Source organism: Candidatus Poriferisodalis sp. (assembly GCF_965221945.1).
Taxonomy (GTDB): domain Bacteria; phylum Actinomycetota; class Acidimicrobiia; order Acidimicrobiales; family Poriferisodalaceae; genus Poriferisodalis.
This window is the reverse complement of record NZ_OZ244925.1, coordinates 1,372,210-1,483,385: the sequence shown is the minus strand read 5'-3', so window position 1 is coordinate 1,483,385 and position 111,176 is coordinate 1,372,210. Positions and strand designations below refer to the sequence as shown.

107 protein-coding genes, 4 tRNA genes, 4 pseudogenes and 1 other annotated feature (2 of these 116 only partly in view) are annotated in these 111,176 nt (G+C 66.1%); of the genes and pseudogenes, 60 read left to right on the top strand and 55 right to left on the bottom strand.

The features are described 5' to 3' along the window. Positions 1-242, bottom strand: the 5' portion of a protein-coding gene (locus tag ACOQPH_RS06935) for a hypothetical protein (RefSeq protein ID WP_419553378.1). Its footprint begins 94 nt before the window's first position; the window shows 242 of its 336 coding nt (coding positions 1-242); its start codon is at positions 240-242; its stop codon lies off the left edge, out of view. Between the two features lie 160 nt (positions 243-402). On the opposite strand from ACOQPH_RS06935, the gene ACOQPH_RS06930 reads away from it, so the two are divergent. After that, positions 403-1,101 (top strand): hypothetical protein, encoded by a 699-nt coding sequence (locus ACOQPH_RS06930; protein WP_419553377.1) that lies wholly within the window; start codon positions 403-405, stop codon positions 1,099-1,101. Positions 1,102-1,284: 183 nt separating this feature from the next. Here ACOQPH_RS06930 and ACOQPH_RS06925 read toward each other — a convergent pair whose 3' ends face one another. The 9 genes and pseudogenes from ACOQPH_RS06925 to ACOQPH_RS06885 all read right to left on the bottom strand — a co-directional run bounded on the left by ACOQPH_RS06925 (position 1,285) and on the right by ACOQPH_RS06885 (position 8,804). Next, the gene (locus ACOQPH_RS06925) at positions 1,285-2,571 is read right to left on the bottom strand and encodes an IS256 family transposase (RefSeq protein ID WP_420621901.1); all 1,287 of its coding nucleotides are present in this window, start codon (positions 2,569-2,571) and stop codon (positions 1,285-1,287) included. Between the two features lie 86 nt (positions 2,572-2,657). Beyond that, positions 2,658-2,906, bottom strand: a pseudogene (locus ACOQPH_RS06920) (integrase core domain-containing protein); the annotation flags it as partial. A gap of 52 nt (positions 2,907-2,958) precedes the next feature. Further along, a complete protein-coding gene (locus ACOQPH_RS06915; RefSeq protein ID WP_420621899.1) occupies positions 2,959-3,267 on the bottom strand; it encodes a DUF6262 family protein in 309 nt (102 codons plus the stop codon). Continuing rightward, complete coding sequence (locus ACOQPH_RS06910; protein ID WP_420621898.1) at positions 3,264-5,216, bottom strand: tyrosine-type recombinase/integrase; 1,953 nt, start codon at positions 5,214-5,216, stop codon at positions 3,264-3,266. Before ACOQPH_RS06910 ends, ACOQPH_RS06915 begins: the two co-directional genes overlap by 4 nt. Further along, positions 5,164-6,255, bottom strand: a complete 1,092-nt coding sequence (locus ACOQPH_RS06905; protein WP_420621897.1) for a tyrosine-type recombinase/integrase — start codon at positions 6,253-6,255, stop codon at positions 5,164-5,166. The genes ACOQPH_RS06910 and ACOQPH_RS06905 overlap by 53 nt, the downstream gene beginning before the upstream one ends. A gap of 33 nt (positions 6,256-6,288) precedes the next feature. Then, positions 6,289-6,450 (bottom strand): hypothetical protein, encoded by a 162-nt coding sequence (locus ACOQPH_RS06900; protein WP_420623966.1) that lies wholly within the window; start codon positions 6,448-6,450, stop codon positions 6,289-6,291. Continuing rightward, on the bottom strand, positions 6,434-7,825 hold the full coding sequence (locus ACOQPH_RS06895; RefSeq protein ID WP_419551995.1) for an IS30 family transposase: 1,392 nt from the start codon (positions 7,823-7,825) through the stop codon (positions 6,434-6,436). Before ACOQPH_RS06895 ends, ACOQPH_RS06900 begins: the two co-directional genes overlap by 17 nt. Next, positions 7,735-8,481 (bottom strand): IS3 family transposase, encoded by a 747-nt coding sequence (locus ACOQPH_RS06890; protein WP_419553376.1) that lies wholly within the window; start codon positions 8,479-8,481, stop codon positions 7,735-7,737. Before ACOQPH_RS06890 ends, ACOQPH_RS06895 begins: the two co-directional genes overlap by 91 nt. Then, positions 8,407-8,517, bottom strand: a sequence feature (AL1L pseudoknot). (Overlaps the previous gene by 75 nt.) Further along, the gene (locus ACOQPH_RS06885) at positions 8,478-8,804 is read right to left on the bottom strand and encodes a transposase (protein WP_419553375.1); all 327 of its coding nucleotides are present in this window, start codon (positions 8,802-8,804) and stop codon (positions 8,478-8,480) included. It overlaps the preceding feature by 40 nt. The genes ACOQPH_RS06890 and ACOQPH_RS06885 overlap by 4 nt, the downstream gene beginning before the upstream one ends. Before the next feature lie 265 nt (positions 8,805-9,069). On the opposite strand from ACOQPH_RS06885, the pseudogene ACOQPH_RS06880 reads away from it, so the two are divergent. Next, a pseudogene (locus ACOQPH_RS06880) lies at positions 9,070-10,107 on the top strand (IS110 family transposase); the annotation flags it as partial. 316 nt (positions 10,108-10,423) lie between these two features. Here the strand turns inward: ACOQPH_RS06880 and ACOQPH_RS06875 are convergent. Together ACOQPH_RS06875 and ACOQPH_RS06870 are read right to left on the bottom strand one after the other, a co-directional pair. Then, entirely contained in the window at positions 10,424-11,416 is a 993-nt protein-coding gene (locus ACOQPH_RS06875; protein ID WP_419553373.1) for a hypothetical protein, read from the bottom strand. Between the two features lie 33 nt (positions 11,417-11,449). Beyond that, positions 11,450-13,696 carry a DEAD/DEAH box helicase gene (locus ACOQPH_RS06870; RefSeq protein WP_419923343.1) on the bottom strand — a complete coding sequence of 749 codons (2,247 nt, stop codon included), beginning with the start codon at positions 13,694-13,696 and terminating at the stop codon, positions 11,450-11,452. A gap of 298 nt (positions 13,697-13,994) precedes the next feature. Here ACOQPH_RS06870 and ACOQPH_RS06865 point away from each other — a divergent pair, with 298 nt between their 5' ends. Further along, the gene (locus tag ACOQPH_RS06865; protein ID WP_420623965.1) at positions 13,995-14,141 is read left to right on the top strand and encodes a hypothetical protein; all 147 of its coding nucleotides are present in this window, start codon (positions 13,995-13,997) and stop codon (positions 14,139-14,141) included. Here the strand turns inward: ACOQPH_RS06865 and ACOQPH_RS06860 are convergent. Together ACOQPH_RS06860 and ACOQPH_RS06855 are read right to left on the bottom strand one after the other, a co-directional pair. Continuing rightward, a complete protein-coding gene (locus ACOQPH_RS06860) occupies positions 14,131-15,282 on the bottom strand; it encodes a tyrosine-type recombinase/integrase (protein ID WP_419553371.1) in 1,152 nt (383 codons plus the stop codon). The two genes, ACOQPH_RS06865 and ACOQPH_RS06860, sit on opposite strands and share 11 nt — an antisense overlap. A gap of 137 nt (positions 15,283-15,419) precedes the next feature. Beyond that, positions 15,420-15,492 (bottom strand) — tRNA-Ala (locus ACOQPH_RS06855). An 89-nt stretch (positions 15,493-15,581) separates the two neighbouring features. On the opposite strand from ACOQPH_RS06855, the gene ACOQPH_RS06850 reads away from it, so the two are divergent. Then, entirely contained in the window at positions 15,582-15,977 is a 396-nt protein-coding gene (locus ACOQPH_RS06850) for a hypothetical protein (RefSeq protein ID WP_420623964.1), read from the top strand. Positions 15,978-16,083: 106 nt separating this feature from the next. Here ACOQPH_RS06850 and ACOQPH_RS06845 read toward each other — a convergent pair whose 3' ends face one another. Both ACOQPH_RS06845 and ACOQPH_RS06840 read right to left on the bottom strand, forming a co-directional pair. Further along, positions 16,084-17,097, bottom strand: a complete 1,014-nt coding sequence (locus ACOQPH_RS06845; RefSeq protein ID WP_420623963.1) for an LLM class F420-dependent oxidoreductase — start codon at positions 17,095-17,097, stop codon at positions 16,084-16,086. A 51-nt stretch (positions 17,098-17,148) separates the two neighbouring features. Further along, the gene (locus ACOQPH_RS06840; protein WP_420623962.1) at positions 17,149-18,198 is read right to left on the bottom strand and encodes a phosphotransferase family protein; all 1,050 of its coding nucleotides are present in this window, start codon (positions 18,196-18,198) and stop codon (positions 17,149-17,151) included. A 140-nt stretch (positions 18,199-18,338) separates the two neighbouring features. On the opposite strand from ACOQPH_RS06840, the gene ACOQPH_RS06835 reads away from it, so the two are divergent. From ACOQPH_RS06835 to holA, 4 genes are read left to right on the top strand one after another with little or no spacing between them, the layout of a single operon-like run. Beyond that, positions 18,339-19,496, top strand: a complete 1,158-nt coding sequence (locus ACOQPH_RS06835) for an MFS transporter (protein ID WP_420623961.1) — start codon at positions 18,339-18,341, stop codon at positions 19,494-19,496. Positions 19,497-19,506: 10 nt separating this feature from the next. Next, a complete protein-coding gene (locus ACOQPH_RS06830; RefSeq protein ID WP_420623960.1) occupies positions 19,507-20,151 on the top strand; it encodes a helix-hairpin-helix domain-containing protein in 645 nt (214 codons plus the stop codon). Beyond that, positions 20,138-21,991, top strand: a complete 1,854-nt coding sequence (locus tag ACOQPH_RS06825; RefSeq protein WP_420623959.1) for a ComEC/Rec2 family competence protein — start codon at positions 20,138-20,140, stop codon at positions 21,989-21,991. The genes ACOQPH_RS06830 and ACOQPH_RS06825 overlap by 14 nt, the downstream gene beginning before the upstream one ends. Before the next feature lie 46 nt (positions 21,992-22,037). Beyond that, complete coding sequence (gene holA / locus ACOQPH_RS06820; RefSeq protein WP_420623958.1) at positions 22,038-23,009, top strand: DNA polymerase III subunit delta; 972 nt, start codon at positions 22,038-22,040, stop codon at positions 23,007-23,009. Between the two features lie 16 nt (positions 23,010-23,025). Here the strand turns inward: holA and rpsT are convergent, their stop codons facing one another. Further along, the gene (rpsT, locus tag ACOQPH_RS06815) at positions 23,026-23,289 is read right to left on the bottom strand and encodes a 30S ribosomal protein S20 (RefSeq protein WP_420623957.1); all 264 of its coding nucleotides are present in this window, start codon (positions 23,287-23,289) and stop codon (positions 23,026-23,028) included. 134 nt (positions 23,290-23,423) lie between these two features. Between rpsT and lepA the strand changes: the two genes are divergently transcribed. The 5 genes from lepA (at position 23,424) to hemW (ending at position 29,171) form a co-directional block, all read left to right on the top strand. Beyond that, positions 23,424-25,262, top strand: a complete 1,839-nt coding sequence (gene lepA, locus ACOQPH_RS06810; protein ID WP_420623956.1) for a translation elongation factor 4 — start codon at positions 23,424-23,426, stop codon at positions 25,260-25,262. Between the two features lie 114 nt (positions 25,263-25,376). Next, positions 25,377-26,432, top strand: coding sequence for a heat-inducible transcriptional repressor HrcA (gene hrcA / locus ACOQPH_RS06805; protein WP_420623955.1), 1,056 nt, complete (start codon positions 25,377-25,379; stop codon positions 26,430-26,432). 11 nt (positions 26,433-26,443) lie between these two features. Then, complete coding sequence (gene dnaJ / locus ACOQPH_RS06800; RefSeq protein ID WP_420623954.1) at positions 26,444-27,709, top strand: molecular chaperone DnaJ; 1,266 nt, start codon at positions 26,444-26,446, stop codon at positions 27,707-27,709. Between the two features lies 1 nt (position 27,710). Continuing rightward, the gene (locus ACOQPH_RS06795; protein WP_420623953.1) at positions 27,711-28,031 is read left to right on the top strand and encodes a helix-turn-helix domain-containing protein; all 321 of its coding nucleotides are present in this window, start codon (positions 27,711-27,713) and stop codon (positions 28,029-28,031) included. Between the two features lie 24 nt (positions 28,032-28,055). Next, entirely contained in the window at positions 28,056-29,171 is a 1,116-nt protein-coding gene (hemW, locus tag ACOQPH_RS06790; protein WP_420623952.1) for a radical SAM family heme chaperone HemW, read from the top strand. Here the strand turns inward: hemW and ACOQPH_RS06785 are convergent. Then, a complete protein-coding gene (locus ACOQPH_RS06785) occupies positions 29,168-30,199 on the bottom strand; it encodes a hypothetical protein (protein ID WP_420623951.1) in 1,032 nt (343 codons plus the stop codon). The genes hemW and ACOQPH_RS06785 overlap by 4 nt on opposite strands. A gap of 3 nt (positions 30,200-30,202) precedes the next feature. Between ACOQPH_RS06785 and ACOQPH_RS06780 the strand changes: the two genes are divergently transcribed. Next, a complete protein-coding gene (locus tag ACOQPH_RS06780; protein WP_420623950.1) occupies positions 30,203-30,844 on the top strand; it encodes a hypothetical protein in 642 nt (213 codons plus the stop codon). Between the two features lie 58 nt (positions 30,845-30,902). Here the strand turns inward: ACOQPH_RS06780 and ACOQPH_RS06775 are convergent, their stop codons facing one another. The 8 genes from ACOQPH_RS06775 to ACOQPH_RS06740 are packed head-to-tail and all read right to left on the bottom strand — an operon-like array spanning position 30,903 to position 36,213. Then, positions 30,903-31,409 (bottom strand): hypothetical protein, encoded by a 507-nt coding sequence (locus tag ACOQPH_RS06775; protein WP_420623949.1) that lies wholly within the window; start codon positions 31,407-31,409, stop codon positions 30,903-30,905. Next, entirely contained in the window at positions 31,399-31,848 is a 450-nt protein-coding gene (locus ACOQPH_RS06770; RefSeq protein WP_420623948.1) for a hypothetical protein, read from the bottom strand. The genes ACOQPH_RS06775 and ACOQPH_RS06770 overlap by 11 nt, the downstream gene beginning before the upstream one ends. Then, on the bottom strand, positions 31,845-32,246 hold the full coding sequence (locus ACOQPH_RS06765) for a hypothetical protein (RefSeq protein ID WP_420623947.1): 402 nt from the start codon (positions 32,244-32,246) through the stop codon (positions 31,845-31,847). The genes ACOQPH_RS06770 and ACOQPH_RS06765 overlap by 4 nt, the downstream gene beginning before the upstream one ends. Beyond that, on the bottom strand, positions 32,243-32,584 hold the full coding sequence (locus tag ACOQPH_RS06760) for a hypothetical protein (protein ID WP_420623946.1): 342 nt from the start codon (positions 32,582-32,584) through the stop codon (positions 32,243-32,245). The genes ACOQPH_RS06765 and ACOQPH_RS06760 overlap by 4 nt, the downstream gene beginning before the upstream one ends. Before the next feature lie 45 nt (positions 32,585-32,629). After that, positions 32,630-33,355 carry a type II secretion system F family protein gene (locus ACOQPH_RS06755; protein WP_420623945.1) on the bottom strand — a complete coding sequence of 242 codons (726 nt, stop codon included), beginning with the start codon at positions 33,353-33,355 and terminating at the stop codon, positions 32,630-32,632. 7 nt (positions 33,356-33,362) lie between these two features. After that, positions 33,363-34,220, bottom strand: a complete 858-nt coding sequence (locus ACOQPH_RS06750) for a type II secretion system F family protein (RefSeq protein ID WP_420623944.1) — start codon at positions 34,218-34,220, stop codon at positions 33,363-33,365. Then, positions 34,217-35,509 (bottom strand): CpaF family protein, encoded by a 1,293-nt coding sequence (locus tag ACOQPH_RS06745; protein WP_420623943.1) that lies wholly within the window; start codon positions 35,507-35,509, stop codon positions 34,217-34,219. Before ACOQPH_RS06745 ends, ACOQPH_RS06750 begins: the two co-directional genes overlap by 4 nt. Beyond that, positions 35,506-36,213, bottom strand: coding sequence for a hypothetical protein (locus tag ACOQPH_RS06740; RefSeq protein ID WP_420623942.1), 708 nt, complete (start codon positions 36,211-36,213; stop codon positions 35,506-35,508). Before ACOQPH_RS06740 ends, ACOQPH_RS06745 begins: the two co-directional genes overlap by 4 nt. 217 nt (positions 36,214-36,430) lie before the next feature. Between ACOQPH_RS06740 and ACOQPH_RS06735 the strand changes: the two genes are divergently transcribed. Together ACOQPH_RS06735 and ACOQPH_RS06730 are read left to right on the top strand one after the other, a co-directional pair. Further along, positions 36,431-36,754: a helix-turn-helix domain-containing protein gene (locus ACOQPH_RS06735; RefSeq protein ID WP_420623941.1), complete on the top strand. Its 324-nt coding sequence runs from the start codon at positions 36,431-36,433 to the stop codon at positions 36,752-36,754. Between the two features lie 44 nt (positions 36,755-36,798). Further along, complete coding sequence (locus ACOQPH_RS06730; RefSeq protein WP_420623940.1) at positions 36,799-37,557, top strand: hypothetical protein; 759 nt, start codon at positions 36,799-36,801, stop codon at positions 37,555-37,557. Here the strand turns inward: ACOQPH_RS06730 and ACOQPH_RS06725 are convergent. Then, positions 37,535-39,868, bottom strand: coding sequence for an MMPL family transporter (locus ACOQPH_RS06725; RefSeq protein ID WP_420623939.1), 2,334 nt, complete (start codon positions 39,866-39,868; stop codon positions 37,535-37,537). The genes ACOQPH_RS06730 and ACOQPH_RS06725 overlap by 23 nt on opposite strands. 126 nt (positions 39,869-39,994) lie before the next feature. On the opposite strand from ACOQPH_RS06725, the gene cysS reads away from it, so the two are divergent. Continuing rightward, the gene (gene cysS / locus ACOQPH_RS06720; protein WP_420623938.1) at positions 39,995-41,434 is read left to right on the top strand and encodes a cysteine--tRNA ligase; all 1,440 of its coding nucleotides are present in this window, start codon (positions 39,995-39,997) and stop codon (positions 41,432-41,434) included. A gap of 33 nt (positions 41,435-41,467) precedes the next feature. On the opposite strand, the gene nudC is transcribed toward cysS, so the two are convergent. The 3 genes from nudC to ACOQPH_RS06705 form a co-directional block, all read right to left on the bottom strand. Continuing rightward, the gene (nudC, locus tag ACOQPH_RS06715) at positions 41,468-42,289 is read right to left on the bottom strand and encodes an NAD(+) diphosphatase (RefSeq protein WP_420623937.1); all 822 of its coding nucleotides are present in this window, start codon (positions 42,287-42,289) and stop codon (positions 41,468-41,470) included. A gap of 117 nt (positions 42,290-42,406) precedes the next feature. Continuing rightward, entirely contained in the window at positions 42,407-43,063 is a 657-nt protein-coding gene (gene lexA / locus ACOQPH_RS06710) for a transcriptional repressor LexA (protein WP_420623936.1), read from the bottom strand. Between the two features lie 160 nt (positions 43,064-43,223). Then, on the bottom strand, positions 43,224-43,952 hold the full coding sequence (locus ACOQPH_RS06705; RefSeq protein WP_420623935.1) for a dihydrofolate reductase family protein: 729 nt from the start codon (positions 43,950-43,952) through the stop codon (positions 43,224-43,226). Positions 43,953-44,347: 395 nt separating this feature from the next. On the opposite strand from ACOQPH_RS06705, the gene ACOQPH_RS06700 reads away from it, so the two are divergent. After that, positions 44,348-47,185, top strand: coding sequence for a vitamin B12-dependent ribonucleotide reductase (locus tag ACOQPH_RS06700; protein WP_420624321.1), 2,838 nt, complete (start codon positions 44,348-44,350; stop codon positions 47,183-47,185). A 3-nt stretch (positions 47,186-47,188) separates the two neighbouring features. Here ACOQPH_RS06700 and hemH read toward each other — a convergent pair whose 3' ends face one another. After that, complete coding sequence (hemH, locus tag ACOQPH_RS06695) at positions 47,189-49,495, bottom strand: ferrochelatase (protein ID WP_420623934.1); 2,307 nt, start codon at positions 49,493-49,495, stop codon at positions 47,189-47,191. A 192-nt stretch (positions 49,496-49,687) separates the two neighbouring features. Between hemH and ACOQPH_RS06690 the strand changes: the two genes are divergently transcribed. The 5 genes from ACOQPH_RS06690 to era all read left to right on the top strand — a co-directional run bounded on the left by ACOQPH_RS06690 (position 49,688) and on the right by era (position 53,830). Beyond that, complete coding sequence (locus ACOQPH_RS06690) at positions 49,688-49,939, top strand: DUF3039 domain-containing protein (RefSeq protein ID WP_420623933.1); 252 nt, start codon at positions 49,688-49,690, stop codon at positions 49,937-49,939. Between the two features lie 145 nt (positions 49,940-50,084). Then, positions 50,085-51,047 (top strand): PhoH family protein, encoded by a 963-nt coding sequence (locus ACOQPH_RS06685; protein ID WP_420623932.1) that lies wholly within the window; start codon positions 50,085-50,087, stop codon positions 51,045-51,047. After that, complete coding sequence (ybeY, locus tag ACOQPH_RS06680) at positions 51,010-51,618, top strand: rRNA maturation RNase YbeY (RefSeq protein ID WP_420623931.1); 609 nt, start codon at positions 51,010-51,012, stop codon at positions 51,616-51,618. The genes ACOQPH_RS06685 and ybeY overlap by 38 nt, the downstream gene beginning before the upstream one ends. After that, the gene (locus tag ACOQPH_RS06675; RefSeq protein WP_420623930.1) at positions 51,615-52,934 is read left to right on the top strand and encodes a hemolysin family protein; all 1,320 of its coding nucleotides are present in this window, start codon (positions 51,615-51,617) and stop codon (positions 52,932-52,934) included. The genes ybeY and ACOQPH_RS06675 overlap by 4 nt, the downstream gene beginning before the upstream one ends. Positions 52,935-52,948: 14 nt before the next feature. Continuing rightward, the gene (gene era, locus ACOQPH_RS06670) at positions 52,949-53,830 is read left to right on the top strand and encodes a GTPase Era (protein ID WP_420623929.1); all 882 of its coding nucleotides are present in this window, start codon (positions 52,949-52,951) and stop codon (positions 53,828-53,830) included. A 24-nt stretch (positions 53,831-53,854) separates the two neighbouring features. Here era and ACOQPH_RS06665 read toward each other — a convergent pair whose 3' ends face one another. Next, positions 53,855-55,798, bottom strand: coding sequence for an ATP-dependent DNA helicase (locus tag ACOQPH_RS06665; RefSeq protein ID WP_420623928.1), 1,944 nt, complete (start codon positions 55,796-55,798; stop codon positions 53,855-53,857). Here ACOQPH_RS06665 and uppS point away from each other — a divergent pair. After that, positions 55,783-56,634, top strand: a complete 852-nt coding sequence (gene uppS, locus ACOQPH_RS06660) for a polyprenyl diphosphate synthase (RefSeq protein WP_420623927.1) — start codon at positions 55,783-55,785, stop codon at positions 56,632-56,634. The two genes, ACOQPH_RS06665 and uppS, sit on opposite strands and share 16 nt — an antisense overlap. A gap of 77 nt (positions 56,635-56,711) precedes the next feature. Further along, positions 56,712-57,440, top strand: coding sequence for a DNA repair protein RecO (gene recO, locus ACOQPH_RS06655; RefSeq protein ID WP_420623926.1), 729 nt, complete (start codon positions 56,712-56,714; stop codon positions 57,438-57,440). A gap of 10 nt (positions 57,441-57,450) precedes the next feature. On the opposite strand, the gene ACOQPH_RS06650 is transcribed toward recO, so the two are convergent. Next, positions 57,451-57,885 (bottom strand): hypothetical protein, encoded by a 435-nt coding sequence (locus ACOQPH_RS06650; protein WP_420623925.1) that lies wholly within the window; start codon positions 57,883-57,885, stop codon positions 57,451-57,453. A gap of 59 nt (positions 57,886-57,944) precedes the next feature. Between ACOQPH_RS06650 and ACOQPH_RS06645 the strand changes: the two genes are divergently transcribed. From ACOQPH_RS06645 to ACOQPH_RS06625, 5 genes are all read left to right on the top strand, one after another. Further along, the gene (locus ACOQPH_RS06645; protein ID WP_420623924.1) at positions 57,945-59,297 is read left to right on the top strand and encodes a glycine--tRNA ligase; all 1,353 of its coding nucleotides are present in this window, start codon (positions 57,945-57,947) and stop codon (positions 59,295-59,297) included. A gap of 41 nt (positions 59,298-59,338) precedes the next feature. Beyond that, complete coding sequence (locus ACOQPH_RS06640) at positions 59,339-60,850, top strand: putative PEP-binding protein (protein ID WP_420623923.1); 1,512 nt, start codon at positions 59,339-59,341, stop codon at positions 60,848-60,850. A 127-nt stretch (positions 60,851-60,977) separates the two neighbouring features. Further along, the gene (locus ACOQPH_RS06635; RefSeq protein WP_420623922.1) at positions 60,978-61,220 is read left to right on the top strand and encodes a hypothetical protein; all 243 of its coding nucleotides are present in this window, start codon (positions 60,978-60,980) and stop codon (positions 61,218-61,220) included. 122 nt (positions 61,221-61,342) lie between these two features. Continuing rightward, the gene (locus ACOQPH_RS06630) at positions 61,343-61,630 is read left to right on the top strand and encodes a hypothetical protein (protein WP_420623921.1); all 288 of its coding nucleotides are present in this window, start codon (positions 61,343-61,345) and stop codon (positions 61,628-61,630) included. A 90-nt stretch (positions 61,631-61,720) separates the two neighbouring features. Continuing rightward, the gene (locus ACOQPH_RS06625; protein ID WP_420623920.1) at positions 61,721-63,916 is read left to right on the top strand and encodes a DNA primase; all 2,196 of its coding nucleotides are present in this window, start codon (positions 61,721-61,723) and stop codon (positions 63,914-63,916) included. Between the two features lie 6 nt (positions 63,917-63,922). Here the strand turns inward: ACOQPH_RS06625 and ACOQPH_RS06620 are convergent. Further along, a tRNA-Asn gene (locus ACOQPH_RS06620) sits at positions 63,923-63,995 on the bottom strand. 96 nt (positions 63,996-64,091) lie between these two features. Continuing rightward, positions 64,092-64,164 (bottom strand) — tRNA-Ile (locus tag ACOQPH_RS06615). 115 nt (positions 64,165-64,279) lie between these two features. On the opposite strand from ACOQPH_RS06615, the gene ACOQPH_RS06610 reads away from it, so the two are divergent. The 7 genes and pseudogenes from ACOQPH_RS06610 (at position 64,280) to ACOQPH_RS06580 (ending at position 71,403) form a co-directional block, all read left to right on the top strand. Continuing rightward, positions 64,280-66,307: an ABC transporter substrate-binding protein gene (locus ACOQPH_RS06610; protein ID WP_420623919.1), complete on the top strand. Its 2,028-nt coding sequence runs from the start codon at positions 64,280-64,282 to the stop codon at positions 66,305-66,307. A gap of 34 nt (positions 66,308-66,341) precedes the next feature. Then, the gene (locus tag ACOQPH_RS06605; RefSeq protein WP_420623918.1) at positions 66,342-66,512 is read left to right on the top strand and encodes a hypothetical protein; all 171 of its coding nucleotides are present in this window, start codon (positions 66,342-66,344) and stop codon (positions 66,510-66,512) included. A gap of 40 nt (positions 66,513-66,552) precedes the next feature. Next, on the top strand, positions 66,553-67,692 hold the full coding sequence (locus ACOQPH_RS06600) for an ABC transporter permease (RefSeq protein WP_420623917.1): 1,140 nt from the start codon (positions 66,553-66,555) through the stop codon (positions 67,690-67,692). After that, the gene (locus ACOQPH_RS06595; RefSeq protein ID WP_420623916.1) at positions 67,685-68,515 is read left to right on the top strand and encodes an ABC transporter permease; all 831 of its coding nucleotides are present in this window, start codon (positions 67,685-67,687) and stop codon (positions 68,513-68,515) included. The genes ACOQPH_RS06600 and ACOQPH_RS06595 overlap by 8 nt, the downstream gene beginning before the upstream one ends. A gap of 55 nt (positions 68,516-68,570) precedes the next feature. Then, positions 68,571-68,945 (top strand): annotated as a pseudogene (locus ACOQPH_RS06590) (ATP-binding cassette domain-containing protein); the annotation flags it as partial. 708 nt (positions 68,946-69,653) lie between these two features. Then, positions 69,654-70,289 (top strand): annotated as a pseudogene (locus ACOQPH_RS06585) (oligopeptide/dipeptide ABC transporter ATP-binding protein); the annotation flags it as partial. Next, positions 70,282-71,403, top strand: coding sequence for an ABC transporter ATP-binding protein (locus ACOQPH_RS06580; RefSeq protein WP_420623915.1), 1,122 nt, complete (start codon positions 70,282-70,284; stop codon positions 71,401-71,403). The pseudogene ACOQPH_RS06585 and the gene ACOQPH_RS06580, both read left to right, overlap by 8 nt. 23 nt (positions 71,404-71,426) lie before the next feature. Here the strand turns inward: ACOQPH_RS06580 and ACOQPH_RS06575 are convergent, their stop codons facing one another. Then, positions 71,427-71,996, bottom strand: a complete 570-nt coding sequence (locus ACOQPH_RS06575; RefSeq protein WP_420623914.1) for a hypothetical protein — start codon at positions 71,994-71,996, stop codon at positions 71,427-71,429. A 198-nt stretch (positions 71,997-72,194) separates the two neighbouring features. Between ACOQPH_RS06575 and ACOQPH_RS06570 the strand changes: the two genes are divergently transcribed. Together ACOQPH_RS06570 and ACOQPH_RS06565 are read left to right on the top strand one after the other, a co-directional pair. Then, on the top strand, positions 72,195-72,929 hold the full coding sequence (locus ACOQPH_RS06570) for an inositol monophosphatase family protein (RefSeq protein ID WP_420623913.1): 735 nt from the start codon (positions 72,195-72,197) through the stop codon (positions 72,927-72,929). 54 nt (positions 72,930-72,983) lie between these two features. Then, positions 72,984-73,057: transfer RNA gene (locus ACOQPH_RS06565), tRNA-Val, on the top strand. 55 nt (positions 73,058-73,112) lie between these two features. Here ACOQPH_RS06565 and ACOQPH_RS06560 read toward each other — a convergent pair. Further along, positions 73,113-74,252, bottom strand: a complete 1,140-nt coding sequence (locus tag ACOQPH_RS06560; RefSeq protein WP_420623912.1) for a DUF1295 domain-containing protein — start codon at positions 74,250-74,252, stop codon at positions 73,113-73,115. A 209-nt stretch (positions 74,253-74,461) separates the two neighbouring features. On the opposite strand from ACOQPH_RS06560, the gene ACOQPH_RS06555 reads away from it, so the two are divergent. Beyond that, positions 74,462-74,590 (top strand): hypothetical protein, encoded by a 129-nt coding sequence (locus ACOQPH_RS06555; protein WP_420623911.1) that lies wholly within the window; start codon positions 74,462-74,464, stop codon positions 74,588-74,590. A gap of 18 nt (positions 74,591-74,608) precedes the next feature. Then, positions 74,609-74,938, top strand: coding sequence for a hypothetical protein (locus tag ACOQPH_RS06550; RefSeq protein ID WP_420623909.1), 330 nt, complete (start codon positions 74,609-74,611; stop codon positions 74,936-74,938). 41 nt (positions 74,939-74,979) lie between these two features. Here the strand turns inward: ACOQPH_RS06550 and ACOQPH_RS06545 are convergent, their stop codons facing one another. Continuing rightward, positions 74,980-75,330, bottom strand: coding sequence for a thioesterase family protein (locus ACOQPH_RS06545; protein WP_420623908.1), 351 nt, complete (start codon positions 75,328-75,330; stop codon positions 74,980-74,982). Between the two features lie 64 nt (positions 75,331-75,394). Between ACOQPH_RS06545 and ACOQPH_RS06540 the strand changes: the two genes are divergently transcribed. Together ACOQPH_RS06540 and ACOQPH_RS06535 are read left to right on the top strand one after the other, a co-directional pair. Beyond that, a complete protein-coding gene (locus tag ACOQPH_RS06540) occupies positions 75,395-75,880 on the top strand; it encodes an FABP family protein (RefSeq protein ID WP_420623907.1) in 486 nt (161 codons plus the stop codon). A gap of 98 nt (positions 75,881-75,978) precedes the next feature. Next, positions 75,979-78,108 carry a flavin-containing monooxygenase gene (locus ACOQPH_RS06535; RefSeq protein ID WP_420623906.1) on the top strand — a complete coding sequence of 710 codons (2,130 nt, stop codon included), beginning with the start codon at positions 75,979-75,981 and terminating at the stop codon, positions 78,106-78,108. A 157-nt stretch (positions 78,109-78,265) separates the two neighbouring features. On the opposite strand, the gene ltaE is transcribed toward ACOQPH_RS06535, so the two are convergent. Beyond that, a complete protein-coding gene (ltaE, locus tag ACOQPH_RS06530; protein WP_420624320.1) occupies positions 78,266-79,225 on the bottom strand; it encodes a low-specificity L-threonine aldolase in 960 nt (319 codons plus the stop codon). Positions 79,226-79,444: 219 nt separating this feature from the next. Next, a complete protein-coding gene (locus ACOQPH_RS06525) occupies positions 79,445-81,118 on the bottom strand; it encodes an N-acyl-D-amino-acid deacylase family protein (RefSeq protein WP_420623905.1) in 1,674 nt (557 codons plus the stop codon). A gap of 77 nt (positions 81,119-81,195) precedes the next feature. Between ACOQPH_RS06525 and ACOQPH_RS06520 the strand changes: the two genes are divergently transcribed. The 7 genes from ACOQPH_RS06520 (at position 81,196) to ACOQPH_RS06490 (ending at position 86,276) form a co-directional block, all read left to right on the top strand. Beyond that, positions 81,196-81,582: a RusA family crossover junction endodeoxyribonuclease gene (locus ACOQPH_RS06520; RefSeq protein ID WP_420623904.1), complete on the top strand. Its 387-nt coding sequence runs from the start codon at positions 81,196-81,198 to the stop codon at positions 81,580-81,582. A 31-nt stretch (positions 81,583-81,613) separates the two neighbouring features. Then, a protein-coding gene (locus ACOQPH_RS06515) for an IS3 family transposase (protein WP_420623903.1) occupies positions 81,614-82,755 on the top strand; the annotation gives its coding sequence in 2 pieces (ribosomal slippage) (positions 81,614-82,007 and positions 82,007-82,755; 1,143 coding nt in all). Between the two features lie 79 nt (positions 82,756-82,834). After that, positions 82,835-83,200 carry a hypothetical protein gene (locus ACOQPH_RS06510; protein WP_420623902.1) on the top strand — a complete coding sequence of 122 codons (366 nt, stop codon included), beginning with the start codon at positions 82,835-82,837 and terminating at the stop codon, positions 83,198-83,200. Continuing rightward, on the top strand, positions 83,197-83,745 hold the full coding sequence (locus ACOQPH_RS06505) for a flavin reductase family protein (protein WP_419553310.1): 549 nt from the start codon (positions 83,197-83,199) through the stop codon (positions 83,743-83,745). The genes ACOQPH_RS06510 and ACOQPH_RS06505 overlap by 4 nt, the downstream gene beginning before the upstream one ends. 116 nt (positions 83,746-83,861) lie before the next feature. Next, positions 83,862-84,086: a translation initiation factor IF-1 gene (gene infA / locus ACOQPH_RS06500; RefSeq protein WP_323672860.1), complete on the top strand. Its 225-nt coding sequence runs from the start codon at positions 83,862-83,864 to the stop codon at positions 84,084-84,086. A 5-nt stretch (positions 84,087-84,091) separates the two neighbouring features. Further along, positions 84,092-84,940 (top strand): enoyl-CoA hydratase/isomerase family protein, encoded by an 849-nt coding sequence (locus ACOQPH_RS06495; protein ID WP_420623901.1) that lies wholly within the window; start codon positions 84,092-84,094, stop codon positions 84,938-84,940. Between the two features lie 106 nt (positions 84,941-85,046). After that, on the top strand, positions 85,047-86,276 hold the full coding sequence (locus ACOQPH_RS06490) for an acyl-CoA dehydrogenase family protein (protein ID WP_419553308.1): 1,230 nt from the start codon (positions 85,047-85,049) through the stop codon (positions 86,274-86,276). A gap of 113 nt (positions 86,277-86,389) precedes the next feature. Here ACOQPH_RS06490 and ACOQPH_RS06485 read toward each other — a convergent pair whose 3' ends face one another. The 6 genes from ACOQPH_RS06485 to ACOQPH_RS06460 form a co-directional block, all read right to left on the bottom strand. After that, on the bottom strand, positions 86,390-87,601 hold the full coding sequence (locus ACOQPH_RS06485; protein WP_420623900.1) for an ABC transporter substrate-binding protein: 1,212 nt from the start codon (positions 87,599-87,601) through the stop codon (positions 86,390-86,392). A gap of 83 nt (positions 87,602-87,684) precedes the next feature. Continuing rightward, a complete protein-coding gene (locus ACOQPH_RS06480; RefSeq protein WP_420623899.1) occupies positions 87,685-88,521 on the bottom strand; it encodes an ABC transporter permease in 837 nt (278 codons plus the stop codon). A 10-nt stretch (positions 88,522-88,531) separates the two neighbouring features. Then, positions 88,532-89,455 (bottom strand): ABC transporter permease, encoded by a 924-nt coding sequence (locus tag ACOQPH_RS06475; RefSeq protein WP_420623898.1) that lies wholly within the window; start codon positions 89,453-89,455, stop codon positions 88,532-88,534. Next, positions 89,455-90,570 carry an ABC transporter ATP-binding protein gene (locus ACOQPH_RS06470; protein ID WP_420623897.1) on the bottom strand — a complete coding sequence of 372 codons (1,116 nt, stop codon included), beginning with the start codon at positions 90,568-90,570 and terminating at the stop codon, positions 89,455-89,457. Before ACOQPH_RS06470 ends, ACOQPH_RS06475 begins: the two co-directional genes overlap by 1 nt. Continuing rightward, positions 90,567-91,472 (bottom strand): agmatinase, encoded by a 906-nt coding sequence (gene speB, locus ACOQPH_RS06465; protein ID WP_420624319.1) that lies wholly within the window; start codon positions 91,470-91,472, stop codon positions 90,567-90,569. Before speB ends, ACOQPH_RS06470 begins: the two co-directional genes overlap by 4 nt. 113 nt (positions 91,473-91,585) lie before the next feature. Next, positions 91,586-92,257, bottom strand: a complete 672-nt coding sequence (locus tag ACOQPH_RS06460) for a GNAT family N-acetyltransferase (RefSeq protein ID WP_420623896.1) — start codon at positions 92,255-92,257, stop codon at positions 91,586-91,588. A gap of 95 nt (positions 92,258-92,352) precedes the next feature. Between ACOQPH_RS06460 and ACOQPH_RS06455 the strand changes: the two genes are divergently transcribed. From ACOQPH_RS06455 to ACOQPH_RS06445, 3 genes are all read left to right on the top strand, one after another. Beyond that, complete coding sequence (locus ACOQPH_RS06455) at positions 92,353-93,804, top strand: NAD(P)/FAD-dependent oxidoreductase (RefSeq protein WP_420623895.1); 1,452 nt, start codon at positions 92,353-92,355, stop codon at positions 93,802-93,804. Between the two features lie 112 nt (positions 93,805-93,916). Then, a complete protein-coding gene (locus ACOQPH_RS06450) occupies positions 93,917-94,267 on the top strand; it encodes a hypothetical protein (protein ID WP_420623894.1) in 351 nt (116 codons plus the stop codon). 2 nt (positions 94,268-94,269) lie between these two features. Continuing rightward, positions 94,270-94,689: a putative toxin-antitoxin system toxin component, PIN family gene (locus tag ACOQPH_RS06445; protein WP_420623893.1), complete on the top strand. Its 420-nt coding sequence runs from the start codon at positions 94,270-94,272 to the stop codon at positions 94,687-94,689. Positions 94,690-94,702: 13 nt separating this feature from the next. On the opposite strand, the gene ACOQPH_RS06440 is transcribed toward ACOQPH_RS06445, so the two are convergent. The 4 genes from ACOQPH_RS06440 to ACOQPH_RS06425 all read right to left on the bottom strand — a co-directional run bounded on the left by ACOQPH_RS06440 (position 94,703) and on the right by ACOQPH_RS06425 (position 97,486). Then, positions 94,703-95,584, bottom strand: a complete 882-nt coding sequence (locus ACOQPH_RS06440; protein WP_420623892.1) for an MBL fold metallo-hydrolase — start codon at positions 95,582-95,584, stop codon at positions 94,703-94,705. Further along, a complete protein-coding gene (locus ACOQPH_RS06435) occupies positions 95,581-96,132 on the bottom strand; it encodes a TIGR03086 family metal-binding protein (protein ID WP_420623891.1) in 552 nt (183 codons plus the stop codon). Before ACOQPH_RS06435 ends, ACOQPH_RS06440 begins: the two co-directional genes overlap by 4 nt. A gap of 218 nt (positions 96,133-96,350) precedes the next feature. Continuing rightward, positions 96,351-97,130 (bottom strand): hypothetical protein, encoded by a 780-nt coding sequence (locus tag ACOQPH_RS06430; RefSeq protein ID WP_420623889.1) that lies wholly within the window; start codon positions 97,128-97,130, stop codon positions 96,351-96,353. Between the two features lie 98 nt (positions 97,131-97,228). After that, positions 97,229-97,486, bottom strand: a complete 258-nt coding sequence (locus ACOQPH_RS06425; protein ID WP_420623888.1) for a hypothetical protein — start codon at positions 97,484-97,486, stop codon at positions 97,229-97,231. Between the two features lie 131 nt (positions 97,487-97,617). On the opposite strand from ACOQPH_RS06425, the gene ACOQPH_RS06420 reads away from it, so the two are divergent. The 4 genes from ACOQPH_RS06420 to ACOQPH_RS06405 all read left to right on the top strand — a co-directional run bounded on the left by ACOQPH_RS06420 (position 97,618) and on the right by ACOQPH_RS06405 (position 102,570). Beyond that, positions 97,618-97,887 (top strand): hypothetical protein, encoded by a 270-nt coding sequence (locus tag ACOQPH_RS06420; RefSeq protein ID WP_420623887.1) that lies wholly within the window; start codon positions 97,618-97,620, stop codon positions 97,885-97,887. 67 nt (positions 97,888-97,954) lie between these two features. Beyond that, positions 97,955-99,553 carry an McrB family protein gene (locus ACOQPH_RS06415; RefSeq protein ID WP_420623886.1) on the top strand — a complete coding sequence of 533 codons (1,599 nt, stop codon included), beginning with the start codon at positions 97,955-97,957 and terminating at the stop codon, positions 99,551-99,553. Beyond that, entirely contained in the window at positions 99,554-100,936 is a 1,383-nt protein-coding gene (locus ACOQPH_RS06410; RefSeq protein WP_420623885.1) for an McrC family protein, read from the top strand. It abuts the gene before it with no gap. A 314-nt stretch (positions 100,937-101,250) separates the two neighbouring features. Then, positions 101,251-102,570, top strand: coding sequence for an ATP-binding protein (locus tag ACOQPH_RS06405; RefSeq protein WP_420623883.1), 1,320 nt, complete (start codon positions 101,251-101,253; stop codon positions 102,568-102,570). A gap of 41 nt (positions 102,571-102,611) precedes the next feature. Here the strand turns inward: ACOQPH_RS06405 and ACOQPH_RS06400 are convergent, their stop codons facing one another. The 3 genes from ACOQPH_RS06400 to ACOQPH_RS06390 all read right to left on the bottom strand — a co-directional run bounded on the left by ACOQPH_RS06400 (position 102,612) and on the right by ACOQPH_RS06390 (position 107,284). After that, a complete protein-coding gene (locus ACOQPH_RS06400) occupies positions 102,612-103,460 on the bottom strand; it encodes a YihY/virulence factor BrkB family protein (RefSeq protein ID WP_420623882.1) in 849 nt (282 codons plus the stop codon). 149 nt (positions 103,461-103,609) lie between these two features. Continuing rightward, positions 103,610-105,112 (bottom strand): class I adenylate-forming enzyme family protein, encoded by a 1,503-nt coding sequence (locus ACOQPH_RS06395; protein ID WP_420623881.1) that lies wholly within the window; start codon positions 105,110-105,112, stop codon positions 103,610-103,612. Between the two features lie 12 nt (positions 105,113-105,124). Then, positions 105,125-107,284, bottom strand: a complete 2,160-nt coding sequence (locus tag ACOQPH_RS06390; protein WP_420623880.1) for a molybdopterin-containing oxidoreductase family protein — start codon at positions 107,282-107,284, stop codon at positions 105,125-105,127. A 178-nt stretch (positions 107,285-107,462) separates the two neighbouring features. Between ACOQPH_RS06390 and ACOQPH_RS06385 the strand changes: the two genes are divergently transcribed. The 3 genes from ACOQPH_RS06385 (at position 107,463) to ACOQPH_RS06375 (ending at position 109,707) form a co-directional block, all read left to right on the top strand. Continuing rightward, a complete protein-coding gene (locus ACOQPH_RS06385) occupies positions 107,463-108,863 on the top strand; it encodes an MFS transporter (RefSeq protein ID WP_420623879.1) in 1,401 nt (466 codons plus the stop codon). Positions 108,864-108,952: 89 nt separating this feature from the next. Next, on the top strand, positions 108,953-109,279 hold the full coding sequence (locus ACOQPH_RS06380; RefSeq protein WP_420623878.1) for a hypothetical protein: 327 nt from the start codon (positions 108,953-108,955) through the stop codon (positions 109,277-109,279). A gap of 17 nt (positions 109,280-109,296) precedes the next feature. Continuing rightward, positions 109,297-109,707: a hypothetical protein gene (locus ACOQPH_RS06375; protein ID WP_420623877.1), complete on the top strand. Its 411-nt coding sequence runs from the start codon at positions 109,297-109,299 to the stop codon at positions 109,705-109,707. 38 nt (positions 109,708-109,745) lie between these two features. Here ACOQPH_RS06375 and ACOQPH_RS06370 read toward each other — a convergent pair whose 3' ends face one another. Both ACOQPH_RS06370 and ACOQPH_RS06365 read right to left on the bottom strand, forming a co-directional pair. Continuing rightward, positions 109,746-110,693 carry a calcium/sodium antiporter gene (locus tag ACOQPH_RS06370; protein WP_420623876.1) on the bottom strand — a complete coding sequence of 316 codons (948 nt, stop codon included), beginning with the start codon at positions 110,691-110,693 and terminating at the stop codon, positions 109,746-109,748. 33 nt (positions 110,694-110,726) lie between these two features. After that, positions 110,727-111,176 carry the final stretch of an IlvD/Edd family dehydratase gene (locus ACOQPH_RS06365; RefSeq protein WP_420624318.1) on the bottom strand. It continues 1,341 nt past the right edge of the window, so 450 of the gene's 1,791 nt are visible here — the last part of the coding sequence; its start codon lies beyond the right edge, outside the window; the stop codon is at positions 110,727-110,729.

Genomic DNA, 111,176 nt, shown 5'->3' with positions numbered 1-111,176 from the left:
GACTCCCAACCGGGGTCGGCGAGGCGTACCTCAGTGATGCCAGCAATGGACTTGAGTTCGGCGATGGCGGACAGAACAGCTTCGTGAAGAGAGTCGGCATCGCGGTCAAAGTCGGCGAACTGGATGCCGCTGGCCCGGCTGATCAGAGCATCGTCGCAGCCGGCCTCGAACAAGTCATCGACGAGTTCGTCTGATTGAAGATCGGTGCCTTCAACGATCAGGGTGAATGTTTGGGTGGTCATAGTCAGATGTCGATATGTCGGTAGGACTGTGGCTGCGCCGGTCCAGTGCTCGCCGGAACTCCACATCAGTAGCGTGCCACGTTCGGGGTCAAGATTCGGCACGCTGCGTCGGCTGGTGCCGGGTTGGAGTCGCTTCCATCGGTAACGCGGGCCAAAGGTGGTGCCGGTCTTGGAAAACGAGCAGATTCTCGACGGCGTCAAGTCCCTAGAAGCTGTGTTGGTGCGCGCCGGTTATCGGACGCTGATCGAGGCGGTGGCCGAACACACGGTGTTCCTGCACCCCGAGACTGTCGCGCAAGCGCACGGCGAAGCGCTGTTTCCCGTGACACGCACAAAGGACATGGCTCGACGGGGCCGCATCATCGAACGGCCATACGGCGGTCGGGTGATGCTGGACGACAACCGCAGCCCGACGGATGCCTTCGTGTGGGCGGCCCAACAGCGCCGGGGACCAGACGTGCAGTTCAATCACCTATTCACGGTCGCCACTGAGTCCGACATGTATTCGGCCGACCCGGCGATCTACACGGCCCTCTGGAATATCTGCGTGACCCCAGCGTTCTTGGCGAAGCTGACCGACGTTAAGCGCCATGCCCATGTCCTCGCCGCATTGCAGCGCAGATCATTCGATCTCTACGGCTACCTGCCCGCCGGGCAGAGCGCACCAGAGCCGCCGGACGACTACGACAGTTTGACGTGGCGAGATCATCCGCCGCCTGTAGCCGACCTCGAGCGAGCGCTCCGAGACCAGTTACGTCGAGCGCCTCGCAGCAGGCCAGCCCAGGCGTGCCGCGAGATTGGCTGGTGCTTCAGCGGCTGGGAGCCCGACGATACGTTGCGCAATCCAGATCATGATTAATCGTGATGTCATTTCTGGACGGCGCGAGGACGATCGCTGTTAGGAATCGAAGGTCGGTGGGGAAGCTGATCGCGTTACTCACACAAACCGGAAGCTGAGGCCCTTGTCAAGCTCAAATCGGCCCTGAGTGAACCTCACCGGGGCCTGTCAGGAATTTTGTGTAACCGGCCGTGATGGTTTTCATCAGATGTGGTCGGCGATCCGGTCGCCGTAGTGGACGGTCAGTGTGTTCAGGATGGTTTTCCAGCCGTTGGTCTTTCCGGTCAGGTTGGTTCGGTTCTTGCGTCTGGCGGTGGCGACAAGGTAGAGGACTTTCATTGCTGCTTGTTCGTTGGGGAAGTGCCCTCGATGGCGCACTGCCCGTCGGAAGCGGGCGTTGAGGCTCTCGACGGCGTTGGTCGTGTACACGACCCGGCGCAGCTCGGGCGGGAACTCCAGGAACGGGACGAATTCGTCCCAGGCCTGCCGCCATGAGCCGATCATGGCGGGGTAGGTGCCTTCCCAGTCGTCGGCGAAGGCCTCGAAGCGTGCCTCGGCGGCCTCGACGGTGGAAGACGTGTAGATCTCCCGCATGGCCTTGGTGATGGGCCCCCAGTGCTTGGTGGATGCATACCGCAGGCTGTTGCGGACCATGTGCACCACGCAGGTCTGCACCGTGGCGTCGGGCCAGGTCGCCCGGATCGAGGAGGGCAGTCCTTTGAGTCCGTCGCAGCACACGATCAGCGCGTCGGCCAGGCCCCGGTTGCGCAGCTCGGTGAGCATCGTGGCCCATTGCTTGGCGCCCTCGCCGCCGGTCGGGCCCAGCCACAGCCCCAGCACGTCGCGTTCGCCTTGAAGATCCACGCCGATGGCGACATAGACGGGCCGGTTGGCGACCTGGGCGTCGCGGACCTTGACCACGATCGCGTCGATCAACAGCACCGCATACACGGCGTCGAGGGGCCGGTTCTGCCACACCGCCATGTCGGCCACGATCTCGTCGGTGATCTTCGAGATCGTCTCCCGGCTCACCGAGGTGTCATAGATCTCGGCGAGATGCGCCTGGATCTCCCCGGTCGTGAGCCCCTTCGCATAGAGGCTGATCACATTCCCCGACAGGCCGTCGAGACGACGCTGGTGCTTGGGCACCGTCACCGGCTCGAAGGACCCCGCACGGTCCCGAGGCACCGCCAGATCAACCTCGCCGATCTCGGTTGTGACCCGCTTGGGCGTCGACCCATTACGAGAGTTCGGGGTCCCGCGGCCTTCCGGGGCGTGACGCTCATAGCCCAAATGCTCGGTCATCTCGACCTCGAGACCGGTCTGGAGCACCTGGCGCACCAACCCGGTCAACAAGCCGCCGTCGCCGGTCAGCTCCACGCCCTCCGCGCGTGCCTGGGCCACCAGATACTCGGCCCAGTCCTTCATCGCTGCATCGTCGGCAGCTTCGCTCGCCGGCACAGCCAGCACGTCATGATCAGTCACAGACATGATCCTTCCCAGCCCACAGCCCTCAGCTGCGGACCCTCAGATCACGCCCGATACACAAAATTCCTGACAGGCCCCCTCACCGGGTTTCACGCAGGCTGTTTGTTGTGAGTCTCGCTTTGGCGGGTTGAGTGTTGTTGACGGTAGTGGAGGTCTTCGGCTTCGGCGGGCGGGACGCGGCCGGTGTTGTGGTGGTGCAGGCGCCGGTTGTTGAACCAGTCGACCCATTCCAGAGTGGCCAGCTCGAGGTCGTCGAGGCCGCGCCAGGGTCCGCGGTTGCGGACTAGCTCGGTCTTGTAGAGCCCGATCGTGGACTCGGCCAAGGCGTTGTCGTAGCTTTATCCGGCCAATCACGGCTTGGGTTGGGGCGTGGTTCGGTTGGCCGGTCGGTTAGTTGGCTTTGCGGCGGGGTTGGCGGTGTTCGAGGTGGCGGAGCCGTTCTTCGTGGTTTCGGGTTCGGTCGGCGAGTGCTTCGAGGCCGGTGCGCAGGTGGGCGATCTCGGCGGCGAGTGCGGTGAGGGTGTGGGGGTCGTGGCTGTGGTGGCGGTGTTCGTCGACGATGGCTCGGAGTTGGGGGTTGCGGTAGAGGGTGGTGCGGCTGATGCGGGCGTGTTCGGCGACGGCGGTGAAGGTGATCGCTTGGCCGTGGTTGGCGAGGCGGGCGCAGGCGGCTTCGACGGTTTCGACGTTGGTGGTCATGGGGTGTTGGCGATGAGCGTGTCGAGGCGGTCGAGGAGGCGTCGGTGCCGGTCGGTTTCGTCGATCCAGCCGCGTGCTTGGGCGTCGGCGAGGAGTGCTTGGGTGTCGACGCGTTGCGCGGAGAGCACGGCGGCCGACGCGGCATCGGTGCGGAAGCTGGGGCAGTGCTCGCAGATGTTGGCGTAGGGGCAGGCTCCTTGGGCGGGGGCGCGTAGGCAGTGGCCGCCGGCGAGGCGCGCTTTGATGGCCGGCGCGACGCGCCAGTCGTCGGAGGTGCCACCGTTGGCGGTGACGGGGATGCGCGGCCGGCCCGTTGGTGTGGGCATGGCGCCGATGCGGCTCTTGGCCAAGTCGAGGGCGCGTTCGTATTCGGCGCGGACGGTGGCGTCGAAGAGGTGCGCGTAGCGCAGGCTCATCTCGGCTGAGGCGTGGCCGAGGAGGGCCATGAGCGCTTGGAGGGAGACGCCGGCGTTGATCAGGGCGGTGGCGTAGGTGTGGCGGAGCTGGTGGGGGGTGACGTGGCCGATCCCGGCGGTCTCGGCGCTGCGGGCCAGTTCTGTGCGGACCGCGGTCTGCGACAGCCGGCGCCCGTGGTGGGTGAACAGGAACTGGGTCGCTCGGGCGGTGCGTGGATGCCGCAGCGGCTGACCCGCCGAGCGGGTGGCGGTGATCCGGTCGATGAGAGCGACGGTCTCGTCGTCGAGGGGGACCATGCGTTCGGTGTCGAGCTTGCCGAGGGGGACCTTCAGCCAGGCGCCGTGGCCGCTGATCTCGTGGACGCATTCCAGCTCGAGGTCGAGGAGTTCGCCGATGCGCAGCCCGACGGCTCGGGCCAGCAGCAGCGCGTCGGCGGCGAGGCGATAGGCGGAGGCTTCGAGCGCTTCGGTGAGTCGCCGGTCGGCGTCCACGGGCAGATAGCGGGGCAATGGCCGCGGCTGGCGGGGATGATCGGACCGGAAGATCAGCTTCCGGGCGGGGGCGTCGTCCCAGCCCCACTCGGTGATCTCTGCGAGCATGTGGCCGACAGCGCGGATCCGGCGGTCCTGGTCGGCGACGGTAATGGCCCGCCCGTTCTTTGATGACACTGCGTGGGCGACGGAGTTCAGGTAGGGCTCGATGTGGCGTTGGCGGCTCAGCCCGGCGAGCGATTCGAGCTCGGGGTCGTGTTCGGCGAGGAACCGGCCGAAGTGGGCGAGTCGGGTGGCCAGACTGGACACGGTCTTGGGCCGACAGGTTCCGCTCTTGCGTTGGAGGTAGGCGGCCATGGCGGAGCGCAGGCTCGGGCCGCAGTCGGCCAGCCGAGCCTCGAAGGTGTCCGGCTGCTGGTGGGGTTCGGGTGGTTGGGGGACGATGTCGAGGTGGAACAGCACCGTGTGGGCGCACACGAGCGCCCCCCGGTAGTGCCGCCAGCGTTGTCCGGTCGCAGCCTCGCGTGCCCGGCACGCGTCGGCCAGCGTCTCCATGTCGCCGATGGTCAACTGTTCGAGTGGGCGCCCGGTCTGGATCAACAGCCGGCCGGCCGACTGGGACGCGGCCCGCTTCGCCTGAATCTGGGTGAACCCGACCGCCACCGCGGTGTCGCAGAACCGACCCATGTCGGCCTCGAGCGGCGAGCTGCGGATCTCGCGCCACAAGCTCGACAGCTTGCGTGACACCAGCCAGTCCCAGCCCGGCCGCAGCCACCGGTGGGTCATCAAGAACATCAGCAGCGACATCGTCGAAGGCGGCAGCACCAGCCGGGCGCGCAGGGGTTGGCCGGCCCAGGCCTGCGGGTCGGGCCAGCGGTCCAGGAATGCCCGGGCCGCCCAGTCCGAGGCCGGGTTCCCCCGGCCGGTGGCGCGCTGGCGGTCCCGCCACGCCGCCAGCAGCTGGCCCGGTGCTGGGACCGGCACCGGTTCAGGTGTTGGCGCGTTGGCGGCGGCGGGCAGCATCGAACTCGGCCTTGACATGGGCGGGGGCAACATGGATGTAGCGGGCGGTGGTGTCGATGTGGGCGTGGCCCAACAAGGCCGCCATCACGGCCAAGTCCACGCCGGCCTCGGCCAAAGCGGTGCCGAAGGTGTGACGCAACGCGTGGGGATGCGCGGCCGTGATGCCGGTGATCTCGCGGTGATAGCGAAAGATGCGCCGCAGCCCCGCCGGGGTGAGCGGCTGCCCGCGGGTGGGGCCCTTGGCCACGACGAACAGCCTGGCGCTGGTCGTCTCAGGGCGCTCGGCGAGCAGGTAGGTCCCGATCACCCCGGCGACGTCGACGTCGAGCGGGACCCGGCGCTCCTTGCCGCCCTTGCCCGACACCAGCAGCCAGCGGGCGCCGATGTCGACATCGGCGACGTCGAGGGCCAACACCTCCGACGAGCGCAACCCGCAGAACACCATCAACCCGGCGATGGCCCGGTCCCGCCACGCTCGCAGGCTCTCCAGCAGCGCCACGACCTCTCGGCCGTCGAGCGTGCGCGGGAGCCGCCTGGCGTCGCGGACCCGCAACGGCGAGCGCCGCCTCGGCGCACGCGACACGTGGGCGAGCATCCCGCCCCGCTCACCCGCCGACGCTCGCTTGGCCTCCCGGCCCGCAGGCACCGGGTTCGGCGCGTCCGGGTCGCGCATCGACCGGAACGAGAACAACCCCGACACCGCAGCCAAGCGCAGGTTGATCGTGGCCGCAGACAACGTGTCGGTCCGGCGGCCGTCGAGCCCGACCACGTTCGTACCGCCGGGCCGGCCGGCCACCCGCTCGCTGCGGCACGCGGTCAAGAACCCCAACAACACATCCGTCGTGACCTCGGCCAGATCCAAGTCCTCGGCGCCGAGCCAGCGGCACAACGCCAACAGCCCGAACCCGTAGGTGCGGATCGTGCGCGGCGAGTAATTCCGGTCAACCAGATACGACAGATAGTCGTTCACCAACCCGAACCGGCCGGCGCTGTCGCCGGCAAGCTGCCAGCCAACCCCAGTCCGCTCGAGGAACAACCCGCCATCCGGCACAGCCACATCTGTAACGCCCAGCGAACCACAATGCAAGCATTACCCAGCCCCAACCGGGCACTCATCTACCAGCCCCACAACAAATTGGCCGGTTAACAGGCAGTCTCCGACCGATCCCACCGACGCGGCGATGTCGTTGGCGGCGAGCCGTTCGGTGTAGCGGATGGACAGGTACTGGCCGGATTCAACCGGTCGTTGCAACACCGGGTTGTTGGAGGGATCGTAGGTGTTCGTCGAGGGCTTCGGCGGGTGTGCGCCAGCCGAGGGTCTTGCGTGGCCGGGTGTTGAGCGTGTGGGCGACGGCGTTGATCTCTTGTGCGGTCCATCGGGACAGGTCGGTGCCTTTGGGGAAGTAGTGGCGCAACAGTCCGTTGGTGTTCTCGTTGGTTCCTCGCTGCCAGGGGCTCTTGGGGTCGGCGAAGTAGACCGCGATGTTGGTCTCGACGGTGAACGCGGCGTGGGCTGAGAGCTCCTTGCCGCGGTCCCAGGTCAGTGACCGGCGCAGCTGTTCGGGCAGCGTGGTCATCGACGCTGCGAGCGCGTCCTTCATGGTGAGGGCGCCGTAGCCGGCGAGGGCCGGCCCGTTCTTGGTGCGGGGGATGACGCCGTAGCCCTCGGCGCGTGGCAGGTGGATCAGCATCGTGAACCGGGTAGTGCGCTCGACGAGGGTGCCGACCGCTGAGCGTTTCAGTCCGATGATCAGGTCGCCTTCCCAGTGTCCGGGGACGGCTCGGTCCTCGACTTCTGGGGGCCGTTGGCTGATCATCACCTCGGGTGTGACGTGAGCCCACGCGGTCTGGCGGGCCCGGGCCCGCGGCACCCGCAAGGCGCGCCCGCTGCGCAGGCAGGCGACCAGCTCGCGCTGCAGCGCTCCGCGGCCTTGCACATAGAGGGCCTGGTAGATCGCTTCATGGGAGATCCGCATGGACTCATCATCGGGGAAATCGACCCGCAGACGGTTCGAGATCTGCTCTGGGCTCCAGGCTTGCACCCAGCCGCGGTCGCCACGATGCGGCTTGTTCTTGCCGTTCCACTGCGGACCCTCGGGGCCCAGCACCCGGCCATCGGATGCCCTGACCCGCCCCGACAGGCGGTCCTGGACATAGCTGCGGAGCCGGTCGTTGGAGGCGAGCTTGGCCGCCTTGGGCCGCCGAGCGCGGCGCTCGGCATGCCACTGGGCGATCGTCGCTTTGTACTCGACACGCCAGGTCCTCGTCGACGCGTTCCGACGCAGCTCCCGCGAGATCGTCGACGGGCTCCGGCCCAGCCGGCGGGCGATCTCGCGCACGCCGACACCCTGGGCCCGATACAGCGCAATCTCTTCGCGCTCGCCGAATGACAGATATCGGCCCGACACCGTCGGGGCAAGGCATGGGTTCACACCGCCAGCGTGGCGGAACCACCGGAACCCAACCGGCGATGACACCCCCGCGACAGCCGCCGCGACGCCGGTCTTGTCCCCACGAGCGATCGCCGCCCAGAACCTCACCCGGTCCTGCCGCCACGCAACCGTCGGCCGCCCTGGCGACGGCACCTGGCCTCGATACAGCTGAACCTCCCGCTGCCTTTCCCGCATGGTCCCCACCTGACACCTCCATCATCGAGGTGTTGCGACGACCACTTGAATCCGGCCTGGGTGCCGCGGTCGGAGTGGTGGACCAGACCGTCGAGTCCGGCGCCGGCTCGGCTGCGTTCCCATAGGGCCTGTTCGAGCGCGTTGATCGCGAGGTCGCTGCGCAGCGATCTCGACGCCTGCCAGCCCACGATGCGGCGGCTGAAGGCGTCGGTGACGAAGGCCACGTAGACGAACCCCGACCAGGTGCGCACATAGGTGATGTCCGCTACCCACAGCCGGTTCGGCGCCGCAGCGCTGAAGCGGCGCTCGACGAGGTCCCCCGGACGCTCAGCTGCGGCGTCGGCGACGGTGGTGCGCCTCGGCTGCCCTCTGGTGGCGCCGCGCAGTCCCAGGTCGCGCATCAGCCGCTCCACGGTGCAGCGAGCCACCCGATGCCCCTCGCGGTTGAGCTGCGCCCACACTTTCGGCGCCCCATAGACCCCGAAGTTCTCCGCATGCACCCGAGCGATCTCAGCCTTGAGCCCGGAGTCGCGCACCGAACGCGCCGAGGGCGGGCGGCGCTTGGCGGACCAATACGTGGACGGGGCGAACTGCAAGGCTCTGCAGATCGGCTCGACCCCGAACCGTTCCCGGTTGGCGTCAATGAAGGCCATCATCGTGTCCGGCCGTCGAGCTCGGCCGCGAAGAAAACCGACGCAGACTTCAAGATCTCATTCGCGCGGCGCAACTCCCGGTTCTCGCGCTCCACACGCTTGAGCCGCTCACGCTCATCGCTCGTGAGCCCCGGCCGGCGCCCCTCGTCGACCTCACAGCGGCGCACCCACTTGCGCACCGTCTCAGGCGTCGGCCCCAGCTTGTCGGCCACCGACGAGATCGCCTCCCACTGCGACCCGCAATCCCGCTGGGCCTCCAAGACCATCCGCACCGCACGCTCACGCAACTCGTCCGGATACTTCCCCCGACGTCTCTGCTCTGACATGGCCCCATCCTCTCAAGGGTCGGAGCCTGCGCAATAGCCGGTGAGGTTCAGGCTGGCGTTCGGGCCTGGGTTTGACTCGGGGTGTGACGGGCTTTGTGCCTTGTCGGTGATCTGTCGGCTCGGTGTCCCGTTCGCTGGCGCGCACCGGCCGGTCGGGCGGACGTGACTTGATAGGAGCCTTGGCTATGCACCGTGGCTGTCCTGTCCGCCGTCCCGGCCGGTGGTGCCTCGCTCACCCGATTCGGGAGAAGGGCAGGGGTTCATCATGGCTGATGGTCCGGTCGGCGTCTATGGGGGCGTCGACACTCACAAAGACGTTCATGTCGCTGCGGCGGCCGACCAGGCAGGCCGGGTGCTCGCAGCGGCGTCGTTCGCGGCGGATCTTGACGGGTATCGAGGTCTGCGGGGGTGGCTGGAGTCATTCGGGCCGCTGGTGCGGGTCGGCATCGAGGGCACCGGCTCCTATGGGGCGGGCCTGTGCCGGCACCTGTGGGCCGCGGGTGTCGAGGTGGTCGAGGTGACCCGGCCGGACCGTCAGATGCGGCGTCGCCGCGGCAAGTCCGACACCGTGGACGCTGAGGCTGCTGCGCTGGCGGCTTTGAGCGACGAGCGGACATCTGCGCCCAAGGGCGGCGACGGCACGGTGGAGTCGATCCGCCAGATCCGGGTCGCGTTGTGCTCGACGCGGGATCATCTCACCCGCATCTCCAACCAGGTCCGGGATCTGATCGTGACCGCTCCCGAGCAGCTGCGCAGCGAGCTCGAGCCGCTCACCGCAGCCCAAAGAGCCCAGCGCTGCGCCAGGTTCCGCCCCGGCGACGTCGCCGACCCTGCCCAGGCCGCCAAGCTCGCATTGCGCACCCTGGCCCGCCAATACGAGTCCCTCGCCGCTGATCTCGGCGAGCTGCGAGAACACCTCGACCGGCTCACCGCCGCTGCGGGCCCAGCGCTGCGAGCCGCCAAAGGCATCGGCCCCGACGTCGCGTCGATCCTGCTCACCACAGCCGGCGACAACCCCGACCGGCTCACAAGCGAAGCAGCATTCGCCGCCCTGTGCGGCGCCAGCCCCGTCGAGGCGTCCTCGGGCAAGACCACACGGCACCGCCTCAACCAAGGAGGCAACCGCCAGGCCAACCATGCCCTGTGGCGCATCGCCATGGTCCGCCTCGCCACCTGCGAACGCACCCGCGCCTACGCCGCCCGCCGACAGACCGAGGGCAAAAGCCGACGCGAGATCATCCGCTGCCTCAAGCGCTACATCGCCCGAGAAGTCTTCGCGCTGCTCACCAAACCCCAACCCGCCCCCGTCGTCGCCGACCTGCGAGCACGACGACACGCCACCGGACACAGCCTCGCCCACGTCGCCGACCAGCTCAACACCTGGCCCGCCACCATCAGCGCCATCGAACGCGGCAAAGCACCCCACCACCGGCTCCTGCCCGCCTACCGAAACTGGCTCAACACCCACCAAACCGCCGCTTGACGAACCATAGGAGCATCACCCACCCGGTGCTCCGATTGCACTGCTGGTGGGGGCGTTGTGAACCATGAGTCTTGGCGTCAGCACGGAACTTTCCAGCGTTCTCCAAGTGGTGCATGGGTCCCCGGGACGTCGTCTGCTATTCGCTGCCGATGACGGTCAAAGGGACGGCGTAGGTCTCGGAGAGATAGAGCTCTGTGGTGGCGAGGAGGTCGAGCTGTGCCTGGCTCACGCTTGACTTTGAGAGGCCGGGCTGGACGATGAAGACCTCGAACTCGGGTACGAGGTAGGGGAGTTGGTGGGCCACCCGGTTGAGGACCTCCTGTGACCCTCGTTCGAACCGGCTCACGTTGTGCCGTGCGCTTCGTGATGCGTCGCGTCGTTTCAGGTGTTCGATGAGGTGGTGGCGGTCCTGTTTCCAGTGGACGGACTTCTGCGCCTGGCCGCAGACCTCGTAGAGGTCCTCGACCCGCGCTCCGGGACCGGGTCCTGCTGAGTACTTGCAGTGATAGAGGTGAATCCGCAGCCGCTCCGCCTCGAGGTCGGCGGCGATCGCGACGATGTCAGCTGCCTCGCCCGTGCCGTCGTCGTCCACGATGACGTCCCACATCGGGTCGCGATCGAGTTGTTGCAGCACGCGGTGCTGGATCGTGCTCGCGTCGCGCTCGACGCCCTGAGACTCCCTTCTGATGTTGGTCGGGGTCCAGTCCCACGCCTGGATCTTGTCTGGGTCGTATCCCGCCGAGGGGGACGCCGGAGTGAAGAGTTGATCGCCGGCTAGGAACGCGCCCGTGTGGAAGCGGATGATCGGTGGCTCCTGCAGGAACCACTCGTCGATCGGGACCCACCTAGGGCCGCGTCGGATTGACACGGTTGGGCCGTCAACGTGTCGGTAAGAGGCGCCGTCCGGGCCGAAGTCGATGGCGAAGGTCGACTCGGCAGCTCCGATGACCTGCAGGAGAAGAGGCCCGGTCTCCTCTCGTGGCTGGACCTCGAGTTCGACGTCGAGAAGCGTTGCCTCCGCTGTCCCCTGCAGGATGTGAGTGGTGTGCTCAGGGCGAATCCAGATCTGATCGCTCCACTCGGCATGGAGCGGCACCAGCGGCGGTCGCTTGTCGACGGTTTCTGGCATCAACGTGTTGGCGAGTAGCTCGTCGAGCCTGATTTAGTTGTCGGCCAGCTTGTCGCCGATCTCCGCGCACCACCGCGTCCACTCGCTGATGTCCTCGGCGACTCGGTATGACCAGATTCGTCCCTTCTGGGAGCAGCCAACACTTGCGCGGCTGCCGGCTTCGTAGCCGAATCCAAATAGGTTTGATGCCACGCGATTCTGAAGCTGTGCGTCGCTGATGCCCTGTCGGACGTCGGGTCCCGCGTACATGGTGAAACGCACCGCACGGTTCAGCGCTGCTTTCAGCCCGAGGTTGGCAACGACCAGGCGTTGGATCCCACCGAGCACGCGGAACACACGGTCTCCGCCAACAAGGCTGACGCCCGCGCCAGCGACAGCCTCCGCAAGCTCCTTATGGACACCACGGTTGTCCGAGCTGTGGATGAAGAGAAGTCGCTGATCCTCGTTGTAGTGGATGAGATACAGGTGCCAGGTAGTGTTTCGAAGCCAACGCACGTTTCCCCAAGGCACATTCTCGTCGTCGAACGCAATGACGACCGCCACGTTGCTTCGGAGGTTGATCGCCGGTTCGGCGAACAGCTTCGACTCATCAAACGCTTCCCCGATTCGCTCCGGGTGCCACCGCGCCGCGTCGACCTCGTAGACGACCGTGCTCATCTTCGGGTAGATGGTCTGCAAGGGCAGTTCGTCAGCGCTTTCTCCGAAGCCGTCGAGGAACTCGGCCCTTCTCGCATGTCGACCGAGCGCCCCCTCGCTGATCTCGGAGAGCAAGCCGTTCCAGTCAGAGTCTTGGGCATAGAGGTCGGCGATCGCCGACTCCACGCGGGGATCGGTGATGTTGGCCACGACGCTCGCGTCACCGAGGTCGGGCGTGGTACGCGTGAAGCGCCCGATGAACTGGAGCGTGATAGCGAGGCCTCGGTGATGATCGTGCAGCGCAGCCACCTTGAGCTCGGGCAGGTCGAACCCCTCGCCAAACATGTCGACGCAGATGATGATGCGGGACCGGCGATTGTTCATCGCGTCGAACGCTTCTTGTTGTTCTGACTGGGTCTGTTGGCTGTGAACGAGCACTGCGTCAGTTCGGCCGAGCGACTGGTAGAGGGCGTGCACCTGCTCCGCCCGCGTGATGCTCTTGCAGCGCGCCATGAGGAGATGGTCGCGGCCACTCCCCACGTCTTCGTCGAGGATCCCGAGTGCAGCCTGGGCGATCCGTTCGTCGGCAGCACCGGGATCGAACTCATACACCGGGTGAAAAGAGATGGGTCGGAAGTACCCCGCTGCCTGGGCTAGGCGCAGGGGGTACTCATAAATCGACCGCCCGGAGACGTGGCGGCCATCGCCGCGATAGGGCGTCGCCGTGAACTGCACTACTGGCCGATCGGCGAACAGCTGTCGAAACTCCGCCCAGGTCCGCGCTCCGATGTGGTGAGCCTCATCGATGAACAGGTGGCTCGCTTCCTCGGCCAAGGTCGCCTGGACTTCGGGCACCGCCTGGGTCAGCGCCTGCATAGTCGCGACCAGAACGTTGCAGCTGCCCAAGAGCTCACGAGCCTCTGCGGCATTCGCGATCCGGCGATCGATGACGCCGACCACCGGATAGTCAGCGGACGACGAGATGCAACCGACGTCCTTGAGGAGCCCCAGGGACAGGAACTTGTCCGCGAGCTGAGTCCGAAGAGCGCGGCTAGGGACGGCGACGAGTAGGGGCGTGAGGCGCTCTCGTACGAGGGCCGCGATCATCGTGTCCGTCTTGCCGGTACCTGTTGGCATGACGATGGTGGCGACGTCGTCGCGCGCTGTCCAGTACCCCACCAGCGCGTGAAGCGCGCCGAGCTGAGGTGTTCGGAGACCTGCGCTCGAGTGTGAGGCCTCGCGGAATGTGAAGGCGCCTTCCCAGCTCGCTATGACGCTCTCGCACACTTGCGGCAGGTTCCGTGCATCCTGCGGGCGTGGAGGCTTTGGCGCGAGCCACCGCCAGGAGTCCTGATACTCAAGGTAGCTCAGCGGGTCAGCCTCGGTCCCATCGCTCAGAATAACCCCAGCAACCCCGGTAGGTGGGGTGATCCGCCGCGGGCAGATCAGGATGCGACCGGCGGCCTCCGATTCGAGCTGCAGGACCGGGACCCGACCAGCATGGAGAGCCGGCGAGATCCTTACCACGTGATGCGCTGCAGCCACCTCAAGCTGGCGGAGCTTGTTGGCGCCGACGCGCGCGTCCAGCGCGAGCCGTCGCGGCAGCACGACAGTCGCTTCGCCCGCACCCGCTTCGGTGCTCACGATCGCGTCCGGGGAATCATGACCTCCATTGAGCGCGCGAATGTCCGCCGACTGTACGGATATTGACGCTGACAAGGACCTCGAGCGGATCTCGCCAAGGACAGTCCAGCGGCCGGGCGGCCGTTGGCGCTCGGTGGTTCAGCGCACGGTCCGTCCCTGTCAGCTGAGCGAGCCACGGTGTCGCTATGGAGACGTCATCGCAGCCCGAGTTGAGGGGGCGTCGTTTCGCTGGCGGATTGCTAGCGGCAGCGCGCTGCGGTGAACTGCTAGTTATCGGTCGGTGTGAGGTTGTGTGCGCGTGATCTTGTGGGACGGCGACCGCGGTACGGGCGCGGGCACAGATGTCGATGGGATCTGGGTGGTCGAGCGCTGTCTGGAAGGCGTCGATGGTTTCTGCAGTTGGCTGCGGTCGGCCGAACGAGATGGACTGCGCGTCAAGGTATGACGAATTCCGCCCAGTCCTGCATGAGCTGGCGACGCTGGTCCAACAGGTCTGAACGGACGTAGGCGGCTTCGACACTGTTGCCGACGACGTGCGCCAAGGCGGCTTCACCGACGGCCCAGGGGGTGGCGGTTTGTTCGATGCACCAGGTCTTGAAGGCGGATCGGAAGCCGTGAACCGTCGTGTCGAGTTCGTAGGTGCGCAACAGCTTGAGCAGTGCTTGCCAGCTCAGCGGCTCACCTCGGCGAAGTGGGCTGGGGAATACGAGGCCACTGCCGTCGTCGAGTGGCTTGGCCTTTTCCAGAACGTCGAGGGCTTGACTACTGAGAGGCACCCGGTGCTCACCGTTGGCCTTCATGCGTTCAGCGGGAATCGTCCACGTGGTGCTCTCGACATCGATTTCGGACCAGCGAGCCCCTCGTGCCTCGCCGGATCGAACGGCTGTCAGAACCAAGAAGCGCAGGCACAACCTCGACGCTTCGCTCGCCTGGGATTGGGTGATCTTGTCCAGTGCTGCGGCCACCTCTGAGTAGGGGAGTGCTCGCTGGTGGTTCTTGACCTTGGGCATCGATGGGAGTGCACCGTCGATTGCTTCGCCGGCGGGATTGGTATCCACCCATCCGTGTGCCATCCCATACTGCATCACCTTCCGAATGCGCTGGCGCACACGCCGCGCCGTCTCAGGCTTGGTGGTCCAGATCGGTGAGAGGACAGCGATGATGTCGCTGCGCTCGATGCGGTGCAGCGAGGCATTTCCGATGCGGGCAAACGCATAGCGCTCGAGGCTCGAGAGCCACTCGTTGGCAGCTTGCTTGTTGCGCCAGCGCGGCCGGTTCATCTCGTGGACCGTCTTCGCTGCGGTGGCGAACGTCGGCACACGGTCGGCTTGATGAGGGCCGAGTGGATCGCCTCCCTCGGCGGCGTCAGCGCGCATGTCCGCGGCCCGAAGTCGGGCATCGGCGAGGCTGACTGCGGGGTAGCCGCCGATGCCAACGTCGCGTTGCTTGCCGTCGACGGTCAAGCGCACGACCCACGACCGGGTGCCGCTCGTCTTGACAACGAGCGTGAGCCCATCCCCGTCCGCGTGCTTGCCCGGCGTTGCGTGTTGGACTGTCTTGGCGGTGAGCCGCCTGGAGCGTCGCACGAGTTCCCTTTTCTGGTTCCCTTTTTCTAGGGAACTGACGCTATTGCATGGGAACTGCCGAAGCAAGCAATTTGCCAGAAATATCCTCTGACCTGTAGTTTTGGGAACTTCTGGGAATTCTTGGCAAGTCTCTCGGGTGGAGCTAAGGGGAATTGAACCCCTGACCTCTTCCATGCCATGGAAGCGCTCTACCAACTGAGCTATAGCCCCGAGGCTCCACGACGATAGCAGCGCGCCGGCGGAATTCGAGTGAGACGGCAGGGTGCGCGGGGAGCCGCCGCGGGCGTAACGTCGGACCCATGAGCATCCCTGTGGAGCCGGCCGACATCGGCAATCAGATGGAGCGTTTCGGCGCAGCTGCGTACGTGCTGACGGTGCGGGACGACGCCACACCGCACATCGCTCACCTGGCGATGCGCCTTGATGGCGACGTGCTGCGCTGCGGCGCCAGCCGGTCTGCGGCGGCGAATGTGGCCGACCGTCCGAATATCTCGGTGCTGTGGCCGCCGTATGAGCCGGGCGGCTACTCGATGATCGTGGACGCCGTCGCCCGGACCATCGAAGGCACCGATGGCCTCGAACTGGAGCTGCGACCGAGCTCTGGGGTGCTGCACCGGCCTGCGACGCCGGCCACACCGGCCAGCGACACGGGTTGCGAGTCGGACTGCGCCCCGCTGAGCGCCACCGGCACCTGACAAGAACGCAACCGCACTGCGTCACCGACGCTTCGAGCTAGAGGGCGTTAGCTCTTCAGGTCGTTGCTGTGTCTAGTGCTTCAGCGACCGTACGAGCGCGCTGGCGCTAGCTCTTCAGGTCGTTGAAGATCGTCTGCCAGCGGGAGCGGTCGCCCTTGTAGGGGGCGTAGAAGCTCACACGATCCACGACGTCGTCGAAGCGACGCTTCAGTTCGGCGGCCACGCGCTCTGGCTCGGCAACCACGGCGAAGGCGTCGAGGACTTCGTCATCGACGAGGTTGGCCATCTCGACCCAACGGCCTTCCTTGGACATCGCGTTGAGCTCGGTCTGCATGTCGCCCCAGCCGTGGCAGTCGAGGACGGGCCGGTACGCCGGCGTGGATCCGTAGAACGCCACCTGCTGCTTGGTGGCCTCCTTGGCCTTGGTCATGTCCTCTTCGGTATCGCCAGTGACGATGAACGATGGCCCGGAGATCGTGATCTCGCTGGGGTCGCGGCCAGCCCGCGCGGCGCCTCGTTCGAGTGCCGGGATGGTTTCCTCACGCAGATATTTCTCGGTGGTGAAGCCGTGGCAGAGGAACATGTCGCAGGTCTCACCGGCCACCTCGGTCATGAGCGGGCCGACACCGGCCAGCGCCAGGCGTGGCGGGCCGTAGGGGTTCTCACCGGGGTCGAAGAACGGCGTCATCAGCGTGTGCTCGTAGAAGTCACCGCGGAAGTTCAGCTTCTCGCCGTTGTTCCAGCAGTTCCAGATTGCCTTGATCGCCAGGATCATCTCGCGCATGCGAGCGGCTGGCTTGGACCACTCCATCGAGAATCGACGCGTGATGTGAGGCCGGATCTGGCTGCCGAGACCCAAGATGAACCTGCCCTCGGAAAGCATCTGAATGTCGTTGGCGCTGTACGCCAGCGACATCGGGTTCCGGGCGAATCCCACCACGATGCTGGTGCCCAGCTCAACCGTGGAGGTGGCATGCGCCATGAGCGGGAGCATGGTGAACGGGTCGTGGCTGGTCTCTGGCACCCACAGACCGTCGTAACCCAACGCTTCCTGTTCCCGGCTCGACTCCATGATGTCGTCGAATCCGCTGCTGACTCCGAGGCCGCCGTCTACCTTCATGGCGGGGACATTAGTGGCCCGCGTTGGAATTGGCTCAGGCTTCGAGTTGGCTCAGCAGTCGGCGAGCACGGCTTCGGCACGCTCGGCCAGCGCAACAATGCTCTGCGGGAACTGGTGGACCTCGGCAGGTATTTCTGGGATGGCACCGCCCACGTATCGGGCGTGGACGCCTTCGAGGATGCAAGCGAGACGCCAGCTGGCGAAGGCAAAGTGCCAGTCGATTGCCCCGACATCTCGGCCGGTTGCCTCTGCGTACGCATTCGCGAGCTGGTGACGGGTCCAGAATCCCTCCGCAGTAGTGGCGTTGTGGCCCAGGGGGCTGAAACCGTCATCGGGCTCCACCCAGTAACCCAGCAGGAATCCCAGATCGGCCGTCGGGTCTCCCAGCGTGGCGATCTCCCAGTCCAGAACCGCCGCCACATCGCCATCGGCGGTCACCAGGCAGTTGTCGAGGCGGTAGTCGCCATGGACCAGCGCGGCGTCGATCTGGGGCGGTATCGACGCCACCAGTCTGTCGTGGACGCGCTCAATGATCGGCAGGTCGCGTGAGGTCATCGCGTTGAACTGGCGCTGCCATACATGCAGCTGCCGGGCTACGTAGTCTGCCGAGCGGCCAAGGTCGGCGAGGCCTGTGGAGTCGAGATCCGTGTCGTGGATGGCGACGAGACATTCCACCAGCCGGGCGCACAGCACACTGCGTGCGTCGAGGCTGAGTTCGTCTGCTTGGGCGAGCGAACGCAGCACGCTGCCCTCGACGAAGTCGGTCACGTAGAAGTCGGCACCATTCACCGAGGCATCGGTGCACAGGCCGACGACCGGCGGGGTGGGCACATCGGTCACGGACAGGCCCGAAAGCAGGCGGTGCTCTCGCACCATGTCGTGCGCGCCGGCCAGTAGGTGGGCCAGCGGAGGCCGTCGGAGCGCCCAACGCCGGCCCAGCGCGTCGGTGACGCGGTAGGTCAGGTTCGAATGGCCACCGGTGATGAGCTCGAACTGCAACGGCGGCGCGACCGTCGCTCGTTCGGCCAGCCAGTTCGTGACCGGCGCGGGATCGATTCCCGCAACCGGAACACCAGCAGGATCGACTGCAGCTGACGCCATCGTTCCCTCCCGTGGTCGAAGCCCGTCGCGCTCCATCATGGCCTCGGCGGTGCGGCGATGCCCCGCCAGCGGCGAGCGCGGGCGTGTCGGCGGCCGTCGGGAACGGTCCAGCCAAGCACCAGCCCCAATACGCTTCGCCGATGCTGTTCGTGACGGTCTATGCGACACAGTTTTTGCTCACGGCCTCCCTGGGCGTCATCTTCGCCTATCTCGCGGATCTTCAAGATCGCTACGACCTCACCAACCTCGAACTGGGCACCATCGCGGCGGCTGGTTTCATCGCAGGGTTGGCGTCACAGCTGCTGCTGTCGCCGCTGGTGGATCGCGGTCACCACCGCATGGTGGTGTGGGTCTCGGTGCTCTCCGCGGTGGCAGGCGCCTTTGGATTCGTATTCGCGGATTCGACATGGACCCTGGTAACCAGTCGGGCCTTGGCGGGCGTCAGCTTCGGCCTCTTCGGTCTGGTGGCCCGCAAGGCGCTCATCGGGCACGACATCAGCGGCAGCGGCTCCAAGGTGGGCGGTTTGCTGTCATTCGGCGTCGCCGGCTTCGTCAGCGGTCCGTTTATCGGCGCGGCGCTCAGCGGCGTCTCCTTCGAGGCGCCGTTTCTGGTCACCGGCACCGTGATGGCGCTGCTCGGACCGTTCGCCGCTGTCCTGATCTCGAACTCGCCGATCGCGGCCACCGCCGTGGACTACTCGGACCTGCTCAAGTTGCTGCGGCGGCCCCGTGTGCAGGCGGCAATCTTGGTGCACGTCGGCATCTGGGGTCTGGTGGGGATGTTTGACGCGACGGTCGATCGGTACCTGACCGATCTCGGGCTCTCCTCGACTGAGTTCGCAATCGGGCTCCTCATTCTCGGCATCCCGTTCATGCTGCTGCCCCCGCACGCCGGCGCCCTGGCTGAACGTCTCGGCGGGGGTCGGGTCGCCGTGCCCGCCCTCGTGCTGTTCGCGCCCGCGGTGGTGCTGTACGGCTGGGTCGGGGGCTTGTGGACCTTCATCGCAATCGGAGTGGCCGAAGCGATCACGGAGTCTTACAGCGAGATGGGTGCACAGGTCCTGGTGCTGGAGGCAACCGGCGTCGAACAGGCGGCGATGGGCACCGGTGTGCTCGAGGCAATCGGTCTCGCGATGGCTGCCGTCGCTGCTTTCGCAGGCCCGTCATTGTACGGCCAGTTTGGCCCACGCTGGCTCTTCGGTGTCTGGGGCGCCGTCTGCCTGGTGCTCTCGGGCATCGTCATGCTGAGATTGAAAGCAGTGAAAATTCCACCAAAGGGAATCACGCTGACTCACTAGGGTCGTGCCCATGCGGGCGCCGGGCGCTGAGCGCTCAACCGATTGGCGTTCGGTAGCGGCTGAGGCCGCGAGTTTCGCCCGGCGGGTCGGCGTTGTGCCTGTCGTGGTGTTGCTCGGTGCCATCGGTGCAGTTGTCACGGCGGGATTCCTGACCGGTGTCCGGCACGGTGCGCCCGAGCCGGTCGAGCTACCGCTGGCGTCCGCAGGTGCTCCGCCGCCCATCGCTACGACCCAACCCTCGATGCTGCGAGTCCATCTTGCTGGGGCAGTGGAGAAACCCGGGCTCTACGAGGTACCGGCCAGTTTTCGAGTGGGCGACCTGATTGACGCCGCGGGCGGACCGACCGCTGATGCAGATACAGCGGCAGTCAATCTTGCAGAGCGAATGCGTGATGGGCAGCAGATTTACGTGCCCGTCGTGGGGGAGCAGCCCGTCGCGCGGGCCACCGGCCCCGATGCCTCCGGACCGTTGGATGTGAACTCGGCGACGGCTGCACAGCTTCAGGAGCTGCCAGGCATCGGCCCGTCCCTGTCGGCGGCAATTGTTGCGTACCGGGCCGAGCACGGACCGTTCGCGACGCTCGACGCACTGGAACAGGTGCCCGGGATCGGGCCATCCAAGCTCTCCCAGCTCCGGCCCCATGCGAAGGTCTGAGTCGCCGAGTCCGCCACGAGCGGCGCCCCGGCGCTTCGGGGGCCTCAGCGCTGTCGGCGATCGGTGGCTGATCACCGGAGCGGTCGCGACAGCAGCCGGCGCACTGTGGGCGCCTTCGGTGTCGTGGTGGTGGGGGGCAGCCTTGGTGGGCGCGGGCCTGCGAACCCGTACCCGTGTGCTCGTTCCGGTCGGCCTGCTGGTACTGGGGGCTGCAGCCATGGGGCAGCAGATCGCCCAGTTGAGCGCAGCGGTGGGAGGGGACTTCGAGGGCGAAGCGGTCCTGGTCGGCGATCCCCGATGGCGCTCGGGCGCCTTGGTCGTCCCCTTCAGCGCGGTCATCGGCCAAGAGCAGTTCCGGTGGGAAGGCCGCGCACGCGGCCCCGCTGCGTGGAAGCTGGAAGATGCTGCGCTGGGGGAGCGCTGGCTCTTGAGCGTAACCGCGACACCCGCAGAGCCCGCCGACAGGCCCTTCGTGTGGCCGCGGCATCTTGCGGGGAACGCCCAGATCCACACGGCCTGGCGCCAAGACGGCGGCAGTGCGCCGTTCCGTCTCGCAAACTCCATGCGCAGCCTGATCGAGGCGTCGAGTGATTCGTTGTCGCAACGGGATGCAGCGCTGCTTGCCGGCTTCGTCTACGGCGACGATCGAGGACAGCTTCCCGAAGTCGTGCACGACTTCCGGGCGACGTCGCTCACCCACTTGCTGGCCGTGTCCGGTTCGAACGTGGCGTTCGTTCTGTTGCTGTTCGCACCGCTGCTGGTCCGGCTGCGGCCAAGTGTCCGGCTTGGCGCCGTCGGGGTTCTGCTCGCTCAGTTCGCTGTGCTGACCAGGGGTGAGCCCTCGGTGCTGCGGGCGTGCGTGCTTGCCACGTTGGCAGTCGGAGCACATGCCGTCGGCAGGCGGGCATCCGCTCCGCGCCTGCTGGCGCTTGCGATCATCGTGCTGCTGCTTGTCGATCCGCTGCTGGTGCGCTCGGTCGGCTTTCAGCTCTCGGTTGCAGCGACGGCCGCGATCGTGGTCGGCGCTCGCCCCATCTCCAGGCTCTTGTGGGGCCCGTCGTGGCTGCGCTTGGCCCTCGCAGCGACGCTGAGCGCCCAGGTGGGAGTGCTGCCCGTCCAGCTTGCCGTGTTCGGCTCGCTGCCGCTCGTGAGCATCCCCGCCAACGTCTTGGCCGGCCCGATTGCAGGACCGGCCATGGTCTGGGGCCTCATCGGCGGTCTGGCGGGGGGCGTGGCGGGCGACGCCGTCGCATCGGTTCTGCACATCCCGACCAGGTTCATGATGGGTTGGGTCGCCGGTGTGGCCCGATGGGGAGCGGCGCTGGGCTGGCCGCACATCGAGCCGTCGGAGATTGCCGCAGCCGTCGCCGTCATCGGGCTCTGCGCAGCCGCTGCGTACCTGCTGCGCGCCTACGGCGCCGTGCCGCGCAGCCTTGCGATCGTCGCTGCTGGGATCGGGATCTGGGTCGTGGCCGGCGTCCACCGGCCGCCGCTTCCCTCGGGTGTGCATCTGTCCGTGCACCGCGTCGACCCCACCGTCGTCGTAGTGGATCGTCCAGATGCAGCGCGGGCCCTCGACCAGCTCGCCACGGCTGGAGTCGACGACATCGACGTGCTGGTGGCCCGCTCGGCCAGCCGGGCAGGGCGAGAAGCGGTGCGGGCATTGGACGCCCGGCACGAGATCGCGAATCTTCTCGCACCGGCGGGCCTTGGAGGCCGTGTCCCGTACAACTCAGTGACCGAACCCGTCGCCGTCGGCGGCCTCGTGGTCGAGCCCGCAGCGCAGCGCCTGCGCGTCTCGACCGAAGTAGCGTCAAGTACGTGGGCGCAAGACCCGTGAACCCGGCGATGCACGGGCAGGCCACCCATCGGGGAGCACGTCGCTAATGCCCGGTGGAATTGTGCGACTCATCAGCGGCGCGGACGAGATCCTCACCGCCACCGCAGTGCGTGCGGCGGTCTCTGAATTGGTCGACGATGCCAACCGGGCAGACGTGCTTGACGAGTACTCCGACGATGAGTACGCGCTGCCCGATCTGGTCATCTCGGCATCGACCCCGCCGATGCTCGCTACACACCGGGTCGTTGTCGGCCGCCGCCTCAGCCGCTTCGGCGCAGCCGAGCTCACACCGCTCATCGACTGGCTTGATGATCCGTGTCCCACGACCGATCTCGTTCTCGAGTGGGACACAGCCCGTGTGCCTCGAGCGCTCGTCGAAGCTGTCGAGGCCGCCGGTGGCCAGCGGATCGCGTCCGACGTGCCCGGCGGAGCGCGCAATCGCCGGACCTGGCTCACTGAGCGTCTCGCGGAGGCCTCGGTCCAGTTCGATGCCCGTGCTGGAGCATGCATCGCCGAGCATCTCGGGGAGGAACTCAGCCGCCTCGGAGCTGTGATCGAAACGCTGGAGGCCATCTACGGCGCAGGTGCCCGGTTGGGGCCCGATGAAGTGCTGCCGTACCTCGGTGCAGAGGGTGACGTCCCGCCATGGGAGCTGACCGACGCGATCGATCGAGGCGATGTGGGCGGCGCACTCGCCGTGCTGGGGCGCATGTGGGGCGCTGGTCGACACCCGCTGGCTGTCACGGCAGTCGTGGCTGGGCATATCACCCGCATGGCTCGCCTCGATGGCGCCGATGCTGCGAACGAGAAGGAGGCGGCTCGTGTGCTGGGCCTACGCGGCTCCACGTTTCCGGCCCGCAAGGCGCTTGACGCCGGCCGGCGGCGCGGCAGCGGGGGGATCGCGAGGGCCGTCGAACTTCTGGCGGCGGCTGACGTGGACTTGCGCGGACGTTCCGGACTCGATCCCCGATGTGTTGCCGAGATTCTCTGCGCGCGGCTCGCGGCCGGTGTCCGTTGATCGCTAGCGCGGCGGTTTAGGCCTCGTTGGCCTGCGTTGAACGGGCCACGAGACGGGACTTGCGCCGACCTGCCTCATTGGGGTGGATGACGCCCTTGGCGGCCGCCATGTCGAGACGCTTCTGGACGGCGCGCATCAGCTCATCGGTGGGTTCACCGGCTTCCGCAGCAGCGATGACTGCCTTCTCGCGAGTCCGCAATTCTGAGCGAACGGCTCGATTCCGCACCCGGCGCGTCTCGTTCTGGCGGTTGCGCTTGATCTGGCTCTTGATGTTGGCCACGAAGGCGTGCTCTCTGTCTCGGTGGCGGCCACGAAGGCGTGCCCGCCGGGAGTCGGTTGGGTGTATTCGGGTCCTGAGGCGAGTAGCCACGGATTGTCCCGAAACCGGCCTCGCAGGGTACCGTGCGGCCTGCGATGCCCCACGTGCCTCCTGCGTCTGCTGATGGGTCTGACCGTGGGTCTGACCGTGTCGGACCCGGTTCGATCCGCAACTTCTCGATCATCGCCCACATCGATCACGGGAAGTCCACACTGTCGGACCGGATCCTGGAATTGACAGACGCTGTGGAGGAGCGCTCGATGCGCGCCCAGTACCTCGATTCCATGGAGCTCGAACGGGAGCGCGGCATCACCATCAAGGCCCAGAACGTGCGGGTGAGCTGGCAGGGGCACACGCTGCACCTCATCGACACACCTGGGCATGTGGACTTCGGGTACGAAGTCAGCCGCTCGCTGGCGGCCTGTGAAGGCGTGGTGCTGCTTGTCGATGCCGCACAGGGCATCGAGGCGCAGACGTTGGCGAACTGCTACCTGGCTCTCGAGTCAGATCTCACCATCGTGCCGGTGCTCAACAAGATCGACCTCCCCGCGGCCGATCCGGATCTGTACGCGTCGGAAATCGAACGCGTGCTGGGCATTGACGCGAGCGAGGTGCTGGCGATCTCGGCCAAGACCGGCGAGGGCGTCGCAGCGCTGCTCGACGCAATTGTGGAGCGCATCCCCCCGCCCGGCGGCGATCCGCAAGCTCCGCTTCAGGCGCTGATCTTCGATTCCCACTTCGACCAGTACCGAGGCGTGGTGTCCTCGCTGCGCGTGATGAATGGTCGGCTGTGCACTGGCGATCGGCTGCGGTTCATGCATGCCGGTGGGCTGCACCTGTGCGAGGAAATCGGACTGCGCCTGCCCGCGGTGACACCGACAGACGAATTGGGACCCGGCGAGGTCGGGTACCTCATCGCGGGCATCAAGGACGTGGCTGAGGCCCGCTCCGGCGAGACCGTCACCTCTGCTGGCGCACCGGCTGATGCACCGCTGGCCGGCTACGACGACCCGAAGCCGATGGTGTTCTGCGGGCTGTTCCCCGTCGACGGCGACGAGTACACCGATCTGGGAGAGGCGCTGGCGAAGCTGAGGCTCAATGACGCCTCCGTGACTTTCGAGCCCGAGACTTCAGGTGCGCTGGGATTCGGGTTCCGCTGCGGCTTCTTGGGTCTGCTGCACATGGAGATTGTCCGCGAGCGGCTCGAGCGCGAATTCGGACTGTCTCTCATCGCCACAGCGCCGTCGGTGGCCTACCGGGTGCACACCGACGACGATCGCGAGCTGGAGGTCGACAATCCTTCCGACCTGCCATCCGCGGCTCAGATTGCCGAAATCGCCGAGCCCATGCTGAACGTGTCCGTGCTGACGCCGACTGCCTACACGGGCGCGGTCATGGACCTGTGCCAGTCGCGTCGGGGCTCGATGACCTCCATGGACTACCTGTCGCCCGAACGCGTCGAGCTGCGCTACCAGCTGCCGCTGGCGGAGGTTGTGACTGACTTCTTCGACCAGCTCAAGAGCCGTACCCAGGGGTACGCGAGCCTCGACTACGACCACGCGGGTTACCGGTCTGAGCGCCTCGTGCGCGTCGACATCCTGCTCAACGGCGAACCAGTGGATGCATTCTCTGCCATCCGTCACCGTGATGGCGCGTATCCCTACGGCAAGGCCATTGCCGCGAAGCTCGCCGAACTCATCCCGCGTCAGCTGTTCGACGTTCCGATCCAAGCCGCCATAGGCGGGCGGATCATCGCCCGCGAGACGGTCAAGGCGAAGCGCAAGGACGTGCTGTCGAAGTGCTACGGCGGCGACATCACCCGCAAGCGCAAGCTGCTCGAGCGGCAGAAGGAAGGCAAGAAGCGGATGAAGGCCATCGGGCGCGTCGAGGTGCCCAACGAGGCCTTCGTCTCGGCGTTGCGCCTCGACCCCTGAGTGGTCGCGCCCGCGCAGCTAGTCCCCCTGTTGGCCGGAATGGGTGTCGGTAGCATCGACATCATCGCCGTCACCCCACGGTGACAGGCTTGCGGCTGGGGCCGCGGAGGAGTGATGGACGAGCGCAGAGCCACGGTGCTGCGAGCGGTGGTCGAGAACTTCATCGAGAGCGCGCAGCCAGTCGGCTCCGCAGCGGTGCTCGAGATGACTCGCCTCGATGTGTCACCCGCGACTGTGCGAAACGACCTCGCCGCGCTCGAATCTGGCGGCTACCTGATGCAGCCGCACACCAGTGCCGGCCGTGTGCCGACTGAGGCGGGCTACCGGTACTTCGTGGACGGCCTCGGACCCGGTTCCCTGGACAGCACAGGCGTCCGGCAGGTAGGTGCGTTCTTCGCCCATGCCCAAGGACAGATTGAGGAGCTGCTCGCCGACACCAGCCGGCTCTTGTCTGACCTGACCGAGTATGCAGCGATGGTCGTCGCACCCAGCCACGACCGCGACAGCATCCGATCGGCCCAGCTGGTGGATCTCGGCGGCGGCCGATTGCTTGTGGTGTTGGTGATGTCGTCGGGCGTCGTGGAGCGGACCTACGTCGACGTGTACAGCAACCCGGACTTGGAGGCGGCGGCCCAGGGGCCTTCTGCAGGTGCAGCCTCTGCGGTCTTGGCCGCAGCGCTTGTGGGAAGGACTCGTACGCAGCCGCCGCTGGTTCGCGAGACCGGAGATGCGGCAACCGATGCACTGGCGGCCGCGGCCCTGTCCGCCCTGGCTGCCGACGAACCGCATCCGAGCGAGCTCTACGTGGGTGGCACGGCCAAGATCACCGAGCAGTTCGAAGCCGTGTCATCGCTGCGTTCAGTCTTGTCGGTGCTGGAAGAGCAACTGATGGTCGTGACGCTGCTGCGAAGCCTGGTGGATCGCGGTCTCAGTGTGGCCATCGGATCGGAGACTGGCATGAAGCCACTGGCGGAATGCTCGGTGGTGGTTGCGCCCTACGAGGTAGATGGCCGAACAGTCGGCAGCGTCGGCCTGCTCGGCCCGACACGGATGGACTACTCGAAGGCGCTTGCAGCGGTGCATACGGTGAGCCGGAGGCTGTCGGCCTCGCTTGGAGACGGCGACGGCGCACATATGCCGGCGGACTTGTCGCGATCGGCCCAGGAATAGGCCCACCACAGATGCCTGCGGACTATTACGAGTTGCTCGGTGTGAGCCGCGACGTCACCGAGAACGATCTCAAGCGTGCATATCGGGCCAAAGCTCGTGAGCATCACCCTGATGCGAATCGCGGCGACGACGGGGCTGAGGCCCGCTTCAAGGAGATCAGCGAGGCATACGCCGTGCTGTCGGATCCGGAGGCGCGGGCCCGATACGACCGCTTCGGACATGAGGGCTTGCGGGGCGGGATGGGCGGACCCGCGTTCGATTTCGACCTCAGCGACATCTTCGAGTCCTTCTTCGGAGGGAACCCGTTCCGCAGCGGCCGATCACGCCGGCCGGCGGGCCCGCCGCGCGGTGACGACCATGAGACGGTCGTGGATCTGGATTTTGCCGAGGCCGTCTTCGGCACTGACCGACCGATCGAGGTACGGACGTTGGTGGCTTGCGCGGGCTGTGATGGCTCGGGCGCCGCAGAGGGCACCTCGCCGACCGTCTGCAGCATCTGCGAGGGCATTGGCCAGGTGCGCCAGGTGCGCCAGAGTTTCCTGGGCCAGATGGTGACCACTGCGCCCTGTGCTCGATGCCGTGGGATCGGTGAGGAGATTGCCGAGCCGTGCCGGTCGTGCCGGGGCGAAGGGCGTTGCGCAGAACACGTCTCGCTCGTTGTGCGTGTGCCGCCCGGCGTCGATTCTGGCGCCACGCTTCGCTTGAATGGTCGAGGGTCCGTCGGACCTCGCGGGGGACCCGCAGGCGACCTCTATGTGCACCTGCGTGTGTCCGAGTCCGATGTCTTCGTGCGACAAGGCGACAGCCTGGTGGCGGAGTTGCCGGTGACGATGCTGCAGGCAGCGCTGGGTGCGACGCTGTCGTTCGACACGCTGGACGGGCCGCAGGAACTTGCTGTAGCGGCGGGCACGCAGCCGAACGACACCATCCGGTTGAGCGGACTCGGCGTGCCCCGAGCGAACGGGCGCGGACGGGGTGACCTGCACGTGGTGGTGCGGGTGGACATCCCGAAGAGGCTCTCGAAGTCCGAGGCGGCGATGCTGCGAGAAGTTGCTGCGGGGCGCGGTGAGCCCGTGAACGGCAACACCGACCCCGAGAGCGCAGGGGCCACCGCTGACGCGGCTCGGGCTGGGCAATCCAGGATTCGCGGGGACGCTGGTTCGCCTTCCGATGCGTCGCCACGAACCGCAGCTCGACCCGACGCTCGGGCTGAGCGATCCAAGTCTCGCGGTGGTGCTGAGGCCCGGCGGCAGCGCCAGCGGCGCAACAAGCGTTGAGATGACCCGTGACCGCCGGCACGTTGATGCGCTGGTGGGGGAGCGCCTGCGCGTCGTGCGCCGTCAGCGAGGGCTCTCGTTGAGCGAGGTGCAGGCGGCATCCGGCGGCGAGTTCCGGATCTCGGCGCTCGGCGCGTACGAGCGCGGCGAGCGCGGTGTGCAAGTACACCGCCTGCTGCGGCTGGCGGAGATCTATGGCGTGCGTCCCGGTGCTTTGCTGCCGCAGGAGCGGCTCGGTCCCACCGGTAGCGAGCAGCCCGGCAGCGGCGAGGCTGTCCGGCCCGAGACATCGCCCGGCTTCCCCCCGGAAGCTGTCCTGTGAGGAGCGTCACGTGAGGGGCGTCGTGTGACCGGCGCGACCCGGCGCACGACGGGCACACCGTTGGTGACCTCCCGCGAATTCGGCGTGTACTGCCATATTCCGTTTTGCACGCACCGCTGCGATTACTGCGCATTTGCGACGTGGACGGATCGCAGCCATCTCATCGTTGACTACATGGCGAGCTGCCGCCGTCAGGCCCAGGAACTGGCGGGGGATCTTCCGCCGGTGACATCGGTGTTCTTTGGCGGCGGCACGCCGAATCTGGTGGAGCCTTCGCTGCTTGCCGACGTGCTGGAGGAGTTACCGCTGACCGAGGACGCGGAGGTAACGGTCGAGTGCAATCCGGACTTGGTCACGGTGGACCAAATGCAGGCGTACGCGGGCATGGGCGTGAACCGTGTCAGCCTCGGAGTGCAGTCGATGGTTCTCCATGTGCTCGAGGCGCTGGGCCGACGTCATGATCCGCAGATGGTGCCTGCATCGATTGACGCGGTCAGGCATGCGCGCATCGACCAGTTCAGTCTGGACCTGATCTTCGGTTCGCTCACCGAATCGGTGTCCGACTGGAAGCGCACGCTGGTCGAGGCCATTGCGCTCGAGCCAGATCACCTGAGCGTGTACGGGCTGACCCCCGAACCCGGCACAGCACTCGGAGACGATCCTTCCCGACATCCCGACGACGACGACATGGCCGACAAGTACCTGCTTACCGACGAGCTGCTGGATCAGGCGGGCTACGAGATCTATGAGATTTCCAACTGGGCTCGGCCCGGCGCGCAATGCCGGCACAACCTGCTGTATTGGCAACAGGGCTCCTACGCGGGCATCGGCTGCGCCGCGCACAGCCACCGCGACGGCCGCCGCTTCTGGAGCGTTCGCACGCCCGAGCGGTTCATCGCGGCGATCTCGACGGGATCCTCGGTCACCGCCGGCAGCGAGGAGTTGGACTCCGACGAACGCCGCATCGAGGGGCTGCAGCTCGCGCTGCGCACTTCCGCCGGTGTCCCCGCCGATGCGGTTCCCGACGACGTCGCGCACCTGCTCACGCCCGCCAGCCAGGGTCGTCTCAAGCTGACCGCTCGTGGACGCCTCGTCGCAAACGAGGTGGCAATCCGTCTGGAGCTGCCGTCGCGGCGCTAGCGCGACTGCGCGCTCAGTACCAGCGCAGTATCCGCCGCAGGCTCGCGTTGGGACAACGTCAGGTGCAGATCGCCATAGTGCACAACCAGCGCATCGCAAGAAAGATCGTGCGCCGCGCCGAACGACGACGACGACCTCGACACAGCGTCGGCGTGTTGAGGCACAACAGCAATGCGAGCCGGAACGACGTGGCGTTCCGGCGGGGGCCACGAACCGTAGAAGCCGACGATGCCCGAACTGGGCTTCACAACCGCCAACGTCGAACGGCCGTCGCAGTCCCAATCGCCGACGGCGACGAGGTCACCATCGGCACCGAGCGTCCATTCACCGTGCGGAGTGCGCACGGCCGCCGACCGACGATGTGCGGCGGGCATCGCGATGCGGACGGGTACCAGGCAGCCATCCCCGCGGACGTCGGCGTGATACAGCACGACCGTCGCATCGGCACTCGCCCCCTCACTCTGCGGTGGTGTGCTGGGGGGCTCGCTGGGCTCAGCCGAGCCGTCTCTGCCCTCGCCAACATCGAGATCGGCGCCGGTCCGCTCGGGGCAATACGCCGTTGCCGTGCTGTAGAGCAAGGTCGCTCCCGTGGACGCGGGCTCCTCGGAGGTGATCGTGGCATCGGGCAGTGCGGTCGAGCCTTGGCCGTGGTCATCGGCAGCTGCCGAGACGCCAGCGAGCTCAAGCGAGAGGGCACCGGATGTAGCAGCAGAGGTCACGGGGCTGCTTCGGGAGCCGATGAGTGGTGCCGTGCCAGGAGACTCGAAATCCGGTTCGCCACCCGCGAGCGCTCGCCATCCGATGAACGCTGCGACCGCCAAGGCCGCAGCGGCCGCCGCATAAGCGCCGACACGCCGCCGGTCCCACGTCGTTGAGCCTCGAAGCTCCGCACGATGAGGCAAGCGAGCGACAGCGTCTGACGGATTCGAGGCTGCGACATCTGCTCGCAATCGTTCGCGCAGGCCATGTGGTTCGTGTCCGAACGTCGCAACACGTGCCTGGGAGGATCCGAAACCTTCGGTGGTCACCGAATGTTCCTGTCCGGCTGCTTCGTGAACGTGACGCAGACGGGTGAGCCACGTCATCAACGCTTCACTGTCGTGGGGACTGGCCGACGCCACAGCAGCGAGATCCCCGCAGGCGATAAGCGCATCACCGCAGAACTGGCGCTCTGTCGGATCCGACGCCGAACGATCCGTGCGCGCGAGTTCCACCTGCCCGAGAACAGCGAGCGCAGCGAGATCGGCGCCTGGCAGATGCTGACGGTGGTCGGCAGGACCCGTCGCTTCCCCGAAGCCACAGATCACCGGCCGGCGGGGTCGCGCCAGGAGAACGTGCTCGCCCCTGAGTGCACCGTGGCGGATGCCTCGAGCATGCAGTTCGACGAGTGTCGTGCCGAGATCGATGAGGACATCCAAGAGGTCGACCAGACCCAGGGGCGGCTGCTCGGCAAGCGTCGCGGCTTCGAGGTAACGCAGCCGGAGCTCGCATCGCTCATCAACTTCGTCAAACCCGACGGACTCGACCACTCCCTCGATGCGAGCGGCGTCGAGCACTCCGGCCTCGTGGCGCAAACGCGGCCGCTCAGCGCCGATGGCGTGCTTGACCAGGACTGCGCTGCCCGAACCATCGTCGCGAACGGTCGGACTTCTCAGCACATTCAGAAGTTATAAAAAGACAGGAATCTCGTTCAAATGAATTGTCCCGAAGCAAGCGGTTCGGCTCGCACGTTCACCCCGAGAGGCGTACGCGACCGATGGCCTCGGCAGAAACGTTCCTGTTGGACTTTCCATCCACATTGCCGATCAAGCCGATGACACGTCGTGCCGAGCCCGAGACCGACACCCGCACGGCCTTCGAACCTGCCGCGCTGACCGAGACCGAGACAGAGCCGGGTTCGAACACTGCGGACAGCCGCTCGGTAGCCATCCGCTGGCCCCACTGACTCAGATTCCGAAGTCGTGAAGCGTCGAGCCGGTAGGACCCGTGACGGCGAAGCGAGGCCTCGTCGATGCCGAGCGAGACCAGATCGTTCGCGAGCGAGGACGCTGCTGCTTGGGCCTCGCGCTGCGCCAAGAACGCAGCGGCGCTGTCGACGGCGATGCTGGCCAGCAGTGCCACGATCAGCACCCCGGTCGGCACGAGCAGCAGCACCGTGCCTCGCTCGCCGTCACCGGGAACCTTCGGCGAGGGCTCATTGCGTTCAGCGATCACTGGCCGGGCGGGGTCACTGTCCACAGGGTGCCCGTCCGCCCAGACCGTGCCGGAAGGGATCCACAATCTCGCTGGCGCGAGCACGGACCGTGAGGGGCGACCAGCCGCCGCCCAACAGAGCGATACGAGGGACTTCCTGCGTCGCTTCGAACGTCACCCGATCGCAGCGATGCAACCGGGCTGCACCGACCGGCGCGACGGAGGCCTCACCGTGGAGCCGGTAGCCGGACATCGCCTGCGTACCTGCGGAGACCGCCGCGTCCATGGCATGTGCGGGGCGAGGTCCGGGGTGCTCGACGAAGGTCCGCGTGGCCTCCCGGGCACCAGCGATCACGGCGATCTTCGCATCCAGTGCCGCCCAGGCTTGGGCGAGCACCAAGGCACCCCCGATGAAGACGAGCACCACAAACGGCAGCACTTCTGCCCCCACGACGCCTGAGGAATCACGCCCTTTGCGGATCACGGGGAGCCCTCGAAGCGTGCCAGTTCGCGTCGCATCTCGAACCGACGCTCGATGCTCCGCAATCCGATCAGTGCCGAAGCGTCGATGAGAACGTTCGGCGGCTTTGCCACCAGATCCAAGGCGACGATTTCGGAGGTCGTGCTCCAACGCAGCGTCACGATGTCCAGTCCCGGACCGATGTTCGAGCGCAACCAGCGCTCGGCATCGACGATCGAGGCGGGGTCAGCGCCCGCGAGCGCAGCCCGGCGCGTTGCGTCGTAGCCGACAGCGGTGACAATCGAGGTGCTGTAGAAGTACACGGCAACCTGGACTGCGAGCATGAGAAACGTCAGGTACGCCAGCACACCCCACGGCAATGCGACGAGACCGACGCCTTCTTCATCGTGAGCACGCGTCACTTGCCGATCTTTGCGATTTCAGAATTCGTTGTTTCCTCCGCGTTTTCCCACAGCGCCTTGAAGCCAACCCACATGAGGGCGCCGAGCGAGGCGATGATCAGCACGGCAATGGCCGCTGAAATGACTCCTTCGCCACATTCGTTTCGCCCGGAGGAGCCGCGTGCGGCCCAGGACATCGCCGGGTTCTGCCATCGGTCCAGTGTCACGATGCCAGCACTGGCGCAAACTGCGCTGAGCGCAGCGACGGAGGCATCGAACGTCACTGAGAGGGCGGTTTCGAACATAGCGGTCAAGGTGTTGAGGTACACGGGGTTGTCCTTTCGATAAATGCCGGTCATGTCCTTGGGAGGGTTCGCCCGGCCTCGCTGGCGCTGACCGGCGGCTCATAGCGCCACAAAGCTGCTGAGGGCGTCGCTGAACGGGATCGCCAGCAGGACAGATCCCGGCACCAGCGCGGCGACGGTGACGGGAATCCACACCTGCTCGTTGCGACGTTCGATGTGGGCGATGAGGCGCCGGTGGGCCTCCATGCGGGCTGAGCGGGCCTCGTCGGATACCAGCGCCGCGATGTCCGTCGTTTCCTCGTGCAGGGTGAGCACGCCGACGAATCTTCGAATCTCCGCCGAGCCAGCGTCGTCGGCCCACTCGGCCAGTGCCACCTCAACCGCGATTCCTCCCGAGACGTGGGTGCTGACGCGTTCCAGTCCCGCGGCGCAGATCCCCTTCCCGCGCCGTGCCGCTGCTTCGAGGGCGCTGGTCAGCGACATGCCGCTGGCAAGCAGCATGCCGATCTGCTCGGCGACGACCGGCAGCTCCTCAATGATCTGTGTGCGCCGGTGGGCAACCGATCTCCCGAGGTGGTGCTCAAACGTGCCATATGTCGCAGCGGCCGCGGCTAGCGCCCCGGCGAATCCCAGCAACGGCCTCGCGCCGATGGCGCTGAGTGCAGCCACTGATGCAATGAGCACGGCACCGCAGATCACGTACTGCCGTGTACGAAACTCAGACGGGGATTGGGCAATGCCGGCCTGAGACAGCCGGGCGCGGAGTTCGGTATCGGAGTCCAGCAGCGTCGCGATACGCCCTCCGGATCTCGCGGCGTTGCTCATTGGAGGCTCATTGGCCAAATACCCGCTTCCGCAACGGGACTGCCATGATCCGCCCCGCCCACAACCAGCAGCCGACTACGGCGAGCACACTGAGTGCCACGAGCAATTGGCCGTCCGACGCCTCGTAGGCCTGTCGACCGCGTCCGATACTCAGGCCGATCACGGCCATGAATGCCGGCACCACTGCGACGAAGCTGCGGGCAAACCGCGCTCCGGCCTGTTTGGCGCGAGCGTCCTCGCGGGCAGCAGCCTCGGCATGTGCAGCCTCGGCCAGTGCGCGCAGGCGAGTGTCGAGCCGCACTCCGCCGATCTGGTGCGCGGCCAGCAATGTCTCGCAGATGGCGTCCGCAGTCGGGTCCGCCAGCCATGTCTTGAGCGCACGCAACGAGGCTTCGAAATCGGTGCTCAAAGCCCACGTGCGTGCCGCTTCGGAGAACGCCGCTCGCATTTCTGTGGGGGCTTGAGCTCCCGCAGCGAACAACGCGGAAGGGATCGACAATCCCCGGTTGGCTACGAGGACACGAATCTCTGCCAAGAGTCGGGGCCACGCCTGCCGGGCGCTGGCGACACGGTGCAGTCGGCGTCGGGAAGCTGCACTCGGGGGGATGGCAGCACCGAATGCTGCGACAAGCGCAGGTGCGACCAGCCCGCCGAAGAGGATCCAGGCACCCGTCCATCCGGCAACGGCTGCCGCGACCGCGCCCAGCACGCTGCGGAGCAGGTGATCTGATGATCTTCGAGATGCCAACCGCGCCGGGCGCACCATCTTGGGCAACCACCGTGGCGCGAGCGGCACGTCGCCCGCCTTGGTCGCCAGCAGCCAGACGCCCAGCGCGCCGGCGATCGCAAACACGAGACCGGTCACTGAGCTGCGCCCGCGGGTGCGCGACGGCCTGGCATCTTGAATCCCGCGGATTCGATGTGCGACGCCACCCGTCGTGGCACGTTCCCTGTGCTCGCAGGCGTCTGGCCGGGGCGGTCGATTGCGTACAGCACCGTCGTCTCGAACGAGAGGCTGTCACCGCTGCCGACAGGATCTTCCACCGCCACGATCTCGGTGACCTGCACCCCGGAAGGGTTCCGGCGCAGGTACACCACGATGTCGATCGATTCGGCCACCAATTGGGTGATCGCTGCGACGGGCATGTCACGCACGTCAGGCGCGAGTTGGCACATGAGCCGGAGCCGTCCGAGGGCCTGGCGTGCAGATCCGGCGTGGATGGTGGCGTAGCCAGTCACCCCGCTGGACAGCGTCAGCAACAGGGGAACTGCCTCGCGGTCGCGGACCTCGCCCACGATCGCCACGTCGGGCGCCATGCGCAGGAAGCCGGCCACCAAGCGCCGCAAGTCGACAGGTGCGCGCTCGGTCCGCCCAGGCCGGGTCTGCATACCGGCGACGTTGGGCAGCGGTATGTCGAGTTCGAATACCTCTTCGGCGGTCGCGATACGAAGCTGTGGATCGAGCTCGGCGGCGCAGCACCCCAGCAGCGTCGTCTTGCCGGTGCCCGGAGCGCCGGCAAACAGGATCGACAGCCGGGCACGCACAGCAGTGCGCAGGAAGTCGGCGATCTCGCGGGTCAGCGTCCCGATCGCTGTCAAGTCGTTCAGGCTCGAGAAAGCGATTCCGGTGAACTTCCGGATGTTGAAGATCAGGTGGCCGCCGCGGCCGATGTCGGGATGGACAATGTGAAGCCGGGCACCATCATCCAGCTGCGCGTCCTGCAGTCCCTCGCTCGGATCCAGCTTGCGATGGGACGCAGTCGCGTCGTCGATGATTCTCGTCAGAGTGCGCCGGACGTGCTCGCTGTCGTGGAAGACCTCGTCGTGACGGCCGCTCGGGCCGCGGTGACGCTTGACGAAGATCTCACGCGGGGCATTGACCATGATCTCCCATACGTCGGCATCGGCGAGCAGCGCCTCGAGCGGTCCGTAGCCCAGCAGGTCGCGCTGAATCCGGTCCGCCACTGGATCAGCGTCGGTGACTGCATGGCTGCGTTCGCCGCGCTTGAAGTCGATATTCCAACGCCGCATTTCTTCGTGGGCGAGAGCCATGATGGCGAGATCTGCGCCCGGCGCGCCAGGATCCAGTCCGCCGTGGCGAGCCCGTTCCGACACCGCTCGTTCAATCTCGGCGAGAGATTCTGGATCGATCATGACCCGACGGGATTCGAGGCACCCCAGGCCCGGATCAGGGTGATGGCCCCTGCATCTGCGGCCGCAGCGACCGAGACGGCGGCGACGCGTTCGGGCACCTGCAGCGTGACGGTGATCGTGTTCGAGAGATGCTCCGTGCCCGAGAGGCCGTCGACGTCGAGCACGAGGGCACCGGTCGCCACGACGGCTGCTCCGTTCGGGGGGACGCGATCGGTGGCGACGACGTCAACTTGCTCGCCCGCGGTGAGCAGGCCGTTGAGCGCCCGGGAACGATCGAGCTCGACCGAGATGGCATAACCCTCGCGTCGGTCGCTTGCGAACCCAAGCGAGCCGACGTCGCCACGCGTCAGCAATTGCCCGGCGTGCACGGCCCCGACAACGAGGTTGCCGACCACGTCATCGCCGTCACCGAAGACGGTGGCGGAGACCTCAGGCGGCAGTTGGATCGGCACGAGGGCAACATCGGTTGGCTCGATGACGCTGCCCGGCGCGAGTCGGCTCCGTGCGACGAAGTAGCTGGTCTCGGGCGCTGCCGCCGACTGCTCGAATGCCCACCACAACCCCAGTGCTGCGGCGCCGCACAGGATGCAGCCCGCTATAACTCGCGGCCGAATCGAAGCGTGTGCCGGTGCGGAGCGGCGGCTGGCGCGAGAGGCCGCGGGGACGGCCTCGCGACCGGTCGGCAGCAGCGAATCGGTGGGCACGGCGAAAACCTAGCCAAACTGCTATGAAATGACAAAAAAATTATGGAAACATCACGTTATTTACCAAATATGTGGAACAAATATAGCGATATAGCGCGCGATATCAATCATCGATGTCGAAATGCGCTTTGCCCGGAGGCGAGCGCACTAGCGTGGTTTTCGAGGAACTTGGCGCGGTTGCCCTACAACGCCAACGGCCGAGCGACTGCGAGGTGCGATGATGCCCGAGGAGCCGACGGGGGCAGGCGACGATGGCGCAACGAGCCCGGAACAGCGCCAGGCCTCCTATGACGAAATCGTCTGGCTGTCCACGCTGAAGGCTGCAAACCGCATGGGCATCACCACTCGGACGCTGTATCGCTTCATTGATCGGGGCGACCTGCCGGCGTACCGGTTCGGTCGTGTCATCCGGTTGCGACTCTCCGATGTGGACAGTTTCGTGGAGCAATGCAGGGTTGAGCCGGGAAGTCTCGAGCACCTCTATCCCGAAGCGCGCCTGTCCGACCTCGACGAAGTACCCGAGACGGCCGACGACGCTTGAGCGGCGAGGAAGTTCCACCCGCTGACGCCGGTGCGCCAGGGGGCGTGTGGAGCACGATCAGCCCGCGCTTCGGCGTCCGCCCAGACTGGCGCAGCGCGGCGGTTCGGGGCCGCTGGCCGGGAGGCCTTGCCCTCCTCTTCGTGATCGGTCTCGGCGGCTCGATCGCCTTGCTCGCAGTCTCGCTGATTGCGTCAATGGTGGGCTATGACAACACCCTGGAGTCCGAACTCCTCAAGCGACCCCTCGTTGAGCAATTCGTGCTCGTGGCGCTGCTGGCGCCGGTTGTCGAAGAGCTTGTGTTCCGGCTCCCGCTTGCCGGCCGCCTGCGCTTGGGGGTACTCGCGGCCACGGGAGCGATCGGAGTCCTGAACTTCGCAGGAGGCGACGGGCCGGTCATCGCCGTCGCTGCGGTGTTCGGGATCATCGTGATCGCATCCGGCGTGTTGTGGATCCAGTCGCTCATCGTCGGGGTGACGCGAGACGCCGCTGAGAACGAGAGTGCCCCGACCCCCCCGACCTGGCGCGACAGCGCCGCTGGGTGGTGGTCATCTCACCCGGGCTGGCCGGTGTGGTGCTCGATAGCAGCGTTCGGCTTCGTACACCTCAGCAACTACGACGTGAATCTCTCCGTCGCCGCGATCATCGTGGCGCCGCTCGTGGTGAGCCCGCAGATGTGGCTGGGCCTTATGTTCACCATCGCGCGAGTGCGCTATGGGTGGTGGGCGGGCCTGGCCCTGCACGCATTCCACAACCTGGCGGTCTGGGGCGTGACCAGCTCCCTCAGCCAGTCCGCGCTTCCGTAGCCGCTTGGGCGTACTCACGCGGCGGCAAGCGCCGTTCGCCGTCGATGTGGAGGCTGGGCAGCCTTGCCAGCCATCGTGGGAACCACCAATTCGCATCCCCCAGCAGCTTCATCGACGCTGGCACAAGCACCATGCGGATGACGGTGGCGTCGACGGCGATGGCAGTCGCGAGGCTGAGCCCCATCATCTTGAGCACGGGATCTGCGTTGCTCACAAAGCCGATGAACACGGAGATCATGATCAGCGCAGCCGACGTGATGACCCGAGCCGTGTTCGCGATGCCGCTGACGACGCTGAGGGCGTTGTCGCCGCTGGAGAGATAGTTCTCCCGGATGCGGCTCAGCAAGAAGACCTCGTAGTCCATCGACAGGCCGAACAGCACCGCGAAGGTGAACATCGGCAGGAATGAGACGATTGGCACCGGCTCGGCCAGCCCCACCAAGCGCAGGCCCCAGCCCCACTGGAACACGGCCACCATCACGCCGTAGGCGGCGCCGATCGACAGCAGGTTCAAGATCGCTGCCTTGAGCGGGACGAGCAGCGACCGGAACACCAGGATCAGCATCAAGAAGCTCAGCACGACGACTGCGGAAATGAAGTAGGGCAGCCGGTCGGTGACACGCTTCGACACATCAGCGAGGGTGGCCGTGGCGCCGCCAATGTGGGCAGCGTCAGGGTCCCTCAGCACCATCGGAAGGAGCTCGCTTCTCAGTCGTTCGAGGGTCTCGACCGTTGCCTCGTCCTGCGGTGCCGTCGTGGGGAATGCGGTGAGGGTGGCAGCATCACCGACCTGCGAGTACAGCGGCGGCGTTACAGCAGCGATGCCAGGATCGGCCCCCACAGCGGCGGTCAGCTGTGACAGCTCGGCGGGTGTTGTGCGTGTGGTGTCGGCCGCGATGATCAGCGGGCCGTTGAAGCCCGGCCCGAAACCCTCCGCGAGCAGGTCGTATGCCTGCCGCGTCGTGCTGTTGGGGTCGTCGTTGCCTTGGTCGGGAAAACCCAGCCGGAGCCATATGACCGGTGCAGACAGCACGATGAGCAGGGACAGCGTGCTCACGAAGTACGCGCGGGCGTGCGCCGACACGTGCGCTCCCCAACGGTGCCAGACGGGATGAATGTCCCCGGTCCCCCCACGCCACGACTGCAACCTCCTCCGAATCCTGGCGAAGCGTTCCGAGCCGGGTCCGCGGCTGCGCCGGCGGCGGGCGCCGAGGCGTGGCCCTACCCACCCCAGCAGAGCTGGGAGCACCGTGATTGATGCCACCACCATCAGCGCTACAACCACCGAGACCGACACCGCGGCAGCCGTCATGAACGGCACCCAGGACATGATCAGGCCCAAGATGGCGATGACGACAGTGCCGCCGGCGACAACTACCGCCAAGCCCGCAGTGGCATTCGCGCGACCGGCGGCATCGGGAACGGTGAGGCCGTCGGCCAAACCCTCCCGGAAACGCGTGACGATGAACAAGGCGTAGTCGATGCCGACGCCGAGGCCGATCATCATGGCCATGTTCGGCGCCCAGTCGGGAACGGGAAGGCCCAATGCCAGCAAACCCATAAGCCCGAAGACCCCGATGCCGATGCCGAACAGGGCCAGGCCGACCGGCAAGCCCATCGCGACGATGCTGCCGAATGCCACCAGCAGGATGACGACTGCGGCAAGGAGTCCGACTGCCTCGCCCAAGCCGGTCTCGGGTTCTCGGATCTCCCGGTAGAGGTCGCCGCCGTAGGTCACCCGCAAGGTCCCGGCACCAAAGTTTGCGATGGCAGCGTCGCCCGTTGCCTCCAATCGTTCCGTGACATGCGATGAGGTCTCGACGTCAGGGCGCAGCCTGACCGAAATCAGCCCAATGGTGCCGTCGGGGCTGACAGCGGGCTGCTTGCGCATGATGCGGGAGCCGTCATTGCTCGTGCCCCCGACCGGGCGCGTAAGGTCGCCCGGGTGCGGCCCGTCCACGAAGGCAACGTCCGGATTCTCGGCGAGGGTTGCGCGCAGCATCGCGATGGCCACGGTCTGCGGCGGATCTGCCAGCGTCGATCCCGCAGGTGCTTGCACGACGACCAGTGCAGTCGTGCCGGAATCGGTTCCGAAGCCTGAACGCAACAACTCGTGGGCGCGCTCGCTGTCCGAACCGGGCAATTCGATGCTCCGACCGAACTCGCCGCCGTAGACATGGTTGGCAACCAGCAGCGAGACGGCTAAGACGACCCAGACTGCGACGGTCCGGAGTCGATGGATGGCACACGCCCGACCGAGCTTGTAGAGGAGCGTGGGCACGACAGCCAGTATGGCGAGGCCTGAGAGCATGCCGTGTCAGGATTTGCTCGCCGTTTTGTGGCACAGGACGGCACTGTGAGGACTCATGGGGAATTTCCAGGGGTTCGCCGTAGAGCTCATCGGTACCCTTGCACCCCGATCGGGACCCCGGCAACAGTGAGTTTGCAGATCTTCGACACGATGACGCGGCGCAAGACCGCCTTCGTCCCGCGTACGCCGGACGAGGTCTCGATGTATGTCTGCGGTCCGACGGTCTATGACGTGCCACACCTTGGCCATGGCCGCACAGCGCTGACCTACGACATGGTGCGGCGCTACCTGTCTTGGGCCGGATTCGATGTCACGGTCGCATCGAATGTCACCGACATCGACGACAGGATCGTGGAACGGGCCCAGCGTGAGAAACGCTCGGAGGCCGATGTCGCGACAGAGTTCACGGCGGCATATGACGAACAGATGGATCGTCTCGGTGTACTCCGGCCGCATTCGAGGCCTCATGCCACGCACTTCATCTCCCAGATGATCGACGTGATCGCTGAGCTTCGGTCGCTCGGGGTTGCGTATGACATTCCCGGCAAGGGCGTGTACTTCGCCGTGGATTCAGCCCCCGGGTATGGCCAGCTGGCCGGCCGGACCTCCGAGCAACTCGCCGCTGACGCCGGCGCACGTATCGAAGTCGATCCCGATAAGCGCTCGCCGCTCGACTTTGCGCTCTGGAAGGCCGCCCGACCGGGGGAGCCGCGCTGGGCGACTCCGTGGGGAGAGGGCAGGCCCGGCTGGCATACCGAGTGCGTGGCGATGTCGCTCAGCGCGCTCGGGCCCGGCTTCGACATTCACGGCGGGGGAGACGACCTGGTCTTCCCGCATCACCAGAACGAATGGGCGCAGGTGACTGCTGTTGGCGAGTCGTTCGCTCGTTACTGGGTACACAGCGCAATGGTGAACGTCGGCAGCCAGAAGATGGCGAAATCACTCGGCAACTACACCCAGCTCGCTGACGCCATAGACGCTGTGGGGGCTCGCGCGGTCCGCTTGTTGGTGCTGCAGACCCACTACCGGCGAGCGATGGAGATGGGGTCCGATGCGCTTGAGGCGGCGCGCAGCGCCGTCAGCCGCCTCGATGCGTTCGCGCGCCGAGTCGCGGCTGCAGGCATCGCCCAGGAGGTGGGGGCCACACTGCGACGGCCCGAAATCGAGGCCGGCGCAGCACCCGATCTAGATGTCGAAGCGGCCGCGGCGTTTGCAGCGGCGATGGACGACGATTTCTCCACGCCGACCGCGCTCGATGTGATCTTCCGGCTGGTGCGCCGCGCGAACGCCTCTCTCGATGCCGAACAGCCTCGAGAGGCTGCGCGCTGGGCTCGTACGGCGCTGCATCTGCTTAGCGTCCTCGGTCTCACCTGCGGAGACGACGGCGACCGCATTCGCACCGATGTCGAGCTTTCCGACGCCGAGGTCGAGGCATTGCTTGCAGATCGGGAAGCGGCGCGCGCAGCTCGCGACTTCGACAACGCCGACCGCATTCGCGCCGACTTGGCCGCTGCGGGTATCGTGGTGTCCGATGGCCCTGACGGCGCGAGCTGGCACCGCAGCTAGGCGCTGAGTTTGCCCAGGTGAGCCGAGCGGCGCCTAGGCGCCGCCTGTGCGATTGAGCCAGTCGTCGATCAGCCAGCCTGCGATCGACATGCCTCCACGCGGGCAGGGAGGCAGATTGTCAGCGGTGTACCAACCGGCTTCGACGATCTCTTCAGGATCAATCTCGATCTCGCCTGCTTGCCATTGGCAAGTGAAGCCACACATCAACGAGTGCGGGAAGGGCCACGGCTGGCTTCCGAAATAGCGCACGTCGCTCACCGAGATAGCGACTTCTTCGCGTACCTCCCGGAACACGGCATCCTCGAGGCTCTCACCGGGTTCGACGAAGCCCGCAAGTGCGCTGTAGAAGCGTCCGGGGAATTGCCGGCCCCATGCGAGGAGTACCTCGGGGCCACGCTCGACGAGCACGATCATGGCCGGGCTGAGCCTCGGAAACGCCATATGCCCGCACTCGCCGCAGACCTTCGCCCGGTCGGCGGCATTCGTGTTCGTCGGGCTCCCGCAACGTCCGCAATAGCGGTGGGTTCGTTCGAACTCCACGATCTGGGTTGCGCGGCCGGCGATCTGCCAGAGCTCGTCGGGGATGCGGCCGTAGAGCTTTCGCAGCGGAACGGGCTCGAGATCACCCTCGTCCAGCGGCGGTCCGTCAGCGGGATCCATGTCGACTGCCCACACGCCCTGCCCGTCGAGCACTCCCAGAAATAGGGCGCGAGGCGATCCGTCGCCGACTGGTACCGTCGAGCCGCTGGCCAAGCCGCCTGTGGGATCGGTGAAGACCGTGCCGGATCGGATCGGGATCCACACCCGGGACGCGACATCGAGATCTTCAGGCGGCTGCGTCAGGACCGTGAACACCAGCCAAGTTGAGCACACGGCGTGCCGAAGCGCCGTGTTTGGCAGTCCGCGGCTACAAGCGGCGCCGTATTTGACGGTCCGCCGCTAAAGGCGGCGCCGTGTCGTTCGCACCGGCGCCTAAAGGCGCCGGATGACCGTCACCACCTTGCCGTAGATCGTGACCTCGGCGGCGGGGCGGACGATCGGGTGGTGATCGGGATTGGCCGGTTCAAGAACAATTTGATCGTCGGCGCGCCGGTAGCGCTTGACGGTGCCCTCCTCGCCATCGATGCCCGCGACAACGATGTCACCCGATTCGGCATCGGGTTGGTGACGGGCTACGACATAGTCGCGGTCCCAGATGCCGGCATCAATCATCGAGTCGCCCCGCACTCGCAGCATGAACAATTCACCGCTGCCTGTGAAGTCGGCGGGCAGTGGCAGCAGTTCTTCAACGTTTTGCTGGGCGAGCACGTCGGTACCGGCGGCGACGTCGCCGATGAGAGGCACATGACGGGTCGGCCGTCGCTCTCCCTTCACGCCCGTCTGCCAGTCGAAGTTGACGATGAGTGCTCTGGGCCGTGACGGGTCGCGCCGGAGCCAACCGTCTGCCTCAAGCGTTCGTAAGTGGCGGTGGACGGTTGCAGGCGAGCTGAGGTTGACTGCCTCGCCGATCTCTCGCACCGACGGCGGGTAACCGCGCTCGCGCTGTATCTCGTCGATGAACTCGAGCATGGCGCGCTGGCGCTCTCCGAGATGTGCGACCCGCCGGTCCGCAGCACTAGCCGTCTTCATGGTGATCCTCCTGGAGAAGTACGCCTGAGTGAGCCGTGTCGGGCGAATCCGCTGGGCGAAGCCGCCGAGTTGGCTCACCATCGTCCGTCGAGCCGGAACTCTCGTTCCAAGCACTACACTAGCAACGAATGTTCGATATGGCGCGCATTTGTTCGAGACTTCAGTGCCGGGAGCGGATCCAGCGCACGAAGAGCACACCGTCTTGGGTGATGACGTGCTCCAGCGCGTACTCGCGTGGTCCTGGGGGCGTTGAGCCGCCCACTGGCGCGGTGGCGATGCGTGGGGCCTCGTCTCCCACGGCCAGCGGGGCGTGCGTCAGATTCACTTCGTCTACAAGATCGGCTGCCAGCAAGCTGGCGTTGAGGGCTGGCCCACCTTCGCACAGTACGACGCGGGCTCCCAGCGAGCCGAGGTGCCTCAACGCCGCATGCAGATCCACTGACTCGGTGCCAGCGGGCACGACGTCGGCGCGATCTGCCAGCCGCGCCGCGGCTTCAGGGTCAGCGTTGGCAGTTGTCACCACCAGAGGCAACGGTGCGGTCGCCGGATCGGACGGCGACCGGAACAGCGGCAAGTCCGGGTCGACGCTGAGTGAGCCGCTGACCACTGCAATGCGGGCCCCAGATCGCCGCGCTGGGCCATATCGCTCGGCGTTCGCCGTGCGGGCACCGACCAGGACGATGTCGGCTTGGGCGCGCAGGGCGACGAACAATGCCTTGTCGGCTTCGCTCGAGAGTCCCCGCGACAGACCGTCGACCGCGGCGGCCCCGTCGATGCTCGCCACCATGTTGAGCATCACCCAGGGACGGTCGGCGTGCGGTGAACGCCGCGGACCGGCGGCTCGCTCCGCGTTGACGGGTCCCGGAGGCAGCGGGTACAGCCGGTGCACGCGGCGAGTCTGCCACCGTTGGATCCACCGAACGTCCCGGGCTACGGCACTCATCCACAGGGGCTGTGGAAAACATATTGTCAGAAGCGCCAGTTCGGGAGGAGGATGTCTGTGGTGGCCCGACCGGGAGGCCAGCACTGTCCCCTGCTCACGGGGCTGTCACGCAATTCCTGCGTGGCGTTTGATGCCGGCACCTCCGTGGGCGGTTATCCACACCGCTCGCCAGTTGTGCACAGGAATATCCCCATGAAAGCCCCGACGTTGCCCACTTCCATTCCACAGGCAGGCGGCCGTAGGGTGCGCCTGTCTATGGTGGCCGGAAGGTTCGGCAGCCATGTACCCGCGAATCGATACCGGCTCGCGACACTTGTGCAGGGGGTTGACGGCACGTGGCGATGACCGAGGCGCAGCGAGTGCAGGGGGCAGACCCCGGCCGCCGCCCTGAGGGCGCGCCAATGCGGTTGCGTCGGCATTTCACCGTTGCCGGCACTCACCCTTACGACGCCGTGCGGTGGGAACGCTTCAACGCGTCCATCACCAACGCGGTCGACGGGTCGGTTGCGTTCTCGCAGCCCGACGTCGAATTCCCTGCCGATTGGAGTCCCACAGCGGTCAATATCGTTGCCCAGAAGTACTTCCGTGGCACCCTCGGCACCCCAGAGCGAGAGCATTCGCTGCGCCAGGTCATCGACCGCGTTGCGGGCACGATCACCCGCTGGGCATCCAGCGATGGCTATTTCGAATCGCCTGAAGAGGCCACCACCTTCGAGGCGGAGCTGGCGTGGCTGTTGCTGCATCAGCGAGTGGCCTTCAACAGCCCGGTGTGGTTCAACATCGGCGTGCGGGACGTGCCCCAGCAGGCGTCGGCGTGCTTCATCCTCGCCGTCGACGACGAGATGGAGTCGATCCTGGAGTGGTACGTCACTGAGGGCCGCATCTTCAAGGGCGGATCGGGAGCCGGCGTGAATCTGTCGGCGCTGCGAGCCTCGTGCGAACTCCTGTCGGGCGGTGGGACTGCAAGTGGCCCGGTCAGCTTCATGCGGGGCGCCGACGCGTCAGCGGGGACGATTCGCAGCGGCGGCAAGACCCGTCGCGCAGCCAAGATGGTGCTGCTCGACGCCGACCACCCTGACATTGAGGCTTTCGTGTGGTGCAAGGCACGCGAAGAGCGCAAGGCGCGAGCGTTGTCCGCCGCAGGCTTCGACATGGATCTCGACGGCGTCGATTCGTTCTCGGTGCAGTACCAGAATGCGAACAACTCGGTTCGGCTGTCCAACGAGTTCATGGCAGCGGTGGAGGCCGATGCCTCCTGGGAGCTGCGCGCCCGCACGAACGGCGAGGTGACTTCGGTGATGGGGGCGCGGGACCTGCTTCGCCAGATTGCCCAGGCGTCCTGGGAGTGTGCAGATCCCGGCGTGCAGTTCTCGACCACGATCAACAGCTGGCACACCGCGCCGGCTCACGGTCCGATCAACGCCAGCAATCCATGCAGCGAGTATGTCCACCTCGACAATTCGGCCTGCAACTTGGCAAGCATCAACCTGCTGCCCTTCTTCGGGGATCACGTGGGCACCGCACCCGGCTGCGACTTCGACGTCGAGGGCTTTCGTCAAGCAGTACGAATCACGTTTATTGCGCAGGACGTGCTGGTCAGCCACGCCGACTACCCGACTGATCTCATCGGCGAGACGTCCCGCCGCTTCCGCCAGCTCGGTCTGGGCTTCACGAACCTGGGGGCGCTGCTGATGGCAGCGGGCCTCCCGTACGACTCGCCGCAAGCGAGGGCGCTCGCAGCGTCGATCACGGCGCTCATGTGCGGGGAGGCCTACGCCACCTCCGCTGATCTGGCTGAACGACTCGGAGCGTTCGACGGCTACGCGCCCAACGCAGAAGCGATGAGCGGCGTGCTGCGCCGGCATCGCGACGCGCTCAAACGCATCGAGGCCTGCCCAGACCGCACGGAAGCCGTCGACAGCGTTTCCTCAGAGAACGGACTGCCCGCTCTGGTAGTCGAGCTGCGATCGGCTGCACGCGAGCGATGGGACCGTGCAGTAGATGGTTGTGAGGCTCACGGCGTCAGGAATTCTCAGGCCACCGTCATCGCGCCCACGGGCACGATCTCGTTCATGATGGACTGCGACACCACCGGGATCGAGCCCGACCTGGGCTTGGTGAAGCACAAGAAGCTGGTCGGTGGCGGCGACTTGCGCATCGTGAACTCGACAGTGCCCGTCGCCCTTGGGAGGCTGGGATACTCGCTGCCGGAAATCGCCGATATCGAGGCGCACATCCTCGAAACCGGGCACATCTCCGGTGCGCCGCATCTGTCGGACGCAGACCGCGCTGTGTTCGCCTGCTCGATCGGGGACGACGTGATCTCGCCGCAGGGCCATGTCGCGATGATGGCCGCCTGCCAGCCATTCGTGTCGGGCGCGATCTCCAAAACGGTGAACCTTCCGGAATCGGCCACCGTGGGCGACATAGAGGACCTCCTCACCGAATCGTGGCGGCTCGGCCTCAAAGCAGTAGCGATTTACCGCGACAACTGCAAGGTGAGCCAGCCATTGTCCGTCGGGCCCGCGCCAACGGCCGCCGTGGCCCACGCGGCCAACGCCGACGCGGCGCTGCGGGGAGCGCCGGCACCACCGCGCAATCGGTTGCCGCGCAGTCGCCGGTCGCGCACGTCCTCCTTCCGCGTCACCGACTGCCACGGCTACATGACGGTCGGCGAGTATGACGACGGACGGCCAGGGGAGATATTCCTCACCGTGGCAAAACAGGGCTCCACGCTGGCCGGGATCATGGACGCGTTCGCCATCTCGGTGAGCCATGGCCTGCAGTACGGGGTGCCGCTGCGCTCCTATGTCGAGGCCTTCACCAACATGCGGTTCGAACCGGCGGGGCTCACCGACGATCCCGAGCTTCGTATCGCAACCAGCATCGTCGACTACATCTTCCGCCGCTTGGCGCTCGAGTACCTGTCGTTGGACGAGCGCAGCGAACTGGGGGTGCTCAGCGTCGACGAGCGCACCGATCCGCCATTGCCAGGACTCGAGAGTGCTTCCGTCGAGAGCGCAATCGGCGCCGAGCCGGCTCCGGATCCTCCGTCGGAGCGCTCCGAGGCACGCGGTCACCGGGACGCACCGCTGTGCATGACCTGCGGCGATCGGATGGTGCGCGTCGGTTCGTGCTTCGCTTGCCGGTCCTGCGGAGCGACCAGCGGCTGCGGCTGACGGTTAGCCGAAGCGCTCTAGGGGACAGCAGCCTGGGGCACAGATGTCGGGTCGTGGACCGAGGCGACCGACCGTGGGCCTGTCGGTACGCAGCCCAGCGGTCTCTTCGACGAGATCGACGAGCGCTGAAATGAACAGCGGATGAGTGCCGACCGTGCGGGCACGCACCATGGTGATGCCTGCGCGAGCGGCCGTCGTACGTGCCCTCGTGTCGAGGTCGACGAGCACTTCCATGTGGTCTGAGGTGAATCCGAGCGGCACGACGAGGACTGCGCGGCATCCCTGCGAACCGAGCTGGGTGAGGCGGTCGTTGACATCGGGTTCCAGCCACGGCACCTGCGGGGGGCCACTGCGGGACTGGTACACGATCTCGATCTCGCCAGCGAGGCCTGCCATATCGGCAACGGCCTCGGCGACATCGCGAAGCTCGGCCTCGTAGTTACAGGACGCCGCCATCCGGCTCGGCAGGCTGTGTGCGCTGAACAGGGTGTGTACGTCGCTTCGCAGATGCGCTCCGTCGAGCGCCTCGCGGATGCGTTCGGCGACAGCTCCAGCGAACCCGGGATGATTGCCGTAGACCCGAAACCGGGACAGCTGCGGCGCGTTGGGCACGTCGCTCGCGGCTTGCGCAAGATCCTCGTGGTATTGGCGGCAGCCTGAGTACGAGCTGAACGCCGACGTCACGATCACCACTGCGTGACGGCGACCCTCGGCAACCATTTGGCCGACTGTGTCCCGCAGGTAGGGATGCCAGTTGCGGTTGCCCCAGTAGCACGCCAGCGGGCTGCCTCGTCGAGCCAGCTCTGACGACACGTCCGCCAACAGCGAGCGGTTCTGCTCATTGATGGGGCTGACGCCGCCGTGGCGGAGGTATTGCATCTCCACCTTGGCAAGACGTTCCGGCTGCACCTCGCGCCCCCGAGTCACGTTCTGAAGGAACGGCATGACGTCGTCCGGGCCTTTGGGTCCGCCGAATGACAGCAGCAGGACCGAATCGATGGCAGCGGGACCGAGCGTTCCGTACGCGGGAACGTGTACGGGTTTGCCTGAGGGGGGATGAGCGGCTGCCGTTGATTTGGGTGGCGGGCGCTGCGTTGCCGCTTGTGGACCAAATGCCGCGGGGCGCGAGCGTGCGAGCCGTTCAGCTGCAATCAGCAGCGGTACGGCAGCGAAGCCCACGAGCATCGCAATAGTGATCGTGGCGTTGTAGCCCCTGGCATCGATCAGCAGGCCGAGTACCGGTGGGCCGATCATCGCCCCGACTCCAGCGGCGGTGTACAGCGCTCCGAGCACGCCGCCGAGCCCGACTGGGCCGAACAACATCGCGGCCACTGCCGGGGACAATGCGATGAAGCCGCCGTAGCTGAGGCCCATGACGATGGCGAACGTGAGCAGCATCCACGGGTTCGCCTCGGAGCCCAGCCACAGCAGATAGCTGAGCGCCATCGTGAAGAACGAGAGCTGATACAGACGCATCAGGGGGACAAAGGCCCCGAGCGCCCCCAAACCGAGCCGGCCTACTACCGACGCGCCGCCGATGATGCCCACCAGGGTCGCGCCGCCAGTCCTGCCGAGGCCCGACACGTAGTCGGGCAGGTACACGAAGGGCATAAAGAGGCTCGCGCTCAGGACGAGCACCGACGCGTACAGGAATGTGAACATGAGCGCCCGGCCCCGCATCAGCGCGGAGAGACGCGGCAGCTCTGCAGTGTCGGTGTGCATCGGGGGGCGGCGTGCCCCGATCGCCGCCACCAGCATGAGCGCAGTTGCTGCGACCGCCAAGATCCGGTAACTGGATCGCCACCCGTAAGCCTCTACAAGGGCCTCGGCGGTTGGCGATCCCACGAGCGTGCCCACGCCGATTCCGGCAACGGCCACACCCAGTGCAGCAACTCGCCTGCGCTCGAACCACCCGCCGACGACCGCCACCATTGGTACGTAGGCGCAGGCAACGCCAATCCCGACACCGGCCCCGTAGGTGAGGTACGCGAGCCAGATGTTGTTCGTCATCGAGGTCAGCCACAGCCCACCCAACATCACGAACGCGCCGGTGAGCAATACCCGGCGCGGCCCAAAGCGGTCGGCGAGCCTGCCCGTGAAGATCCCCAGCGTGAAGTACGCAAACGTCGTCAGGGAGAAGAGCAGTGCCGTTTGGCTGCGGTCCACGCCGAACTCGGCCCGAACTTCAGCGAAGAAGGCGCCAAAGCTGTAGGCCACGCCGAACACAGCGAACGTTGCGAGCGCAGCCGACAGTGCGACTACCCACCCCGCAGCCGAGTCGAGCCGAGCACCTTGGGCATCAGTGCTCATCGCGACGCCTGAAGTTCTGTGCCCTTCACGCCGTCTTCGGCGACCGGGGAGGAAGTCCTAGCCATGCTGGGTCTGGGCTGCCCTTCGACGCACGCGTGCACCGCCGGTGCGGTTGCGGCGCGATTGGGCACATTACTGCCGTACCGTTGGCACCGGCAGAGGCAAACCCCGGAGCGGACCCGGAGCAGCGAAGTGGCCATCCAGAACGTCGGCGCGAATGTCGCTAGCAGTCCTGACGTCATTGAGCGTCCGGACACCCGTGAGACCGAAGGCGACCATGACCGCTTTTCCCACTACGTCAGCAAGACGGCGCTGACGCGCTCGGCCGTCAGCGGTCGAGAGGTCGTGGCGCTGTGTGGCAAGAAGTGGGTGCCCACCCGCGACGGCGAGCGCTTCCCGGTGTGCCCGGCGTGCAAGGAGATATTTGCCGGTCTGCGGTCCTGAGCCAAACAAGTGGCCGATGTGCGTTCTCGGTTGCGGACTAGCCTTGGCCGCATCGTGACCGCACCATCCGTCGGCACCCCCGATTGCCGTCTTGGCGCCCCGTGTCAATGAGCGCTGGGCCGTTGAGCGCAGGTACCTAAGCCCTGTGACCGACACCCAGGTTCGGATTCACGTTCCGGGCAACCACCTCATGGTCGGCGTGCTGGGCCAGCGCGACGAGCACTTGCGGCTCGTCGCGGACCACTTCGCAGATGCCGACATCCATGTGCGCGGCAACGAGATCACCGTGGCGGGCCCGAGCGCAGCGCTCGTCGGGCAAGTCTTCGAAGAGATGGTTCACGTCCTTGAAGCCGGCCAACGGATCGAGCCTGAAGTGCTCGACCGCGTCATCGACATGGTCGAAGCCGACGAGAGCCCGAGCGATGTGCTCTCTGCTCCGATCTTGCGCGCTCCCAACGGCAGGGTGGTTCGTGCCAAGAGCGCTGGCCAGAAGCGCTACGTGGAATTGATTCGGTCGAACATCGTGACGTTCGCCGTCGGACCTGCCGGCACGGGCAAGACGTGGCTGGCCGTGGCGCTGGCCGTCGACGCGCTGATGTCCAAAACCGTGCGGCGCATCGTGCTCACTCGGCCCGCGGTGGAGGCGGGTGAGCGACTCGGTTTCCTGCCCGGCGATCTGATGGCCAAAATCGACCCGTACCTGGCGCCCCTGTATGACTCGCTCTACGACATGCTTGATGTGGAAGCCGCCGCGAAGCTTCTCGAACGCAAGACCATCGACGTTGCGCCGCTGGCGTTCATGCGCGGTCGGACCCTCAACGACAGCTTCATCATCTTGGACGAGGCGCAGAACACCACGCCTGAGCAAATGAAGATGTTCCTGACCCGCATCGGTTTCGGCTCCAAAGTGGTCGTGACAGGCGACCGGACCCAGATCGACGTTCCGGGCGGCAAGAGTGGCCTGCTTGACGTGGAGAAAGCACTGGACGGGATTCCCGGACTTGCCTTTGCACGCCTCGGCCGGCGCGACATCACCCGGCATCGCATCGTCGGCGACATCGTGGAGGCCTATGACCGACGTGACGCGAAACGCAACGGCACCGAGTGAGCGAGCCGGGTCGCAGCGCACGGCTGCGAGCTGCGCCGAGCCGGTCGGCGGCTGTGCGGGTTCTCCCGGCGAGGGCGGAGTGCTGATTGCAGATCGCCAGAGCGATGTCCGGCTCGACTCGGAGCGCTATCGAGCGTTGGTGCGCGATGTGCTCGATGCCGAGGGCGTGCCGCCGGGTTCGGAAACTGCTGTGACATTTGTCGGTTCTGAAGAAATGGCACAGCTGAACAAAGCTCACATGGGTCACACCGGACCGACGGATGTGCTGGCGTTCCCGATCGATCTTGTGGCCGGCACACACGCGTCGAGCGCTCCAGATGCGGGTGATGTTCTGGTCGGCAATGTGCTGGTCGGCGATGTGGTTGTGTGCCCGGCGGTCGCCGCATCGAATGCTGCGGCAGGGGCTGGGTCCCGTCCGGGGCATGACGGCAGCGTCACAGCGGAAATCGATCTCCTGGTCGTGCACGGTGTGCTGCACTTGCTCGGCATGGACCACGTCGAGCCTGCCGCGGCTGCGGCCATGCGCGCCCGTGAGACCGAGCACCTTCGCAGATTGTGGAGCCGTTCATGAACTGGGTGCTCGGCGCGGTCGCGGCAGCAGTCCTGCTTACGGCAGCCATGTTCCTGCGATTGATCGAGGCGACCTTCATTCGTCTGGGGCGCGCCCGTGCCTCAGGTCTGGATGAGGCGGACGGAAACAGCGAACGGCACAACGGCGACCGCGACAATGGCCACTCGAGCGCCCCCCCGAAGGCGTCGTTGGAACAGCTGGTGGAAGACCGCGAGGTAGTGCTGGGACCTGTCTCGCTGCTGCGAGTACTGGCGCAGGTGACGCTTGTGGGAGGCGTCACCTGGATCGCCGCAAGCCGGACGGGTGCAGCGGGCATCATCGCCGCGATCGCCGTGACCTCAGTCGCGTTGTTCGTGGTCACCGAGGCGGTGCCCCGCCGTTGGGGGGTAGAGGCGAACGATCGCATGGCGCGGGTGCTCGCGCCGGTCGCACGCGTACTGAGCCGCACCGGGCCGCTCGTGTGGCTGGCCCGACTGCTGGCAGTGCCCGCGAAAGCGCTCGGACCCGCAGCGACACACGGCGACAGCGGTGAGGTCACCGAGGACGAGTTGGTCGCCCTGGCGTCGGCAGCAGCCCAAGCCAGGCTGATCGAAGACAGCGAGGCCGAGCTGATCGGGCAGATCATGGGACTCGGGGACACGATCGTGCGGGAGGTGATGGTGCCCCGACCCGACATGATCACCGTGAGCATCGGCGACAGCGTCGCCGATGCTCTGGAGAAGGTCATCGCCTCTGGCTTTACCCGGCTGCCCGTGACCGGTGTCAGCGTCGACGATCTCCAAGGCATCGTGCTGGCGAAGGATCTCGTCGCCGCCCACCTGCACGGAATCGGCTCCGACGGAGTGGTGACATGCGCACAGGTGCTGCGCCCCGCCACCTTCGTGCCTGAGACGAAGCGGGTCAGCGACCTGATGCGCGAGATGCAAGAGTCCAAGTCGCACCTGGCCATCGCGGTCGATGAGTACGGCGGTGTGGCGGGACTGGTCACGCTCGAGGACATCATCGAGGAGCTGGTCGGGGAAATCGTCGACGAGTACGACGCCGACGAGGCTCTGGTTCAAGTGCTTGGCGATGATGCGTTCCTGTTCTCCGGACGGCTGCCGGCGTCGCAACTGGCCGAGGTGTTGGAACTGCGCCTGCCTGAGGGCGACTGGGACACGGTCGGCGGCCTTGTGCTCGACCGCATGGGTCACGTGCCCGAGACAGGTGAGACCACCGAACTCGACGGCTGGTGCCTGTCCGCCCTTGAGGTGGAAGGCAGACGCATCAACCTCGTCGGGGCTCGGCGGGGCGCTGACTCTACGGGTTCTGGGTAGTTCCGGGGCCAGCGATGCGTTCAGGCTTCGTGACACTGGTGGGTCGTCCCAATGCGGGCAAGTCCACCTTGTTGAACTGCCTCGTCGGTGCCAAGGTCAGCATCACCTCCGCCAAGCCGCAGACCACGCGACTGCGCGTCATGGGCGTGCGGCACCTGCCAGATGCCCAGATCGTGTTCGTCGACACGCCTGGCATCGGCAAGCCGGTCACGCCGCTCGGCGAGAAGCTGAACGAGACCGCACGGACTGCGTTAGCCGACCTCGAGCCACCCGATGTGATCTGCATGGTCCTCGACGCCACAGCGCCCTTGGGTCGTGGCGACCGATTGATCTGGGATTCCTTGCCCACGGGTACCTCCACCGTCATTGCTGTCACCAAGTGCGACCGGGCATCAAGGGCCCAGGTGGCAGCGCAGCTGGCTGCGGCCGCGGAGCTCGATGCCGGCGCATACTTCCCAGTGTCGGGAAGGACGGGTGAGGGCACCGACGCGCTGCTTGAGCATTTTGCGTCCGGCTTAGGGGAGGGCCCAGCCTATTTTCCCCCCGAGAGCATCACCGATCTGCCCGACGCATGGCGCATTTCCGAGGCCGTGCGCGAGCAGCTGTTGGCACGCTTGGCGGACGAGCTGCCATACAGCATCGCGGTCCGCGTCACGCAGTGGGAGCCCGACCGCATCCGCTGCGACATCGCCGTGGAACGGCCCTCGCAAAAGGGCATCGTCATCGGACGGGGCGGACAGATGCTGCGAGAGGTGGGCACTGCGGCACGCCGCGAACTCGGTCTCGACGGGGTCTACCTGGAACTGCGGGTACGCGTCGAGCCGGACTGGCAGCGCACCCCCGATGCGGTCGCACGCATGCTCGCTCCAGAGGCGCCCTCGAGCCCGCACCCCTGAGAAGCGCCGGCTCTCAAGGCTGGCTCAGCGGTCGTGGAGTTCTCTGATGGCGTTCAGGAACTCGAGCGTTTCGTCTCGGTCGATGCTGCGGCGCATCGGCGGCAGCGGATCCAACAGCCGCGCCCGGTAGCCGGCAGTAGCGAGTCGGGAGTCCAGCACCGCGACAACGCCGCGATCGACGGTTGTGCGGATGAGCCGGCCCGCGCCCTGGGCCAGCAGATCCGCGGCGTTGGGCACGTCGACGGTCATGAATGCGTCGCTGCCTGCCGCTTCGCGCCGGGCCGCCGCGAGCGGTTCGTTGGGACGAGTGAACGGGAGACGATCGATGGCCAGCAGCGACAGGGCCGGCCCGGCGACGTCCACACCCTGCCAAAAGCTCATCGTGCCGCACACGACGGTTGCAGAGTCGTTGCCCAGTGCCTCCAGAAGGGCGGTGTTGGACAGGTCGCCTCCCTGTCGCAGTATTCGGATGTCGCTCAACACCTCCCCGAGCGCGTCCGCAGTGTCGTTGAGTGCGCGCCAGCTCGTGAACAGCGCAAGCGTGCGCCCTCCGACCGCTGAGATCAGCGCGGCTAATTCCTCAGTTGCAGCGGCCCGGTGAGCCTCCTGGGTCGGTGCGGGCAGGTGCTTGGCGCAGTACAGCAGCGCATTGGACCGGTAGTCGAACGGGCTTTGCACTGCGAGGTAGGTGTGGTCGGCGGCTGGCACGCCGAGTCGCTGGACAAAGTGCGGGCCGAGCGTCGCGCTGGTGAGTACACACGCCTGTCGACCCCACAGTCGGCTCGCGAGCAGGTCGCCGACATCGAGCGGGGCGAGCCGAAGCCGTCCCCGCCCTTCCACCAGGATGACAGTGCCCGCGGGAGGGTCAGCGGCGACGCGCAATGCCGTGAGGGATTCAGCTGCCATCCGAGCGACACGCAGCCGCTCGAGATCGGCACTGTCGGCACTGTTGGCAGACCGCAACTCGGCAGCCAATTGCTCAACCCTTCCGTCCGCGACTTCGAGCAAGCTCGCCAGATCGCCCGTGATTGCTCCCAGCCGGGTATCACGCAGCGGCTCGAGTTCGCTCGTCAGGCGTGTCGCCATGTCCGCCACGGCATCTGCCGCCGCGCCGCCTGCTCCCACGCCGCGCGCTTCGGACGCCAGCCGAGCGAAGCCTGCGGGCGTGATCTCCAGGCCGGCAACCTGGGTGACCACCGTCTCGAGCTGGTGTGCTTCGTCAAACACGACGGCGTCGTGGGGACCGAACAGGTACCCGTCGCCGAACAGATCGATGCAATACAGGTGCTGGTTGGTCACCACAATGTCTGCTCGGGCGGATCGGGCTCGTGCTTCTTCTGCGAAGCAGCGATGGCCCTGCGGGCAACGCTCGGCGCCGACGCACTCGGTGCTGTTCACCGACACTGATGACCACACGCGACCATCTGGCGCCACTGCCAGTTCGGACCGGTCGCCGGTGCGCGTCAGGCGGACCCACCGGCCGATCTCGGCGAGCTGTTGACCGCGGCCTATATCGGCGGCAGAGACCGGGCCATCATCAATGTCGAGCTGCTGCTGCGCGTGTTCCTCCCAACGGTGGCGGCACAGGTAGTTGTTGCGTCCCTTCAGCAGCTCCCAACGAACCGGGTGTCCGAGTCGCTGCGCCAGTCCCGCCGCGACGAGCGGCAGATCCTTGGTGACCAACTGGTCCTGCAGTGCCAGCGTGGCTGTGGCGATGACGACGCGACGGCCGCTGGCAGCAGCGAGCGCTGCCGGCACGAGGTAGGCGAGCGACTTGCCCACGCCGGTGCCCGCCTGGCACAACAGCGTGCCCCCATCGTTGATGGCCGTTACTACCGCAGCCGCCATCTCGGCTTGGCCCGGACGCTGCTCGCCGTCGTGGCCGAGTGCCGAGATCGCATCGTCGAGGGCCGCAGCGGCGTCGTAGGCGTCGGCTACAGGATCGAGGTCCCATGGCTCGTCGGACATCGGCCTCCCGTCAGTCGGTTGCGGTAACGGTACGAGACGACCGGTTCTTCGATGCGAGGCATTTCCCGATGGGCGTGGTGATCCGCGGCGACCGGGGTTCTACCCTGCGCAGTGTGAACCGAGGTGCGGGAATTGATCTGTCGCGCCTGCCGACTCACGTGGCCTGTGTGATGGACGGCAACGGACGCTGGGCGCAAGCGCGCGGGCTACCGCGAACTGAAGGTCATGCAGCGGGTGAGGAGGCCCTGATCGACACGGTCGAGGGCGCGGCCGATATCGGTTTGAAGTGGCTCACCGTGTATGCGTTCAGCACGGAGAACTGGCGTCGCCCGCCATCAGAAGTGCGCTTCCTCATGGGCTTCAACGAGTCGCTGCTGGTACGGCGCAGCCAGGAACTGCACGAGCGGAACGTACGGATCCGCTTCGTCGGCCGGCGCGACACGCGCGTGCCCAAGCGTGTGCAGGCTCGTATTGACGAGGCCGTCGAGCTCACGGCGGCAAACACCGGTCTCACGTTCACGGTCGCGTTCAACTACGGCGGGCGCGCAGAGATCGCCGACGCTGCCGCGGCCCTCGTGCGCGCCGGCGTGTCGCCAGATGACGTGGACGAGGCGTCGCTGGCGAAGCACCTCTACGACGCGCAGATGCCCGACGTGGACCTCATGATCCGAACCTCGGGCGAGAACCGGGTGTCGAATTTCTTGTTGTGGCAGATGGCATACAGCGAGCTGGTGTTCACTGACACTCTCTGGCCGGACTTCCGGCGGGATGACCTGTTCGATGCCATCTGCATCTACCAGGCGCGGGATCGGCGGTTCGGCGGCCTGAATCGCTAGAGCCACACTGAGCTAGAGCCACACTGGGGAATGCTGCGCAGACGCCGCAGCAGCACTCAGCTGAGACAGCGAAGGGGATGTCCCCGCAGATGCAGTACCGGGACCGGGGAGTGGTGCTCCGCACCATCAAGCTCGGCGAGGCCGATCGGATCATCACGATCATCACCTCGGGGCACGGCAAGGTGCGCGCTGTGGCGAAGGGCGCTCGGCGAACCCGCAGCCGCCTCGCGGGGCATGTCGAGCCGCTGCGTCACGTCGACCTGCAGCTATATCGGGGCCGGGGCGAACTCGACATCGTCACCGGCGCGGTAACGCTGGACCGATGGCCCGGGCTTCGCGAGGATCTCGACCGGTTGGGCACCGCTATGACCCTCGCCGAGGCAGTGGACCAGTCAGTTCATGACCGGGGCGATGATCCGGTGCCGTACCAGATGCTGGTGGGGGCGCTCGGCCGCTTGGATCTTGCGAGTTCCGAGATGTTGCTGCCGGCATTCCTGCTGCGCCTGCTGGCCCACGAGGGCACGGCGCCGCAGCTCAACGAATGCGTCGTGGGCAGCGGCTGCGACGATGCGGCCATCGTCGCGTTCGACCCGGCACAGGGCGGCGTCACGTGCGAGACCCACCGGCATGGGCGCTCTCTGGGAGCAGGGGCGCTCGTCCTGCTGCGGTCGATCATCGCCGGACAGGTGAACTCGGTGCTCGATGCACCGCGCTCTGCTGATACCCAGGAAGCTGCAGCGGTCGTCACCCGCATGTGGGAGTACCACATGGACAGGCGCTTGCGAAGCGCTGACCTGCTTGGTTGATGTCCCTGCGCTAGCGGAAGATGCGGTTGCCGCCCTTGGGGTTCTCGGCGCCGGCGTGGAGTCGCTTGAAGCGCTTCTCGGCCCGGGTATCGGCGGTGTCGCGCCACCACGACCGTCCACGCCAGAACGCTCCGGCCAGGGCGAGCAACCCCAAGACAACCTGTGTGCGGGCCAACCCGCCGCACAGCGGATGTCGGCTCGCCGGAGCGATGTACGGCCGGCCGGTCGTGCTGGCGGTGACGTGCGCGTCCGCCACGGCCTCGCGCACCTCATCAAGGTCTACGTCGGGCGGAGCCAGGCTCAGCGGCGGCACCGCGCACGTCCACTCGACTTCGCCGTCAGGGATGCCCTCGTACGGACCGCCGAAGACGGGCATCGGCACAAGCAACGCCACCACGCCCAAGAATGCGCACAAGAAGACCACAGTCGTGTCGCGCAGCCTCATGGCGTCGAGCCTAACGAGAGCCGTAACGCCCATGAGGCCCATCGGTACCCTTGCCGCCCGTGACCCAGACCGCACACACCGATCCTGATCCTGGGCCAGCTCCCGATCCTGCGCTGTTCGACAAGATCGTCAATCTCGCCAAGCGCCGGGGCATCGTCTTCGGCTCGGCGGAGATCTACGGCGGATTCCGCAGCGCCTACGACTACGGCCCGATCGGCGCCCAGCTGCTGCGCAACGTCAAGGACGCGTGGTGGCGTTCGATGGTGCAGTTGCGCACCGATGTCGTGGGTCTCGACGCTTCGATCCTGGGTCCCCCTGCGGTGTGGGAGGCCTCGGGCCACCTGACGAACTTCACGGATCCCCTGGTCGACTGCACGAGCTGCAAGACCCGCCACCGCGAAGACCAGCTGGCCGATCCGCACCAGTGCCCCAACTGCGGCGAGCGCGACACCTTCACCGAGGCGCGTGCCTTCAATCTGATGTTCCGCACCCAGGCGGGGCCAGTCGAAGGTGCGGGCACCGAGGTGTATCTGCGGCCCGAGACGGCCCAAGGCATGTTCGTGAACTTCAAGAACATCCTCGAGACCAGCCGCAAACGGCCCCCGTTCGGCATCGCGCAGGTTGGGAAGTCGTTCCGCAACGAGATCACGCCGGGCAACTTCGTGTTCCGCACCCGCGAGTTCGAGCAGATGGAATTGGAGTTCTTTGTCCCGCCCGCAGACGCGCCGCAGTGGTACGAGTACTGGCTGTCCGAGCGCCTCGGCTGGTACTTGGACTTGGGAGTACCGGCCAGCCACCTGCGCCTGCGCGCCCATGATGCCGATGAGCTCAGCCACTACTCCAGCGGCACCAGCGACGTCGAGTACCTGTTCCCGTGGGGCTGGGGCGAACTGGAGGGCGTGGCAAACCGCGGCGACTACGACCTGCGCCAGCACGCTGAGCACTCAGGCCAGAAGCTGGAGTACTTCGACCAGGCCAGTAGCGAGCGCTACATCCCGCATGTCATCGAGCCCGCAGCCGGGGCGACACGCGCGCTCATGGCCTTCCTGCTGGCCGCCTACCGGGAAGAGACCGTCAACGACGACCTGCGAACGGTGCTGGGCCTGCACCCGCGACTGGCGCCGTACAAGGTCGCGGTCCTGCCGCTGTCGCGCAAAGAGCCGCTGACGGCCCTGGCGGCCGACGTGCTCGGGCTCTGCCAGCCGCATTGGATGTGCGACTACGACGAGACGCAGGCCATCGGCCGTCGCTACCGTCGCCAGGACGAGATCGGCACACCGCTGTGCGTCACGGTCGACTTCGAGTCCATCGATGATCGATGTGTGACTGTGCGCGACCGCGACACCATGGGCCAGGACCGGGTAGCGATCGCTTCGCTAGTAGACCATCTGGAAAGCCGCTTGGATCTCTAGCGGCACGGGGCCGCGGCGGGCATGTGCTTGCGGGGGTGGCAGTGGCAGATTCTGGGGCGGAACTGAGCACTCGCCAGCAGCAGGCCGTCGCCGAGCTCAGTGTCGACGAGCTGACAGCCGCCTTGCATCCGTCGTTCTCTGGCGATGCCGGGATGCTGATCACCACGGGCTTGGCTGCGTCGCCGGGCGCGGCCTCAGGACTCGTGGCTGTCGGATCGCAGGCTGCGCTGGACCTCGCGTCGGGGGGCAGCACGGTCATCCTGGTCGCCACCGAGACGACGCCCGCCGATGTCGCAGCCATGGGCTTGTCTGCGGGGATCCTCACGGCTCGGGGCGGACTCGCGAGCCACGCTGCGGTGGTGGCCCGCGGCTGGGGGATTCCAGCCGTGTGCGACGCCCGGGAGATCACTGTGGAAGCCGCTGCGTTCGTCGTCGGCGACGGTCGGCGCATCGCCAACGGCACGCCGATCTCGATTGACGGGTCGACTGGTGAAGTGACCCTCGGGAACCGTGAGATCGCCGGATCCGGTGCAGGCCCGGATCTGCCGGCGGAATTCGCTGAGGTGCTCGACTGGGCCGATCGCGTCATGGCCGGCCGTTTCGCCGTGCTCGCCAACGCCGACTCCGGGGCTGACGCTGCCGCGGCGCGTGCGCTCGGTGCGCGGGGGATCGGGCTGTGCCGCACCGAGCACATGTTCCTGAAGGCCGACCGGTTGGAAATTGTCCAGCGGGTGATCCTGGAAGGCGCTGACGAACACCTCGACGATCTCGCCGCAGCGCAGCGAGCAGATTTTCTCGAGTTGCTCGCAGCTATGGACGGGCTGCCCGTCACCGTCCGGCTGCTCGATGCGCCGATGCACGAGTTCCTGGCCGGTGCGGATCCCGTCGCGGCCGCCGAGTGGCACGAGCACAATCCGATGCTGGGCGTGCGCGGCGTACGACTTGGTCTGCTTCGCCCTGAACTCTACGAAGCACAGGTCCGGGCGCTGGCCGGTGCGGTGGCAGACCGTCGCTTCGCCGGGGGTGATCCGCGCATCGAGATCATGGTGCCCCTCGTGTCCGCCGCAGGAGAACTGGCGGCTGCCGTGCGTGCAGTGCGCTCGACATGGGAAAGCCAGCAAGCGGGTCCCGAGCCGCCTTTGGGGACCATGATTGAGACACCGCGTGCGTGCCTCATTGCGGGACAGCTAGCCGCTGACGTGGAATTTGCGAGCTTTGGCACCAACGACCTCACCCAGATGGTGTTCGGTTTCAGCCGGGACGACACTGCGACACGAGTCATCGGGCCGTACCTCTCCGAAGGCCTGCTCGACGCAGATCCGTTTGCCTCACTCGACCGTGCCGGCGTCGGGGAGCTCGTGGGTGCCGCATTGCTGCGCGGGCGGGCAGCCAATCCGCAATTGCGAGTCGGAATCTGCGGAGAGCACGGCGGCGACCCGGCCAGCATCAGCTTTGCGGTGCAAGCGGGTCTGAACTACGTGTCGTGCTCGCCCTACCGGGTGCCCATCGCTCGACTCGCCGCCGCGCAAGCGCTGCTCGCTGCGCCCGGCTAGACCGCCAAACCGGCGACGACGACGTCCGCGTATGGCTTCATGCCGGGGGCGCCGAAAAGTGTCGCGCGCCAGACTCGCGCTTGTGCCAAGGTGGGCATGTCGGCAGGTACCTTCCTTGGAGTTGCCCATGCCTCCCCAAGCATTGTCAAATCACCGTGCCTACAAGCGCTTCCACCGTGAGCAGATGGAGGCCGAGCACCTCGGCAAGATCGCCCTCCTGCACGACGGCGACGTAGTCGGTGTCTACGAAGACAGAGAATCCGCGTACTCAGTCGGCGTGACCAAGTACGGGCTTGGCGGGTTCTCATTTGAAGAGATCGGTGCACAGCCCCTCTTCGTGAGCCTCCCCATGGTGGGCCAGGAGCGTTGAATGAACTGACAGTGTCTGTTTGGAACCGGCAGGTTCTGGCCGAGACGCTTGTCGCAGTCACACCCGAGGCCCAGGCGCACCGATTCCTAGGGCTGGTTGACACGGGAAGCCAAAGATCGGCCGTGTCTGAACGCGTCATCAATTCGATGGAATCTTCCCAAGGCCCGATCGAGTACCTCGACGTTGGCGGCATCGGAAGCTCCGCCCGATCAACACCCGCGTTTTGGCTCTGGTTGGGTATCGAGCTCGATCCAGGGCATAGCCAACCAGTCCCGTGCGGGCAGCAGCTCTCCGTATGGCAGCTGCCGCCGCCTGCGCCGCCCAACTTCGACGTCCTGCTCGGCATGGATTTCCTGGGTCTTGTCGAGCTCACGCTCAACGATCGGACCTGCACGTTCAGGCGGGAGTGACGGGCCACGCTGCTCGTCTTCGGCTTCGGCCGGTCATCTTCCCGATTGGTGCTGCCTTGCTGCTGGCGAATCGTTAGCGTCGAAGTGAAGATGAGTATTCGGGATTCCGACGTGCAGCGCGTGCGCGAGGCCACCGATCTCGTCGCGCTCATCGGCCGCCGGGTGAGCCTCAAGCGAGTCGGCAGCCGCCATGTGGGGTTGTGTCCCTTCCACACCGAGAAGACGCCGTCGTTCAGCGTGAACGGCGCGGACGGCTTCTACCACTGCTTCGGCTGCAAGGCCTCCGGCGATGCCATCACGTTCGTACGCGAGACCGAGCACTTGGAGTTCACCGACGCTGTCGAGCAACTGGCGGCGGCGGCGAATATCACGCTCACCTACGACGCGCCCGGTGCGCAGCGCGCCAACCAGCGCCGCAAAGAACTCATGGACCTGCTGGAGACAGCGGCTCGCTTCTATCACGAGCGCCTCCTCAGCGGACCCGATGCCGGCGTGGCGCGCGCGTACCTGCGGCGGCGGGGGTACGACCGGGACACGGTGGTGAAGTGGCGTCTGGGATACGCACCGCCGTTGTGGGATGCGCTGTGCCAGCACTTGGGCGCCCCGCCGGCCCAGCTCGCCGCGGCCGGACTGGCGTATGCGGACTCGCGGCGTGGAAGCCGAGCGAGTCGCGGTACCAGCAGCTCAGCGGGCGACGAAGCAGGCGAGGCCGATCCGACCGCCAAGTCCGACCAGACCGGCGAGGCAATCGGGGCCGGCGAGGCCGACCAAGACGATGTTGGCGAGGCGGGCCGGGCGTCCGACTTCTTCCGGGATCGCATCATGTTCCCGATCTGTGACGCCAGCGGCAGGGTCGTGAGCTTCGCCGGTCGCTTGCTGCCCCGCACAGACGCACCGCTGCCGAAGGGACCCAAGTACAAGAACACCGCCGGCACCGTGGTCTACGACAAGAGCAAGGTCTTGTACGGCCTGCACATGGCCAAGCAGGCAGCACGCACGGCGGACCGGATCGTGGTGTGCGAGGGCTATACCGACGTCATCGGGTGCGACCTCGCCGGGATTTCCGAAGCGGTTGCCACCTGCGGCACTGCGCTCACCCAGCAGCACGCAGAGCTGCTGTCACGCTCGGCACAGCGCATCGTGCTGGCCTTCGACGCTGACGCAGCCGGACAGACCGCCACCGAACGGGTGCATCAGTGGGAGCGCACCTACTCACTCGACGTCTTCGTGGCGGCGCTGCCGCCCGGGTCCGATCCCGGCGACCTAGCCGCCACCAACCCGCCAGCGCTGCGCCGGGCGCTGGAAGAGGCCCAGCCGCTGCATGCATTCCGGGCAGAGCGCATCTTGGACCGGGCTGAGCTCGACAGCCCGGCCGGCCGTGACCGGGCGGCGGAAGAGGTAGCCGAGGTGTTCGCCGTCTACCCCACCGATGTCCTCGAGGACGCCGACTTGGAGCCCATCGCCCAGCGCATCCCGATGGAAACCGATGACCTGCGCAAGCGCGTCATCGCTGCCCACCTGCGATTGTCCGAGCGCCCTGCGAATCCGTCCTCCGAGCCGTACGACACGCCACCCCCGCCTGAACCTGGTGAGAGCTACTTCGATGCCTTTGACAACGGTCCGCCGGCCGACATGGACTCTGAGGACACCCCAGTGGTGAGATCAGCACGGCTAGGCCGAGGTACGCAGTCGCGGCGGGAATCGAGCCCCGAGCAGAGAGCCAACGACGATCTCGACCTGCTCGCGGCCGCAGTCGCTCCACAGGGAGACACCGCCAAACTCATGGTGGCCGAGATGTTTGCGACGTCGGCGGCCAGAGCGGCTTTCGACCGTCTGGCCGCCGATACGGGCGTGGGGGACACGGCGTCTTTCGCGTCAGGGACAGAGCCGGAGAAAGCAACGCCCGAACAGGGCACGGATCCTGCTGCTGACATGCTCGCAAGGGCACGAGAGCGGAGCTCTTCGTGGAGCGTGCCGCACGCACAGGACCGCGCGACAACCGCCATGCGGCACCACGTGAACGACTTGATTCGGAGCATTAGCACCGGCGGGGAAATCCCTGGCGTACCTGCGGACTGGGCCATGTCAGAGACCGAGCAGCTCGGGCATCGTCAGGAATGGCTCCGCTGGCTGCAGTCCTGCAAGGCACAGCTGAGCGATCCAAAAGTCCGCGTACATGTGGCAAATGATCTGGCGAAGCGCCTGCGAGGCAGCAGCGACACGGAACCACCGAACGTCATGCAGCCGGGTGACGAACCGAGAGCACCGACCGGCACGGCTGGTTGACGAGTGCTCCGGGGGTGGGGCTCGAACCCACGACAAACGGATTAACAGTCCGCTGCTCTGCCAACTGAGCTACCCCGGACCGAACGGGTCGATTCCTTCCCGAACGTGCGGCGCAACGATACTGAGTTGTCTTGCGCTGCTGACGGCGCGGTCGGCTGGGCACGCCGACGGCAAGTGGGCCGGGTGGGGATCGAACCCACGACCCAGCGATTATGAGTCGCCTGCTCTGACCACTGAGCTACCGGCCCGGCAGCACCGTACCGGCCCCGAGCGCCGATCTGGGGATAGGTCAGTGGCTCGCTCAGGGGCTAGTAGTTTGCGCGTAGAGCGCCACCGCGGCGCCGTGGGGGAGGAATGTCCACGATGCATACAGGGGAAGCGCGGCGCGACGCCGGAAATCTCACGAGTGAGCGACGCAAGTCTCTTCCCCGGCGGCCGCTCGGCTGGCGGATCGGGGTCATCGTTGCGGCATTCGCGCTGATCGCAGTTGCATGCGGCGGCGGCGGCGATGACGAAACAGGTGAAGGCCCGAGCGAGCAGCCCGAGACAACCGAAGCCGTTGAGGCTGCGCCCGAGACCACCCCCGATGAGACGCAAGAAGAGGTAGTGGAAGCCCGTGAGGCTGGCGAGGCCACCGGCGAAGACATTCGCGAGACAGAGAGCGGTCCCATCTACGGCGGCAGGCTCGTGTACGGCATCGAGGCCGATACGGCCAATCCGTTCGTGCACTACGCATCGTCGTGCGCGATCAGCTGCCGCATGATCTTCCGCTCCATCACCGACTCGCTGTATGTCACCGACAGCGACGGCGAGATCGTGCCGTACCTCGTGGAATCCGAGACGCACAGCGACGACTACATGGTGTGGACTATGACGCTCCGCGACGGCATCAAGTTCCATGACGGGACGCCGCTGACGGGCGAGGCCGTGGCCTACAACATCAATCTGTGCCGCCTGAGCCAGCTGACGGGGCCGGCGTTCCTGGGCATTGCCGACGTCGCCGGCGAGGGCCAGACGGTCACGGTCACCGCCAGTCCCGGACAGCCGCTAGCAGCCGGCCTCGGCCCCGCAGGGCGGGCCGAAACGTGCGGCCAGATGTTCAGCCAGGCGTGGCTGCACACACTGCCGAACAACCCGCTGTACGTGTCACCGGCATCGCCGCTGCCCCAGGAGATGCGCGAAGCGTTGCGAGAAGAAGCCACCGGCGATCCCTCCAACCCGGTCGGGCTGGGCGCCTTCAAGTTCGTGAGCTACACGCCCGGCAACGGCAACAGCTTCCTCGCCGAGCGCAATCCGGATTACTGGCGAGGCGAAAACGGCATCACCGGTGAGAACCTGCCGTACCTCGACGAGATCGAGTTCGTGGTGGCCGTGGACATCCAGGGTCGCTCGAATGGCCTCAAAGCCGGACAGTTCGACATCATCCACACGGCCAACGCCGATGAGATCTCCAAGTACGAAGGCGAGGACTTCGTGCTGCTGCAGGCCAACGACTACGGCGAGACCAGCCACATGCTCGTCAACGTCGCCGCGGGGGTGAATCCGGTGCTGGCGTTTGTGCGTGGTGCCGCTGAGCCGATCGCGATGGATCCCCTGGGGCTTAACTTGACCAATCCGCTGGTGCACCTGAGCTGCCGCAAGGCGCTCGCCCACGCATTTGACGGTGACCGCTTCGCCAACGAGCGCCACCAAGGCTTGGTGCAGGTGGCCAATGGACCGTTCCCGCCAGGCAGCGTCGGTTACCTCGAAGACTCTGGCTATCCGTCCTACGACCCTGAGGCCGCTGCTTCGGAATTTGAGCAGTGCAAGACCGACAGCGATCAGAATCCGGTGGCGTTCTCGTTCAACACCACCAACGACGCGTTCAACGTCGAATCGAACGAACTCGTCGTGTCGATGTGGACGGACGCCTTCGGCGACGAGCTGGCCGTGTCGATCCAGCCCATCGAGCAGGGCCAGTACATCAACCTGGCGCTGGCTGGTGTGTTCCAGATGCAGGGTTGGCGCAACCACGGCGGCGTGGACCCCAGCGAGCAGTGGTACTGGTGGCATTCTGCAACGGCGAGCCCGGTCGATCCGACGGTGCCCGAGCTGGCACTGAACTTCGGGCGTTTCCAGGATCCCGCAATCGACGCTGCGTACCAGGTCATCCGTCACAACCCAGACCCGGCTGCCCGGCTGGCTGCTGCCGAGGAGGTCAACCGGGCCTTCGGACGCAATGTCTGGAACCTGTGGACCTACTGGACGCTGTGGGGCATCATCGCCAACCCGCGGGTGCAGAACATCACAGACCTGCCCATTCCCGACAACGCGGAGAACGCCTTCCCGGTGATCTCTGGCAAGCACCACCTGACGCAGATCTGGTGCACAGAGGGCAATTGCCAAGGCTGAGTTCCCACCAGGACGGCACGGGAGACGGCAAGGGGTGAACCCGGTGCTCGCATTCCTGCGGGGCACCGACGAGCCGATCCCGATGGACCCGCTGGGGCTCAACGCCACCAATGATGCATTCAACGTCGAGTCAAACCCGGTGATTTCCGGCAAGCACCACCTGACGCAGATCGGGTGCAGCACCAATGGCACCTGTCAGGGTTGAGCATGACTCTGAGCGTTGCCTGGGCCACCGGAGTGAGCGGATGAAGCAACTCGTCCGCGACCAACTCGGGCGCATCGTCACCGTCGCTTTGATCGCCACGGTCGCTTGGGCGTGGTTCTTTCGACCCCCGTTCAGCTGGACCTTCGGCGTGCTCGTGGCGATCGGCACGACGGGCGCGGTGATCGCCGACGGGCGCTACGCACTCCGTCGGATCGCGAGCGTGATACCGATCCTGGTCGGGGTCTCATTCGTGGTGTTCGCGCTCATGGCGAGCCTGCCCGGAGATCCGGCGATCAACATCTTGGGGCCCGCCGCGACGCCCGACCAGATCGAGATCGTCCGTACCGAGCTGGGCTTGGACGAGCCCTTCTTCAGCCGGTACGGCAACTGGCTCGGCGGTGTGCTGCTCGGCGACTTGGGGAGCTCGATCGTGCTGCGCGAGGACATCGCTGACGGCATCTCACGATCCATGACACCGACGTTGCAGCTGATGGCCTACTCGGTGGTCATCTCGCTCGCAGTGGCGCTGCCGCTCGGCGTCTGGGCGGGGTACCGACAGGGCTCAGCCTCGGATCGTGCGATCAACAACGTGATGCTGGGATTTCTGGCCACGCCGAATTACGTGCTCGCGGTTCTGCTCGTGCTGTTCTTGGCAATCGGCGGGCTCAGTGTGGTCGGCAACGAGATCGGGTTCCACGCCCTGCCCGCGGCGCGCTACGTGCCGTTGGGCGACAACGTCGTGCTGCACTTCAAGCACTTGCTGTTGCCCTCGTTGTCGCTCGCGATGGGGCAGGCCGCGGTGTTCATGCGGTTGCTGCGCTCAGACATGATCGGCACGCTGCGTCTGCCGTTCATCGATCTGGCCCGAAGCAAGGGGCTGCCGACCAGGCGGATCTTGTGGCGGCATGCACTGCGGCCGTCGAGCTTCACCCTGCTGACCGTGGTCGGGCTGACGATGGGCCTGCTGATTGGCGGCGCACTGATCGTCGAGTTCATCTTCACGCTCCCGGGCGTGGGCGCTTACATCTTCCTGGGCGTGACGCAGCGCGACTTCATCGCTGTGCAGGGCGGGGTACTGGTGATCTCGACGCTGTACATCATCGTGCTCACCATGTCCGACTTCCTCTACTTGGCGCTCGATCCGCGGCTGCGTGGCAGGGAGGTCGGCGCCCGTGCATAAGCGGCTCGGATTCTTCTTCTGGCTGGCCGTGATCTACCTGGTCGTGCTTGGGCTCGCCGCCATATTTGCCGATGTCCTGCCCATCAAGGATCCCACCCAGACGTTTGCCGGCACGTCCAAGAACGGTCCCAGCCTGTCGCACTGGTTTGGCAACGACGGTGTGGGCCGCGACGTGTTCAGCCGGGTGATCTACGGGGCGCAGGTGAGCTTGGTGATCTCGACGGTCGGCACCCTGCTGGCGCTGGCGATCGGCGGTCTCTTAGGCATGGTCTCGGGGTACTACGGCGGGCGGGTCGACCGCTGGCTGACCGCCACGCTGAATGCGTCCCTCGTGATCCCGCCACTGATCCTGTTCCTGGCGTTGATCCTGTTCTTGGACTCCGAGGCCCGGCGCCGCATCTTCATCTTGATCTTCACGTTCGTGCTGCTGGCGATCGCCCCGATCGCCCGGGTGGTGCGCGCTGCCACTCTGTCGTGGGCCGGGCAGGACTTCGTGCTCGCAGCCCGAACGCTCGGGGCTCGAGACGGCAGGGTTCTGTTCCGCGAGGTGCTGCCGAATGTGGCGCCATCGCTCGTCAGCTACTCGCTGATCATCATGGCTGGGCTCATCGTGGTGGAGGGGTCCGCGGCATTTCTGGGCCTGAGTGTCCCGCCGCCCACGCCGACGTGGGGCGACATGATCAACAAAGGCAGGACGAACCTCGACGTCGCTGCGCACATCAGCTTGATGCCGGCGATCACCATGTTCGTGACCGTGCTGGCGCTGAACTTCGTGGGCGACAAGCTGCAGCAGTACCTCGAGCCGCGGGAGTCGGTGCTGTGACTCACAGCACTCGTCGACACGGTCCTGTGATGGTTCCCGCTGGGGGAGTTCGGTAGTGGCAGGCAGCGGCAACGCCCACCTGCGCTCCGGAACGATCCTGAGTGCGCGGGATATGTTCGTGGAGTTCCCAGCAGCGGGCGGCCGCACGGTCCACGCAGTGTCGGGCGTGTCGCTCGACCTGCTCGAAGGCGAGACATTGGGTCTCGTCGGCGAGTCTGGCTGCGGCAAGAGCACGACGGGACGGGCGATTCTGCAGCTGCCGCGGCCCAATTCGGGTTCAGTGCAGCTCACTGGCCGAGAGCTGACTGCTCTTGACGACGAAGCGATGCGGCAGGTGCGGCCGCGGCTGCAAATGATCTACCAAGACCCGATCTCCTCGCTGAATCCACGGCGCACGGTGCGCGACATCGTGGCCGAGCCATTGTTCATCGCATGGGACAACGCGACGAAGCGAACTGCCATGGCATTGTGGCAGGAGCGCATCGGCGGCCTGCTGGGGAGCCTGTTGCGGCGTGCCGCGACACTGCTGCGCATTGTGGGCCTGGCGTTGTGTGTGGCGTTTGTGCTGTGGATCGTGTCCGAGGCCGTCGAGGAGCGGGCCGCGGAGGGATTACTGGGTTGGACGCAGGTTCCCGCTGCGGTCATCGGCTTCCCGGCACTGGCCGTAGCGCTTCTGATGGCTGCGGTCGCTCTCGTGCTGGGCGTGACGTGGGTGATGCTCGCGCTGATGCTGCCCTTCAGCCTGATGTCCCGCCAGTTCGGGGAAGTGTCGGCGGCCGTCGGCCTTGCCGGGGTGTTCGTCACCACAGCTGCCAGCGCCTTCTTGGCCTGGCGCACGTGGTCGAGCTTCGGAGGCTGGGCGCAGTGGCTCAACTCGGGCGGGCTGAGCCTGTTCACCGCAGTGCTCGTCGTGTGGCTAGTGGTGTCGCTCGCGAAGCCCGAACGGGCAGGCGCCAGCGCCGTGGCTACAACGCTGAGCGCCATGGTGGTCCTGCAGGTCTTCTACGTCGCAGGTCTCGACGACACGGCGAAGCTGATTGTCTTGGTCGTCTCCGGTGCCGTGGACTCGTTTTTGTTCTGGTGGGTGCTGCGCCGCTACCGGGCCAACCGTCAGGTCCTGTGGGAACGCGCCGAACCGCGGGTGCGCGAGGTGCTGACCTATGTCGGGATCAACCCCGAGGATGCCCTGGATCGCCGCCCGTGGGAGTTCTCCGGCGGCCAGGCGCAGCGGCTCTCCATCGCCCGAGCGCTCGTCAGCGTGCCGCAGGTGATCATTTGTGATGAGCCGGTGTCCTCGCTGGACGTGTCCGTGCAGGCGCAGATTCTCAACCTGCTCGAGGATCTCAAGAATCTGATGGGCCTGACGCTGATCTTCATCGCACACGACCTGGCAGTCGTCAAAAACGTGAGCGATCGGGTGGCCGTGATGTATCTCGGCAAGCTGTGCGAGGTCAGCGAACCCGATGCGATGTTCGAGGCGCCGGCCCACCCGTACACCGAGCTGCTGCTGGCGGCGATCCCGCATCCCGACCCTGAGGCGGATCTTGGCGCCGGTCGCATCGGTGGGGAGTTGCCGTCGCCGATGGCGCCGCCGTCGGGCTGCCGTTTCCGCACCCGCTGCCCGCTGGCTGCTGAGCGCTGCGCCGCCGAGGAGCCCGAGATGCGAGAGATCGCCCCTGGGCGATTCGTCGCCTGCCACACGCCGCTGTTCGGTGAACACGCGCCGCCGGCGCGGGTCCAGATGAGCTCGGCTCGCCAGGGGCATCGTGAGTGACCAGGCGCCGCTGAGTGCGCCAACGCTCCTTGAGGTAGCGGACCTGCGGACCACCTTTGACACCGTTGCGGGCCCGCTGGTGGCTGTGGACGGCGTCGACTGGTCGCTGCGCGAGGGCGCCCGACTTGGTGTGGTGGGGGAGTCAGGTTCGGGCAAGTCGGTCATGTCGCGCTCGATAATGCGGCTGCTGCCGAAGTCGAAGGTGATCTCGACAGGGACGGTCACCTTCGACGGGATCGACATGATGTCGCTGAGTCACCGCCAGCTGCTCGACATGTGGGGCCCGCAGCTGGCGATGGTGTTCCAAGATCCGCTGGGCTCGCTGAATCCGGTGATGAAGATCGGCCGGCAGGTGGGCGAGGGCCTGCGAGTGCATCGCGACCTCTCGGCGCGTGCTGCACGCAGCGCCGCGCTCGAGCTGCTCGATGAGGTGGGCATTCCCGAGCCCCAGCGCCGGATCGACGAGTACCCGCACCAGCTCTCAGGCGGCATGCGCCAGCGCATCGTGATCGCTATCGCGCTGGCGTGCAGTCCCCGGCTGCTCATTGCCGACGAGCCCACGACTGCGCTCGACGTGACGGTGCAGGCGCAGATCCTGGACTTGCTGGAGACCCAGCGGGCTGAGCGTGACATGTCGCTGGTGCTCATCACTCACGACTTGGGGATCGTGGCGGGCCGAACCGACGAGGTCGTCGTGATGTATGCGGGCCGGATTGTGGAACGCGCTCCCACCACGACGCTGTTCCGCAATATGAAGATGCCTTACACCGAAGCGCTGTTCCGGTCGATCCCCAAGGTCACCGACGACAGCCACGCCCGCTTGGAGATCATCGGCGGGCAGCCGCCCGAGATGACCCGCTTGGGACCGGGCTGCAAGTTCGCCCCTCGCTGCAAGTACGCGCAGGACCTGTGTGTCGCTGAGGAGCCGGCCTTGATTGCGGCGCCGACGGTTCGGGACCCAGACGCCAGCGACGCAGACGACGCTGCGGCCGACAACGGCCACGTGTACCGGTGCTTCTATCCGGTCGGCTCCCCAGAGGCCGCCGAGGCGCTCGAGCGCAACATCTCTTCAGGCCGCGTCAGCGAGACCGGCGTGGTCATCGGGACCGGCTGACCGCACCAAGAGCTGGACCGTTTTCAGGCAGAGACTTCGTCGTACCAGTCGTTGGCGTGGTGCAGCAGGTAGTCGCAAATCTTGGCACAGAGGTCGAACGGTTCACACATGTCGTCCTCGCCTTGCAGCAGTGCTTGGAGCGACAATTCTCTGCGGGCCACGATCATGAGCGTCCGCTTGGTCGGGTCGGTCACCGATATCAGGGAATCGATTGCGGATACCTCCACGGGCAGGGCCGTGCCTCCCAGACCCGCCAGATCGGTGGCCAGCACGAGCATGTCGGGGCTGTGATCGAGTGGCGGGAGCGCCCAGGTGAAGAGCAGCGGCAACCAGAACTCATCCGGCGGAAGATCGTCTTCGGGCATCGCCCACAGGACCTCTTCGAACGACAGGAGCGTGCGCGGGTCGGCCTCCAGCGTGAGGTGCAAATCGAGCGGACCGCCGCACGCTTCGGCCGGATGCAAGTCCACCTCCCAAGTCTGGCGCAGGCTGTAGGTCTCGATGAATTGCCGCTCGTCGTGAATGTGGAAGCCGTGCGCGTGCGCATGGTCCTTCAGGCTTGCCACGTAGCCGGTGACGTCGATCGCTGCCATCGGGACACTCCCCACGTGGCGCTGGGACAATGCGCGGAGGCTATAGCCCCGCACGGTCCGGCTCGACAGAGTTGCGCGAACCGATCTGGAGCGGCGCCGGCGGACCACTACGCTCCGCTCGATGCCGTCCGGAGTTCGCCCCGCCCGGATCTGGCAGAACTGTGTCTGTTGGCAGTGTGACGCGTGCAGGGGATCGCGATGACGGCCGCAGGCGACGACTGGCTGGGCTTGCTGCGACGAACTGCTGACTCGGTTGAGGCGGCGCTCGCCGGATTCGACCGTTGGCAAGACGGCGGCGACCGACCCGATCAGTACGCGCTCGATCAGATTGCCGACGCCGCAGCGCTGATCGTGCTCGACGCAGCAGGCGTGGGTGTGCTCAGCGAGGAGTCAGGTCTGCGCTGTGGGGCTGGAGGCGAGACCGTCATCGTGGATCCTGTCGATGGCTCTACCAACGCCTCACGGCGCATCCCGCACTACTGCATCAGCCTCTGCGTCGTCGACGGCGAAACGCCGGTGGCAGCTCTCGTACGCCACTTGGTCTCGGGTGAGGAGTTCACGGCGAACGCAGGCGGGGGAGCGAATCTCGACGGGCGTCCCATCTCGCCGAGCGGCTGCGAGCACGGCGCACGCGCGGTGATCGGTGTCTCGGGACGCCCCGGCCCCGAACTGCCGGTGTGGCAGGTGCGTGTTCTCGGCTCGGCGGCGCTGGACCTGTGCGCCGTGGCCTGCGGGCGTCTCGATGCGTACCTAGACCTCAACTCCAATCACGGTGTGTGGGACTACGCCGCCGGTGTGCTGATCTGTGCCGAGGCGGGGGCATGGACCGGCGAAGCGGAGGGCAGGGAGCTGTTCCATCTCGAGCACAGCCGACGCCTCGGGCCCGTCGCCGCGAGCACCCCCCGACTGGCAGCCAGGCTCGTCGGCGCCTGATTCGACGTCTGCCGCTGTCGAGACCGGCGGTAGCCTGCGAAGCCCGGCGTCCCGGGGCGCTTAGCTCAGTTGGCGAGAGCACCTCCCTTACAAGGAGGGGGTCGCAGGTTCGAGTCCTGCAGCGCCCACGCTCAACTGGCGCCTTGGTCGGACCCCGCAGGGCACTGTCTCAATAGATACTGGTCAATAGATGCCGGGAACGATCCGGTACTTGACCCGTGCCTGATACTCCGCCCATTTCTCGGGGCCGTACTTCTCGGCACAGTGCTTGTCGTCATCCATCTGCCTGTAGGTGAACATCGACACGATGAAGATGAAGTACGTCCACGCCCACAGATTGCCGAAGTGGCCCCATACCAGGGCAATGGACAGGGCAAAGAACCCCTCGCCCATGTAGTTGAAGTGGCGGGCGGTGCCCCAGAATCCGCTGCACAGGATTCTGCGGTCGCCGGCTTCAATGACCTGTGGCTCGATGAGTCCGAGGAACTTGCGGTCGGGCCAACGCTTGAAGGTGTACTTCTGCATGTTGGCGCCGCGCGAGATGCACCACCCCACCAGGAACAGCGCTGGCGTTCCAATGAGCCAGACGTACCTCCAGCCCGACGAGAAGCCGGGATCTGGGTGAGCGGCCATGCCCCACAGCGGGATGATGAACATCCACCCATACACGATGAGCCCGCCCCAGAACAGCTTGAAGCCGAGATTCTCGTGGATCAGGTCGTAGGTGTAGAGCTGGACGCGCTCGAAGACGAAGTAGTCGAACACGTAGAACGTGAAGATCGCTGCGTAGATGAAGACGCCGGGGTTGGAGTCGTCGCCGAAGCGGTCGTTGTGCCACGCGGCCCCGGACAGGACGTTGAGCGACAGCATCGTCCCGCCGACGACGTAGAAGTACATCTTGACGTCGAAGCGCCCATTGAAGAACTGCATCTCCTGGGCACGCCCGAACCACCACGCCTGGAAGCGGTTCTTGACCTCTCCTTCAGGCTGGCTGAACACGGCGATGATCGTCATGATGATCGTCAGCACTGTTCCGCCGGCCACGGCGTACAGGGATGACCGGTAGAACCAGTCACGCGGCATGCCTGTGAGCTCGAACCACCACAGCGCTTGAGCCACGACGAACACCAGCAGTCCGTTCAGCCGGTAGCTGCGAGGTTGGCCGGTCTCGCGATTAATGACGTAGCCGGGAACGTGCCGTCCGGGCAGGACCATCTGCAGCACGAAGAACGCAGCGAAGACGATGAGCGGGGTCCCGAACCCCAGAACCGCTTCGGTTGCGGTCAGTTCGACCAGGTGATCAATACCGAGCCAATCAAACATGACCGGCTACCCCCTCCGCCACAGACATGGCTGCCTGCGAGTATTGCCGCGCTCAGCGTGCTGGGGACGGACTCGCAGTCTTGCTCGGCGACGGGGGGGGGGGGGGGCTCCACGTTGGAGCGAACCGACACGGGACCCTCGCACTACGGTACGTGTCGGCCTACGGCCGGCGTGAACTGTCCACGTCCTACAGGAAGGTGCGTCAGCCGATGAAGCTCGACACCGGAGACAAGTTCCCCGATCTCACCCTGCGGGATCTCGATGACAGCGACGTCACCATCCCCGAAGTGTTCGGCGACGGCTGGGGCATCGTGCTCATGTACCGGGGCCATTGGTGACCGTACTGCCGTCAACAGTTGGTTGACTTCAACGGCGCCGCGTCACTGCTGAAAGTCCTGGACGCCAAGGTTGTGGCGCTGTCCGTCGATGACAAGGACACCACGGCGCTCCTCGCAGACAATCTGCAGTTGGGTCCCGTCCGGATGCTGCACAGCGCCGACCCGGCAGAGGTGTCGTCGGTGACTGGTGCCTTCATCGAGTCCGAGCGGGGCATTTTGCACGCCACCGGGTTCATCCTGGCTCCGGGGGGCAAAGTTGCCCAAGCGTGCTACTCCACCGGTCCGATTGGCCGCATCACGGCCATTGACACGCTGCGGATTCTTCGCTTCGTTCAGCGCGCCAAGTAACGACGGACGCCGGCTAGCCACCCCGTGTTGATGCTCGGCGGCTAGCCACCGACGATGAACCGCTGGTGGGTGCCTTGGGAGATCAGCGTGTCGCCGTGGGAGACCTTGATGTCGAAGACGAGGCGGCGGCGGTCGATCTCGCTGATCTCGCCTGAGACCACGACGTCCTCGCCCGAGGCTACTGCTGCCTCGTGGCTCACGCAGATGTGGATGCCGACCGTGGTCTGATTCTCTGCGAGGTGCGGCTGGACGCCGAAGAGGCAGGTTCCCTCGATGAGGCGGACCATGTCGGGCGTGGACAGCACCTTGTTGGGCAGGTGCGGCGGGGACATTTCGTCGGTCACACGGTGTGTGTCGCTGACGCTGAATCCGACCTCGATGGCTGCGCTCATGGCGGCAGACCTTAGAGCGTGCACTGCGCCTCAGTGTCGGGACCATCCCCACTAGCTTGCGGAGATGACTGAGTTGCATCTGCAGTGCGAACCGCTTGCCCCCTTGCTGGGTACTTGGCAGGGCACCGGCGTTGGCCACTACCCGACGATCGACGACTTCACCTATGTGGAGGAATTGGTGTTCAGCCACGTCGGCAAGCCATTCGTGTCGATGATCCAGCGCACCCGCAACCGCGTCACAGGCGAGCCGTTGCACTCCGAGGCGGGTTACCTGCGAGCCCTGCCCGACGGGCAACTGGAGTTCACGATTGCCCAACCGTCGGGCGTCACCGAAGTCCATCTCGGCACCGTGCGCACCAGTGACAGCGGCCTCGTGATCGAACTGTCGAGCGAACACGTCGGCCTCACACCGACCGCCAAAGAAGTCACCTCGGTGCGGCGCGAGCTCACGGTCGAGGGGATGAGGCTGTATTCGGAACTGTGGATGGCCGCCGTGGGCTACACCGAACTCGTCCATCACCTGCGAGGCGAACTCACCAGGCAGGACTGACCGAACCCGAGAGTTCCGAACGCACACCGGCGCAACCCGCTTCACCGGATTCGGCGACCCGCCACGCCCTACGCTGGCTCTACGGCGGAGGGGAAGTGATGTCACAGGTGTCCCAGGCCAGTGCGACAAACGGGGCGCATGCGTCCGATTACGGAGCGCCGACGGCCGCTGGCCGACCCGATGTGGACGACGAGACGCTCGCGGCAGCAGTGGCCGTTGCGAACATCCCGACGCTGCTGATGGTGCTGGTTCAGATGACGGGCGAACTGCATTGGCTTGAGGACCCGTACCGCCCCAAGCGGCAGCCCGGTCTCGGCGACAACGACAGCGGCGGCTTGATGCCCGAGCATCGCCAGGAAGTGCGCGAGGCGGCGTTCGAGGCGATGAGTGCCTGGCGCGACGGCCGCCCGATGGCGATCCCCGAGCCCGACGACGGCCTGATCGTGCGGATGCTGAGCACGGCAATGGGAGAGCACGTCCCCGACGAATACGGCGCATTCACTGGCGCCCAGCTCGGCCTCGCCAAGTTCCTGGACCACGATCCGGTCAACGTGCCTCCCGGCTTCAAGGTGCTGGTGATCGGGGCCGGTGCGTCCGGGCTGTGCGCGGCGATCAACCTGCAGCAGGCCGGCGTGCCCTACGAAGTTGTCGAGCGCAACGGCACGGTCGGCGGGGTGTGGTGGGAGAACCGCTACCCGGGGGCGGGCGTGGATACGCCGAACCACCTGTACTCGTACTCGTTCGCTCCGCACGACTGGAAGATGTACTTCTGCCTACGCGACGAGCTGCACGGCTACCTCGAGAAGGTCGCCGACGAATTCGATGTACGCCGCAGCATTCGTTTCAACACCTCGGTCGAGAGCATCAGCTATGACGCCGAGCGCCAGGTCTGGCGCGCCGAGGTGCGCCACGTCGCGGACAACGAGGGGCGCTGGGAGACCGGCAGTCTGGGCTTGAGCGCGACGCCCGACGAAACAGGCCTGCGCCGGCGGGATGACGGCGCGGCCACGGCGCCCGGTGCGAACGGGCACGCTCAGGGCGTCGACGGACCCACGGAGATCATCGAAGCCAACGTCGTCATCAGTGCCGCGGGCATCTTCAACCCGCCGATCCGTCCCAACATCGACGGCCTCGAGACCTGGAGCGGCGAGACCTGGCATACGGCGCGCTGGCCCGCCGATGCCGATGTCAGGGGCAAGCGTGTGGCGATCGTTGGCAATGGGGCAAGCTGCATGCAGACCGCCCCCGAGATCCAGCACGACGTGGAGTCACTCACGATCTACCAGCGATCCAACCACTGGGCGGCGCCGTTCGACCAGTTCCGCAAGGAAGTCCCCGATGCGATGCGGGTGCTGTTCGAAGCCGTGCCGCTGTACCGGGCGTGGTACCGGGTGCGATTGGGCTGGACATTCAATGACCGCATCCACTCGGCCTTGCAGACCGATCCCGACTGGGACCGCCCCGAGCGATCGCTCAATGCCCAGAACGATGCGCACCGCAAGTACTTCACGCGCTACGTCGTCGACGAGCTCGGCGACCGCGCCGATGAACTGCTCGACAAGGTGCTGCCCACCTACCCGCCGTTCGGCAAGCGGATGCTGATGGACAACGGCTGGTACCGGATGCTGCGCAACTCCAAGGTCGAGTTGGTCGACGATGCGGTTGCCGAGATTTCGGGCCAAACCATCCGTACCTCGGACGGCTCCGAACGCGAGGCCGATGTGTTGGTGCTGGCAACCGGCTTCGACGTGCTGCGGTTCATCACTACCTATGAGGCAGTGGGCCGCTCAGGGAGAACGCTGCGCGAATCGTGGGGCGACGACGACGCGAGTGCCTATCTCGGCACGGTGACGCCTGACTTCCCGAACTTCTTCACCCTCTATGGGCCGAACCTGCAGCCAGGCCACGGCGGGAGCCTCATCTTCGTTGTGGAGATGCAGGTCCGATACATCATGGACATGATCGGCAAGATGTGTGCGGCTGGCCTCGGAGCGGTAGAGGTGCGTCCTGAGGTGCACACCGATTACCGCCTCCGGGTCGACGAAGCGCACGAGAGCATGGTCTGGATGCACCCAGGCATGACCAGCTACTACCGCAACGAAGCGGGCCGGATTGTCGTGAATTCGCCGTGGCGCAACGTCGACTACTTCGACATGACCAAGGAAGCCAACCTCGACGACTACGTCTGCGAGCCCCGGGCGGCTGGCCGGGAGCTGGTCGCCGACTGAGTGACATCAACCGAAATTCAACGGCGTGACGCCTGAGCGCATGGCTATGTTCGGCACGGGGGCGGGGCCGTCGAAACCCCAAAGTTCGTCCGCTCTGGCGACGGCCCTGCCCTCTATCTGCGGATAGTAGCAACCGGGTGCGCCATGCGAGCCGGGTTTACGTCGCCAATTCGGCCGCAATGGCTTGCAGCGCGGTGTCGACGTCGGCCTCGTTGACGTCGAGGTGCAGCACCATCCGGGAGCGACCGAAGCGCCAGTCGGCGAGGACGCCTCGGCCTTCGACTCGCTTGCCGAGGGTGGGATCGTTCCGTTCGAGCTGTGAGAACACCATGTTGGTGTTGCAGCCGGTGACCGTGATGCCGTCGATGGCTTCGAGCCCTGCCGCAAGTCGCTGTGCATTTGCGTGGTCATCGGTCAGACGGTCGAGGTGATGCTGGAGGGCGTACAGCCCGCCTGCGGCGATGATGCCGGCCTGACGCATACCGCCCCCCAGCACCTTGCGCCAGCGGCGTGCCTTGCCCACCAGCTCGTCGGTGCCGCACAGCACTGAACCGACAGGCGCTCCCAAGCCCTTGGACAGGCACACCGACACGGTGTCGAACGGGGCGGCGACATAGGCGGGGGACAGGCTCAGCGACACCGCCGCGTTCCACAGCCGCGCCCCGTCGAGGTGCAACCCGAGGCCGTGGCGGTCGGCGAAGTCACGGGCTTCCTGATGCTGTTGGGGCGTCAATACTTTGCCGTCGATCGTGTTCTCGAGGCACAGCAGACGAGTACGGGCGAAATGGCTGTTGTCGGGCTTCACTGCCTCCTCGGCCGCTTCGAGATCGAGCATGCCAGTGTCGTCGGTGGGCACCGGCTGGGGCTGGATGCTGCCCAGCACCGCTGCACCGCCGCCCTCGTACATGTAGGTGTGGGCGTGGTGGCCGACGATGTACTCGTCGCCCCGCTCGCAATGTGCCAACAGCCCGCACAGATTCGACTGGGTACCGCTCGGCACATACAGGGCCGCCGCGGTGCCGAGCAGTTCGGCGGTGTAGCGCTCCAACTCGTTGACGGTGGGGTCGTCACCCCAGACGTCGTCGCCAACCTCGGCAGCGGCCATGGCGGCCCGCATGTCAGCGGTCGGGCGAGAAACAGTGTCGGAGCGCAGGTCAATCACGGCAGCAAGCCTGCCATGACGCCCGTCGTATGCAACCGGTGAATTGCCGTGGCGCGTCCTGCAGGGATGCTTGGTGTGAGCCGTTCGGCCCTGGCCACGGCATAGCCGACTGCCGGGCGTTGAGCCCTGAGGATCGACTGGTGCCGCCGTCGATGCGGCAGATGAAGGAGCGGCTCAGCCCTTGCCGTTGCGCAGCAGCTTGCCCGGCAGTGGGCCGTGCGGATCGACGGCGTCGGCGCCGTTGCGGCGGATGATGGTGCCGTTCACGACCACTGCATCGATGCCCTTCGCATCAGAAATGAGGCGGTCGGCGCCGGCGGGCAGGTCGTACACCCGGCGCTTGCCCAGATGGCCGACCTCGTCGGCGTCGAACACCACGACATCGGCGGGCTTGCCTTGCGCGAGCGTGCCACGATCGGAGATGCCGAACACCTCGGCGGGGCGCTGGGTGAGCATGTGGACGGCGGTCTCGAGGTCGAAGCTGCCCCGATCGCGCACGAAGGTCGCCAAGAACTCCGTGGAGTATTTGGCGTCGCACAGCTGGCTGGCGTGCGCCCCGGCATCGGACAGCCCGATCACCGTCGTCGGGTCATGCAGCAGCTCGTCGATGTCGTCGGGGTCGTGATTCAGCACGTCCTGGATGATGCGCATCTCCAGGTCGGCTTCGAGCGCCACGTCGAGCACCCAGTCCACCGGGTCTTGGCCGGCATCGTCGGCCATCTGCTGCACGTTGCGGCCTTCGAGTTCTGGGTTGTGGGGCAAGTAGCTGATTTCGGTTCGAGCCCAGCGGTCGCCGATCTTGCCGCCGTTGCCCGCCTTTTCCTTGAACTGGGCTCGCCAGTCGGCGTCGGCGTAGTAGCGCTTGCGCCCTTGGAGGTCGCTCTGGGACACCGGCATGAAACAGCGCAGGGCTTCGTAGATGAACGGTGCCTTCCAGCTCATCTCGAACTGGATGGGCTGCACGGCAACCTGCGGAAAGACTGGCAGGCCACGCGCGGCGATCTCGCGCGCACGTTCCAATTCGACACGGTGGCTGCCCGGACCTCGTGCCGAGCCCAGCAGCGCCGTCCAGCTCACGTGCGCCCCGGTGGTCTCGGCGATGCGTGCGAATTCGTCGTGGCTCAAACCCCGGCCCACCGTGGCTTGCATAACACCGCCCACGTCGCCCAGCGCCTGAGCGATCTCAACGATCTCGTCAGTGGTCGCGGCGCGGCTCGGCACCGGGCGTCCCTCGTAGCCGACATGGGTAGGTGCCTTGGAGGTTGCGAAGCCGAGCGCCCCGGCTCGCAGCGCCTCGGCCACCAGGTCGCGCTGGGCAGCGATCTGTTCGGGTGTGCCTTCCCGTTCGGTGGCCTCTTCGCCCATGACGTACATGCGGGCCGCGGTGTGCCCGATCAGCGCCGCCATGTTGACCGCAGCGCCGTTCGATTCGAGCGCGTCGAGGTACTGCGGGAAGGTCTCGAAGCCCCAGTCGCCGAGGCCGGCTCGCAACGCATCGACGCTCATGCCCTCGACGTTCTCGAGCGTGCGCATGATGAGATCACGGTGTTCGGGCCGCGTGGGCGCCACCGAGAAGCCGCAGTTGCCCATCACGATCGTGGTCACGCCGTGCCAGGGCGAGCAGCTGACTAGCCGGTCCCACATGATCTGCGCGTCATAGTGAGTATGGATGTCCACGAACCCGGGGCACACGATGCGCCCGGTGGCGTCGATGGTCTGTGCAGCTTCAGCGGACGCCGCCCCGAGCGCCACGACCGTGCCGCCCGAGATGCCCACGTCGCCGACGAAGCGGGGTGAACCCGTCCCGTCGATGATCGTCCCGCCCGTGATCTTCAGGTCATAAGCCATGTCGTACACCCCGTGCTCTAGCTGTTTGAGAAAAATACCCCACGTCGACCGCACCAGGTCGGTCTAACGTCACCGACATGGCGCTGCCGTTCGAGTTCTGCATCGAAGGCCCGCCCGTGTCGCAGCAGGCGAACAAGAAAGCGCGGCGCCGCGACTGGAGGGATGCGGTTCGCTCAGCGGCTAGGAGCGAATGGGACAGTAGTCAACCTATCGACGGTCCTGTCGCCGTGACGATCAACTACATCTACGAAGACGCTTCGCTCGATGTGGACAATGTTCCCAAGCCGATTTTGGACGCGCTCAAAAACTTGGTGTACCCGGACGACGACCGAGTGTTCGATCTTGCGTGCCACAAGAGGAGTTCTGGTGGCAAGCTGGCCTTGCCGAATGAGACACCCCTGTTGCAGCAGCATGCGGCGATGCACACTGAGTTCTTGACAGGGGATCCTGATTTGGGTCCGTGAGTTGTGGGTCTGATTCCCCGAGGATGGGAGGATGACCACGATGAAGAGGAAGCGTCATACGCCGGAGCAGGCGGTCCGCAAGCTGCGCGAGGGCGAGAAGCGCTTGAATGCCGGCGAGGATCTGGGCTTGGTGCTGCGGCATCTGGAGATCACCGAGTCCACTTGGAATCGGTGGCGCAGCACCTATGGCGGGATGAAGGCCGCGGATGTGAAAGAGCTCAAGGAGCTGCGCGTGGAGAACGCCCGGCTGAAGACGCTGCTGGCCGAGGCCGAGCTGGGTCAAGGCGATGCTCAAGGACCTCGCGGAGGGAAAATGGTGACCCCGGACCGCCGTCGGGCCGCTGTGGTGCGGCTCCAGGACCGGTTCGGGGTGTCCCAGCGCCGCGCGTGCCGCGTGGTGGGCCAGCATCGCTCGACCCAGCGCCGGCCCCAGCAGCTCGCGCTGACGCGGACGCGGCCTATGGGGAGTGGCTGTGCCGTTTCGCGCAGTCCCATCCGCGCTGGGGATGGCGCAAGGCCCACGACGTCGCCGCCCGCGAAGGCCTGGCGGTCAATCCCAAGCGCACTTTGCGGCTGTGGCGCGCCCATCGTGTTCAGCGGCCCCCGCAGCGGCGCCACAAACGGCAGCGCCTCGGCGACGGCACCGCGGCGAAGCTGCGAGCCGAGCACCCCAATCACGTGTGGGCGCTCGATTTCCAGTTCGACGAGACCGCCGCCCGGCGGCGCCTCAAGCTGCTCAACATCATCGACGAGTTCACCCGAGAAGCCCTGGCCATCCACGTCGGTCACAGCATCGACGCCGACGGCGCCGTCGAAGTCGTCTCCCAGATCGCCGCCCGACGAGGCGCACCGACCCATCTGCGCATGGACAACGGTCCCGAGCTCACCGCCGACGCGCTGCGGGACTGGTGCCGGCACACGTCCACCGACACCGCCTGCATCGAGCCTGGCGCCCCCTGGGAGAACGGCTGGATCGAGTCGTTCAACGGCCGCCTCCGAGACGAATGCCTCAACATCGAGGACTTCGCCAACCTCCTCGAAGCCCGCGTCGTCCTCGAAGACTGGCGACACGACTACAACCACCACCGACCCCACCGATCACTCGGCGGACAAACACCCGCCGCCTACGCTGCCAACCACCAACCGACAACGACTACAACCAAACACCCATAACAACTGGACCAACTCACGGGTCCCCGTCGTTCTTGCATGTGCTCGTCGACCGTGCAGATGTCCTGGGAGGCGTTACCTGATGCAACGAGAGCGAGACGCAACAGAACACACGGTCTTGCTGAGCACTGCGTCTGAGCATCGGCGCAAGGGATACGAGGTTGCGATCGAAGCGCCAGTGGGATTCTTGCCGGGCGTTCGAGCCGACCTCATCGCAACCAAGCAGGACGACAAACGCGTGGTCGAGGCCAAGACGCGATCCACGTTGCAGAACGATCCGTCCGCCGAGACACTGGCTTGCGCGGTCGAGGCGGAGCCCGGATGGAGCTTCGACCTCGTTCTCGTCCCTGAGCAGGTGCGCGTCGACACGCCCGAGTACGCGCAGCCAATTTGGATTGGTCAGTACCGAAACGAGCCGAGTACGCAGGTGCATAGGGTGCAGCCATGAGTGGTGCTGAGCTTGCGGACGAACTGGTCAACCGGGTGACGTGGAAGATCCCCAATGCCCTTGCGCTGGTGGGGTCGAGAGCCGTTGACGAGCGCAATGCCATGACGACCAGTTGGATCACGCAGTTGTCGATGGAACCGGTGCTCATCGGCGTCAGCGTCGAGAATGCCGCCGTCACGCACCGGCTGATCTCCGCCGGGGGCTCGTTCACCGTGAACCTCTGGGATGCAGAGAACACCCGGCCGTTCGTGAAGTTCTCCAAGCCTGCTGCCTATGAGCCCGCCGCCCACGACACGGCGAGCGACGCCGAAGGGCCGGCGACGGGAACCTTGAACGGCTGGTCGGTGTACGAAGCCGCCACCGGGGCGCCAGTGTTCGTCGATGCCGCCGCGTGGATGGACTGCGAGGTGCGCCACAGCGTGGACTTGGGCACTCACACGCTATTCATGGGCGAAATCGTCTCTGCCGGCATCAACAACGACGAGGTGCGGCTCGCCTCGATGTCGGACACCCGCATGAAGTACGGGGGCGTGAAGCGTCACTGAGGGCGGCCTTCCGGCGGCAACCGCGGGCGGCTCCGAGTCGGCTCGGCTACCATGGAACGGCTCGCGCGCTCCGCTGTGGTGAGGCGCTCGGGCGTACAGCCGACCGGGGATACCACGTGCCGAAAGTCAAAGACGACGCCATCTTGCTCGAAGGAAAGACCGTCGAGGCGCTCAAGGGCGGCCACTTCCGCATCGAGCTCGACAACGGTCACGAGGTGCTCGGGCACCTGAGCGGCAAGATGCGCAAGCACCACATCCGGATCCTTCCTGGAGACCGGGTGCAGGTGGAAGTCTCGGCGTACGACCTCAGCCGCGGCCGCATCACCTACCGCTACAAGTAATCCTCATGAGCAGTTCGGCGCAGCCGTCAAACGGCACGGTCGGCTTCAGCATCAACGGCGATGTGGCGACGGTCACGCTCAACCGTCCCGAGACGCTGAACTCCATGAACGACGACTTCATGAACGACGACTTCATGAACGACATCAGCGAGGCGTTCGCCATGGTGGCGGCCGATGAGGCAATCCGAACGGTCATCCTGACGGGCGCGGGACGCGGATTCTGCTCAGGCGCAGACCTGCGGAATGCCGCTGCCGACGACGCTGAGGCGTTCGATCCTGATGAGGCCGGCGACGCCACCACCGATTCCATGGACAACGCGTTCCATCCGGCGATCCGGGCGGTAGCCGAGTGCCCAGTACCGACAGTGGCCCGCATCAACGGAGTTGCCGCAGGCGGCGGCATCGGTTTGGCGCTCTCGTGTGACGTCGCTATCGCTGCCCAGTCGGCCTTCTTCGTCGCTACTTTTGGGCCTCGGCTGGGGATCGTGCCCGATCTGGGCACTACATGGCAGCTGCCCATGAGGGTCGGTCGGGCACGGGCGTTGGGCATGTCGTTGCTCGGGGAGCGCGTCACGGCCGAGCAGGCCGCCGAGTGGGGCCTGGTGTGGAAGACCGTCGACGACGCCGACCTCGACGCTGCGGTGGGCGAGGTTGTCGACGTGCTTCGGCGCAGTTCCCCGGCGGCAATGGCGAGGATCCGCTCCGCGGTGGATGGCGCCATGCAGCGTGACCTTGCCGACCAGCTCGATATCGAGATGGGTCACCAAGCGGTGCTCATCCCGCGCAACATGTCGCACGGCGCCGAGGCGTTCTTGGCCAAGACCGATCCTTCGTTCCCGGGCGAGCGTTACTGACCCTCTCGGGATAGGCGAGCCGCTGTTTGCTGCGCAGTGCCAGTGGCTGCGCTGACTTGTTTGCTGCGCAGCGCCAGCGGCTGCGCCGTGCTGGCAGACTGACGCGATGACCGACACGCTCGAAGCTCCGACGACTGCCGATGCCGCTGCGGCGCGGGTTGATGCCGCCATCGACGAACTGCTGGCATCACAGGACCCCAAGGAGCTGAGCTATGCGGAGTTCCGCGGGGCACAGTTCGACGCCGGTCTGGCTTGGGTGCACTTCGACGAGGGGCACGGCGGCTTGGGCGTCAGCCCCAGGCTCCAGCGCCGAGTCGAGGAGCGGCTGCGGGCGGCCGGCGCCCGGCCCATGAAGCCCGTCACGTTCTTCATGCACCTGGCCGGTCCGACCATTCACACGCACGGCAGCGAAGAGGTCAAGCAGCGCTTCCTGCGGCCGATGTTCACCGGCGAGGAGCTCTGGTGCCAGCTATTCAGCGAACCAGGTGCGGGCAGCGACTTCGCCGGTTTGGCCACGCGGGCAGTGGCTGACGGCGACGAGTGGATCGTGAACGGCCAGAAGGTGTGGAACACGCTGGCCCACCTCGGCGATTTCGGCATGCTCGTGACGCGCACGAATCCCGAGGTGCCCAAGCATCGGGGGCTCACCTACTTCGCACTCGACATGAAGTTGCCGGGAGTAGAGGTGCGCCCGCTGCGCCAGATCACCGGCGAGGCCGAATTCAACGAGGTCTACATGACCGATGTTCGTGTGCCCGATGCAAGTCGCATCGGCGACGTCGGTGACGGTTGGCGGGTGTCGCTGACCACACTGATGAATGAGCGCAATGCCATCGGCACCGGCAGCGGCGGACCGCCCAAGCAGGGATCGGGACCTATCTCGGTGCTGGTGAAGCTGTGGAAGCAGCGCGACGAGGCTGACCGCGACGCCGTGACGCGTGACCGGCTGGCAAAGCTGTGGGCGCGCTCGGAGGTGATGCGCCTTACGAATATGCGTGCAGGGGCCAGCCGGCGCAAGGGCAATCCCGGACCCGAGATGTCCATCGCCAAGCTGGCCTTTGCCGAGCTGAACCAGGCGCTCATGACCTGTGCGGTGGACATGATGGGCGCGGACGGGCTCGTCGGCTACGACTACACGTTCCGCCGCCCTGGAGACTTGTCAGTAGACGGGTCCGACGGCGGCGTGCAGCACGGTTTCCTGCGGGTACGCGCCAACTCCATCGAGGGCGGCACCTCGGAGATCATGCGGAACATCCTGGGAGAGCAGGTCCTGGGGCTCCCGGGCGAGCCACGGGTCGACAAGGACATTCCGTGGATCGAAGTACCGCGTAACTGAGAACCGTCGCTGCCGACGGACTGCTCACGGGCGCGACAGGGGCCAGGCGGGGCGCAGGCCCAGCCCGGTGTGCTGCCAGTTCAGTTGAGATCAGGCGCTGAGGCCGATGGTCCTCAGCTCTTGGCCTCGGTCAGCATGTCCTGCACGATCAAGCCCAGGTCGCCCATCTGCGGGATCAACTCCAGCCGCGCGTACACCTCCGGCGGCGGGTAGATCCCCGGGTCCTCCAGAATCTCGTCCAGGATGTAGGGCGTTGCGGCTGTGTTCGGGCTGCCGTAGTAGGTGTAGTTCGTCAACGCAGCGCCGTTCTGCGCGTCGAGCAGGAAGTTGATCATGGCGTGGGCCGAGCACACATTGTCGGCATTGTGCGGGATGGCCATCGTGTCCACCCAGCGGACACCGCCCTCGATCGGGATGGTGTACACGTGAGTCTCGTACGCATCGGTCTCGAAGAAGGCCTGGGCGAACCCGCCGCTCCAACCGTGCGCCACATCGACCTCGCCGTTGACCAGGTCGTCGCCGAAGGTCACCGAGTCGTACTTCAGCAGCCGATCATTGGTGGCCTTGAGCAGCGCACCCGCTTCGCGGATCGCCTCCTCGTTGCCGGACTCGATGGTCTCGGTGATGCTGTAGCCCAAGTACTTCAGCGCGGCCGACACGGCCTCGGGCGCGTCGTCGAGCATGGAGATGTCGCCCGGCACCGTCGCCGCCGTCTCAGGATCGAAGATGACCGCCCAGGAGGCTTCGCCGCCGAGCGAATCGAGCACGTCGTAGGTCATGCCGATGCCTGTCGTGCCCCACTGGTAGGCCACGTGGAAGCGGTGCTCGGGATCGAACGGCGGGTTGTCCCACGCGTCGTCGATGTTTGCGGCATTGGGCAGGGCGTCGAATTCCAGTGGCAGCAGCAGATCCTCGGAGATCATCAACGCCACCATGTAGTCCGATGGAACGACCAGGTCGTAGATGGCGGCGCCTGACTCGACCTGAGTGAGCATCTGCTCGTTCGACTCATACACCGAGTAGTCGATGCTGATGCCTGACTCCTCCTCGAAGGCGACCAGCAATTCCTCGTCGATGTAGTCGGCCCAGTTGTAGAACGCCAGATCGCCGTCGGTCTCGCCGGGTTCGCAGCCGACGTCGGCAGCCGCAGCGTCACCGGCATCTCCGGCATCGCTGGTCGCAGCAGTGGTGGCCGCGGCGGCCTCGCTGGCATCGTCGCCGTCGTCTCCGTCACCGCATGCGGCGAGCAGCAGCACGGTTGCAACGGTGACTGCGAGCCACCGACTGCGGCGCAGTCGGCCTCGGGTGCTCGCTGAATCGGTCATGTTTCCTCCCTTGTGGACGTCCCAACGGAACGCCGCTGTATGTATTGCTCTGTGTGAGCGTGGTTGTGTCGAGTGGTGCCGGTTCACGGCGTGCTGCTCCGGGGCCGCTGCAGTGCCAGCGAGGCCACGACCAGCGTGATCGAGGCGGCCAGCATGAGCGTGGAGATGGCGTTCAGCTCGGGCGTGACACCTTGGCGGATGCTGCTGAAGACGTACACCGGCAGAGTCGTGGCGCCCGGGCCGGCGGTGAAGGCCGAAATGACGACGTCGTCGAGCGACAGCGTCAGCGCCAGCAGGGCGCCCGCCGCAATACCTGGCGCAATCAGCGGCAGCGTCACCCTCTTGAACGTACGCCACGGTGTGGCATACAGATCGCGTGCGGCCTCTTCGAGCGTGCGATCGAACTGATCCAGGCGAGCGCGCACGACCACCGCGACGAACGAGATGTTGAACGCGATGTGGCTGAGGGCAACTGTCGTGACACCCAAGGTGAGCCGCGGGCCGAACTTGTCGATGAGCTTGAACGCCTCGGCGAAGAACACCAACAGCATGACGGCCATCGTGATATCGGGGATGACGATGGGCAGGTAGACGGTGCCGTCCAGCGCTCGCCTCCCCTTGAAGCGGTAGCGGTCGAGCGCAAGCGCCACCGCTGTTCCCAGCACTGTCGACACGATCGTCGAGGTGATCGCGACGACAAGTGACACGCGCAGCGCGCTGATCACATGGGTATTGCCAAGAGCCTCGCCGTACCAACGCGCAGAGAGCCCTTGCCAGACATTGACCCGCTCGGAATCGTTGAACGAGAACACCACCAGCACTGCGATCGGCACGTAGAGGAACGTGAACACCAGCCACGCGTTCGCTGCAAGAAGGTGTCGAGACGAGCGCTTGGTGCCCGCAGTGTCGAGACCGCTCATGGCGCACCTGTCATGGCGCACCTGCTCGTGTGCGTTCGGCGTTCTCCGAGTTGCGCTGGTTGATCGCCACTGCAACGAGCATCGCCACGATCACCAGCACGCTCAGTGAGGCGCCCAGCGGCCAGTTGCGAGCAGCCTGGAACTGGCGCGCCACGTACGAGCCGATGAGCAGCGTCTTGGCGCCGCCCAGAATCTCGGGCACGACGTAGGAGCCGAAGCTGGGCACGAACACCAGCACGCAGCCCGCCACGATGCCCGAACGGGTCAGCGGCACGGTCACCTTCCAGAACGCCTTCGCGCCGCTGGCATACAGATCGCGGGCGGCTTCGACCAAACGCCAGTCCATGCGCTCGAGGGCCACATACAGCGGCAGCACCATGAACGTCAGGAATCCGTACACCATTCCCAGCACGACCGCAGTGGGTGTGAACAAGATGCGGAACGTGCCGAAGCCCAAGGCCTCGCTGAGCGCTGAGGCCGGGCCGTTCGAGCCGAGCAGGAAGCGGATTGCGAAAATCCGTACGAGTCCGTTGGTCCAGAACGGGATCATCACCAGCACCAGCAGACGGGCACGGACCCTGGGGGAGCGGGTGGCCAAGTAGTAGGCGAAGGGGTAGGCGACCACCAGGCACAGCACGGTCGTGATGAAGGCCAGCCAGGCCGAGCGGCCGACGATGCCCAGGATCACGTCGTCGGCGAGGCGCTCATAGGAATTGAGGTTCCAGCCGCTGAGCGAGGTGCGGCCAGTCGATGTGCGCGTGGCGAACGAGTACACGGTGATGAGGCCCAGCGGGACCATGAAGAAAATTCCCAGGTACAGCGCACCGGGCGAGGCGATGAGCGTCCCGATGCGCCGAGCCCGGCGCTGCGCGGTCTGCTCCTGGGGTGTCAGCAGCGCTTTCGCTGGGCTGGTTCGGCGACGCAGCGTGGGCATCAGTCCGCCACGACGGTCGTAGTGGCCGGCGCCCAGCTCACGCTGACCGGCTCGCCCGCGGCCTGTGCCGCCTCACCGGTCTCGACCCGGGCGGTAACCGTCGTTGCGTCGTTGCTCGTGCCGGACGCCGCACCGATGGACACCGTGTAGACGAAGGCGTGGCCGAGATAGGTGACGTCGAGAATGACACCGTCGAGGCACGGGGCACCGGGGGGCACCTCGCCTTGGGAATGCAGCCGCACTTGTTCAGGGCGCACACTCACCGCTGCCGGGGTGCCCGCAGCCAGATTGCTCTGAGCAGCAACGACTGCCCCAGCGTGCAGGCGCACCGTCGAGGAACTCTCCACGACGCCTTCGAGCAGATTCGTCCGCCCGATGAAGTCGGCCACGAAGCGGCTGGCGGGATGCTCGTACACCTCCGCGGGCGTGCCGACCTGCAGCAGGCGGCCTTGCGACATCACGCCCACCCGGTCGCTCATCGCCAGGGCTTCTTCCTGATCGTGGGTCACGAACACGAACGTGATGCCGACCTCACGCTGGAGGACCTTGAGCTCCACCTGCATCTCCTGGCGCAGCTTCAGATCCAGCGCTCCCAGGGGCTCGTCGAGCAGCAGCACCTTGGGGTGGTTCACGAGCGCCCGGGCCAGCGCGACCCGTTGCTGCTGCCCGCCCGAGAGCTGCGAGGGCCTGCGGTGTTCCATGCCCTCGAGCTGTACGAGCGCGGTTGCCTCGGCAACCTGCCGATCGGCCTCGGAACCGCGGATGCCGCGCATGTGCAGGCCGAAGGCGATGTTCTGAGCCACCGTCATATGGGGGAACAAGGCGTACGCCTGGAACACGGTGTTCACCGGCCGGCGGTCCGGTGGTGACGCAGCGACCTCGTCGCCGTAGATCAGCAGGCTGCCTTCGCTGGGAATGTCGAGGCCGGCGATCATGCGAAGCGTCGTGGTTTTGCCGCAGCCCGACGGTCCGAGCAGCGCGAAGAACTCGCCGTCAGCGATCTGCAGGTCGACCGAGTCGACGGCGGTGACATCGCCGAACCGTTTAGAGATGTAGCGCAGCTCCACAGCTGGCGCACCGGTGCTGGCCGGGATCTCGTCGGCGGATGTGCTCATGTGAGTCCCACGGGGTTGGGCGAGACGCCTGCATGCACTGCACGGGTGCAGATGAAGTCGTGCGCGATGGTCGCTGCTGCCAGAGCGGTGATCTCGGAGATGTCGTATGCGGGGGCAACCTCCATCACGTCCATTCCGACGATGTCGATCGGCGAGAGGCCACGCACGATCTCGAGCGCCTGGGCGGTGGTGAGACCGCCTGATACTGGCGTCCCGGTGCCAGGGGCGAAGGCCGGGTCGATGCAGTCGATGTCGAAGGTGAGATACGCCTGACGATCCCCAACACGTTCGAGCACCACTTCGACGACAGCGTCGGGGCCGTTGCGATGCACCCAGGGCGCGCCGAGGACCGTGAAGCCGTGATCGTCGTTGTGGGTGCGGATGCCGATCTGCACTGAGGCCGACGGGTCGATGATGTCCTCACGCAGGGCTCGCAGGAACATCGAGCCGTGGTCGAGCCGTCCCTCTTCGTCGGGCCAGGTGTCGGGATGCGCGTCGAAGTGGATGAGTGCCAGCGGGCCGTGCTTGGCAGCGTGGGCTCGCAGGATGGGGTAGGTGACGAAGTGATCACCGCCCAAGGTCACCATCTGAGCGTCGTGAGCGAGAATCTCTGCCGCGTGGTTCTCAATGCGCTCGACGGCGTCGGTCGGGTGGCCGTAGTCGATGAAGCAGTCCCCGTAGTCGGCAACGGCGAGGTGTTCGAAGGGGTCGAAGCCGAAGGGGTAGGCGTCAAGCTCGGCGAGGCCAACCGAAGCCGCCCGGATAGCTCGAGGCCCCAGCCGGGCGCCGGGCCGGTTCGAAGTGGCCATATCGAAGGGGATGCCCGACACGACGATGTCGGCCCCGGCGATGTCTCGTGTGTAACGGCGGCGCAGGAATGACAACGCCCCGCCATAGGTCATCTCTGGCAACCGGCCGCGAAGATCTTCGGACCGGAACGCCTGATCGCCTACAGTCTCCGCGCCGGAGCCGGCGATGAGTCCGCCACCGCCCGACGACGACTCGCCAGCGTCGCTCATGTGGCGTCGCCTCGAGAGTCTGGGTTGTGCCACACGATCAGCGCCGCCCAGCTCTCAGTGGCCGGATCAGTGATGTAGTTCGGCAATCCGCACACAGCCTCGAATCCATTCTCGATCTGGAAGCTCAGCGTGCGGTCATAGAGCCGGCCCGCTCGAACTTCCGCGATGTACTCATCGGCGGTCATGGTCACCTTGTGCTCGGCGTAGCCCGGGATGACGCCTCCCGCGACGATCCCCGCCAGCCCAAGATCGACGCAGACTTGCTTGCGCAGCTCGTACAGCTCGGCCCCGATGCCGCGGCGCCGGTACTCGAGTCTGGTGGCGATGCTGGTGCCGTAATACCAACGACCCTCCCGAATGTGACCACTGCCGCTGTGGTCGTCGGGCACGATGTCGGCGATCGTGTGTATCGGATTCGCCAGATCGAAACTGCAGCGGATGCCGACGCCCATGGCGACCAGCTCGTCGCCGTTGAATCCGGCGAAACAGCCTTCGGAGAAATCGCGCGCCAGCTGACCAAACGCGTCGGCGTCGTACAGGTCGTGCGGGTCGGCGGTCGGGTGAGAGGCCAGCTCCAGCGCCTCGAGCTCGGTGGCCCACTCCGGAACGATGCGGGCATAGCGCAAGCCCGAGCGCTCGCCGACAGACACAGCTTCGATCTCACGCATCGCAGACCCCCGCAGGCACCTGCGGCACCCCGCTGTAGTGCGAGACATTACTGCCGCGACAAGAACCGACTGGTCGCGGCGGTAGTTTCCGCGAGATGGCAGCTCACAGTGCTTCTGACGTGTGGTCACTCGAGACGGCGTCCACCACACCGCTGTGGATCGATCGTCTAGAACCGCCCATCACGGCGCGAGCCGGTGTCGGTGGCGATCTTGACGTGGACGTCGCCATCGTGGGCGGTGGCTTCAGCGGGTTGTGGACGGCGTATTACTTGCGGCAGCTCGAACCATCGCTGCGCGTCGCAGTGCTGGAACGGCACTACTGCGGCTTCGGTGCGTCGGGGCGCAATGGCGGCTGGGCGGTGGGGGAGCTTGCCGGCTCTGTCGATGACTATGCGCGGCGGTCGAATCCAGCCGAATCAGGGCGCCTGCTGCGGGCGGTTTTCGACGCAGTGGACGAGATCGGCAGGGTTGCAGCCACCGAGGGCATCGACTGCGACTACGCAAAGGGCGGCACGATCCGGGTGGCGCGCACCGTTCCCCAAGCCGAGCGCCAGCTAGCGGAGATCGCGGAGGCCCGGGCGCTGGGTTTGACGCCCGACGAGGTCCGCCTCCTCGATGCCGATGAGGCCCGGGCGCAGCTCAACGCCACTGACGTTCTCAGCGGGATCCTGCTCGGTCCGTCAGCCGTGGTGGACCCCGCCAAGCTGGCTCGCGGGCTTGCCGCAGTCGCCGAATCGGCAGGAACCGAGATCTACGAGCAGACCCGTGCGACAGCCATCGACGGCGGTGCGGTGCAGGTTGCTCCGGAGGGTCCCCGCGGCTCGCTAATGAGCCGGGGCCGCTGCGAAGTGCGGGCACCGGTGATCATCCGGGCCACCGAGGCCTATACCCGGGACCTGCGCGGGCGCAGGCGCGACATCCTGCCCGTGTACTCACGCATGGTGGCCACCGAGCCGCTGCCCGACGAGCTGTTCGACGACATCGGCCTGGCGCACCGCCCGAGCTTCGCTGACGATCGCCGGATGGTCATCTATGGCCAGCGCACGGCCGACAACCGCATCGCTTTCGGCGCCACCGGCGTGCCGTACAGCTACGGCTCACGGATCGTGCCGTCCGCCGAGGTCCACCTGGGAATGCACCGGCGGATCTGGCGCATCCTCGTGGAACTGCTCCCTCAGGTGGCCGACGCGCGTGTCACGCACCGCTGGGGCGGGGTGCTCGGCATCCCGAGAAACTGGTTGCCCGGCGTGAACTTCGACCTGCGGACTGGTCATGGAGTGCTTGGCGGATATGTGGGAGAGGGCGTGGCGGCATCCAACCTTGCGGGCCGCACGATGGCCGAGCTGATCTGCGAGCGCGACACCGAGCGCACCAGCCTGCCCTGGGTGGGAGTCACCTCCCGGCGCTGGGAGCCCGAGCCGCTGCGCTGGCTGGGCGTGCGCATCAGCCGAGCATTGCTCGGAGTTGCCGATGAACTCGAGCTGAGAACGGGTAGGCCCGACCGCCTGATGTCAGGGATAGCCAAGCTGTTGCGTCGCGGCCACTGACCCTCACTCAGATCGTCTCAGCTGAGGTATACGGCTCTCACCGGGATGGCAAACCCCTTCGTGAACGGAAAACGCTAGAGACCTCAGCCCATCGGCACCCTACGATGGTTGTATGAGCGCGAGGCCCGGCAATGATCAGGCGGCGAAGGCCCTGACGGTGCTGCACGAGTCCTGCCGGCAGAGAGATGAGCGGAGCTTGTGGCCTGAGCTACAAGTCCGGGACGCATTGACCGCTGGTGCCTCACTGGAACAAGTTGCCGCCGCCCTCGGCATCGATGAGGATGAGGCGTGGGAGCGCCTCACTCGCTGCCTTCGAGAGGCACTTAGCGAGACCGCGACCGCCAATGCCGACCTGGCCGAAATTGAAGCGCTTGAACTTGCGGTAGCCGAGACGAATGCCGTGCGCAGGGAACGCTCACAGCGCAAGGTGCCACCTCAGCGCCGATCTGGCCTGTCCCTCTGACAGTGCGCGCAGTCATCGACACGAATGTTCATATTTCCGCGCTCATCGGCGCAGGACCGCCGTATCGCATCATGCGTGACTGGCTGGCTCGTCGGAGATTCGAGTTGGTTGTGTGTCCACTCCTCGTCAATGAGATCGTCAAGGTCGCCAGCCGCCCCCACTTGCAGTCGAGACTGCGCCTTGACATTGTGAATGCCTACTTGCGGGATGTGGCAGTCGGGGCAACACAGTGGCCAGATCCCGACGCAATCGCCCAGACCACCCGCGACCGTCAGGATGACTATTTGGTCGCGCTTGCACGGGAAGCACGCGCAGACGTGATCGTGACCGGCGACAGGGACCTGCTGGAGTGGGAGGAACAGTCTCCCCCTGCAGTGACCCCGACGAGGTTCGAACAGATGCTCAGCGACGACGTCCGCTGAACGGAACACAGAACTATTCGTCGAACTCGAGCTTGTAGCCCTCGCCGTCGCGCACCATGATCCCGCCGGTCGGCGCGCCGAAGTGGGTGCCGATGACCAGCGTCTGGCTGTCTGCCCAGTCTGGAAACACCTCATGGCGGGTCGCTCGCGCCTCGTCGGAATCGGTGTCGAACATCGAGCTGAGCTCAGGATCGGCGAGCTGCAGTGGCGTATGCACCATGTCGCCGGTGATGATCGCCCGCTTGCCTTGCGACGAGATGACTACCGAGATGTGCCCTGGGGTGTGCCCCGGTGTCGACTGGAACGACACTTCATCGCAGATCTGATGGTCGGGGTCGATCATCTCGACGAGGCCCGCCGCCACGATGGGCGCCACCGAGTCGTCGAAGACGCTGTCGCCGAACAGGTCGCCGGTGCTTTCCCAGTGGTCGTATTCGGCCCGGCAGAACAGATACTGGGCGTTGGGGAATGTCGGCACCCATTCGCCGTTGACGAGCCGCGTATTCCAGCCGACATGGTCCACGTGCAAGTGCGTGCACACCACGTGGGTGATGGATTCGGGCGGGAAGCCCGCCTCGGCGAGATCGTCGAGGAACGGTCCCTGCTGTTCATGCCAGAGCGGGTTGGAGCGCTGCTTGTCGTTGCCGACGCAGGTATCCACGGCAATGCGGTGCTCGTCGGCCTCGATGACGCAGCAATGGATGCGCTGCAGCAGGTAGCCCTCGTCGCTCACGAAGTACGGCCGAAGCCACGGTGCCGCGTCGGCCCGGGCCAGCACGCCGCCCTTGGAGAGTCCGTCGAAGAGGAAGCGCGGCGAGGTGGGTGTGTCTGACTCTGAGACCGATGTGATCATGACGTCGCCGACCTGCCAGCGCAGCGGCTCGGCGCTGCTCACGGCTGACGGCCGACGTAGGCCAGGTAGCGCTGTGCCGCAGTTGCGTCGTCGGGCACGGGCAGCTCGTCCGCGATCAGCTTCCACTTGCGAGGAATGTCGCCGAGCGACTTGACCCGGGCGAGGCTGGATTCGCACAGGTCCTCGGGAAGCTCGACGGCAATGCCGGCGGATTGGGCGAGATCCCATGAGTGGGCCAGCGGATCCCACTGCACCATGCCCACGAAGTCCTCGAAGCTCATGGGGCCGAACCAGTACTGGTCTTCGGCGGACAAGTCGGCACCGTCGAGTGCGGTGGCAAGGCCGTCTCGGGTCTCGATCCAGCGGGCGGCAGGGTCGTCGGTCTCATCGGCCATCTGGGGCATGTTGATGACGCCGGTGCGGGCGATGCCGGCGAGGGCGTCGAGCACGCCGCACTGGTGGCGCACCAGCTCGCTCGCATTCCACGCCTCGCACGGGGTGGCATTGTCCCAGGCACCGGCGGGCACATCGGCCACCACCGAGTCGAACAATGCGACAGCCCGCTTGAAGGCGTCGATGGTTTCGCTCATGGTGAATGAATCCTCTCTGGTTCGACCATGTGGTCCGGTTGTGTGGTTCGGTTGTTCAGCAGCTCTGAGGCGAAGCGTCACCGCAGGAATCCGCGGCGATGCTACGTCGTCGCAGCAGGCGGCTCACGAGTGGCTCCGGCCCGGGGGTTGCAGCTCTCGCAGGAGTGATGGGTTCAGGCAACCAGGCTGACGCCGTTCGGGCGACCGGCTGGTGGGGTTCAGTCGACGAGGTTGACGCGCAGGCCAGCGAGCGCTACCTGGCTGTCGTTCACGTAGCAGTCCCGTGAGCGGGCCGCAGCCAGCACAGCCTCACGATCAACGGTCGTGACATCGATGCCCCCGAGGCCCTCGCCGCGGCCATCGGCCTCAGGCACGAACCTGAGCGTGGCGTTGTCGAGCTGGATCGTGGGGTGGCCCTCGGCATCGGATCCGAGGTCGATCTGCGCGATCTGGCTCCAGCGCTCGGCCAAGCGACCGGGATCGGGACTCTGGAGCTCGGCGGCGGCAATGCTGTTCACCTTGGCGGTGTTGACATAGGGCTCCCAGTACTTGCCTGCAGGCGTCCAGGGGCCGCCCAGGGCATCGCCGCCTGGTCCAGTCATCTGGTCCATCTCGAAGAACGCGCCGCCGGTGTCGGCCGGGTGCAGCTGCATGCCGACATGGCCCTCTTCGGGGAAGTTCATCTCGAATGCGATGCGGATGCCCATCTCGTCGACGTGGGCGCGGCGGGCACCAACGTCACTGACTTGAGTGATGACCATGTAGCCGGTGTCGCCGCCGCGCCGCTGCTGATACCGGCCGGCGGCAGTGTCTGGTTCAACCGGCGTGACGCATTCGAGGAATTGAGTGCCCACCGGCCAGAGCACATTCTTGAGGCCGAAGATGCCGACACCCGGATCGGTGAAGCACGGTTCAACGCCGAGGACGCTCTGGATGTCCGCCGAGGTCTGGGCCAGGTCGGCCGTGGTCACGGCGATTTGACGAAGACGAATCCACATGCGCGTCACCCTAGGGCCTGCCCAGCACGCGGGTTCTGTGGATGCTGGCGGGGCGTCGCATCGCACCCCCGCAGTGGGTTCGCCGCCGTGTACCGGGGCTACGTCTCTGAGGCTTCGCGAGGACGCCTCGCCTCGGAGCGGACAGCCCGAGACGGCTCCGCCTGATCGGCCTCGATCTGCGCAATCAGTTCAGGGTTGCGCAACAGCGCAGCCTCATGTGCCGACATCACGACAGCAGGCGTGAAAATCAGGGTGCCGTCGGCTTCCTCGTCAACTAGGTAGAGGTTGTGTTCTGGTTTTCCGAGCCTGCCGAGCGCTGCTCGACGTCGGCCGTCAAGCTCAACGAGCTGAGACATGGGTGAGACCTCCGAACACGCCGGTGCTTCGCTTGGCGAGGCGAAGCGGTGGACGCCAGTGAACGCATCTGAGTGTACACGTTGGGGCAATGTAACATCAGTCACTGACCCTCACTGTGACATTTAGGCAAATGGGCGAACTCCTATTCAGCCCTGAGGCCGACCGGCAGCTCGTCGCGCTGCGCGCCGACGTGGGGCTAAACGAGCTGTACGAACGGGTGAACGATGTCTTGGACGACATCGAGGACGACAGGCACAGTCGCCGCATTCGCCGTCGGCGCTACCACCGACCCGCCATGTGGGGCGTCCCCGTGCATGGTTCCGGCGAAGAGTGGCTGATCCTGTGGAGCGAGCAAGATCACGGCCCGCTCGTCCACTACATCGGTCCCGATCTCGCATAGTTGGCGGCGCCCACCCGGCGGCCACGAGCCGGACAGCGTGTCGCACCTCCGCAGTAGGTTCGCCTTCATGGACGACGAGCAGTACTGGGCGCAGCGCCTCGACGAGTTCCTTGACTACGTGAAGCGGACCACGAATGCGTCAGACCCCGCCAACGTCATCGCGACCCTTAGAAATGTCGTAGGCCGCTGGATCAAGTATGCGCTCCTGCAGCAGGCGCGCCCCGATGGACGAAACGAATCGCTCTTGGACGAGTGGGTAACGAAGGTGCTCACCATCGAACTCGGACCGCAACGGGATTACCGGGCTCGTGTCCGAAGATGGTGGAAGTGGAACCAAGACCGCACGCTGAAGCGACCCAGCGTGCCCGGTCGCCCGCCAGAGAAACCCGCGGCCAAGTGCGGCACGCTCCACGCTACGAGTAAGTGGGGTCCCCACTACTGCGCGTGCGGCGCGGTCAACTACTGCCGCATCGAGAAGGACGCAGCGACCTACAAGGTGTGCCCCAAGACAGACGAGGTTGTGTGGGTAGGAGCGCCCATCAAGCGCCGTGCTGGGAACAAGGTGGTCAACGAGGTGGTCAAGGCCACAAAGTCGCCCCGCTACAAGGTCGGCGACAAGTACCGCGTCGACCCCGGTCCCAGAGATGTCGAGTCGTCGTCTGACGATGCAGATGACCTCCGGAGTCGCTTGGAGAGGGCCGCACGCTCCCTGCTGTGCGGCGTCCAGTTCCTCAACGACTTCGTGGGATTGTTGGAGGACAAGGGGCAGGTGATCCTGTACGGTCCGCCTGGCACTGGCAAGACGTACTTCGCCCGGCAACTGGCGTGGACGCTGACAGGCATCGCGGACGACGACGAGTACGAGGACGAAGGGCCGTACTCCTTGGTGCAGTTCCATCCGGCGTATTCGTACGAGGACTTCTTCGAAGGGTTCCGGCCGCAGGTCGATGACGACGGTCAAATGACCTACGAGCTGTCGCCGGGGCCTCTTGTGAGGCTTGCCGAGCGAGCCGCCGATCGCCCGGACGAATTGCATGTCATGGTGATCGACGAGATCAACCGGGCGAACTTGCCACGTGTGCTGGGCGAGTTGTTGTACTTGCTGGAGTATCGCGACGAGTGGACTCAGACTCAGTATCGGCCGGTCGGCGGATTCACGCTGCCTTCCAACTTGTGGATCATCGGCACGATGAACACGGCAGACCGCTCCATCGCGCTGATCGACGCCGCTATGCGGCGTCGGTTCCACTTTGTGCCGTTCTTCCCCGATCGTGAGCCGACGGCGGGGCTGCTGCGGCGCTGGTGTGAGCAGAACGAGCCAGGACAGGCGTGGATGGCTGACCTGCTCGATGCCGTCAACAAACGGCTCCGCGGTGATCTTGGAGGTGACTACATGCTGATCGGGCCGAGCCACTTCATGAAGCAAGACCTGGACGAAAACAGCTTGCGGCGAATCTGGGAGTACAACATCGAGCCGCTCATCGAGGATCAGTTCTTCGGTCGACAGGATGTGATCGACAGCTATCGGTTTGGCGAAGTCTGGAAGCGCCATGGCCCCAGTGCGGCCGCGCCGGCTTCGGACATGGGAACGTCGGACGGGTCTGGTGAGGAAGCTGAGCCCGGATCCGACCACGATGAGAGCGCCGAGAACGACGGCGACCGGTAGATGTCAATCGTCGATGGTGCGGTGAGGCCGGACGTCTCTGAGATGGTTCGCGAGGCGGGTGAGGATCAGCGTGTCCTGCTTCACGAGTGGAGCACCAAGCGTTTGCAGCTCGACGACGACGCGGCCCGCTGTCTTGGGGAGACGCTTTGGGTGTCGGTGGCACCCGACCGGGAGCGAGGTTGGTGGAAGGTGTCGACGCGGCAGTGGGTGGGCGCGTTCACGCTGGGTGATCTGCGCATCATTGTGCGGCCGAAGATCAAGCCCGAGAACTTGTTCTTCCTGCTGGAAGTGGGATTGCCGCCCGAGGCGTGGCAGGCCGAGGCCATTGACTACGCCACCAACGACGAATTGCTGCCAGCACTGGTGTCGTTCTTCGCCCGCACCGCGGAGACGACGCTGGCTCGTGGGCTGTTCCATCACTACCGGCACGAAGAGGACGATCTGCTCGCGCTACGCGGCCGTATCGACTTCGTGCGGCAGTTCCGTCGGGGCGGTGTGCTGGTGCCGATGGCGTGTTCGTGGGACGACTTCACTGCCGACATCGACGAGAATCGCTGCTTGACCGCGGCGATCCGGCTGGCGCTGCGTGTGCCCGACGTGCCCCACGACGACCGGCGACGGCTTCGCCGGCTGCTCGCTGCGCTGGACGGCGTGGCCGAACCCGCAGTGTCGACGGCACTGGATCGTCTCGATCGCATCGGCTACACCCGACTCAATGCGCACTACCGGCCCGCGTTGCGGTTAGCGCGGCTGATCCTGGCCAACTGCACCCTGCAGGACCAACATGGCGACACCGCTGCGTCGGCGTTCATGGTGGACATGAACGAACTGTTCGAACAGTTCGTCACGTCGCGACTGCGGCGCAAGCTGCAAGGACGGCTCGACGTCGCCGCTCAGCTGCGTCCCCACCTCGACATCGATCGACGTGTGCAGATCAGACCGGACCTCACCCTGCGCAGCCATGGCGAGACCGTCGGCGTCGCTGACCTCAAGTACAAGCTCACGGACGGCGACTCGAGCACAGCGGACACCGTCGGACCTCTCGGACGGCACGGCGACTACTACCAGCTGCTGGCCTACACGACGGCGCTCAAGTTGCAGGAAGGCACGCTCATCTACTGCGCCGACGTCAACCGAGGCGATCCTCATCGTCAGCCAGGCAGCCCCGCTCCGTGGGACCGAAGCGTCAGCAGTGCTGGCGAGGCCGCTGACCACCACTGTTCAGCCGCGGCGCTGAATGTCTCCACAATCACCGTGCAGCACCTCGGCACCAAGCTCCACACGGTCGCCATCAATCTGTCCGGCAGCCCCAGCGATATCGACGTTCAGATCACAGTCCTCGCCGAACACCTTGTGCAGACGACGCACACATCAGTTAACTGAGGAAACGCCCGGGGGAAGAGGCCGACAGACCTCTGACGCTTGACTCAACGATTCCACGTTCAGCAAGGCGTTCCAGCGGATGGTCACCATCCGGCAACGGTCCGCGCAATGCGAGCGGCGGCTTCTCATTCCTGGCAGATAGAAGTGTTCTTGGGGGTGTTTGGCCTGCAGAAACTAGGAACAATGGACCCACGAAAGGTGGGAGAAATTCACCTACAAATTACGCATCAGACAGTGAATCAAATTGACATTGATATACTGGTGAAATACACATCAGCAGGCTGTGGAACAGCGTCTCTCACTAGGCTGCGCGCATGGAGCACGTTGAGCGTCGGGCACAGCAGCAGATTCGCGCTGCGCTCGACGCGTTTCGGGTCGTGGTGCTGCACGGCGCTCGGCAGTGCGGTAAGACCACACTGGCGCGGGCTGTGGCAGCCGAGCGGGGCGGCACCTACGCCACGCTCGACGATCCGGCTGTCCTCGCCGTAGCGCTCGACGATCCCCAGACGTTCTTGCTGAACCAGCCGCACCCGCTGGTGGTCGACGAAGTCCAGCTGGGCGGCGACCCGCTGGTGCGGGCGGTGAAGATGGCGGTAGACGACCGCGGCGAGCCGGGACGCTTCCTGCTGACCGGCTCCACCAACTTCTTGTCGGTGCCGACCATCAGCGAATCGCTGGCCGGCCGAGCCGCCATCGTGCAGCTCTGGCCGCTGTCACAATCGGAACTGACGGCGCAGGCAGCACCAGTCGGTATCGGCGGCGATCCGGGAGCATCCGGCCACGCCGACCTGGATGTGCTCACGAGTGGTTCCGCAGTCGCAGCTTGGTTTGACGGCGATTTCCGACTCGGCGGTTCGAGCGGTACGACCCGAGATGACTACCTGCACCGGCTGTGCCGCGGCGGCTACCCCGAGCCGTTCGAACTCGACGGGCGGCCCAGGCAGCGCTGGTTCGACAGCCACGTGACGACAGTGCTGAACCGCGACATCGTCGAGTTAGGAGCGCTTCGTGCGGTGCCGGCAATGCACCGCTTGATCCGTCTCGCCGCCGCGAGCACGGCCGCCGAGGTGAACCTCGCCGACTGGTCTCGGCGCCTCGGTCTCGACCGGCGCACCGTCGAGGGCTATCTCGGCTGGATGCGCACCGTCTTCCTTGTTCATGAACTGCCCGCCTGGGCCCGCAACCGCACACGTCGGGCCATCAAGCGACCCAAGCTGCACATGGCCGACACGGGTCTCGCCGCAGCACTCCTGCGGCTCGACGCCGCCGCGTTGCGCCACCCGAACGCCACCATGATCGGCTCGCTCATCGAGACCTTCGTCGTCAACGAGATCGCCCAACAGATATCCGCATCCGATGAAGCGATCGACCTGCACCATTTTCGTGACAGCACAGGCCGAGAAGCTGACCTTGTGCTTGAGCACACCGACGGGCGCCTCGTCGCAGTCGAGATCAAGGCCTCCGCGTCGCCAGCGCCGTCTCAGATGGACAACCTGGCGTGGTTGCGCGACCTCATGGATCGAGCCGAGCCGGGATCGTTCGCGGCGGGGGTGCTGCTGCACACCGGCCGCCACGCGCTCAAGCTGGGCGACCGTTTGTACCTGTTGCCCATCGACCAGCTCTGGAACACATGAATGGAACCGCAGGCACGGCGCTGGCCGGCAGGCAGCGTCGTTCAGCCCGATGAGACCGGCGGGCGGTGACGGTCCAGCAGGCTGTTCAGCTCAGCGCCGGCGAGCAGCCCCATCGCCAGCAGGTACAGCCACAGCAGCAGGCTGAGGGCGCCGCCGAGCAGGCCGAACACGGCGTTGACGCCATTGGAGGCAAGTTGCAGGTACGCGCCGAACCCGCCTGAGACGGCCAGCCACCACACCGTCGCCAGCAGTGCCCCCGGCACTTCTCGCCGCCATCTGAGCTTGTGGCGCGGGGCGATCCGATACACCGTCGCCGCCCAAGCCACAACCGCCACGAAGACGACGGGCCACCGCAGCCAGTCCCACGACGTGCTGAATGAGCTTCCCGCACCCAGCCGGTCCGCCAATTCGGAGCCGCCGCCGAACAGCGGCCCGACGACCAGCATCGTGGCCACCACGACGGCAACCACCAGCGTCAGGAACGTCAGGGCGAAGCCGACGAGACGGGTCGACAGCCAACTGCGAGCGCCGTGGTGGCCGCGTGTCACGTTCAAGGCACGTACCACGGCGATGAAACCGCGGGTCGACGCATAGGCGGCCACCGCCACGCCGAGAGTGATGGCCCGGGCGTCGGAACGGTCGAAGAGATCCGCCACAGTTGCATCGAGCGTGTTCTGATCGCCGAACGTGTCGCTGATCCGTTCGAGCAGCCAAGCCTCGGTGTCGGCGGCGGCGCTGCGGCCGATGAGCACGTCCAGCGAACCCAGTGCCGCCGCGAACACGATGACTGCTGGGAACAGCCCCAGCAGGGCGAAGAAGGCGATCTCCGCCGACAGCCCGCCGATCCGCTTGGCACCCCAGTCCTGCCGGACTTCGTTGACAATGTTCACGGCGCCGCGAGTCAGTGAGCGGGGTTGTGCTGTGCCCTCCGCTGCGTCCCCAGCAGTGCGGCGCGCTGCAGTGTCCTCGGCTGCGCTTTCCGTGGAGTGGGGCAGTGCTCTGTCCTCCGCTGCACCCTCGGTCGTGCGGTGCTCGCTGTTCAGGGGGAGTCAGCTTTCACGAGCTCTGCGGCCCGGGCGACGAGGCCGTTGCGGTCGATCTTCGCGGTGGAGGCCAGGGGGATCTCGTCGACGATCCAGACGTGGCGGGGGTGCGCATATGCGGGACCGTTGGCAAGCGTGTACTTCTTAACCTCGTCCACCGTGACTGTGCGGCCGGGTTCGGGACGCACGAAGGCCGCCGGCAGCTGGCCCTTCAGCTCGTCGGGAACCGGGACCACCACGGCTTGATGCACCGCCGGGTGCTTTTCGAGCATCTGCTCAACGGCGTCGGGGTAGATGTTCTCTCCGGCGCAGACGAACATGTCGTCGACTCGGCCTACGAAGTAATAGAAGCCGTCGGCGTCTCGGGTCATCAGGTCGCCCGTGTGGTACCAGCCATCGGTGAGGCGTTCGGAGGTGACCTCGGGCAGGTTGTGGTAGCCGGTCATGACCCCGGGAGAGCGCACCCACAGCTCGCCGGCGTCGGAGTCCTCGCCGGTGTTGGGGTCGACCAATCGCAGCTCCACCCTGGGGTGTCGATGGCCGACGGAGATCTTCGGCCTCGCCTTGCCCTCGGGATGGGGGCCGAACTCCAGCACGGCCTCAGTGGTGCCGTAACCGTTGGAGACGAGTGCTTGGGGGAGCAGCCGCTGCACGTCGTCGTAGAGGGCCTCAGTCAGGGGGGCTGAACCGATGAAGGCGCGCTGCACCGAGGACAGATCAGGGATCGGCTCACCGGCGGCGACGCGGGAAGCGATCTCGGCGGTGACGAGAGCGAACATCGTCGGCACGCCCGAGCACATGGTCACGCTGTGCCCTTCGATGGCCTCGATGTAGCCCGAGGCGGTGAATCCCGGCAGGAGCACCACGGTGCCCCCGTTTGCGAACGCCAGCTTGGAGGACATCGAAGCGTTCTTGTGGTAGAGCGGAGCCGAGACCAGCATCACCTCGCCCGGCATGGCGGCGCCGTACTCGAGCACCGTGAAGGTGACGTTGCCATGGGTCAGCAGGACACCCTTGGGCCGCCCGGTCGAACCGGAGGTGTAGATCTGCACGGCAATGTCGTCGTCGGCGACGGCGGCCGCTGCTCTCAGCGGCTCATGGACCACCAGAGCGTCCCATTCGGTGGTGCCGATGACGATGTGGGCCATGTCCGGCGGCACCAGCGGGGCGTGCTCCGCATCGGAGATGACCAGCTGCACGTCGGCGTCGTCGAGGATGTACGCCTGGGTCTCGGCGGGGAGCCGGGTGTTGAGCGGCACGAACACCAGCCCTGCGGCCGGGGCGCCGAACATCACGTCGTAGTACTGGCCGCAGTTCGCTGCGAGCAGCCCGACCCGGGTGAACGGCGCCAGGCCCCGGGCCGCGAGACCTGCCCCGCAGCGCAGCGCCCGGTCCCTGAGCTGGCCGGCGGTGACATGTTCCGGCGGGGTGGCTGACCTGTCGATGAGCACGACAGCGTTGTCGTGGGGGGCACGTTCGAGCAGCTCGGCGACGTTCATCGCCATCGCAGGCTACGACGGCGAGCCATCGGCTGTCTGCGGTGGTGATCCGCTGGCGGCTTGCGGTGGTGGGGGTGCGGCTTCGGCGAGCGTGTCGGCGGTGTTTCTGGTGTTGGGTGCGGGTTCCACCTCGACGAGCGTGTCGTGGAATGCCCCCGAGCCGACATCGGGATCGGGACCGCCGACCGCAGCATTGGTGAGCACGTTGACCGTGCGCGCGACCGCACTGCCGGCCCACCAGCCGAAGGGCATCGCCACCAGTCCGGGTTGCAGGCGGTCCGAGATGGTGGCATCGGTGAACAGCTCACCACGGCCGTTGTGGATGCGTACTTGGTCGCCGTCGGCGATGCCACGCGCTGCTGCGTCCGCAGCGCTGATCTCGAGGCGCGGCCGGGGAGGATCGGGAAGGTGATGCTCGAACCCGCCGTAGTGGCTGTTGAGGAAGCGCTGGTGCTGCTTCAGCGTCATGAGTGCGAGCGGGAAGCGTTCAGCCAGTTCGGTATCCCCACCGGGCGATTCTGAAGCGGGCTGGTAGCGCAGTGCGCCCAGCCGGATCGGACCGAGCTGGTGTCGCCGGGCAATCCCGGGCGCATCGGCATCCGACGGTGGCAGCGGGATCTCCCGATCGGTCAGCGCAGACCAGCCTGCTGGCACTGCCAGCCGTGCCCAGCCGTCGCGCTGGAGCCGTTCGAAAGTGATGCCCTCAAGCCACGGATGGCTGCTCGCGAGCAGGTCTCGTGCCACCTGTTCGTCGCTGTGGGCGAGGCCGGATGCGTCGAGCTGCATGGCATGTGCCAGTCTGCGGAAGATCTCGGTATTGGGCAGGCACTCGCCGAGTGGTTCGATGGCTGGCAGGTTCAGCGACACATACAGGTGGCCCCACGCATTCATCAGGTCGAGGTGCTCGATCTGGGTTGTCGCGGGCAGCACGATGTCGGCGTACCTCGCCGTGTCGGTCATGAATTGCTCGATCACCACCGTGAACAGGTCGTCGCGTTCGAGCCCGGCGAGCACCCGGTTCTGGTCGGGCGTGATGGCCGCGGGGTTGCACCCGTAGTTCACCAGCACCGTGACCGGCGGCTCGGAATCGGCGTCGGCGAGCACCGCGCCGAGAGCCGACATGTTGACGGTTCGCTCAGGCCCCGGCGGCGGCGCCACGTCGGCGAACGCTGTGTCGAAGTACGCCTGTGTGGACCGCATGTAGACAGAATCCGAGACGGCGGCCAAAGCGGCCACTGCTCGGTGGATGTCGTGGCCGTGCTCGCGGTGCTCCATTCCGATGAGCGCACGCAGCACCGAGGGTTGTTCGTGCGCGATCTGATGTGCCAGCGAGACGATGTCGGACTCGTCGATTCCCGTGATGCCAACTACGTCTTCGAGGCCCATGGCCCGAGCCTCAGCGCGGAGCTCTGGCCAGCCTGCGGTGCTCGATTCCAGTTGCGACTCGTCGATGAGGCCGTCACGGTCCAGCACGCCGATGACGGCCAGCACGAGTGCAACATCGGTGCCGGGGCGCGGCTGAATGTGCCAGTCGGCCCGCTGTGCGGTCATCGTCGAGACAGGGTCGACGACGATGACGCTGGCGCCGTTGCGACGGGCAGTCTCGATGTACGGCCACAGGTGCCGATTGGTGAGCAGCGTGTTGGTGCCCCACAACACGATGGTGCGGGCGCTCGCAATCTCGGTGGGGTCCGCACCGAGGGGCATGCCGAGCACATCGGCGGCACCGTGCCAAGCCGTGACGCCGCAGATGTGCCGGTTGTTCCGGGTTGCACCGAGAGCGGCGAAGAACCGATCCGCTATGACGCCTTTCTGGACGAGCCCCTGGGTGCCGTCGAGGGAATACGGCAGCACCGTCTCGCCGCCGTGCCGAGCAATGGCGTCGCCAATCCGCTCGGCGATCTCGGCAATCGCAGTGTCCCAGTCGATCGGCTCGAAGCGGGCCTCGCCTTTGGGTCCGATGCGTCGCAGCGGCCACAGCAGACGGTCGGGGTGGTACACGCGATCCAGAAACGGGTTCACCTTCGGGCAGAGCTGCCCATCGGTGAACGGATGGGTGGGATCGCCGCGCAGGTGCACCGCGACGCCGTCACGCACCGTGACCTCCCAAGCGCACGTATCGGGGCAGTCGTGGTGGCATGCCCCGCGGACAACGATGTCTGCGACGCTCACCCGAAGACGTCCCTGGACCACGAGATGCGGTGTGGCGCCCCGCTGTGGTCGTAGGCGTCGGCAACGCTCATCCGAGGATGTCCTTGGACGGTGGGTTGGGCATCACCCCTAGCATGGCCCATTGAAGCCGGGGCGCCCTCATCGAATCGTGGGCGCAGCGTGTGCGAGGCATCGCCCCATGTCACAGACGACGTCCTCGGCGACGCCAGTCGCCGCGCCGCCTCTTGGCGAGCCGTCGCGCCTGTTCAGCGGCCCGTTCCTGATCCTGAACATCAGCGCCCTGTTCTCCGCGGTGTCGTTCTCCTCGATGCTCCCCCTCACGGCCCTGCTGGTGACCAACCAGACAGGCGGCGGCGATGTGGCAGTCGGCTTCGCCATCGGGGTGTTCGCCATCACGGCGATCGCAGCCCGACCGTTCATCGGTCGCCTCGGCGACGAGCGGGGCCGCCGCTTTCTGATCGTTGTCGGCGGCTTCACGACCGCGGCCACGTTCTTTGCTCATGTCTGGGCCGACACCTATGCGGTGATCCTGATCATGCGCATGCTGACCGGGGCGTTCCAGGGGATGTTCTTCGTGGGCAGCGCCGCGATGATCAGCGATCTGGCCCCGGAGCATCGCCGAGGCGAGGCCATCAGCTGGTTTTCGGTGTTCCTGTATTTCGGAATGGGGCTGGGCCCAGGACTGGGAACGATGATCGAGGAGTGGGGCGACTCCGCGTTCGCATTCGGGGGCTTCGACGCGGCGTTCGCCCTCGCGGGAATACTGATGGCGCTGTCGGCTGTCATCGGCTGGTTTCTTCCGACGGACTCGCCGAGCGCGCTGGCCCCTCACGTCGCCGACGGCGCCGGCGGCCAGGTGAACGGGGCCTCAGGAGATGGCGCTTCGCGACTGCAGATGCGTCTGGCCAGCGCTGCACGTCCATTGGTGTTTCAACTCGTCGGGAAAGAGGGAGGCGCCGTCCGATTGCCCCCAGCAACCCCCGAACATCCGCCGGCGACCACCTCGAACGCCGGCGGGGTCTTCTACAAGCCGGCCCTGTGGCCCGGGACAATCCTCGCGATGGGAATCATCATCATTCCGGCGCTGTACGGCTACCTGCCCAAGCTCGCGGAGGAGCACAGCCTCGGCTGGCTCGGTCCGGTCTTCTTCGTCTACAGCATGTTGGTGCTCGTGCTTCGTATCATCGGGCGCAAACTGCCCGACAAGCTGGGCACAAAGCGCACCGCAACGCTGGCGCTCATCGGTGCCGCCGCCGGAATGGTGCTGATGGGCACGTTCGTGTCGATTCCGGGCCTGTACGTCGCCGTGGTCATCCTGGCTCTCGGCGGTTCGCTGCTGTACCCAGCGCTCATGGTCGCAGCAGTCGAGGGAGTACCGCCCAACGAGCGCGCCCGTGCCTTGAGCACCTTCACGATGTTCTTCGAGCTCTCGGCGGGAATTGGCGGGCCGATTCTGGGTGTCACGGCGTGGCTCGTCGGCGCCACGGTCGGTGCGTTCTATGCGGCCGCAGCGTGCTCGCTCTTTGGCATCGTGCTGCTGGGCATCTGGCAGCGCCGTGTCGCTCCTGGCGTCAAATAACAACGACGTCATACGAACTGAGCAGTCGACCGAGCCCCATCCTCCAAAACTCTTTGAAGTACGCATGCTCAATCTCGTACGCTGGCTCCATGACGCAGTCACGGCATCCTAAGGGTTCTCCTTGGGGCGGGCGTTTCAAGAATTCGGCCAGCAGGAGCGTCGATCCAAAAGGCGGGCGCGCTGCGACAGAAGCCGCACTTGCGGCAGGTCTCGTTTCAAGTGATCAGGATTCTCCTGGCGACTCACCTGCAGACCCGGAAACGCCGCACTGGTTGGAGATTCCTGAGGAGCGACGAAAGGCACTGCTCGCAGAAACTGACAGCTATCTGGCTGAACTGCGAGCGCAGGTCGGTGAGCCGTCCAACAAGCACAAGCGGCGAGCTGCTGCCCTCGCCCAGAGCTTGAAGCAAGATTGAGAATCTGACATCACCTGATGCCGGTGCTGATCCTTGATTCGGGCGCCGTTACGCATCTGGCACAGCAGCGCGAGCAATCGCTTGCAGACATCGAAGAACTCAAGAGACAACGACTCTGGCCGCCGATCGTGCCCACAATCGTTCTCGCGGAGTGCATATCTGGAAGGCAGGACACTGATGCACTGGTTTACAAATTCCTCAAGATGTGCGAGACCCAAGACGCCTTGCCGAGAAAAATTGCCCAGCGTGCCGGAGACTTGCGAACTCGTGCGAAAGCAGGATCGGTGGTTGACGCCGTCCTCGTAGCGATGGCCGAGCCCGGAACGACGATCCTTACGGCGGATCTCAAGGATCTGGATCGCCTTGCGATCCACGCTCAGCAGGTCACGATTCGCTCTCTTCATCCCCGCCGACGAAGGAACCCGTAGGGGCGCGCAGGACATTCGGTGCTCAGACCTCTGAGGCCTCAGCTGGTGCCGAGCAGGACCATTGCGCCGATGTAGATGGCGAGTAGGGCGACACCGTCGACTCGGCTGGCACGCTTGCCTACGAGCGCGCCCAGGTAGGCCAGCACGACCACGACCATCATCGCCCCGATTCCGAGGCCGGTCAGCGATGGGTCGTCGATGGCTCCTGCACCCACCAGGCCCATGGCCCCGCCCACAGCAAGGCTGTTGAAGACGTTTGAGCCAAACAGGTTGCCGACGATCAGCTCGGTATGACCTTTGCGAGCGGCGGCAACAACGGTTGCGAGCTCCGGCAACGACGTGCCCACGGCTACCACCGAGAATCCGATGAAGCCGCCGCTGAGGCCCCAGCGCTCCGCGAGTTCGGTGGAGCCCTCCACCGCGAGCTGGGCGCCCACGATGACGCCGAACAACCCCAGCAGCGCCCGCATCAGATTGGTGAGCGGCTGGCCGACGTCTTGAGCGAGCGGAGGTGTGTCTTCATCGGGCGGAAGGGTCTCGTCGCGCGACGAGCGCACCAGCCACACCAACGTGATTGCCATCAGTGCGGCCAGGAAGCCGCCCTCGTAGCGGCTGAGGTTGCCATCGACAACCAACAGAGCAAATATCGCTGCGGTGGCCAGCGACCAGGGAACGTCGCGACGCAGCGCCATACGTGTGAACGGGATCGGGATCAGCAGTGCTGCCACTCCGAGACCCAGGCTGACGTTGGCCACGTTCGAGCCCACGATGTTGCCCACACCGAGCGCGGGCTCGCCATTGATCGCCGCCAGCGAGGACACGACCATCTCCGGTGCGGACGTGCCGAAGCCCAGCACTACCGCCCCGATCACTGCAGGTCGGATGCGCAGCGCGGTGGCGAGCTGCGAGGCGCCCGTCACGAAGTGATCACCAGCCCACACCAGCAGCACCAGGCCTGCCAGCAGCGCCAGCAATGCGAGGATCATCGCTGCGACGACCCCGATCCCAATGGCGCGGACCTAGTGATTGTGACGCGGGGTGCCATGGGTGCGAGCGGTGTCGCGGTACTTGACGGCCGGGCGAAGCACCATTCCCTCGTCGAATTGGCTGACAATCGACCGCTGGATCTCTTGCCACGGGGTATGCGATGGCGGCACGGGATAACCACCGGCCTCGTCCAGATCGGCCCGGCGGCGGGCCAGTTCGTCATCGTCGACCAGCATGTCGGCGCTGCCGCGGCGCAGATCGATCCGGACACGGTCGCCGGTGCGCAGCAACGCCAAGCCGCCGCCGACCGCTGCTTCGGGAGCCGCGTTCAAGATCGACGGCGAGCCCGAGGTTCCCGATTGGCGACCGTCGCCGATGCACGGCAGCGAATGGACGCCGCGCACCAGCAGTGCTGCCGGCGGTTGCATGTTGACGACCTCGGCACCGCCGGGGTAGCCGATCGGACCGGCCCCGCGAACGAA

What these genes read in the sequence shown, in the direction of transcription:
- ACOQPH_RS06925 (WP_420621901.1), bottom strand. Translation starts at nt 2,571, where the DNA reads ATGTCTGTGACTGATCATGACGTGCTGGCTGTGCCGGCGAGCGAAGCT.
- ACOQPH_RS06915 (WP_420621899.1), bottom strand. Translation starts at nt 3,267, where the DNA reads ATGACCACCAACGTCGAAACCGTCGAAGCCGCCTGCGCCCGCCTCGCC.
- ACOQPH_RS06910 (WP_420621898.1), bottom strand. Translation starts at nt 5,216, where the DNA reads ATGTCAAGGCCGAGTTCGATGCTGCCCGCCGCCGCCAACGCGCCAACA.
- ACOQPH_RS06895 (WP_419551995.1), bottom strand. Translation starts at nt 7,825, where the DNA reads ATGCGGGAAAGGCAGCGGGAGGTTCAGCTGTATCGAGGCCAGGTGCCG.
- ACOQPH_RS06890 (WP_419553376.1), bottom strand. Translation starts at nt 8,481, where the DNA reads ATGATGGCCTTCATTGACGCCAACCGGGAACGGTTCGGGGTCGAGCCG.
- ACOQPH_RS06885 (WP_419553375.1), bottom strand. Translation starts at nt 8,804, where the DNA reads ATGTCAGAGCAGAGACGTCGGGGGAAGTATCCGGACGAGTTGCGTGAG.
- ACOQPH_RS06875 (WP_419553373.1), bottom strand. Translation starts at nt 11,416, where the DNA reads ATGCCAGAAACCGTCGACAAGCGACCGCCGCTGGTGCCGCTCCATGCC.
- ACOQPH_RS06850 (WP_420623964.1), top strand. Translation starts at nt 15,582, where the DNA reads ATGAGCATCCCTGTGGAGCCGGCCGACATCGGCAATCAGATGGAGCGT.
- ACOQPH_RS06845 (WP_420623963.1), bottom strand. Translation starts at nt 17,097, where the DNA reads ATGAAGGTAGACGGCGGCCTCGGAGTCAGCAGCGGATTCGACGACATC.
- ACOQPH_RS06840 (WP_420623962.1), bottom strand. Translation starts at nt 18,198, where the DNA reads ATGGCGTCAGCTGCAGTCGATCCTGCTGGTGTTCCGGTTGCGGGAATC.
- ACOQPH_RS06835 (WP_420623961.1), top strand. Translation starts at nt 18,339, where the DNA reads ATGCTGTTCGTGACGGTCTATGCGACACAGTTTTTGCTCACGGCCTCC.
- ACOQPH_RS06830 (WP_420623960.1), top strand. Translation starts at nt 19,507, where the DNA reads ATGCGGGCGCCGGGCGCTGAGCGCTCAACCGATTGGCGTTCGGTAGCG.
- ACOQPH_RS06825 (WP_420623959.1), top strand. Translation starts at nt 20,138, where the DNA reads ATGCGAAGGTCTGAGTCGCCGAGTCCGCCACGAGCGGCGCCCCGGCGC.
- holA (WP_420623958.1), top strand. Translation starts at nt 22,038, where the DNA reads ATGCCCGGTGGAATTGTGCGACTCATCAGCGGCGCGGACGAGATCCTC.
- lepA (WP_420623956.1), top strand. Translation starts at nt 23,424, where the DNA reads ATGCCCCACGTGCCTCCTGCGTCTGCTGATGGGTCTGACCGTGGGTCT.
- hrcA (WP_420623955.1), top strand. Translation starts at nt 25,377, where the DNA reads ATGGACGAGCGCAGAGCCACGGTGCTGCGAGCGGTGGTCGAGAACTTC.
- dnaJ (WP_420623954.1), top strand. Translation starts at nt 26,444, where the DNA reads ATGCCTGCGGACTATTACGAGTTGCTCGGTGTGAGCCGCGACGTCACC.
- ACOQPH_RS06795 (WP_420623953.1), top strand. Translation starts at nt 27,711, where the DNA reads ATGACCCGTGACCGCCGGCACGTTGATGCGCTGGTGGGGGAGCGCCTG.
- ACOQPH_RS06780 (WP_420623950.1), top strand. Translation starts at nt 30,203, where the DNA reads ATGTTCCTGTCCGGCTGCTTCGTGAACGTGACGCAGACGGGTGAGCCA.
- ACOQPH_RS06760 (WP_420623946.1), bottom strand. Translation starts at nt 32,584, where the DNA reads ATGACCGGCATTTATCGAAAGGACAACCCCGTGTACCTCAACACCTTG.
- ACOQPH_RS06755 (WP_420623945.1), bottom strand. Translation starts at nt 33,355, where the DNA reads ATGAGCAACGCCGCGAGATCCGGAGGGCGTATCGCGACGCTGCTGGAC.
- ACOQPH_RS06745 (WP_420623943.1), bottom strand. Translation starts at nt 35,509, where the DNA reads ATGATCGATCCAGAATCTCTCGCCGAGATTGAACGAGCGGTGTCGGAA.
- ACOQPH_RS06735 (WP_420623941.1), top strand. Translation starts at nt 36,431, where the DNA reads ATGATGCCCGAGGAGCCGACGGGGGCAGGCGACGATGGCGCAACGAGC.
- ACOQPH_RS06725 (WP_420623939.1), bottom strand. Translation starts at nt 39,868, where the DNA reads ATGCTCTCAGGCCTCGCCATACTGGCTGTCGTGCCCACGCTCCTCTAC.
- lexA (WP_420623936.1), bottom strand. Translation starts at nt 43,063, where the DNA reads ATGAAGACGGCTAGTGCTGCGGACCGGCGGGTCGCACATCTCGGAGAG.
- ACOQPH_RS06700 (WP_420624321.1), top strand. Translation starts at nt 44,348, where the DNA reads ATGACCGAGGCGCAGCGAGTGCAGGGGGCAGACCCCGGCCGCCGCCCT.
- hemH (WP_420623934.1), bottom strand. Translation starts at nt 49,495, where the DNA reads ATGAGCACTGATGCCCAAGGTGCTCGGCTCGACTCGGCTGCGGGGTGG.
- ybeY (WP_420623931.1), top strand. Translation starts at nt 51,010, where the DNA reads ATGACCGACGTGACGCGAAACGCAACGGCACCGAGTGAGCGAGCCGGG.
- ACOQPH_RS06675 (WP_420623930.1), top strand. Translation starts at nt 51,615, where the DNA reads ATGAACTGGGTGCTCGGCGCGGTCGCGGCAGCAGTCCTGCTTACGGCA.
- era (WP_420623929.1), top strand. Translation starts at nt 52,949, where the DNA reads ATGCGTTCAGGCTTCGTGACACTGGTGGGTCGTCCCAATGCGGGCAAG.
- uppS (WP_420623927.1), top strand. Translation starts at nt 55,783, where the DNA reads ATGGCTCGTCGGACATCGGCCTCCCGTCAGTCGGTTGCGGTAACGGTA.
- ACOQPH_RS06665 (WP_420623928.1), bottom strand. Translation starts at nt 55,798, where the DNA reads ATGTCCGACGAGCCATGGGACCTCGATCCTGTAGCCGACGCCTACGAC.
- recO (WP_420623926.1), top strand. Translation starts at nt 56,712, where the DNA reads ATGTCCCCGCAGATGCAGTACCGGGACCGGGGAGTGGTGCTCCGCACC.
- ACOQPH_RS06650 (WP_420623925.1), bottom strand. Translation starts at nt 57,885, where the DNA reads ATGAGGCTGCGCGACACGACTGTGGTCTTCTTGTGCGCATTCTTGGGC.
- ACOQPH_RS06635 (WP_420623922.1), top strand. Translation starts at nt 60,978, where the DNA reads ATGCCTCCCCAAGCATTGTCAAATCACCGTGCCTACAAGCGCTTCCAC.
- ACOQPH_RS06625 (WP_420623920.1), top strand. Translation starts at nt 61,721, where the DNA reads ATGAGTATTCGGGATTCCGACGTGCAGCGCGTGCGCGAGGCCACCGAT.
- ACOQPH_RS06610 (WP_420623919.1), top strand. Translation starts at nt 64,280, where the DNA reads ATGCATACAGGGGAAGCGCGGCGCGACGCCGGAAATCTCACGAGTGAG.
- ACOQPH_RS06600 (WP_420623917.1), top strand. Translation starts at nt 66,553, where the DNA reads ATGAAGCAACTCGTCCGCGACCAACTCGGGCGCATCGTCACCGTCGCT.
- ACOQPH_RS06575 (WP_420623914.1), bottom strand. Translation starts at nt 71,996, where the DNA reads ATGGCAGCGATCGACGTCACCGGCTACGTGGCAAGCCTGAAGGACCAT.
- ACOQPH_RS06570 (WP_420623913.1), top strand. Translation starts at nt 72,195, where the DNA reads ATGACGGCCGCAGGCGACGACTGGCTGGGCTTGCTGCGACGAACTGCT.
- ACOQPH_RS06560 (WP_420623912.1), bottom strand. Translation starts at nt 74,252, where the DNA reads ATGTTTGATTGGCTCGGTATTGATCACCTGGTCGAACTGACCGCAACC.
- ACOQPH_RS06555 (WP_420623911.1), top strand. Translation starts at nt 74,462, where the DNA reads ATGAAGCTCGACACCGGAGACAAGTTCCCCGATCTCACCCTGCGGGAT.
- ACOQPH_RS06545 (WP_420623908.1), bottom strand. Translation starts at nt 75,330, where the DNA reads ATGAGCGCAGCCATCGAGGTCGGATTCAGCGTCAGCGACACACACCGT.
- ACOQPH_RS06540 (WP_420623907.1), top strand. Translation starts at nt 75,395, where the DNA reads ATGACTGAGTTGCATCTGCAGTGCGAACCGCTTGCCCCCTTGCTGGGT.
- ACOQPH_RS06535 (WP_420623906.1), top strand. Translation starts at nt 75,979, where the DNA reads ATGTCACAGGTGTCCCAGGCCAGTGCGACAAACGGGGCGCATGCGTCC.
- ltaE (WP_420624320.1), bottom strand. Translation starts at nt 79,225, where the DNA reads ATGCGGGCCGCCATGGCCGCTGCCGAGGTTGGCGACGACGTCTGGGGT.
- ACOQPH_RS06525 (WP_420623905.1), bottom strand. Translation starts at nt 81,118, where the DNA reads ATGGCTTATGACCTGAAGATCACGGGCGGGACGATCATCGACGGGACG.
- ACOQPH_RS06520 (WP_420623904.1), top strand. Translation starts at nt 81,196, where the DNA reads ATGGCGCTGCCGTTCGAGTTCTGCATCGAAGGCCCGCCCGTGTCGCAG.
- ACOQPH_RS06510 (WP_420623902.1), top strand. Translation starts at nt 82,835, where the DNA reads ATGCAACGAGAGCGAGACGCAACAGAACACACGGTCTTGCTGAGCACT.
- ACOQPH_RS06505 (WP_419553310.1), top strand. Translation starts at nt 83,197, where the DNA reads ATGAGTGGTGCTGAGCTTGCGGACGAACTGGTCAACCGGGTGACGTGG.
- ACOQPH_RS06495 (WP_420623901.1), top strand. Translation starts at nt 84,092, where the DNA reads ATGAGCAGTTCGGCGCAGCCGTCAAACGGCACGGTCGGCTTCAGCATC.
- ACOQPH_RS06490 (WP_419553308.1), top strand. Translation starts at nt 85,047, where the DNA reads ATGACCGACACGCTCGAAGCTCCGACGACTGCCGATGCCGCTGCGGCG.
- ACOQPH_RS06485 (WP_420623900.1), bottom strand. Translation starts at nt 87,601, where the DNA reads ATGACCGATTCAGCGAGCACCCGAGGCCGACTGCGCCGCAGTCGGTGG.
- ACOQPH_RS06480 (WP_420623899.1), bottom strand. Translation starts at nt 88,521, where the DNA reads ATGAGCGGTCTCGACACTGCGGGCACCAAGCGCTCGTCTCGACACCTT.
- ACOQPH_RS06475 (WP_420623898.1), bottom strand. Translation starts at nt 89,455, where the DNA reads ATGCCCACGCTGCGTCGCCGAACCAGCCCAGCGAAAGCGCTGCTGACA.
- ACOQPH_RS06470 (WP_420623897.1), bottom strand. Translation starts at nt 90,570, where the DNA reads ATGAGCACATCCGCCGACGAGATCCCGGCCAGCACCGGTGCGCCAGCT.
- speB (WP_420624319.1), bottom strand. Translation starts at nt 91,472, where the DNA reads ATGACCTATGGCGGGGCGTTGTCATTCCTGCGCCGCCGTTACACACGA.
- ACOQPH_RS06460 (WP_420623896.1), bottom strand. Translation starts at nt 92,257, where the DNA reads ATGCGTGAGATCGAAGCTGTGTCTGTCGGCGAGCGCTCGGGCTTGCGC.
- ACOQPH_RS06455 (WP_420623895.1), top strand. Translation starts at nt 92,353, where the DNA reads ATGGCAGCTCACAGTGCTTCTGACGTGTGGTCACTCGAGACGGCGTCC.
- ACOQPH_RS06450 (WP_420623894.1), top strand. Translation starts at nt 93,917, where the DNA reads ATGAGCGCGAGGCCCGGCAATGATCAGGCGGCGAAGGCCCTGACGGTG.
- ACOQPH_RS06435 (WP_420623891.1), bottom strand. Translation starts at nt 96,132, where the DNA reads ATGAGCGAAACCATCGACGCCTTCAAGCGGGCTGTCGCATTGTTCGAC.
- ACOQPH_RS06430 (WP_420623889.1), bottom strand. Translation starts at nt 97,130, where the DNA reads ATGTGGATTCGTCTTCGTCAAATCGCCGTGACCACGGCCGACCTGGCC.
- ACOQPH_RS06425 (WP_420623888.1), bottom strand. Translation starts at nt 97,486, where the DNA reads ATGTCTCAGCTCGTTGAGCTTGACGGCCGACGTCGAGCAGCGCTCGGC.
- ACOQPH_RS06420 (WP_420623887.1), top strand. Translation starts at nt 97,618, where the DNA reads ATGGGCGAACTCCTATTCAGCCCTGAGGCCGACCGGCAGCTCGTCGCG.
- ACOQPH_RS06415 (WP_420623886.1), top strand. Translation starts at nt 97,955, where the DNA reads ATGGACGACGAGCAGTACTGGGCGCAGCGCCTCGACGAGTTCCTTGAC.
- ACOQPH_RS06410 (WP_420623885.1), top strand. Translation starts at nt 99,554, where the DNA reads ATGTCAATCGTCGATGGTGCGGTGAGGCCGGACGTCTCTGAGATGGTT.
- ACOQPH_RS06405 (WP_420623883.1), top strand. Translation starts at nt 101,251, where the DNA reads ATGGAGCACGTTGAGCGTCGGGCACAGCAGCAGATTCGCGCTGCGCTC.
- ACOQPH_RS06395 (WP_420623881.1), bottom strand. Translation starts at nt 105,112, where the DNA reads ATGAACGTCGCCGAGCTGCTCGAACGTGCCCCCCACGACAACGCTGTC.
- ACOQPH_RS06385 (WP_420623879.1), top strand. Translation starts at nt 107,463, where the DNA reads ATGTCACAGACGACGTCCTCGGCGACGCCAGTCGCCGCGCCGCCTCTT.
- ACOQPH_RS06380 (WP_420623878.1), top strand. Translation starts at nt 108,953, where the DNA reads ATGACGCAGTCACGGCATCCTAAGGGTTCTCCTTGGGGCGGGCGTTTC.
- ACOQPH_RS06375 (WP_420623877.1), top strand. Translation starts at nt 109,297, where the DNA reads ATGCCGGTGCTGATCCTTGATTCGGGCGCCGTTACGCATCTGGCACAG.
- ACOQPH_RS06370 (WP_420623876.1), bottom strand. Translation starts at nt 110,693, where the DNA reads ATGATCCTCGCATTGCTGGCGCTGCTGGCAGGCCTGGTGCTGCTGGTG.